The 115,343-nt window shown below is 60.6% G+C and carries 84 protein-coding genes and 1 tRNA gene (2 of these 85 cut by a window edge); 38 read left to right on the top strand and 47 right to left on the bottom strand.

Going from position 1 to position 115,343, the window contains the following annotated elements:
- A protein-coding gene (locus tag L1K66_RS05400; protein ID WP_252259955.1) for an aspartyl protease family protein crosses the window boundary here: on the top strand, positions 1-992 show its 3' portion. Its footprint begins 37 nt before the window's first position; only the last 992 of its 1,029 coding nucleotides appear in the window; the start codon falls outside the window, past its left edge; it ends in the stop codon at positions 990-992.
- A gap of 58 nt (positions 993-1,050) precedes the next feature.
- Complete coding sequence (locus L1K66_RS05395; RefSeq protein ID WP_252260597.1) at positions 1,051-2,889, top strand: ABCB family ABC transporter ATP-binding protein/permease; 1,839 nt, start codon at positions 1,051-1,053, stop codon at positions 2,887-2,889.
- Positions 2,890-2,910: 21 nt separating this feature from the next.
- Here the strand turns inward: L1K66_RS05395 and L1K66_RS05390 are convergent, their stop codons facing one another.
- The 5 genes from L1K66_RS05390 to L1K66_RS05370 form a co-directional block, all read right to left on the bottom strand.
- Positions 2,911-5,790, bottom strand: coding sequence for a M16 family metallopeptidase (locus tag L1K66_RS05390; RefSeq protein WP_252259954.1), 2,880 nt, complete (start codon positions 5,788-5,790; stop codon positions 2,911-2,913).
- A 110-nt stretch (positions 5,791-5,900) separates the two neighbouring features.
- The gene (locus L1K66_RS05385) at positions 5,901-6,296 is read right to left on the bottom strand and encodes an ACT domain-containing protein (RefSeq protein WP_252259953.1); all 396 of its coding nucleotides are present in this window, start codon (positions 6,294-6,296) and stop codon (positions 5,901-5,903) included.
- Positions 6,297-6,377: 81 nt separating this feature from the next.
- Positions 6,378-7,679: an ATP-dependent protease ATPase subunit HslU gene (hslU, locus tag L1K66_RS05380; protein ID WP_034951972.1), complete on the bottom strand. Its 1,302-nt coding sequence runs from the start codon at positions 7,677-7,679 to the stop codon at positions 6,378-6,380.
- Positions 7,680-7,696: 17 nt separating this feature from the next.
- Positions 7,697-8,257: an ATP-dependent protease subunit HslV gene (hslV, locus tag L1K66_RS05375; RefSeq protein WP_034951969.1), complete on the bottom strand. Its 561-nt coding sequence runs from the start codon at positions 8,255-8,257 to the stop codon at positions 7,697-7,699.
- 53 nt (positions 8,258-8,310) lie between these two features.
- Entirely contained in the window at positions 8,311-8,805 is a 495-nt protein-coding gene (locus L1K66_RS05370; RefSeq protein ID WP_051699501.1) for an outer membrane protein assembly factor BamE, read from the bottom strand.
- A 261-nt stretch (positions 8,806-9,066) separates the two neighbouring features.
- Here L1K66_RS05370 and L1K66_RS05365 point away from each other — a divergent pair, with 261 nt between their 5' ends.
- Positions 9,067-9,594 carry a ubiquinol-cytochrome C chaperone family protein gene (locus tag L1K66_RS05365; protein WP_252259952.1) on the top strand — a complete coding sequence of 176 codons (528 nt, stop codon included), beginning with the start codon at positions 9,067-9,069 and terminating at the stop codon, positions 9,592-9,594.
- Positions 9,591-10,130: a YceD family protein gene (locus tag L1K66_RS05360; protein WP_252259951.1), complete on the top strand. Its 540-nt coding sequence runs from the start codon at positions 9,591-9,593 to the stop codon at positions 10,128-10,130. Before L1K66_RS05365 ends, L1K66_RS05360 begins: the two co-directional genes overlap by 4 nt.
- A gap of 71 nt (positions 10,131-10,201) precedes the next feature.
- Here L1K66_RS05360 and L1K66_RS05355 read toward each other — a convergent pair whose 3' ends face one another.
- The 4 genes from L1K66_RS05355 to L1K66_RS05340 form a co-directional block, all read right to left on the bottom strand.
- Positions 10,202-10,591: a hypothetical protein gene (locus L1K66_RS05355; RefSeq protein ID WP_252259950.1), complete on the bottom strand. Its 390-nt coding sequence runs from the start codon at positions 10,589-10,591 to the stop codon at positions 10,202-10,204.
- Positions 10,592-10,650: 59 nt separating this feature from the next.
- Positions 10,651-11,172 (bottom strand): single-stranded DNA-binding protein, encoded by a 522-nt coding sequence (ssb, locus tag L1K66_RS05350; RefSeq protein ID WP_252259949.1) that lies wholly within the window; start codon positions 11,170-11,172, stop codon positions 10,651-10,653.
- A 105-nt stretch (positions 11,173-11,277) separates the two neighbouring features.
- Positions 11,278-11,964 (bottom strand): COQ9 family protein, encoded by a 687-nt coding sequence (locus L1K66_RS05345; protein WP_252259948.1) that lies wholly within the window; start codon positions 11,962-11,964, stop codon positions 11,278-11,280.
- A gap of 1 nt (position 11,965) precedes the next feature.
- Positions 11,966-12,640: an ankyrin repeat domain-containing protein gene (locus L1K66_RS05340; protein WP_252259947.1), complete on the bottom strand. Its 675-nt coding sequence runs from the start codon at positions 12,638-12,640 to the stop codon at positions 11,966-11,968.
- Between the two features lie 66 nt (positions 12,641-12,706).
- Here L1K66_RS05340 and L1K66_RS05335 point away from each other — a divergent pair, with 66 nt between their 5' ends.
- The 7 genes from L1K66_RS05335 (at position 12,707) to L1K66_RS05305 (ending at position 17,318) form a co-directional block, all read left to right on the top strand.
- Positions 12,707-13,342, top strand: coding sequence for an SCO family protein (locus tag L1K66_RS05335; protein WP_252259946.1), 636 nt, complete (start codon positions 12,707-12,709; stop codon positions 13,340-13,342).
- Positions 13,330-13,818 (top strand): YcgN family cysteine cluster protein, encoded by a 489-nt coding sequence (locus L1K66_RS05330; protein ID WP_252259945.1) that lies wholly within the window; start codon positions 13,330-13,332, stop codon positions 13,816-13,818. Before L1K66_RS05335 ends, L1K66_RS05330 begins: the two co-directional genes overlap by 13 nt.
- The gene (locus tag L1K66_RS05325; protein WP_252259944.1) at positions 13,815-14,537 is read left to right on the top strand and encodes a M48 family metallopeptidase; all 723 of its coding nucleotides are present in this window, start codon (positions 13,815-13,817) and stop codon (positions 14,535-14,537) included. The genes L1K66_RS05330 and L1K66_RS05325 overlap by 4 nt, the downstream gene beginning before the upstream one ends.
- Before the next feature lie 68 nt (positions 14,538-14,605).
- Positions 14,606-15,178 (top strand): DUF4402 domain-containing protein, encoded by a 573-nt coding sequence (locus tag L1K66_RS05320; protein WP_252259943.1) that lies wholly within the window; start codon positions 14,606-14,608, stop codon positions 15,176-15,178.
- 48 nt (positions 15,179-15,226) lie between these two features.
- The gene (locus tag L1K66_RS05315) at positions 15,227-15,706 is read left to right on the top strand and encodes a hypothetical protein (RefSeq protein ID WP_252259942.1); all 480 of its coding nucleotides are present in this window, start codon (positions 15,227-15,229) and stop codon (positions 15,704-15,706) included.
- A 29-nt stretch (positions 15,707-15,735) separates the two neighbouring features.
- Positions 15,736-16,683 (top strand): bifunctional diaminohydroxyphosphoribosylaminopyrimidine deaminase/5-amino-6-(5-phosphoribosylamino)uracil reductase RibD, encoded by a 948-nt coding sequence (ribD, locus tag L1K66_RS05310; RefSeq protein ID WP_252259941.1) that lies wholly within the window; start codon positions 15,736-15,738, stop codon positions 16,681-16,683.
- 11 nt (positions 16,684-16,694) lie between these two features.
- A complete protein-coding gene (locus L1K66_RS05305) occupies positions 16,695-17,318 on the top strand; it encodes a riboflavin synthase (protein WP_252259940.1) in 624 nt (207 codons plus the stop codon).
- Positions 17,319-17,381: 63 nt separating this feature from the next.
- Here the strand turns inward: L1K66_RS05305 and L1K66_RS05300 are convergent, their stop codons facing one another.
- The 3 genes from L1K66_RS05300 to L1K66_RS05290 all read right to left on the bottom strand — a co-directional run bounded on the left by L1K66_RS05300 (position 17,382) and on the right by L1K66_RS05290 (position 23,973).
- Positions 17,382-18,287, bottom strand: a complete 906-nt coding sequence (locus L1K66_RS05300) for an OmpA family protein (RefSeq protein ID WP_252259939.1) — start codon at positions 18,285-18,287, stop codon at positions 17,382-17,384.
- 306 nt (positions 18,288-18,593) lie between these two features.
- The gene (locus tag L1K66_RS05295; RefSeq protein ID WP_252259938.1) at positions 18,594-21,413 is read right to left on the bottom strand and encodes a beta strand repeat-containing protein; all 2,820 of its coding nucleotides are present in this window, start codon (positions 21,411-21,413) and stop codon (positions 18,594-18,596) included.
- Between the two features lie 229 nt (positions 21,414-21,642).
- A complete protein-coding gene (locus L1K66_RS05290; RefSeq protein WP_252259937.1) occupies positions 21,643-23,973 on the bottom strand; it encodes a beta strand repeat-containing protein in 2,331 nt (776 codons plus the stop codon).
- A gap of 201 nt (positions 23,974-24,174) precedes the next feature.
- Between L1K66_RS05290 and L1K66_RS05285 the strand changes: the two genes are divergently transcribed.
- Entirely contained in the window at positions 24,175-24,693 is a 519-nt protein-coding gene (locus L1K66_RS05285; RefSeq protein ID WP_252259936.1) for a hypothetical protein, read from the top strand.
- 75 nt (positions 24,694-24,768) lie between these two features.
- On the opposite strand, the gene L1K66_RS05280 is transcribed toward L1K66_RS05285, so the two are convergent.
- From L1K66_RS05280 to L1K66_RS05270, 3 genes are all read right to left on the bottom strand, one after another.
- Positions 24,769-25,329: a GNAT family N-acetyltransferase gene (locus L1K66_RS05280; RefSeq protein ID WP_252259935.1), complete on the bottom strand. Its 561-nt coding sequence runs from the start codon at positions 25,327-25,329 to the stop codon at positions 24,769-24,771.
- Complete coding sequence (locus L1K66_RS05275) at positions 25,330-26,505, bottom strand: amino acid aminotransferase (RefSeq protein WP_252259934.1); 1,176 nt, start codon at positions 26,503-26,505, stop codon at positions 25,330-25,332. It lies immediately after the preceding gene.
- A 102-nt stretch (positions 26,506-26,607) separates the two neighbouring features.
- Positions 26,608-27,540, bottom strand: coding sequence for a DUF1134 domain-containing protein (locus L1K66_RS05270; RefSeq protein WP_407931977.1), 933 nt, complete (start codon positions 27,538-27,540; stop codon positions 26,608-26,610).
- Positions 27,541-27,782: 242 nt separating this feature from the next.
- On the opposite strand from L1K66_RS05270, the gene L1K66_RS05265 reads away from it, so the two are divergent.
- From L1K66_RS05265 to L1K66_RS05255, 3 genes are all read left to right on the top strand, one after another.
- Positions 27,783-27,873: transfer RNA gene (locus L1K66_RS05265), tRNA-Ser, on the top strand.
- Between the two features lie 147 nt (positions 27,874-28,020).
- The gene (locus L1K66_RS05260; RefSeq protein ID WP_252259933.1) at positions 28,021-29,178 is read left to right on the top strand and encodes a tyrosine-type recombinase/integrase; all 1,158 of its coding nucleotides are present in this window, start codon (positions 28,021-28,023) and stop codon (positions 29,176-29,178) included.
- Positions 29,179-29,206: 28 nt separating this feature from the next.
- The gene (locus L1K66_RS05255) at positions 29,207-29,416 is read left to right on the top strand and encodes a hypothetical protein (protein ID WP_252259932.1); all 210 of its coding nucleotides are present in this window, start codon (positions 29,207-29,209) and stop codon (positions 29,414-29,416) included.
- 167 nt (positions 29,417-29,583) lie between these two features.
- Here the strand turns inward: L1K66_RS05255 and L1K66_RS05250 are convergent, their stop codons facing one another.
- From L1K66_RS05250 to L1K66_RS05210, 9 genes are all read right to left on the bottom strand, one after another.
- Complete coding sequence (locus L1K66_RS05250; protein ID WP_252259931.1) at positions 29,584-30,288, bottom strand: endonuclease/exonuclease/phosphatase family protein; 705 nt, start codon at positions 30,286-30,288, stop codon at positions 29,584-29,586.
- A gap of 225 nt (positions 30,289-30,513) precedes the next feature.
- The gene (locus L1K66_RS05245) at positions 30,514-31,437 is read right to left on the bottom strand and encodes an ADP-ribosylglycohydrolase family protein (RefSeq protein ID WP_252259930.1); all 924 of its coding nucleotides are present in this window, start codon (positions 31,435-31,437) and stop codon (positions 30,514-30,516) included.
- Positions 31,438-31,475: 38 nt separating this feature from the next.
- Positions 31,476-32,405, bottom strand: coding sequence for a metallophosphoesterase (locus L1K66_RS05240; RefSeq protein WP_252259929.1), 930 nt, complete (start codon positions 32,403-32,405; stop codon positions 31,476-31,478).
- A 29-nt stretch (positions 32,406-32,434) separates the two neighbouring features.
- Positions 32,435-32,884 carry a hypothetical protein gene (locus L1K66_RS05235; protein WP_252259928.1) on the bottom strand — a complete coding sequence of 150 codons (450 nt, stop codon included), beginning with the start codon at positions 32,882-32,884 and terminating at the stop codon, positions 32,435-32,437.
- A 55-nt stretch (positions 32,885-32,939) separates the two neighbouring features.
- Positions 32,940-36,119, bottom strand: coding sequence for a type I restriction endonuclease subunit R (locus tag L1K66_RS05230; protein WP_252259927.1), 3,180 nt, complete (start codon positions 36,117-36,119; stop codon positions 32,940-32,942).
- Complete coding sequence (locus L1K66_RS05225; RefSeq protein ID WP_252259926.1) at positions 36,119-37,096, bottom strand: DUF4268 domain-containing protein; 978 nt, start codon at positions 37,094-37,096, stop codon at positions 36,119-36,121. Before L1K66_RS05225 ends, L1K66_RS05230 begins: the two co-directional genes overlap by 1 nt.
- Complete coding sequence (locus L1K66_RS05220; protein WP_256471491.1) at positions 37,093-38,280, bottom strand: restriction endonuclease subunit S; 1,188 nt, start codon at positions 38,278-38,280, stop codon at positions 37,093-37,095. Before L1K66_RS05220 ends, L1K66_RS05225 begins: the two co-directional genes overlap by 4 nt.
- Positions 38,274-38,489 carry a hypothetical protein gene (locus L1K66_RS05215; protein WP_252259925.1) on the bottom strand — a complete coding sequence of 72 codons (216 nt, stop codon included), beginning with the start codon at positions 38,487-38,489 and terminating at the stop codon, positions 38,274-38,276. Before L1K66_RS05215 ends, L1K66_RS05220 begins: the two co-directional genes overlap by 7 nt.
- A 35-nt stretch (positions 38,490-38,524) precedes the next feature.
- Positions 38,525-40,081 (bottom strand): type I restriction-modification system subunit M, encoded by a 1,557-nt coding sequence (locus tag L1K66_RS05210; protein WP_252259924.1) that lies wholly within the window; start codon positions 40,079-40,081, stop codon positions 38,525-38,527.
- A gap of 170 nt (positions 40,082-40,251) precedes the next feature.
- On the opposite strand from L1K66_RS05210, the gene L1K66_RS05205 reads away from it, so the two are divergent.
- The 5 genes from L1K66_RS05205 (at position 40,252) to L1K66_RS05185 (ending at position 44,458) form a co-directional block, all read left to right on the top strand.
- Positions 40,252-41,142, top strand: a complete 891-nt coding sequence (locus L1K66_RS05205) for a hypothetical protein (protein WP_252259923.1) — start codon at positions 40,252-40,254, stop codon at positions 41,140-41,142.
- Positions 41,143-41,371: 229 nt separating this feature from the next.
- A complete protein-coding gene (locus tag L1K66_RS05200; RefSeq protein WP_252259922.1) occupies positions 41,372-41,596 on the top strand; it encodes an AlpA family phage regulatory protein in 225 nt (74 codons plus the stop codon).
- A complete protein-coding gene (locus L1K66_RS05195) occupies positions 41,593-42,864 on the top strand; it encodes a reverse transcriptase domain-containing protein (RefSeq protein ID WP_252259921.1) in 1,272 nt (423 codons plus the stop codon). Before L1K66_RS05200 ends, L1K66_RS05195 begins: the two co-directional genes overlap by 4 nt.
- A gap of 448 nt (positions 42,865-43,312) precedes the next feature.
- Positions 43,313-44,203, top strand: coding sequence for a tyrosine-type recombinase/integrase (locus L1K66_RS05190; RefSeq protein WP_252259920.1), 891 nt, complete (start codon positions 43,313-43,315; stop codon positions 44,201-44,203).
- A 24-nt stretch (positions 44,204-44,227) separates the two neighbouring features.
- Positions 44,228-44,458, top strand: coding sequence for a hypothetical protein (locus tag L1K66_RS05185; protein WP_252259919.1), 231 nt, complete (start codon positions 44,228-44,230; stop codon positions 44,456-44,458).
- Between the two features lie 277 nt (positions 44,459-44,735).
- Here the strand turns inward: L1K66_RS05185 and L1K66_RS05180 are convergent, their stop codons facing one another.
- From L1K66_RS05180 to L1K66_RS05155, 6 genes are all read right to left on the bottom strand, one after another.
- The gene (locus L1K66_RS05180; protein ID WP_252259918.1) at positions 44,736-48,254 is read right to left on the bottom strand and encodes a DEAD/DEAH box helicase; all 3,519 of its coding nucleotides are present in this window, start codon (positions 48,252-48,254) and stop codon (positions 44,736-44,738) included.
- Positions 48,238-49,017 (bottom strand): Hachiman antiphage defense system protein HamA, encoded by a 780-nt coding sequence (locus tag L1K66_RS05175; protein ID WP_252259917.1) that lies wholly within the window; start codon positions 49,015-49,017, stop codon positions 48,238-48,240. Before L1K66_RS05175 ends, L1K66_RS05180 begins: the two co-directional genes overlap by 17 nt.
- 375 nt (positions 49,018-49,392) lie before the next feature.
- The gene (gene mobF, locus L1K66_RS05170; protein ID WP_252259916.1) at positions 49,393-52,332 is read right to left on the bottom strand and encodes a MobF family relaxase; all 2,940 of its coding nucleotides are present in this window, start codon (positions 52,330-52,332) and stop codon (positions 49,393-49,395) included.
- 3 nt (positions 52,333-52,335) lie between these two features.
- On the bottom strand, positions 52,336-52,566 hold the full coding sequence (locus tag L1K66_RS05165) for a hypothetical protein (RefSeq protein ID WP_252259915.1): 231 nt from the start codon (positions 52,564-52,566) through the stop codon (positions 52,336-52,338).
- Positions 52,567-53,059: 493 nt separating this feature from the next.
- The gene (locus tag L1K66_RS05160; protein WP_252259914.1) at positions 53,060-54,001 is read right to left on the bottom strand and encodes an ornithine cyclodeaminase family protein; all 942 of its coding nucleotides are present in this window, start codon (positions 53,999-54,001) and stop codon (positions 53,060-53,062) included.
- Positions 53,998-55,314, bottom strand: a complete 1,317-nt coding sequence (locus tag L1K66_RS05155; protein WP_252259913.1) for a spinster family MFS transporter — start codon at positions 55,312-55,314, stop codon at positions 53,998-54,000. Before L1K66_RS05155 ends, L1K66_RS05160 begins: the two co-directional genes overlap by 4 nt.
- A 114-nt stretch (positions 55,315-55,428) precedes the next feature.
- Between L1K66_RS05155 and L1K66_RS05150 the strand changes: the two genes are divergently transcribed.
- Positions 55,429-57,588 (top strand): TonB-dependent receptor, encoded by a 2,160-nt coding sequence (locus L1K66_RS05150; protein WP_252259912.1) that lies wholly within the window; start codon positions 55,429-55,431, stop codon positions 57,586-57,588.
- Positions 57,589-57,651: 63 nt separating this feature from the next.
- Here L1K66_RS05150 and L1K66_RS05145 read toward each other — a convergent pair whose 3' ends face one another.
- Positions 57,652-58,311 carry a TetR/AcrR family transcriptional regulator gene (locus L1K66_RS05145; protein ID WP_252259911.1) on the bottom strand — a complete coding sequence of 220 codons (660 nt, stop codon included), beginning with the start codon at positions 58,309-58,311 and terminating at the stop codon, positions 57,652-57,654.
- Positions 58,312-58,404: 93 nt separating this feature from the next.
- On the opposite strand from L1K66_RS05145, the gene L1K66_RS05140 reads away from it, so the two are divergent.
- The 8 genes from L1K66_RS05140 (at position 58,405) to L1K66_RS05105 (ending at position 73,066) form a co-directional block, all read left to right on the top strand.
- On the top strand, positions 58,405-59,871 hold the full coding sequence (locus L1K66_RS05140) for a M81 family metallopeptidase (protein ID WP_252259910.1): 1,467 nt from the start codon (positions 58,405-58,407) through the stop codon (positions 59,869-59,871).
- A 44-nt stretch (positions 59,872-59,915) separates the two neighbouring features.
- A complete protein-coding gene (locus tag L1K66_RS05135) occupies positions 59,916-61,154 on the top strand; it encodes an FAD-dependent oxidoreductase (RefSeq protein WP_252259909.1) in 1,239 nt (412 codons plus the stop codon).
- Between the two features lie 508 nt (positions 61,155-61,662).
- Complete coding sequence (locus L1K66_RS05130) at positions 61,663-62,667, top strand: alpha/beta hydrolase (RefSeq protein WP_252259908.1); 1,005 nt, start codon at positions 61,663-61,665, stop codon at positions 62,665-62,667.
- 84 nt (positions 62,668-62,751) lie between these two features.
- Entirely contained in the window at positions 62,752-66,417 is a 3,666-nt protein-coding gene (locus L1K66_RS05125; protein ID WP_252259907.1) for a DUF4132 domain-containing protein, read from the top strand.
- Complete coding sequence (locus L1K66_RS05120) at positions 66,414-67,511, top strand: ATP-binding protein (RefSeq protein WP_252259906.1); 1,098 nt, start codon at positions 66,414-66,416, stop codon at positions 67,509-67,511. The genes L1K66_RS05125 and L1K66_RS05120 overlap by 4 nt, the downstream gene beginning before the upstream one ends.
- A gap of 4 nt (positions 67,512-67,515) precedes the next feature.
- A complete protein-coding gene (locus L1K66_RS05115; RefSeq protein ID WP_252259905.1) occupies positions 67,516-69,903 on the top strand; it encodes a DUF5682 family protein in 2,388 nt (795 codons plus the stop codon).
- Positions 69,900-71,030 (top strand): VWA domain-containing protein, encoded by a 1,131-nt coding sequence (locus L1K66_RS05110; RefSeq protein ID WP_252259904.1) that lies wholly within the window; start codon positions 69,900-69,902, stop codon positions 71,028-71,030. The genes L1K66_RS05115 and L1K66_RS05110 overlap by 4 nt, the downstream gene beginning before the upstream one ends.
- Positions 71,027-73,066: a hypothetical protein gene (locus tag L1K66_RS05105; protein ID WP_252259903.1), complete on the top strand. Its 2,040-nt coding sequence runs from the start codon at positions 71,027-71,029 to the stop codon at positions 73,064-73,066. The genes L1K66_RS05110 and L1K66_RS05105 overlap by 4 nt, the downstream gene beginning before the upstream one ends.
- A gap of 25 nt (positions 73,067-73,091) precedes the next feature.
- Here the strand turns inward: L1K66_RS05105 and L1K66_RS05100 are convergent, their stop codons facing one another.
- The 9 genes from L1K66_RS05100 to L1K66_RS05060 all read right to left on the bottom strand — a co-directional run bounded on the left by L1K66_RS05100 (position 73,092) and on the right by L1K66_RS05060 (position 90,917).
- A complete protein-coding gene (locus tag L1K66_RS05100; RefSeq protein ID WP_252259902.1) occupies positions 73,092-75,854 on the bottom strand; it encodes a CHAT domain-containing protein in 2,763 nt (920 codons plus the stop codon).
- Positions 75,826-76,437, bottom strand: a complete 612-nt coding sequence (locus tag L1K66_RS05095) for a hypothetical protein (protein WP_252259901.1) — start codon at positions 76,435-76,437, stop codon at positions 75,826-75,828. Before L1K66_RS05095 ends, L1K66_RS05100 begins: the two co-directional genes overlap by 29 nt.
- Positions 76,438-76,501: 64 nt before the next feature.
- On the bottom strand, positions 76,502-77,794 hold the full coding sequence (locus tag L1K66_RS05090; RefSeq protein ID WP_252259900.1) for a sensor histidine kinase: 1,293 nt from the start codon (positions 77,792-77,794) through the stop codon (positions 76,502-76,504).
- Between the two features lie 35 nt (positions 77,795-77,829).
- A complete protein-coding gene (locus tag L1K66_RS05085) occupies positions 77,830-78,522 on the bottom strand; it encodes a response regulator transcription factor (protein ID WP_252260594.1) in 693 nt (230 codons plus the stop codon).
- Positions 78,523-78,666: 144 nt separating this feature from the next.
- The gene (locus tag L1K66_RS05080; RefSeq protein WP_252259899.1) at positions 78,667-79,542 is read right to left on the bottom strand and encodes an SH3 domain-containing protein; all 876 of its coding nucleotides are present in this window, start codon (positions 79,540-79,542) and stop codon (positions 78,667-78,669) included.
- A gap of 143 nt (positions 79,543-79,685) precedes the next feature.
- Positions 79,686-84,329, bottom strand: coding sequence for a hypothetical protein (locus tag L1K66_RS05075; RefSeq protein WP_252259898.1), 4,644 nt, complete (start codon positions 84,327-84,329; stop codon positions 79,686-79,688).
- A gap of 21 nt (positions 84,330-84,350) precedes the next feature.
- The gene (locus L1K66_RS05070) at positions 84,351-85,670 is read right to left on the bottom strand and encodes a tetratricopeptide repeat protein (RefSeq protein WP_252259897.1); all 1,320 of its coding nucleotides are present in this window, start codon (positions 85,668-85,670) and stop codon (positions 84,351-84,353) included.
- A gap of 102 nt (positions 85,671-85,772) precedes the next feature.
- Positions 85,773-88,079: a putative bifunctional diguanylate cyclase/phosphodiesterase gene (locus tag L1K66_RS05065; RefSeq protein WP_252259896.1), complete on the bottom strand. Its 2,307-nt coding sequence runs from the start codon at positions 88,077-88,079 to the stop codon at positions 85,773-85,775.
- A gap of 21 nt (positions 88,080-88,100) precedes the next feature.
- Positions 88,101-90,917 carry a FecR domain-containing protein gene (locus L1K66_RS05060; RefSeq protein ID WP_252259895.1) on the bottom strand — a complete coding sequence of 939 codons (2,817 nt, stop codon included), beginning with the start codon at positions 90,915-90,917 and terminating at the stop codon, positions 88,101-88,103.
- Positions 90,918-91,058: 141 nt separating this feature from the next.
- Here L1K66_RS05060 and L1K66_RS05055 point away from each other — a divergent pair, with 141 nt between their 5' ends.
- Positions 91,059-92,717, top strand: a complete 1,659-nt coding sequence (locus L1K66_RS05055; protein WP_252259894.1) for a ShlB/FhaC/HecB family hemolysin secretion/activation protein — start codon at positions 91,059-91,061, stop codon at positions 92,715-92,717.
- Between the two features lie 350 nt (positions 92,718-93,067).
- Here L1K66_RS05055 and L1K66_RS05050 read toward each other — a convergent pair whose 3' ends face one another.
- Entirely contained in the window at positions 93,068-95,704 is a 2,637-nt protein-coding gene (locus L1K66_RS05050) for a M14 family metallopeptidase (protein ID WP_252259893.1), read from the bottom strand.
- Positions 95,705-95,982: 278 nt separating this feature from the next.
- On the opposite strand from L1K66_RS05050, the gene L1K66_RS05045 reads away from it, so the two are divergent.
- Positions 95,983-99,318, top strand: coding sequence for a TonB-dependent receptor domain-containing protein (locus L1K66_RS05045; RefSeq protein ID WP_252259892.1), 3,336 nt, complete (start codon positions 95,983-95,985; stop codon positions 99,316-99,318).
- A 78-nt stretch (positions 99,319-99,396) separates the two neighbouring features.
- Here L1K66_RS05045 and L1K66_RS05040 read toward each other — a convergent pair whose 3' ends face one another.
- Together L1K66_RS05040 and hppD are read right to left on the bottom strand one after the other, a co-directional pair.
- Positions 99,397-99,972 (bottom strand): VOC family protein, encoded by a 576-nt coding sequence (locus L1K66_RS05040; RefSeq protein WP_252259891.1) that lies wholly within the window; start codon positions 99,970-99,972, stop codon positions 99,397-99,399.
- Positions 99,969-101,087 carry a 4-hydroxyphenylpyruvate dioxygenase gene (hppD, locus tag L1K66_RS05035; RefSeq protein ID WP_034956002.1) on the bottom strand — a complete coding sequence of 373 codons (1,119 nt, stop codon included), beginning with the start codon at positions 101,085-101,087 and terminating at the stop codon, positions 99,969-99,971. The genes L1K66_RS05040 and hppD overlap by 4 nt, the downstream gene beginning before the upstream one ends.
- A 142-nt stretch (positions 101,088-101,229) precedes the next feature.
- On the opposite strand from hppD, the gene L1K66_RS05030 reads away from it, so the two are divergent.
- A complete protein-coding gene (locus L1K66_RS05030) occupies positions 101,230-101,757 on the top strand; it encodes a VOC family protein (RefSeq protein WP_252259890.1) in 528 nt (175 codons plus the stop codon).
- Positions 101,757-102,401, top strand: coding sequence for a carboxymuconolactone decarboxylase family protein (locus L1K66_RS05025; RefSeq protein ID WP_252259889.1), 645 nt, complete (start codon positions 101,757-101,759; stop codon positions 102,399-102,401). Before L1K66_RS05030 ends, L1K66_RS05025 begins: the two co-directional genes overlap by 1 nt.
- On the opposite strand, the gene L1K66_RS05020 is transcribed toward L1K66_RS05025, so the two are convergent.
- Positions 102,398-103,921: an acetyl-CoA acetyltransferase gene (locus L1K66_RS05020; RefSeq protein ID WP_252259888.1), complete on the bottom strand. Its 1,524-nt coding sequence runs from the start codon at positions 103,919-103,921 to the stop codon at positions 102,398-102,400. The two genes, L1K66_RS05025 and L1K66_RS05020, sit on opposite strands and share 4 nt — an antisense overlap.
- 10 nt (positions 103,922-103,931) lie before the next feature.
- Positions 103,932-105,200 (bottom strand): acetyl-CoA C-acetyltransferase, encoded by a 1,269-nt coding sequence (locus L1K66_RS05015; protein WP_252259887.1) that lies wholly within the window; start codon positions 105,198-105,200, stop codon positions 103,932-103,934.
- Between the two features lie 129 nt (positions 105,201-105,329).
- On the opposite strand from L1K66_RS05015, the gene L1K66_RS05010 reads away from it, so the two are divergent.
- Both L1K66_RS05010 and L1K66_RS05005 read left to right on the top strand, forming a co-directional pair.
- Complete coding sequence (locus L1K66_RS05010; protein WP_252259886.1) at positions 105,330-106,097, top strand: crotonase/enoyl-CoA hydratase family protein; 768 nt, start codon at positions 105,330-105,332, stop codon at positions 106,095-106,097.
- Positions 106,098-106,178: 81 nt separating this feature from the next.
- Entirely contained in the window at positions 106,179-107,342 is a 1,164-nt protein-coding gene (locus L1K66_RS05005) for an acyl-CoA dehydrogenase family protein (protein WP_034956008.1), read from the top strand.
- 99 nt (positions 107,343-107,441) lie between these two features.
- Here L1K66_RS05005 and L1K66_RS05000 read toward each other — a convergent pair whose 3' ends face one another.
- A complete protein-coding gene (locus L1K66_RS05000) occupies positions 107,442-110,000 on the bottom strand; it encodes a TonB-dependent receptor (RefSeq protein WP_252259885.1) in 2,559 nt (852 codons plus the stop codon).
- Between the two features lie 192 nt (positions 110,001-110,192).
- Positions 110,193-112,217 carry a TonB-dependent receptor plug domain-containing protein gene (locus L1K66_RS04995; RefSeq protein ID WP_252259884.1) on the bottom strand — a complete coding sequence of 675 codons (2,025 nt, stop codon included), beginning with the start codon at positions 112,215-112,217 and terminating at the stop codon, positions 110,193-110,195.
- A 117-nt stretch (positions 112,218-112,334) separates the two neighbouring features.
- On the opposite strand from L1K66_RS04995, the gene L1K66_RS04990 reads away from it, so the two are divergent.
- From L1K66_RS04990 to L1K66_RS04980, 3 genes are all read left to right on the top strand, one after another.
- Positions 112,335-113,843 (top strand): flavin-containing monooxygenase, encoded by a 1,509-nt coding sequence (locus L1K66_RS04990; RefSeq protein ID WP_252259883.1) that lies wholly within the window; start codon positions 112,335-112,337, stop codon positions 113,841-113,843.
- 115 nt (positions 113,844-113,958) lie between these two features.
- A complete protein-coding gene (locus tag L1K66_RS04985; RefSeq protein ID WP_252259882.1) occupies positions 113,959-114,720 on the top strand; it encodes a competence/damage-inducible protein A in 762 nt (253 codons plus the stop codon).
- A gap of 78 nt (positions 114,721-114,798) precedes the next feature.
- Positions 114,799-115,343: the 5' portion of a polysaccharide deacetylase family protein gene (locus tag L1K66_RS04980; protein WP_252259881.1), read on the top strand. The gene runs 433 nt beyond the window's last position; 545 of the gene's 978 nt are visible here — the first part of the coding sequence; it begins with the start codon at positions 114,799-114,801; its stop codon lies off the right edge, out of view.

Here is a 115,343-nt window from a genome sequence, read left to right as displayed (position 1 = left end):
CCGTCCTGCTGCTGGCCGGCTTTTTGCCGACTGTCGCCAATGCTGATGCGAGTGCCGCGGCGGTCGAACCGCCGATAGTCCCGCAATCACCGATGCTCGATGCGGTTGCGCCCAATCTGACCGATCCGGCAACGGAAATCCTTGCGCTGGACCAGGAACGCAACAACCGCTTCACCGTGCCGGTGATGATCGAAGGCGCCGGGCCTTTCAATTTCATGATCGACACCGGCAGTCAGGCCACAGCCGTCACCCACCAGATCAACGAAGGTCTGCAATTGCGTCCCTTCGGCACAGCCACGCTGGTTGGCATGGCCAGCCGCAGACCGGTGGACGTGGTTGAGGTCGATGCGATGAGCTTTGGCCGGCACACCGTCTACGACCTGATTTCTCCGGTGCTGGACCGGCAGCATGTCGGGGCAGATGGCATCATCGGCCTCGACAGTTTGCAGGGCTTCCGGGTCCTGATCGATTTTCGCGACGAAACCATCGCGGTGCAGGATGTCTCCGAATCAGGGGATGATCGACGCGGCTTCGAGATCATCGTGCGGGCGCGGCAGCAACTCGGCCAGTTGCTGATCACCGATGCGATGGTCGAGGGCGTATCGGCAACCGTGATCATCGATACCGGCGCACAGGCCAGCATCGGCAATCTGGCCTTGCGCGAACGCATCAGGGCAAAGCGGGCCGAAGAAGTCACCACGACCGACGTTAACGGGGTCGAGTTGACGGGCGAATTGGCCAATGTCCGATCACTCAAGATCGGCGGTCTGGCGCTACAGAATATCCCGCTTGCCTTTGCGGACGCACCGGCGTTCGAATCGCTGGGGCTGAAGGATCGCCCAGTGATCTCGCTGGGTATGCAGCACCTCAAGCTGTTCGACCGGGTGGCGATCGACTTTTCGAACCAGCGCATCCTGTTCGACGTGCCGCGCGATGTCGCCCGCGAACTGCGCCGTCAGCGCAATCGGGGTTTCAACGCTCTAACACAATAAGCCCCGAAAGATTGCCTGACTTGCGGTTGCTCGCCGCTGCGCCCACATGACGCTGGCCATGCCGCCAGATACAGCCTCCTCAGATCGCCCGACCGCACCCGATGCCGAGGGTTGGGCGACGTTGAAGCGGTTCCTTCCCTACCTCTGGCCCCGCGACAATGCCGAACTGCGGGTCCGGATCATGCTGGCGATGCTGTTTGTGTTGGCGGCAAAGGCGGTCACGCTCGCCCTGCCCTTTGCATATAAAGGTGCGGTCAATGCGATGGAGGGCTCTCCTGTCGCGGCCGAAATATCGGCAGGGGCGCAAGTCGCGATGGCGCTGGTCGCCGCCTATGTGCTGGGCCGCTTCACCTCGCTGCTGTTCGACAATTTGCGCAACGTCGCGTTCGAACGTGTCGGGCAGATGGCGACACTAAGCCTGGCGGAAGATGTCTTTCACCGTCTGCACCGCCTGTCGCTGCGGTTCCACCTTTCACGCCGCACCGGGGAGGTGACCAAGATCATCGAGCGCGGAACCAAGAGCATCGACATGATGCTCTATTTCCTGCTGTTCAACATTGCCCCCACGGCAATCGAGCTGATCGCGGTCGGCGTCATCTTCTACATCAATTTCGGCTGGGAACTCGTCGCGGCGACTGCGCTGACGGTTGTCGCCTATGTCGCGCTTACCCGATGGATCACGGAATGGCGCACCAAGCTGCGGCGAGAGATGAACGACCTCGACGGGAAGGCACTGCACCGGGCGGTGGATTCGCTGCTGAATTTCGAGACGGTCAAATATTTCGGTGCCGAGCGGCGCGAGGAACAACGCTACAGTCAGGCCGCGCGCGCCTATGCCAAGGCGGCGGTGAAATCGGAGAATTCGCTGGCGCTGCTGAACGTGGTCCAGTCGGGCGTTACCAATGCGCTGATGGCAGGCGCGATGGTATACACCGTTTGGGGCTGGAGCCAGGGCAGACTGACGGTGGGAGATCTGGTGTTCGTGAACACCTATCTGATGCAGCTTTTCCGTCCGCTTGATCTGCTGGGATGGGTCTATCGCACGATCCGGCAAGGTCTGGTCGACATGGCCGAGATGTTCCGCCTGATGGACACCGATGTCGAAGTAGAGGACGCACCCGGAGCGCCAGCACTGGTGGTGCGCGAACCCTCGATCGTGTTTGACAATGTCACCTTCGGTTACGAGCCGGAACGCACGATCCTCAACGGGCTGAGCTTTGAAGTTCCACCGGGCAGCACCATCGCGATTGTCGGCCCTTCCGGCGCGGGCAAGAGCACCATCGCAAGGTTGCTGTTCCGCTTTTACGATCCGCAGGGCGGGCGCATCCTGATCGATGGTCAGGATATTGCGAGGGCAAGGCAGGACAGCGTTCGCGCAGCCATAGGCATCGTCCCGCAGGACAGCGTGCTGTTCAACGATACGCTGGCCTACAACATCGCCTATGGTGCAGAAGCCAGCGATGAGGCGACGGTAGAACAGGCCGCGCGTGACGCAGCGCTGATGCCCTTGATCGAGCGCCTACCCGACCGGTTTGAAACCATGGTCGGCGAACGCGGTCTGAAACTTTCGGGCGGCGAAAAGCAGCGGGTCGCCATCGCCCGCACGCTGGTGAAGAATCCGCCGATCCTGCTGCTCGACGAAGCGACCAGCGCGCTCGACACCCGCACCGAACAGGAAATTCTCGCCACGCTCAAGCGGCTTGAAGAAGGGCGCACCACAATCGCGATCGCGCACCGGCTATCGACGATTGCCGACGCAGACCGGGTTCTTGTGCTTGATCAAGGACGCCTTGCCGAAAGCGGCACTCATGCCTCGCTGCTCGCAAGCGGCGGTCTTTACGCCGACATGTGGTCGCAGCAGGCGCAGGAAAACCGCGAGGCCGAAGCGGCGGAGTAACCCCGCCGCTTCGCATCCGGATCATTCCCCTGCGGCGCCTTCCGCAGTGTCGACAGCCTTGAGCAGCTCTGCCGATGCAAGATCGAGCCGGTCCGCCGGGATCACCTCGATATTGTCGCGCACCGCCTTCAGGTCGTCGAGGAACTGCGAGGCATCTCCCACGATGACGATCGTCGCCTTGGCCGGATCGACATAGGTTTGCGCCGCTGCCGTTGCCGTGTCGGCATCCACTGCCGCCAGCCGTTCGGCATAGCGCGCCGCTTCGTCAGGGGTCAGCCCCTGTTGCAACAAGGTGGATACGATCCCGTTGAAGCCCCCGCTGGTTTCCAGCGAACGGGCATAGCCGCCGCTCAGGAACAGCCGCCGGCGCTCAAGCAGGTCTTCGTCGAGCGCCTCCGATCCGAGCCGCCCGAATTCGTTCAGGAATATCTGCGCGACCTCGTCGGCAGTCTCGTTCTTGGTCTGTGCGCTCGCCGTCAGAAGCGACGCGTCTGCCCGGTCGGCAAAACCCGAATAGGCACCGTAGGAGAGCGAACGCTTGGTACGGATTTCCTCGAAGAGACGTCCGCTCGATCCGCCTCCCAGCACACTGTTAGCCAATTCGAGCGGGAAGTAATCGGGGGACTGGCGCGAAGGCGCGCGCACCGCCGCGACCACCGCAGCCTGACCGGCATCAGGCATATCGATCACAATGGTGCGCACCGGTTGCTCATCACCCGCAGCCTGCGCAGGGACAGGGCCGGGGCTCATGTCGGTTGTCCAATCGCCGAACATCGTCTCTGCGGTGGCAACCGCCTGATCGGGCGATATTCCGCCGGATACGACAATCTTCATCCGCGACGGGTGGAAGTAACGCTGGCGGTGCAGCAACAGATCGTCACGAGTGATGGCCGACAGGCTTTCGGTCGTTCCGCCGGGCTGCGAACCGTATGGCGCATCGCCATACATCGCCACGCGCGCGACAAAGCTCGACAGCCCGCCGGGTTCACCCATCTGGACACGCAGGCCATCGACGGCACGACCACGCTCGCGCTCGAATTCGTCATCAGGGTAGATCGCACCCTTGATGATGCTGGACGCCAGCGCGCCTGCTGCATCGAGATTGGCGACCGGTGCAGTCAGACTGAAGCTGGTGCCATCACTGCCCGCACCTCCGCCGAAGCTGGCACCCAGACTTTCGAAACGCGCCGCAATCGCTTCGGCATCCATGCCGTTGATGCCCTTGTCAGCCAGCGACGCGGCGATTTGAGCGATCCCGGCCTTTTCGCGAGGATCGGTCTTGCTGCCGCCGGGTACCAGCATCGAAATCGTTGCGATCGGCACATTCCCCGTCTGCACTGCGACAACGGGGATCCCATTGCTCAGCGTCGCTTCGACGATTTCCGGGGCGGTCACTTCGGGTGCTTCGCCGGGGCCCGGAGGCGCCTGGCGTTCACCCTCGGGTTTGACCTGCCGGATTTCGCCCACCGCCGGGGGCAAAGTCCGATATTCGGGCATCGGGGTCGGGTTGGCATAGCTCGCCGGGTCATCCTCGCCAGAGGTGTAGGTCACAGTCACACGGGTGTTCGGGTCGAGATATTTGGCTGCGACCCGCAGGACGTCAGCGGCGGTGACTTCGCCGATTTCGGCCAGCCGCTTGTCGGCGAAATCAGGATCGCCGCTCGACACCAGCGCCTCACCCAGTTCGAACGCGCGTCCACGCGCGGTTTCCCGGCGACGAAGGGTGCTGGCGATGATCTCGTTCTTGGCTTCTGCCAGTTCGGCGGGAGTAACGGGTTCGGTCCGCAAACGCTCGAGTTCGGCATCAAGCGTTGCGCCTGCCGTTGCCATCTGGTCCGCCCCGCGCACGATGGCGAAGACGTTGATCTGGCCCGCCTCGCGGAACATTGACGCACCGCCGAATGCCTGCACCGCCTGCCCGCTGCGAACCAGCGAATTGTTGAGCCTGCTGTTTTCGCCACTGTCGAGAATTGCGCTCAGCACTTCGAGCGCGGCGGCATCGGGGTGTGTTGTCGGCGGGCCTTTCCAAACGCCGCCGATCACGGGCAGCGGGACATTGGGAGCGGTGGCGTTGACGGTGCGCGGCCCGGACGGCTGCGGCTCGCTATTCTCCAGCGCAAGATCGACCGGATTGGCACGCGGCGGGATGTCAGCAAAATAGCGATCGACCAGCGCGCGCAATTCATCCATCTGGAAATTGCCGGCCACGATCAGCGTGGCGGTATCCGGCCCGTAATAAGCTTCGTAGAAAGCGCGGGCATCATCGAGCGTCGCGCTGTCGAGATCCTCGATACTACCGATGCCAGGGCGGCGATGCGGCATGGTGTCATAGGCGTTTTCGGGGATCACGAAACGCTGCAACCGGCCATAGGGCGGCGCGAGGACGCGCTGGCGCAGTTCCTCTTTCACCACCCCGTGTTCGGTTTCGAACACTTCATCGTCGACAACGACATTCGCCATCCGCTCACGGTGGGTCCAGAGCATGGTTTCGAGATAGGCCGCCGGGACCTGTTCGTAGTAATTGGTGCGATCGATCCAATTCGATGCGTTGCGTGTGCCGCCGATATCCGCCGTCAGCCCGTAGATCATGTTGTAGGGCATGTTCTCGGTCTTGCGGCTGAGGATATGTTCGAACAGGTGCGCAAATCCGCTGCGCCCTTCGGGATCAAGCTTTGACCCGATATCGTACCACAGCGAAGTCGTGACGGTGCTGGTGGTGTCGTCCTGGATCGCGATGACGCGCAGTCCATTCTCCAACGTCCACATGGTGTAGTCGATCTTGGGCGCGGTCAGCGTCGGCGCGTCCGCCTGCGCGGCATCGTTATGCGCTTCGGCAAAGGCAGGCACGGCGGTGGCAATGCTGGCGGCAGCGGCGCTGGCAAGCAGAAGGGTGCGGATCATGTTGGTTGGCCCCGTTGACTGGATGATTGTTGCGACAGGTCCCCTTTAGAGCGCGGGCCAAGGCGCGTTTCAACCGTCAAGCGGCCGTTCAAACTGTGAAATGCAAAGATTTATCGACGCGCGTCGAGGCTCAGCTTTTCGAGCAGCTTCAGCGCTTCCTCGCGCCGGTCCCATGGGACGAACAAGTGATCGTGACGCAAACCGGCAATGACGTTGCAAGCGATCCCCGATGTTGCCAGCGCGGTAGCAACCGCCGCCGTCAGGCCGACCGCTTCGAGATCGGAGTGCACCTGAAGGGTGATACGGGCGAATTGCGGCGCGTCTGCCGGTGCGGCGGGTGCGGGAAGGATGGCGCACAGCCCCTCGTCCTCACGGATCACGGCGAAGGCGGTGTCGGGAATCAAGCCCTTTTCGGAAAGCGCATGAAACGCCCAGATGCGTTCGCACAGAGCAGGCTTCATGCCGATCAACAAAGCCTTGAGTTCAGTCACACTGCCCGGAGTCATTATTGAATCCCTAGTTTCTGGGCGGGGCATACACTCGGGCGGGCAGCATCAATTGCAAATCAGCGACAAAAAATCGCAAGATCACAAAATGTACTTCGAAAGATCCGTATTGCCTGCCAGATCGCCTAGGCGCTCACGCACATAGGCGGCATCGATTGTGACGGTCTCGCCTTCGTGGTCTTCCGCTTCGAAGCTGATTTCCTCAAGCAGCTTTTCCATGACGGTTTGCAAGCGACGGGCACCGATGTTTTCGACGCTTTCGTTGACCCGCGCGGCGATGCTGGCCACCTCCTCGATGGCGTCCTGCGTGATGTCGAGTTCGACCTTCTCCGTGCCGAGCAACGCACGGTATTGTTCCACCAGATTGGCTCTGGTTTCGGACAGGATGCGGACGAAATCGGCCTGCGTCAGCGCACGCAGTTCGACACGGATGGGCAGGCGGCCCTGCAATTCGGGAAGCATGTCGGACGGCTTGGCCACATGAAACGCACCGCTGGCGATGAACAGCACGTGGTCGGTCTTCATCGGACCGTATTTGGTCGAAACCGTGGTGCCTTCGATCAGGGGCAGCAGGTCACGCTGAACTCCTTCACGGCTGACCGATCCGCCGCGTACGTCGCTGACGGCGATCTTGTCGATCTCGTCAAGAAACACGATCCCGTTGGTTTCGGCGTTTTGCAAGGCAACGCGCGCGACATCCTCGTCGTCCAGACGCTTGTCGGCCTCTTCGTCGACCAGCTTGTCCCACGCCTCGGGCACGCGCAGCTTGCGCTTCTTGGTGGGCTTGCGGCCGAAAGCCTTGCCCATCATGTCGCTGAGGTCGATCATCTGCATGTTGCCGCCCATATTGCCCATGTCGAACGGCATGTTCGGGGCCTCGGCAACGTCGATTTCGACTTCGACATCGTTCATCGCGTTCTGGACGATGCGTTCGCGGAAACTCTGACGCGTGGCTTCGGATGCGCTTTCGCCGACCAGCGCGTTGAGCAGCCGGTCCATTGCCGCTTCTGAAGCGGCCTCGCGCACGTTTTCGCGGCGGCGCTCCTTTTCGAGCCGGATCGCTTCTTCGACAAGATCACGCGCGATCTGTTCGACATCGCGCCCGACATATCCGACTTCGGTGAACTTGGTCGCCTCGACCTTGACGAAAGGCGCTTCGGCCAGCTTCGCGAGGCGGCGGCTGATCTCGGTCTTGCCGCAGCCTGTCGGCCCGATCATCAGAATGTTCTTGGGCGTTACCTCGTTCTTGAGCTCTGGCCCAAGTTTCTGCCGCCGCCAGCGGTTACGCAAGGCCACGGCCACGGCGCGCTTGGCGTCCTTCTGGCCAATGATGTGTTCGTCAAGCGCGGCAACGATTGCCTTGGGAGTAAGGTTGTCTGTCATGGTTTCCCTGAGACCGGTCAGACGGTTTCGACCGTCAGATTGCCATTGGTGAAGACGCAGATATCGGCGGCCACCGCCATCGCCTTGCGCGCGATCGCTTCGGCATCGTCCTCGTAATCGGAAAGCGCCCGTGCCGCGGCAAGCGCGTAATTCCCGCCCGAACCGATTGCCGCGATGCCACCTTCAGGCTCCAGCACGTCGCCATTCCCGGTCAGCACCAGCAGCGTGTCCTTGTCGGCAACGATCATCAACGCTTCGAGATTGCGCAGATACTTGTCGGTGCGCCAGTCCTTGGCCAGTTCGACGGCGGCGCGCATCAGCTGGCCCGAATACTGCTCCAGCTTGCGCTCCAGCCGTTCGAACAGGGTGAATGCATCAGCAGTCGCTCCGGCAAATCCGGCGACGACTTTCTCGCCCTCACCGATACGGCGGACTTTTCGGGCGTTCGGCTTCATCACCGTGTTGCCCATGGAAACCTGCCCATCACCGGCGATCACGGTTTTGTCACCGCGCTTCACACCGATGATGGTGGTACCGTGCCACTGGACCAGGCCATGGCTGGAATGCGTGTCTGTCATGCCCCGCGATATGGGCCTTGCGCCGCGCGGGTCAAGACAAACGGGCTTACGACTTAAGGGCCGCCGGCGCCCGCAGGGCCGACACCGCCGACTTGGCCGATGTTTCCGAACAGGTCTTCGAGGAAGCCGCGCTCACGTCCCAGAACCGGGGTCTTGTCTGCATCGGGCCGCAGGTAGACGACCTCGTCAATGCCGGTGCGATCGACCGAGGCGACATTGCCCTGCCCGTCAAACCGCACCGCAAGCACCGAATGGCGCTGGATGCGCGGACGCACGAAGGGGCGTCGGCCGGTTTCACTGGAAATGTAATACCACACCGGCTCGCCATACTGGCTTGAGAAGGTCGGGCGGCCAAGTGTCCCTTCAACCGATTGCAGATTGTCGATCCCGGGCTGGACCGAACGGGTCAGGATCGGATCGTTGATGAATCCGCGCGATTCGCGGATCGACGAACACGCGCCCAATGCCAGCACCGCAGTACCCAGCAGTGCCGCCCTGACGATCCGGTTTTGCAGGAGGCTGTTGTTTGCCGAAAGGTTCAAACGCATGTGCCAGTCAATTCCCGTCTTGCAATATCTTGCCGCACCAGCGGCGCGGCCTATATCCGATCTGCGCAAGGCCTTAAGGCGAAGCGTCATGCCTTGCAACGTCGCTGAGCGATCCAGCTGGGGTCAGGCCGGTTAATTGCCGCTGAATATCCAAGGCCCGACCGGGATACATCCGCTTGTCCGGCGGTTTCACTGGCATTGGATAAGGGCTTGCCACCGCCCAGCCATTCGCTCCACAATTGCTTGAAAAGAGAACCACTGATGTCCTTCCTTTCCAAATTGCTCGGCACAGGCCCCGACCCGCGCGAGGCGGTGCGCCCCTTGTGGCACCGGGTGGTGGAGCTCGCGCGTGAGCCGTCGTTCTATAGCGATTGCAATGTTTCCGACACGGTGGGCGGGCGTTTCGACCTGATCACCGCGGTACTGTGCGTGATGATGGTGCGGGTCGAAGGCTCGGAAATGCGCGCCGAAAGCGCCCTGCTGGCGGAACTGTTCGTCGAGGATATGGACGGCCAACTGCGCGAATTCGGCGTCAATGACGTGGTGGTTGGCAAACGCATTGGCAAGCTGATGAGCGTGCTCGGGGGAAGGCTGGGTGCCTATCGCAGCGCGCTGGTTGAAGGCGACAGGGAAAGACTGGTGGCCGCAGTCACGCGCAACGTCACCTTTTCCGATGGTGCCGACGAAGCGATTTCCGCCGGATGCGTCGCCGACAAGCTGATGGCGCTTTCGCAGCGGCTGGCGACGTTCGACGATCAGCGAATCCTGAAAGCGAGCGGCATCTGGTGACCACGGCCCAGCCCACTTCCGAACTAACGCGCCCGATCAAGGTCAAAGGGCTGCCCGGGGATACCGTGGTGGTCGAAGCCGATGCGGGCGAGCGCGCGGCGCTGGCCCGCAGGTTCGGCCTACCCGGCATTGATTCGCTGCGAGCGGAGATCGACCTTGAACAGCGCGGAAAGGCGATCCGGGCGACCGGGACGCTCAAAGCCGCGATCCGGCAGGCCTGCGCGATTTCGGGCGAGGATTTCCCGGCCAATATCGAAGAGCCGATCGACCTGCGTTTCGTCGAGGAGACGGGCGTTACCGCTTCGGATGACGAGGAAATCGAAATCGAGCTCGAAGCCGATGATTGCGACGAGATCGAATATTCGGGCGACATGTTCGATCTGGGCGAGGCGGTGGCGCAATCGCTGGGCCTCTCCATAGACCCCTATGCAGAAGGGCCGAACGCGGACGCCGCGCGCAAGGCCGCCGGGATCGTGCAGGAAGGCGAGCAGGAAGGGCCGTTGGCTGCGATGCTCAAAGGTCTGAAGACGGATTGAGGCTCAAGGTCGGGGGCCAATTTCCCCTCAGGCGTGTTTCCAGCGACCAATAGTGAGTGGCGTCTGACCGTCTACCTCTGATAAACTGACGTCAGCCAATAGTCATTCATCCAGTCATCGTATCCCAACAGCTCGCCTTGACGCCGCTCTTGGGCGCTCGTCCACGGCTCATCAGAGAGAACAAGATCCAGCATGGCCTGAAAACGCCATTCCTCGCCGGGCAACGCGAAGAAAATATGATGGCATTCACCCCAAGAAGCCGTTGAAAAGTGATCAAACCGAGTGATCGTGCCAGCTGCAACGTGGCGGTCGAAAAGCCTCAGGTAACGGCTGACGGCTTCGGGAAAGCGATCCCGGCCATCGACGAAGACCGCCAATGGCTTCTTGCCGGCCAGCATTAGGCCGAGTTCCCGATTGGTATGGACGAGATACGGGAGCGACTTCAGCAAGTCATTCAACATTGTCGAAGCATATCAGCACACAAGCGCGTCAGCCATGGCGCCGCGAACGCTCACCCGGATCAAAACGGGATATCGTCGTCAAGATCGTCGTAGCCGCCGCCCGAGCTGCCGCTTCCGCCGCCCTGATTCCAGCCACCGCCTGAACCGCCGCCAGCGCCGCCAGCGCCGCCACCGCTATAGCCACCACCCGAACGGCCGCCGCCGCCACCCATGCCGCCACCGCCGCCTCCGGCGCTGTCGAGCATGGTCATCACGGAGTTGGGGCCGCGCAAAACGACTTCGGTCGAATACCGGTCATTGCCGTTCTGGTCCTGCCATTTGCGGGTTTGCAACTGGCCTTCGATATAGACCTTGCTGCCTTTCTTCAGATAGCGTTCGGCGACGCCTGCCAGACCTTCGTTGAAGATCGCGACGGTGTGCCATTCGGTGCGTTCCTGCCGCTCACCCGAGTTGCGATCTTTCCACGTCTCGGTCGTGGCGACGCGCAGGTTGCAGACCTTGCCGCCGTTCTGGAACGTGCGCACTTCGGGATCCGCCCCGAGATTGCCGATCAGCATGACCTTGTTGAGCGAACCCGCCATCGAAATATCCTTCCCGTCAGTATGCGATTCTTGGAAGGTTCATAGGACAGCAACGGCTAGGACGCGACCCGCCCCGACCGTTTTCCACCCCCGAAATGGTGGTAACTACCTACTCGGATAGCGCAATCGGCCCAGAAACCGCGTCAGGCTGGGCAGTTCGACATCGCGGCTGGTAAGCTTGTGCTTGAAGGTTTCGAACCGCATCACCCCGTCGATCCGCCGATCAAGGAATTCATAGGTCTTCGCCTTGCCCTCGCTGTCGTCGTTGACGAAGTAAGCCAGCGTCGCCGAGTAAATCCCGGCAAGGATCGCGCGCTTGGTATAGTGGTTGTAATCGGTCGCGGTGTCCCCTGCGAGCCGCCACATGATGTCGGCAGAACGCCAGCCCAGCTGCAGCGCGCGCGGCGCATTCTGCGGCATCGCCATGATCGCCATCGCACGACGCACGGCCTCGTCAATATGCTCGACCGCTTCCAGCCGGAAGGCAACAAGCGCGCGAATGCGTTCGCGGATCTTCATTTCGGCAAGGCGATCCTGCGGCCATTCGGCCTCCATCGCCTGATCGACCGAAGTGATCCACGCCTCGATCATATCCATCGCCTGACCCGTTCCCGGCTTCTTGGGGAAGGCAAGCCTGGCGATATCGACATCAGCGCCCGCCATTTCGGCAGCGGCGACCAGCGCGGTTTCGTTCCAGCCATCGAAAATGGCGGAAGCGGCGATATCCGGAGCCAGCGCCACGCGCAGTTCGTCCAGCGTCATGTCGGCGAAATCGGGTGTTTCGGTGTTCATGTCAGAAAGACGGTCCATACTGCTGCGGGGTTCCCCGATCCTTGCGTTCGGCATCGGCAGCTTCGAATTCGCGCTTCATCAGCGTGTTGCCGTTCATCAGCTCCATGTAGACGCGCGCCGAACGGCCCGAATTGTCGTTGCGATCAGGGTCGGCACCCTGCGCCAGCAGGCGGCGGATCAGTTCGACATTGCGTTGGTGCACCGCAGAAATCAGCGGGGTTTCGCCCTGGCTGTCAGCAACGCTGACATCCGCACCCTTCTTGATCAGTTCCTCCGCCCCTTCGACAAAACCGAGGCGCGTCGCCAGTTGCAGCGGAGTGATGCCCTGATTGTTGCGGATGTTGGGATTGGCCCCGCGTTGCAGCAGGAACTTTACCCAAGTCGTATCCCGGCGGGCGGTCACGACATGCAATCCGGTGTCGCCGGTGGTGATATCGCGGGTGTTGATCACCTGCGAGCCCGGCTCGTTCAGCATTTCGGTGACGGTATCTCCATCGCGTTCCTTCACCGCTTCAAGGAATTCATACCCTTGCGAATAAAGTTGCGCTGCGGCAGGCGAGAGCGCGCTTACGGCAAGCAGGCTTGCGAGCATTGCACCGGCGATGCTCTTGGCCTTTGCCGATTTGGACCCTAACTTGCGCAAAACAGCCATCTGCACGGTTTGAACCTTTCGCATTTCCTGCCAGAATTTTTCCTGAGTGCCCCAGATGGGGCTTTCTCGCTGCGAGGCAATTAGCAGACCATGAACATTCTTTCCAAGTTTTCCCGCGCCGTCGCCTTTTGTGCGGGGCTTGGCGCTGCCGTTGCGCTGTCGGCATGCGGCGAATTGCCTGCCGGTGAGGAAGCCTACGGCCCGTCGGCTGACGGGGTTGACCTTCGCGGATCGACCATCGGCGGCGAGTTCGAGCTGACTTCGAACAAGGGTGAGAAAGTGAAATGGTCGGATTTCGACGGCCAGTATCGCCTGATCTATTTCGGCTTCACATCCTGCCCGGACATCTGCCCCACCGATGTGCAGCGGTTCACCATGGGCCTATCCCGGTTTGAGGAAGCCCATCCCGACCTTGCCGGAAAAGTGCAGCCGATTTTCGTCTCGATCGATCCCGCGCGCGACACCATCGAAGCGCTCGACCAGTTCGTGAACGCGTTTCACCCCCGCCTGATCGGGCTGACCGGATCGGAAGAGGAGATTGCGGCGGTTGTCGCTGCTTTCGGCGGCTCTGCCACCAAGCTGCCGCCTGACGAAACCGGCTGGTACAACATGCAGCACACCACGCTCACATACCTGTTCGCGCCAGACGGCTCGCCGCTCGGCATTATCCCGACCGACAAGCAGGCCGAAGGCGTCGCGGCCGAGTTGGAACGATGGGTACGCTGAGGCCCACATTCTGGGAGCTCCCGCTGGCGGAGCTGACGCGGCCCGAATGGGAGGCATTGTGCGATGGCTGCGGGCGCTGCTGCCTGCACAAGATCGAGGATGCCGACACCGGCGAGATCGCTGACACCAATGTCGCCTGCAAACTGCTCGATTGCAGCACCGCGCAATGCAGCGACTACCGCAACCGCAAGGCCTTCGTGCCCGATTGCCTGCGCCTGACGCTCGCGATCATCGACGATGTGCCGTGGCTACCCACCACCTGCGCCTATCGGCTTCGGGCCGAAGGGCGGCCGCTGCATCACTGGCATTACCTCATCACCGGAGATCGCGAAGACGTGGTGCGCGCAGGCGTTTCAGTGGCCGGGCGGGTGATCAGCGAAACCGACGCCGGGCCGCTTGAACACCACATCGTCGAATGGAGCCCACCGCGCCGCGCGGCGAAGGCAGGCTTCCGCATCGAGGATGCGGCCGAATGATCGACTGGCTCAAGCGTTCGGCGATGGAGCCGCAGATCGACCTCAACGGCGTGACGCTGCCGATTGCCTTGCGCCGCCACCACAGCGCGCGGCGGCTGACCTTGCGCATGGCGCCCGATGGCAGTGAGGTGCGCATCACTCTGCCGGCATGGGCGCGCGCGCAGGAAGCCATCGCCTTTGCCCATGCCCGCCGCGAATGGCTCGAAGCGCAGCATGGCAAGGTTCCCCGGCGCGAAGCGCCCCGTCCGGGTGGCGACATCCTCTATCGCGGGAACAAGCTGCAGATTGCATGGGAGCAGAAGGCCCCGCGCCGTCCGCAGATCGCCGCCGATGCCGTGCGCCTTGGCGGCCCCGCGAACGGGATTGCGACGCGGCTGCAACGCTGGCTGGAGAAAGAGGCGCTGGCGCTGTTTGAAGCCGACATGCACGATTACACCGCCGCCGCCGCGCTTGATCCGGTGCCGGTCGCGCTGTCGCGGGCGCAGCGGCGCTGGGGCAGCTGTTCGGACAAGTCGCGCATCCGGCTCAACTGGCGGCTGGTGCAGGCTCCGGATTTCGTGCGGCGTTCAGTGGTCGCGCATGAAGTGGCCCATCTCGTCCATTTTGATCACAGCCCGGCCTTCCACGCATTGCTGGAAGAGATTTACGACGACAACATCCGCAAGGCCGACCGCTGGCTGAAGGATAATGGCCGGTCGCTCTACGCCAGCTTCGGGTAACCTCCAGCCTAGGCACCTCGGCTTAACACGTAGCCTTTCGTTAACCCTGTTCGGTTAATTTCCACCCCATGTTTAGGGCGCTCGCCTTTGCGTTGGCCGCCTTTGGCCTTGTTCTGACCGGCCTTGCCGGAGCGGAAGCGCCGCTGCGCGCGCAAGGCAATTGCCCCAATTGCGACCTCCCGCCCGGTTGCCGCGGCAATGGCAATCAGAACGGCAACGGCAACAAGAACCGAAACTGCCAGCGGTTGACCATCACGATCGAAAGCGATGTCGATTTCGGGCGGCTCGTGCTGCTGGGAAGTGGCGCCGGGCAGGTCGTGCTCGATCTTGATACCGGACAGAAATATCCAACCGGCGACATTGACGATCTCGGCGGAATGCCAGTCACGGGACGGGCAACGATCACCGGCGCACCATTCGAACAGATTGTCGTCGCCCTCCCCGGAGAAATCGCCATGCGCGATCCGTCCGGTGGCAATGCGACGCTCCGAGATTTCGTCACCGACCTCGAAGGGTTTCCCACGCTCGACGCCGACGGCCAGATCCAGTTCCGCTTCTCTGGCACGCTGGTCATCGACGCCGAAACCAAGGCGAGCGGGAATTTGCGCGGTCGCATTCCGATCAGCGTCGAATACCCCTGAACCAACAAGCGACTCGCCTCATGCGGCGGGCGCCCCTATATTGCAGCGATGCTTTCCAAATCGCGCTTCAATCCCAAGCCGGGCATACTTGATTTCTGGGCAGAGTTCCGGAAGCCAAACCCCTATCGCTGGCCCATCCTGCTGGCCTCGATGGCGCCGTTTGCGTTGATCCTGTACTGGTTGGCGGGGGAAACATCCTACAAGGCGCCCGAACGCCCGCGGATCACTTACATCACCACTTTCGATCCTGATCGCAGCGATGAGGAAATCGTCGCCTCGAACATCGAAAATCAGGAAGTGAAGGAGTTGCGCGAGGCAGCGGAGGCCGACCTCGCCCAACGCAAGCGCGAACTCTACAAGGCCTTGGGCGCCGCCGCAGGCATGGACGTGGACGAGATCGAACGGCGAGCGGACGAACGCCGAGCTGCCGAAGAAGCGGCGGAGCAGGCGCGACGCGACGCGATGTTCGGGCGTACAGGCGAAAATGTCGGGAGCGAGACGCCCCCGCAGGAAAGCACCGGGTCATAGCCGCTTCAGTTCCCACCGATGCCGAATGGATGGCCTCTGCCGCGCGCCTTGCCGCGCGTGCACGCCCGATCAGTCGACCCAATCCGGGCGTCGGCGCATTGCTGGTGGAAGACGCCCGCGTCCTTGCTCGCGGCTGGACGAATGCAGGCGGACGGCCCCACGCGGAAGCGGTCGCACTGGCCGGGCTTGCCCCTGGAGCGGCACGCGGTGCAACGCTCTATGTCACTTTGGAGCCATGCGCGCATGAATCCACCCGCGGCCCGGCGTGCACCGATCTTGTCATTGCGGCGCGCCCTTCCCGCGTGGTGATCGGCCAGAGCGATCCCGATCCGCGTACCGCCGGGCAAGGCGCAAGGCGGATCGAACGGGCCGGGATCGCTGTCGAGATCCTCAATGATGAGGCATCGCGCCGCAGCCTTTCCGGCTATCTCACCCGCGCCGCAATGGGCCGCCCCCGCGTCACGCTGAAGCTGGCGATGAGCCTTGATGGCTGCATCGCGATGGCGGACGGAACGAGCCAGTGGATCACCGGAAAGACTGCCCGCGCCCATGTTCATGCCCAGCGCGCACGGCATGACGCGATCCTTGTCGGCGGGGCAACATGGCGGGCGGATCGTCCCCGGCTCGATGTTCGCCTGCCCGGCCTCGAAGCGCGGAGTCCCGACAAGGTGCTGCTGTCACGCGGTGTCGCGCCCGACGGTTTCCGCGTCATCAATCGTCCCGATCAGATCGCGGCGCTCGATGGCGTCCAGTATCTCTACGTCGAAGGGGGAGCGGGCGCTGCCGCCAGCTTCCTGATGGCGGACCTTGTCGACGAACTGCACATCTACCGCGCACCGATCCTGATCGGGGACGGGCTGCGCGCGGTTGGCGGCATGGGACTTGACGATCTTTCACAGTCCCACGGCCGCTGGGAAATGGCGGAGACCCGCCAGCTTGGCAGCGACAGTTTCAGCGCCTATCTGCGAACCCGTTAACAGGAGCAGCCATGTTCACCGGCATCGTCACCGCCATAGGCACCATCACCAAGGCAGAGCAGCGCGGGGATTTGCGCCTGCGCATTGCCGCCCCGCTTGATCCGGCACGGATCGACATTGGCGCCTCGATCGCCTGTTCAGGCGTCTGCCTGACAGTGGTGGAGCGCGGCGGTTCGGCGGGCGATGCGTGGTTCGATGTCGATGTATCCGGTGAAACTGTCAGCCGCACGCGCAAGGGCATGTGGGCCGAAGGCGCGCGCATCAATATCGAGCCGAGCCTGCGCGTCGGGGATGAACTGGGCGGCCACATCGTCACCGGCCATGTCGATTCCGTCGGTGCGGTGGTGAAGTCATCCCAGGTCGGGGACAGCTGGCGCATCGCGATCCGCACCCGTGCGGACATGGCGCCGTTCATCGCCGAAAAAGGCTCGATCACCGTCGATGGCGTCTCGCTGACCGTCAACGATGTGCGCGACCGGCCTGACAAGACCTGCGACTTCATGCTCAACATCATTCCGCACACTGCGCAGGTGACGACGCTCGGCGATCTCGCGGAAGGCGACGAGGTCAATCTCGAGATCGACGTGCTCGCGCGCTATCTCAAGCGGATGCAGGGGCTCGCGGCCTCGAACTGAGCGCGCAAGCGAAAAGGGCGAGCCTGACGGCCCGCCCCCTTTCTTGACGCCTGTCGTTACGGATCAGAATCCGTCGACGCTTTTCGACACAAGCACGTTCACCGCGACCCGGCGGTTTTGCGCCTTGCCGTATTCGGTCATGTTGTCCGCAGCCGGATCGGCCGATGCCATGCCCGTCGGGGTCAGCATACGGTAAGGCGCCCAGCCGCATTGCTGTTGCAGATAGTTGACCACGCTTGCCGCGCGCTGTTCGCTCAGGCGCTGGTTCACTTCCTGGCTACCGGTGGAATCGGTGTAGCCGACCACCAGCAAAAGGGCGTTGTCCATCTCCTCCGCCTGAGCAGCCGCAGCGCACAATTCGTTGCGGGCGCGCGGCGACAGATTGTATTTGCCGGTGTCGAAATAGACGTTGGTCGTCGCCTTGACGTTGTACTTGTCGATATCGCCAAACCGGCCGCGCAGGGCCTCCGTCGCGGCGGAGTTTTCCTCGATCGCGGCTTCGTTGCGGGCAAACCGGCCCGCGGTGCCGCTGCGGATCATTTCTGCGGTTTCCAGATCGCTGGCGGAAAAGCGCACCCGCGCCGCGATCAGTCCGCGATCCCATTCGCGCGTTTCCACTTCAACCGGCAAACCATTCAAGAGCGAGGCAATGCCAAGCGTTTCGCGGCCAAGCCCAAGGAAACCGCCCTTTGCGCGAATGCTGGTTTCGTCGGTCAGCGTGACCATCACGCTCGATCCGTCGGCCATCGTCACCTGCACACGGTTGCCGACCCGGTCGGAAATGAAGCCTTCGATGTCCGGCCCCTGCGCCAGCGTGTCGAGCGCCGGAGGCTGCGGGGCGTAAACGGTGGTGAGAACGTCGGCCTGTTCAGGCGAAATCTGCTGTGCCAGCAGCGGTGCGGCCGGAATGGCGGCGACAAGGCCGGCCACGCCCAGCGCTGCCGCCCATGCGTTTGATTGGGTTGTCATTATTATGCTCCTTGCGACCTTTTGACCCTGCTCCCCGGTCGCTTTCGCCGGGAATTTGGCAGAGCCTTAGCGAACCCCCTTTGATCCCCGATTAACGCGCACACAGGCCCAAATTCAGACTTTGCAGCGCACGCGTCACCGGACCCCGAAAGACCTGCTGCGACCGGGGTCAACAGGCAATAGGGGGAATGGCGCGCAGGGATGGCCGGTTGCCCGGACACGGTGAAGCGAGTCGCGCTGATGCAAAAAGGGGCGCGAGAACTGCCTCCCGCGCCCCCATTTTGTCGTTTTCAGCCGACCAGGCGATCAGGGAACGTTCTGCGTCACCGTGATCGAGTTGCCGGTGCCGACCTGGTTCACGGTCGAGACATCGCCCGCACCGCCCTGGCTGACCGATGCGCTGTTGTTGAGACCGTCCTGAATGACATAGCTCTCGTTGAGCGATCCGCCCTGGAACAGCTCGGCAAAGTTGTCGGTGCCCGACTGGGTCATTTCCGAAATGCCGTCCGAACCGTTCTGGTTGACGTCCACCTCGTTCGAGACACCGCCGGCGTTCTGAAGAACGGTGGAGGTGTTGGCGTCTCCGATCTGGTCGATGAAAGCGAGGTCGTTGGTGCCCGACTGGGTCACCGTCGAAACATTGTCATCGCCAATCTGATTGTTGGAGATATTGAGCGCGGAGTTTCCGTTTGCAAAGCCATTCTGGAGCACCGTGAGTTGGTTACGATCACCGGTCTGAGACCAGTTGACTAGCGAAAGATCTCCAGCCCCATTGATCACATCGCCGGACTGAACGACATCGATGACGTTCGCATTACCCGTCTGCGTGCCGAAGGCGAGTGTATTAACGCCATCGCCCAGAACGGTCGCATCATTGTCATCGCCGCTCTGTATCACTTGCGCTAGGTTGGAGAAGCCGGTCTGATCGATGTCCGCCACGTTTGCGGTCCCGATCTGAAACACGTCCGCCGCAGGTGATGAAATGGCACCGTTGCCAAGGAAGCCTAAGCCGAAGCCGCCACCCAACGGGCCCGCAACCTGACCGGTCTGATTGATGGCCGAGACGTTATCCGCACCGCCCTGAACCACCCGAGCCGCATGCGGTGCGTTGAACACCGGATCGGTTGAGCTCTGGAATACGGTCGAGCTCTGATTGGTCCCGGTCTGGGTGACATTGGCAAAGCTGCGATCGCCAGTCTGCGTGACAATCGAGGTACTATCATCGCTTTGCTGCGAGACATTGGCGATACCGGCAGTCCCGCTCTGAACGACAACCGAAGTGTTGCCATCGCCCTGCTGTTCCACATCCGCTGCATTGTTGGCGTTCGACTGGGTGATGGCCGAGGTGTTATCAAACCCGGCCTGCAACAGGTCCGCGTCCATGGTCGCGCCGCTCTGCACGATGGTGGAAACGTTACCGTCGCCCACCTGCTGCAGATCCGCATCGCCCGACGTGCCGGTCTGCGAAACCGTGCTGATGTTGGTAACCCCGTTCGCATCAGGGAATATCCCCTCCTGAACGACGGTCGCGCTGTTGAGGTCACCTGCCTGATTGACCGTCGATTGACTCTCGACGCCGACCTGATCGACATCGGCAAAGGCATTGGTGCCCGATTGCGTGATGAACGAGGTGTTGTCATCGCTGCTTTGCAGCACTTGCGCTTCATTGTCCGAACCGATCTGGGTGGCTTCGGAACGGTTGCCGCTGCCCGACTGTTCGATGCTGGCCACCGAAGTCGGCCCGAATTGCGCCGTGATCGAGTTGTTGTCGTCACCAGATTGCAGAACCGTGGCCGAGCCGTCGCTGCTGGTCTGGATCACGTTCGAGAAGTTGCCGCCGCCGGTCTGATCGACATCGGCGGTCCCCACCGTGCCATTCTGCGTCACGAACGAGACATTGTCGGCATCACCCTGAAGAACGTCGGCCGAGTTGGTCGCGTTGTTCTGCGTGACTTCGGAACGGTTGTTGGTGCCCGATTGCGCCACGACCGCGTTCTGATCGGTGCCGGTCTGCGAGACGATCGAGACGACCCCGCCGTCACCCGTCTGATCGACATCGATCGAACTCAGAGTACCGGCCTGCACCGCCGTCGACGAATTGCCGTCGCCATCCTGCGAGACATCGGTCAGGTTTTCCGAACCCGATTGCGTGATACCGGAAGAGTTGCCTTCACCCGCCGAAACCAGAACCGCATCATTGAGCGATCCGCTCTGGTCGACGAATGAGCTGTTGCCATCGCCCACCTGGCTGGTGGTGATTTCGTTGTCGCTGCCCGACTGGGTCACCGTGCTGGTATTGGTGGTGCCCGGAGCCGACAGGTCGAACCCTTCCTGTGTCACACTGATCGTGCTCGCCCCGGCGGTTTGGGTGACGCTGGACACGTTGAAGCCGTCAGGCCCGCTCTGCGTTACCGAAATATCCGAATCGTCACCCGACTGATTGACCGTGGAGTTGTTGCCATCGGCGGTCTGCAGCACGGTGGTGGTCGACGCGTCGACCGATCCGGACTGCGTCACTGCGGAGACGTTGTCATCGCCGATCTGGCTGACGTTCGCGGTGCGCTTCGACGCGTTGACGCCCGGCCCCTGCACGACGGTCGAAATGTTGCGATCGCCGATCTGGATCACACCGCCATCGACGAGATCGGTCGGGTTGCCGGTCAGCAGACCGCCGCCCTGCTGAGTGACGATGCTGGAGTTCTGATCGCCATCCTGGATCACTTCGGCAAACAAAGAACCGCCGCCGTTCTGTACCACTTGCGAGAAGTTGTCGCCGTTCTGGCTGACGCTGACGCGCAGGTTCGCATTGCCATCCTGCGTCACGACGCTTTCCGCGCCATCGCCGGACTGGCTGACTTCGACCGTATTGGGGTTGAGCGCATCGGTACCATTGCCGCTTTGCGTAATGGTCGAGAGGCCGTCGGTGCCGTCTTGCGTCACCACCGCGCTGTTGAAGTCCGAACCGAGCGTCTGCTCGACCGTCGAATCATTGCCGGAGCCACCCTGGTTGACGGTGACGCTGCTGTCAGTGCCGTTCTGGATCACCGTGCTCTGGTTTTGTGCCAGCGCCGGAGACGCGATCGAAAGCGCCAGTATAGACGCGCCTGCAAGGATTGTGTTCTTCAAGATTTCCCCCTCGGCCCCGCCATGCGCGGCCTCTCGATAGTTCGCTACCGACCCTGACCGGAGGTGCACCGCCCCCGATTCGTTTTGCGAGACTAACAGGTTAGCCGGGCATAAGGAAATATACTTATGCAGGGTATGGGCGAGAGTCTCAGCCCGGGACAGTCGCACAAGCAATGGGGCGCGGAAGTTGCCTCCCGCGCCCCGGATACTGCTTCCATTCGACAGTCGATCAGGGGACGTTCTGCGTCACCGTGATCGAGTTGCCGGTGCCGACCTGGCTGACGTTGGAGACATCGCCGATGCCGCCCTGAGACACACCGGCGGTGTTGCTGTTGCCGTTCTGGATGATGTCGGAGATGTTCCCCGATCCGCCCAGAATCTGATCGAGCGAAGCGGTGTTGGAATTGCCCGTCTGGCTGATGCCCGACACGCCCAGATCGCCGCTTTGCGTCACGCTGGCACTGTTCGTGGTGTTGGCGTCGCCACCACTATTGTACGCTTGCTGCGTGATCGTCGAAGCATTGCCGTCACCGATCTGCTCGACAAACACGGTGCTGTTGATCGAACGCTGGAAAGCTGTCGAGCTGTTGCCGTCGCCCGATTGGATCACCGTCACGGTGAATGGGCCAAAGCCGCTGCCGACACCCGAAACACCTTGTTCGGTGAAGGCGATGTTGTCGTCGCCGCTTTGCGTGAGCGTGCTCGAACCGAGGCGCAGCAGCTGCCGCACCGTGCCGGTGTTTCCGTCGCCGGTCTGGGTCACGGTGCTGACATTGTCGTCATCGGTCGGCCCGCTGGCATTGATACCCTGTTGCACGTTCGCGCTGTTGAAAGAGCCTTCCTGCGTGATGTTGCTCAACTGGCGGCGTGAGACAGAGCCCTGAAGCACGGTCGCCGTGTTGTTGTTCCCGCCCAGCGCCTGCGTGATGTTGCTGGTCGAGTTGATGCTGCGCTGGTTTACGAAAGCGGTGTTGTTATCGCCCGCCTGCGTTGTGTTCACCGTGCTGCCAGTATTTCCGAATGAACCGGCATCCAGCTGGATCGCGGTCGAGGTGTTGCCATCGCCCGACTGCAGGATGTTGGCAGTGTAATTGTTGGTCGATTGCGTCACCGTGCTGGTGTTGTTCGACCCGGTCTGGTCGACATCGGCAGTCTGGGTGTTGCCGCTTTGAGTGGCGAACGACTGGTTGCCGGACAGGATCTGGAACACGTTGATGTCGCCATTGGAGCCGGACTGGGTTGCTACCGAGCTATTGCTGTCGCCGTCCTGTTCGACACTGGTCACATTGGTCGAACCCGATTGCGTGATGGCCGAAGTGTTGCCGACACCCGCCGTCAGGACGAATGCATCGTTGAGCGATCCGTTCTGCACCACTGTCGACCCGTTGTTGTCGCCGACCTGTTCGACATCGGCTTCCTGTTCATTGCCCGATTGCGACACCACGCTGGTGTTGGTCAGACCGCTGGTGTCGAGGTCGATCCCTTCCTGCAGCACGATCGCGCTGTTGAGATTCCCCGACTGATTTACGGTCGATTCGCTGTCCGTGCCGACCTGATCGACATCTGCAAAGGCATTGGTGCCCGACTGCGTGATGAACGAGGTGTTGTCATCGCTGCTTTGCAGCACCTGCGCTTCATTGTCCGAACCGAACTGGGTCGCTTCCGAACGGTTGCCGTCGCCCGATTGTTCGATGTTGGCGGTCGAGTTCGGCCCGAACTGCGCGGCGATCGAGTTGTTGTCATCACCCGATTGCAGCACCGTAGCAGAGCCGTCGCTGCTGGTCTGGATCGCGTTGGAGAAGTTGCCACCGCCCGTCTGGTCGATATCTGCAGTGCCGGTGGTACCGTTCTGCGTCACAAACGATGTGTTGTCGGCATCGCCCTGAAGAACGTCGGCCGTGTTGCTCGAAGCGTTCTGCGTGACTTCGGAACGGTTGTTGGTGCCGGTCTGCGTTACGATAGCGTCCTGATCGGCGCCCGTCTGGGATACGATCGAGGTGCTGTCATCGCTGGCCTGATCGACATCGATCGAGCCATTGGTGCCTGATTGCACCGCGGTGGACGAGTTGCCGTCTCCATCCTGGAATACGTCGGCAACATTCGAGACGCCGGACTGCGTGATGCCCGATGAGTTGTCGGAGCCGCCCGTTACGAGGAATGCATCGGCCTGTGTGCCGCTTTGGGCGATGAAGGAGGAGTTGTTGTCGCCGATCTGGGTCGCGTCGATCTCGTTCTGGTCGCCGGCCTGGATGACGGTGCTGGAATTGGTCGCAAGGCTGCCGTCGAGATCAAAGCCTTCCTGAGCGACAATCGTCGAGTTGTTGGTGCCGCCCTGTGTTACATCGGAGGTGCCGTCGGTGCCGTCCTGCGTAACGGTCGTGCCGTTGAGCGAAGAACCCCCTTCCTGCGTGACCGTCGAATCGTTCCCCGATCCGGTCTGCGTCACCGAAACGCTGCTGTCGCTGCCGTTCTGGGTAACCGTGCTCTGGTTCTGCGCAACGGCAGGCGCGGCGACGGCCAGCGCAAGAATCGATGCACCGGCAACAATCGTGTTCTTCATCTATGTTCCCCATGGCTGCACTCCGGAAATTGCCCGCAAGGCAGCTGCTTCATCGGTCCGACAAACGGCCCGAATTTCTCCTCAGATGACGCGGCTTACCTTTTAGCCGGACATAAGGGAATATACTTATTTCACAGGCGACAAGTTTCCCCCCGGAATGATCGGAGCCGGGGCAATTCCGGCTTTCCTACACACCCGCCAATGTGGCTTGGTAAGGCCATGAAGCCCTGCCAAGCCCCTGCTCCTTCCCCAGCCAAGCGCACGCTCCTGTCACGCCGTTCGCGCCCGCCATTTTTCGTGCCGGTCAAACTGCGCGCGAGGAAGGATGGCTGGTCGGCGCGGGTGCAATGCGCTTTCCTCGCGCAGCTCTACGCCACAGGATCGGTCAGCGCGGCAGCGAGGTCTGTCGGGAAAAGCCGGGAAAGCGCCTATCGGCTGAAATCGCGTGCGGGCGCGGAAAGCTTTGCAAGCGCGTGGGACAGGGTGCTGGCTGGCCCCACGCGACCGGGCGAACACCGCCCGCGTCACCGTGAAATCGCGGATTGGCGAAAAGTCACACTCGAACAGCTCGAATGGCGCATCGAGACCGGATTCTGGCGCCCTGTATTGTATCGCGGGAAGCTGATCTCGATCGTGCGAAAACCCGACAATTCCGCACTTTTCCGGCTGCTCAGGCGGATCGACGCGCAGGCTGAAAAGGCCGAGGCACGGCGATCATGAGGGCGGTGGGAAATATTTTTAAAACACCCCTTTCGGTGTTCCATTCACTGGCAAAGGCCAACAGCCTCGCCCGTCTCAATCCGAACCCAAAGGGCCGTTTGCAAATTCAGCCTGACCGATCACGTAGACGACATGCCGCGCATCCTGTCCGGCCATTCCGCGGCTCTCGCTGCGATCCGTCAGGCGGCCACCGATCTTCTCCATCGCCCGGCGTGAGCGCCAATTGCTTTCACCCACGACAAAGCGGCATTCGGAAATGCTGGCGAGCGCATGGGAAACCATCAGCCGCTTCAACTCGCGATTGGCCGCCCCGCCCCAGTATTCGCGCGCAAGGAAGGTCCAGCCGATCTCGACCGAGCCCCCGTCCGCTTCCTCAAGCCATTGATAGCGCGAGGAACCGATGATCGCCCGGCCTGAATCATTGGCCCCCTTGTCGATCACTGCCAGCGCGCCGCCTTGGGCCAACGCATCGTCGAAAAACGCGCGGAACACCGGCTCCTGCCAGCGATCATGCGCTGGGTGGACTTCCCAGATCAACGGATCGGATGCGACGGCGAACAGCGCATCCCAGTCCTCTTCGCGCAAGGGGCGAAGCAGCAGTGCCGGCCCTTCCAGCGTCGGCTGGCGATCGAGCATTCAGCCGGTCACGTCAGCGATGGCGGCGATGAACTTGTCGATATTGTCCATAGTCAGCCCGGCCACGTTGATGCGCCCCGAACCGGCCATGTAGATGCCATGCTTCTCGCGCAGCTCCACCACCTGCTCCTTGGTCACGGGCAACATCGAAAACAGGCCGTTCTGATGGCCCAGCGGGGTCAGATCGACGCTGCCGGCGGTGCCGGCTTCGGCCAGACGGGCACGAACCTGGTTCATCCGGGCGCGCATCTGGTCAAGCTCGTCCAGCCATTGCGCCGTCATCGCCGGATCGCGCAGGATCAAGCGCACCGCCGCCGCGCCATGATCGGGCGGCATCGACCAGCTGGCACGGGCAAGCGCGTTGGCGTTGGAGAACGCCTTGTCGAGCGTGTCGCCGCCATCGGCGAGGATGTAAAACGCGCCCACACGATCGCGGTACATGCCGAAGTTCTTGTCGCAGCTGTAAGCGATGAACGCCTCAGGCACCTTTGCCAGAACGCTGCGCAGCCCCGCCGCGTCCTCTTCCATGCCATTGCCCAGCCCCTGATAGGCGGAATCGATGATCGGGAAGATGCCGGTTTCGGCAATCGCGTCACCAATCGCCTCCCATTGCTCAGGGGTGTAATCGATACCCGTCGGGTTGTGACAGCAGGCGTGCAGCAGGATCCCTTCATCAGGTCCGGCTCCGCGGATTGCAGCCAGCACCGCGTCGAGATTGGCGGTGCCATCAGGCGCGGCATGATCGAAGGGAGCCCATTCAAGATCGAGATCGGCAAAGATCTGCGCGTGGTTGGGCCAGCTGGGCGTACCCATATGCAGTTTCTTCAGTCCGGCCTTCTGCGCCAGTGCGACAGCCAGCCGCACCGCGCCGGTGCCGCCCGGCGTCTGCATCCCGGCAATGCGCCCGCCCATGGTCGCGTCGCTGCCGAAGATATAGGGCATCAACGCGTTGACGAAGCCGATGTCGCCTTCCGGGCCGAGGTAGCTCTTGCTCTCCTGCGTATCCACCAGCAGTCGCTCTGCCGCCTTGATCGCGCCGAAAACGGGCGTGTCGCTCTGTCCTGTGCGATAGACGCCGACGCCCAGATCGACCTTGTCGGGCCGGTCATCGGCAGCGTGGAGTTTGATCAGCGCAAGCAGCGCGTCAGGCGATTGCGGTTCGAGTCGGTCGAGCATGGCGCACCGAATGCAACGCATGGCCGCGTATCGCAACCGCAATTCTATCCGCTATGCCCCGGCTTGCTCTATCGGCAAGTCATGGGGCTACTGTGTGCAACCTCAGAAGGGCAACCAGCGCTGCTTCTTCGAAAAACGCATGTATCCGGCATTCACACCCAGCCGCACGCCCGCGCCGACGCGGATCGGGATCAGCACCACATCGCCGCGCCGCATGTAACTGGCATGCAGGCCGCCCACGAAATAGGCCTGCCCTTCTCCGGCAGGGAACCGCTTGAAGATGTCTTCGGTGTCATAAAGGTTGTAAACCAGCACGAAGGTGTTGCCCGCATTCGCCCCGGCATCGAAGCCGAGCGACGGGCCGGTCCAATAGACCTTTCGTTCCCCTTCGACCTTGTGATGCAGCGTGCCCGAACCATAGCGCACGCCAAACACGAATGCGCCGCCACCTTCGCGGCCGATGATATAGCCATTCGGCTCACCTTGCTTGCGCAGCAGGTCTTCGATGAGCCCGGCCAATCCTTCGGCGCCCTTGCCGAAAACGCCTTCAGCCGCGCCGATCAGATCGTCTTCGCCATAGGTGGCCGAAGTTTCCTGTGCAGTGGCGACCTGTCCGGTCGGGGCCGGTTCGGTCCACTGCGGGACGGGTTCGCCGCTCTGTGCCTGTGCGTAATCGGCAAACTCACAGTCAAAGCCGGAGTTGTCGACGCTCGGCAGATCCGGAAGAGAACCCGTCTGCGCATTGCGCAGCGCCGGATCAACCAGATCGGCATCGATCGCGCCGGTGTCGGCATTGCTGTCCACTGCGCGCTGGCCGTTTGTCTGATAGGCCTCGAACGCGGCATCGGGATCGAAGGATTCGACTTCCTGAGCCGATGCAGGCGAAAGCGCGAGCATGGCCGCGACCACCACCGTACCCACCCAACGAGACAGCCTGTCGGAAAGCCGCTTCGTTTCCGCCTTGGTCGACCAAGCATCTGTTTGCATGTCGAAATCGCGCATGGTTCGCACCTCTTGTCCCTTTGCGTCCAGCATTCGAGTCGGACCTTCTCATTTCGGAAAAGAATCCTTCCTGCGTTTCCGGGCAACGGCACGGCGGCGAAGCGAATCGAAAACGCGGTGAAACGAGTCGGTATCCGCCTGCGGATTAAGCGCAGATGGACGGGGCATTCGAGGCAGGTGGAAGGGGTGCACGCAATTCTGGCCGATTCCACCCTTGCCGCACCCGATAACGCCGACTATAGCGCGCGGCTCGCAGCCAAAACGCGAAGCGTCGCGGAGACGTGGGTGAGTGGCTGAAACCAGTTCCCTGCTAAGGAACCGTACCCGAACCGGGTACCGAGGGTTCGAATCCCTCCGTCTCCGCCACTTTCTTGTCCGGTTTGGTCCGATTTGGTCAGCTACCGTGTAGTGACCCCGCCGGTTTCCTCGCATCAATGATCTGAAAGCTAGTCGCACGGTCCGAAGTGGTCCGGCGGCTTCCAGTCCACAATGTGGGGAAGGAAGTGGGGTAGCATGCCCATAAAATTAAAGACTGACCGCGAGGCGGCAAACATCAAACATCCCGGCAAGCACTCGCTGGGCGGAAATGTATATCTTCAGATATCAAGGGGCGGCGGTCGTTCCTACGTGGCGCGGATCACCGACCAATGCGGTCGACGGCGTGACATCGGTCTCGGAAGCGCTAAGCTGTTCTCTCTAGCAGAAGCTCGAGAAAAGGCCCGCCTTGCAAGGATTGCTGCGGCGAATGGGAGCGATCCTACCTTTGCTTTGAAGCCAGCAGCGACACCTACCTTTGCCACCCTAGCAAGGCAGGTCCACGTCGAGCGGGCAGCTACATTCAAGAATTCAAAGCATCGAGATCAGTGGATCAACACCCTGGAAGCGTACGCATTCCCATTCATTGGTGATTTGGCGATCGACAAGGTAACTGCATCGGACGTGATGGCTTTACTACGCCCTATATGGGTAACCAAACAAGAGACCGCCAGAAGGGTGTTGCAGCGTGTGGCATTTGTAATTGGCTATTCCGTGCCCTTAGGCCATAGGGAGGCCGACCTGCCCGTAAAGGCGATCAGGGCACACCTTCCACCTCAGAAGCGAACGGTTCGGCATCATCCTGCGGTTCCGTTTAAGGCTGCTCCAACCGTCTACTCCAAGCTGCTCACGCATGACGGCATGGCAGCACTGGCGCTGCAGCTGGTCATGCTTACGGGTTGTCGATCCTCTGAGGCGAGAGAAGCCCGATGGGCCGAATTTGATCTTGATGCCCGAGTGTGGAAGATTCCTGCATCTCGCATGAAGGCTGGAGTTGAACACCGAGTTCCCCTTTCGACACATACGGTCGACTTCTTGGCAAAGGTCCGAACGCTTTCGGACTCGTCCGAGCTGGTTTTCCCGAACATGCGTGGGAAGCCACTCAGCGACACAGCCATCTCTAAGGTCTTCAAGCAATGTGCACCCGGGTTCACAGTTCACGGTTGGCGCTCGACATTCAAGGACTGGGCACGGGAGAGAACCAGCTATTCGGATGAGATTTCGGAACTAGCACTAGCACACGTGAGCAGCGACAAGACTAGAGCAGCATATGCTCGCTCAGACCTATTCGATAAGCGTCGTGATTTGATGGAGGAGTGGAGCTCATTCCTCAACGATATAAGACATGTAGACTAGGCGTCTATTGGACAGAAGGGAGGTCAATATGCCAAACCATTCCACGACCTACGTCGAGGTCAACGGGAAAACCTACAAGGTCTTTTCTCGTTATGACGACTACGGCGGAGTGACACATTTCTATGACGAGGCTGGGGCCTGTTTAGGCAGCTTTACTCCTGGTTGCCCTGAAGAGATGAGCAAAGCAGAAATCGCTGCAAGTGTGGCGGACTATCTGGCATTTCTGAAATCAGGTTGAGAGAGCAAATTCTGGCGTTTTTCCAGTCGCTGCGATCATGGACGACGCGAAAAACTTGGGGCATTCATCCGCCTTACACAAGATCGCTTGCGGCAATGGCGCATAGATACCCAACAATGCTTCCGGTAATCGTTGCAGTAATGGCTAGGTCGAGGCAACTGCTCCGACTAGCTGTATCTCAGTCTGGCAATGATGCCAAAGTGGTCACTCAAAACCTCCTTCTCGGCCCCGAGCGCATGCAGACCCTTCCGCCAGCTGCATGAGGACCCCTTTGGCCCGGCGATGTGATCGATCGAATACCCGCAGGGCTCTACATCGCCCGAGGTAAATAACTCGACCTGGGCCAGGACCGCCCGCTCGAGGGCATCAAACACATGCTCTGGAGCCGTGCGGCGGGGAACAGCCTGATTGAAGTCGCCCATTAGCACAAACGGCTCAGCGAGCTTCGAGAGATACGTATGCAAGCCATCAAGATAGGCCAAATGGTCCTCCCAGCGCTTTTTATCCTTCCGTCCCGTGCTGACATGCGCGGCGGCCCACGGGATACACACGCCGACAACTAGAAGTGGCCCTGCGCTGGTAAGAGTTCGCCCTGCCACGAAGCGGCCCGGTGGCAGGGCTGGATCACCGAGAGTATCATGGGTCAACCACGGCTGCCTGCTCCATAACAGCACCTTTCTGCGGTTGCCCGTCAGCTGATAGCCGTAGTCGGCTTCAGCGCAGATCGTATGGCCAGTCGAGCCCATGAACTGGGCATCCGCCTCGGTGATGCAAAGAACCTCTGGATCCTCCGCAAGCAACCGCTCGCGCATCGTCCGACCAGCCGACCGTGAAGGATGCTTCCAGGCGACATTCCATGTGCCGACGCGCACACTTCGAGGCTTGCTGCTTACAGTACTCATTTCCGCTTGGTAGGCTTCACCTGAAGGCTTGTCACCTTATGCTGCTGGAAGAGATCGGCGTTCAGCACGAGGACCCGTCGGTGTGCTACCGCAAAGGAATAGTCATAACAGGAAGGCAACTAAGCGCCTGAATGAGCTCTGCTTTGGAGCTGGTTCGCCTCCAAATGGCGGCGGCTTGTCAAAGGGGTATATTGCTCACGCGACAATGCCCAAGGGCATCTCGCCTAAGATCAATTTGTCGGCGGCAACCTGCAATCGTTCACGCCATGCAAGCTTCGCAAGCCACGCATCTGGGATCTTTTCTAAGCCTAGTCGCGCACCTGCCAGTTGCCCGGCGATTGCTGCTGTCGTGTCGGCGTCATTGCCAAGGTTTGCGGCCAGCAAAATAATCTCCCGAAAATCCTCTGATTGTGCATTGCACCAAAGCGCAGCCTCCAAGGAATGCGCCACGTAGCCACTGCTCTCGATCTGAGAACGACCTTTGGTCCGCCAAACACCAGCAAAGACCGGCCCTATGGGATCTTTGAAATCAAGTTGGGCAGCCGCAGCCAGCCCCTCTTCGAAGCTTGCGCCTCGAAGGACTTCTCGAAGCATGACCGCCCAGCCTTCGCAGGCGTCCACGCATGCTTCTGCAGCGTGTGTGGTCTGGCTCTGTAGCCTTGCCTCCGCCCGCATCGTCTCCCTGTCTATGGCTGCGCCGCGAATAGCGATAGGCGCAAGCCGCATCAGCGAACCGTTGCCTGCCGATCTGGGATCGCTGGATCCCGCAAGAGCATCTCCGGTTTCTTCGAAGCGGGAGAGAGCCAAGCGAGTAGCAATACCGATGTCGAAGCACGCACCTGTCGGACTGTACGTCCCTTCGCGCCACCAACTGACAAATCGGCGCATCAAATCGTCCGGATCGAGGGCTTTCTGCTCAACTAGGCTTTCCGCAAGTGCCAGAGCCATTGCGGTGTCATCTGTCCAGGTGCCAGCTGGAAGATCAAATGGGCCACCTCCAGCCATGTCAGTGAGTGGTTCGTAAGTGTCGCGAGGCCTGAATTCGAGGGTTGTGCCGACTGCATCACCCACTGCCAAGCCGATCAGCGCACCTCTGGCCCGTGACTTCAAGTCCACCATCTTCCATCCTTCGCCAAATATTCCAGCCGTTTACCTCGTCATGTCGATCGAAAATTCTCCGCGTTCAACACATCCTCACCGCGCCAGCAGTAGGCGACCAAAGGACCGTCAGCTCCAGCGCTGTAGTCCACGCAAGCAATACGCGGTGACAACAATTCCGGCCTGCCTCGACGCCAATAATGACCAATAAAGCAAGGCTTGTGCTCATCGTATCCGGGCAAGACACCCTCAGGGAGTTTCGTAGCCATCGCGGCCAAATCGTGCACCGGCGATAGCGTCACATCGCCGTAAGTTGCGGGTGGTTGCTCCCACCATTTAACCCTCACGGAGCTTCGTCGATTCTTGTCCTTGTCGAGGAACGAGACGCCCTCGGGGAGTTCAACCTCGATGCCTTTCAGCAATGTCTCTACTGCCGAAAAAACCGGATGTTCATTGGGAGGCACTCCATCTCGCCCAATTGTGTTGCTTGCGCCGACAGTGGCGAGCGCGATCAGGTCGTCAGTTAATCGCTGATCGGCCAATCGCGTCTGCAAGACGTCGATCGAAGGCCAATGCCAGCATGCGTGAACAACTCGCAGTTCCGACAGATCAAGCCACATAGGAAGGGTCAAGAACCAATCGACTAGCTCGTCGTGAAGATCACTTCGTTCGCCAACCTGCTCAAGAAACCCTTGATGTTGCTTTCGGTTTTTTTGGCTGTCAGGTCGGAAACCGCGATGCCAAGCTATCGCATTTAGCTCATGGTTCCCAAGAATTGCTAGGGCATGGCCGGAGTCCATTAGACTACGAACTGTCGAGATCACTTCGACCTGGCCGGGGCCGCGATCCACAAAATCGCCAACAAAGATAATTTGTCGATCCGATGGGCCGAGCCAAGATCCCCGTGACCGACGATAGCCAAGCTCGGCAAGCAAGGTTTCCAAGGCCTCGTTGTTGCCATGGATGTCACCAACCACATCATATTCCACTGCGGATCCTCCAGATCGCACACCTCAAGTTACACATCCATCCGCTCCCAATTCAACCAATCAGGTTCTGGTTCATGCGCGAGGTATGCTGCGAAGGCAGCTAGAACCTGTTCAGTGCTCAAGTACAGTTGGGGTTGCCTGGGATGCGCCAGTATCCGATCAACAATCGAAGCCTCTGACGCCGAGCATTCTGGTTGTTCGATGAGCGCGGCCCTGTAGTGGGCCGACGCATGCCCTTCCCGTTTTTCGAGGATCCAACCTCCGCTCGTGTTCAGACACTGCATAAAATGCTGAGTTTTCCGCTCAGCTACTAGGAAACCATCTTCGCTTTGCTGCTCGCTGACTTGTAGCAAGGTAAGCAACTTGGCTCGCCTTAGAGCGACACATTGATTGGCGTCGCCAAACTCCTCGAGTGTTTCTTGATCATCCTGTTCGACATCCCAGAGGAGGCCAACATCCCATCCCACTGTTACAAGCATCCTCTGGCCCTCCATATGTCGCGTACGATCAACTCGAAGCACCAGCTTTGGATCTTCAATTGGGGTGCTCGTCGACGCCCTTGTCATTGGGTTTGTAACCCGCATACCGCCTCAGCACAAAATCCCACACCTGATCGACCTTCGCGTCCCACAGGTCCTGCGGGTACGGGTCCTCCGGCAGCTCGTTCAGGCCCATCCTGATGGCCGTCCAGACGCTTCCTCTGGTTTCCTGACCCCTTACCCAGTCCACGGCGTCCACAAGCCCCTGGAGCTTCTCCAACAGCCCACGAGCCACCTTCTTGACCTCCTGCTCCTGCGCCTTGGTAAGCTTCGGTTCTGGCGTGGTGAGAAGATCGAAGATCGCCAGCTCCTCTTCGGTCAGCTCTTCTCTCGCCGCTCTTTGCTCCTCATCGTCCAAGCTCTTGATGAACGCCTTCAGGCCCTCGAAGAACTTCTCGGCGTCGATTGACCCAGCGTTGTAGGCCGCGACCAGCTTCTCCAGCCGCTCGACAAAGCTCACCCGCGTGGGGTTCGACTGAGCCATCTTCTTGGCCTTTTCCTCTGCAGCCTCGCGCATCTTCTCGGTGGCAACCTTGGGGCTGGTCTCAAAGAGGCTGGCGAGTTTCTCGAAGTCGATCCCTGAGAGGTCCACGCGGCCCTCGGCGGTATCACCCTCGACGATGGGAGTGACTATGGCGACCCCTTCTAGCTTCTCGTCGAGGAGTTGGGCGATCCTGGCCGAGATTGCCGAGATGTCGACAGGGCCGAGCTTGGCTCTCACCGCGTCGGACAGCGTGTGGAACACCGCCACAGGCCTGAGGAAGGGCGCGGCTCGCTCGTCAGGCAGCAGCGACTTGTAGGCCTGTGTGACCGCCCCAGCGAGCCTCAAGAACTCCCTACGGCGATCCTCAGGGGCCACCAGAGCCTCCACGGCCTCGTTGATAAGCTTGAGCCGCTCGAAGTCCCTGGCATCCATGATCGCCTCAGGATCGACGCTGAGCGGCTCCACAAAGGCCCGCACGGCTTCAAGAGCGGTCTCCAGTTCCTTGACCAGCTCCTCCTTGCCTTTGATCGGCGTTTCGCCGTCGCCCCTGCCAGCCGCGTAGACAGCCAGCGCCTTCTGGAGGTTCTGGAACACGCCCACATAGTCCACGATCACCCCAGAGGTCTTACCTTCCGACTTCCGGTTAGCCCTGGCGATGGTCTGCATCAGCGTGTGCGACTTCATCGGCTTGTCGAGGTAGATCGTGCCGATGCTGGGGACGTCGAAGCCCGTGATCCACATGGCGCAGACGAACACGAGGCGCAGTGGATCGTCCTTGTCCTTGAACTTGGTCTCCAGGTCCTCTTTCTGCATGCGCTCGCGGTGCGGGAGGATGTCGAGACCCTTCTGGCGCAGATCGTCGACCTCGTTCTGGCCCTGGCTCACCACCACCGCCATGTCGAGTTCTCGCAGCCAGACCAGCCGCTCGGCGATGGCCGCTCCTTCGGCCTCGTGGGCAGTCTTCAGCCTCTTTTCGTCGGCCTCGATCATCCTGGCGACTGCAGCCTTGACCTTGTCATGCATCGCAACCGCCGTGGCCTTGTCGATGGCAACGAACATCGCCTTGCCGCGATAGCCACGTTGGGCAAAGTGTAACGCCACGTCCTCGGCAACCTTGTCCAGCCGGTCGGGATTGGTGATGAGCGTGTACTGCCTCCCGAATTGCTGGTTGAGCTTCTTCTCCTGCTCCTCGTCCAGCATCGCCTCGTCGAGCAGCTCGTCCAGCTCCTCCTGCAACTCGTCCGAGTTAAGCTGGAGTTCCGGCTTTCGTCCCTCGTAGAACAGCGGAACGGTCGCTCCGTCCTTCACCGACTGCGCGAAGTCGTAGACCGACACATAGTCCCCGAAGACCTCTTTGGTCCGGCTCTCGTCCCCCTTGATGAGAGGGGTGCCAGTGAACCCGATGAAGGCCGCATTGGGCAGTGCCTTGCGCATGTTGGCCGCAAGCTGGGCGTACTGGCTCCTGTGGGCCTCGTCGGTCATCACGATGATGTCCGAGCGTTCCGAGAGCACCGGCATTGGCTCTTTGTCATCGGTCGAGAACTTCTGGATCAGCGTGAAGACGTAGCGTTCGTTGCCAGCGAGCAAGTCCCTCAGGTGCGCCCTGCTGCCCGCCTGGGTCTGCTGGGTGTCCTTGGTGAGTGCTCCTGCCGTGGCGAACTGGCCCGCGATCTGGTCGTCCAGCTCGGTGCGGTCGGTCACGATCACGAAAGTGTAGTTGCCGCCCATGCGGCGCAGGACCTTCTCGGCGAACATCACCATAGAGAGGCTCTTGCCCGACCCCTGGGTGTGCCAGAAGACCCCCAGCCGCCCCTTGTTCTCCTTGATGTGACGAACAGCCTCGATCGCCCTGTTGACCCCTAGCACCTGGTGGTAGCGTCCGATGATCTTGATGAGACCGCCCTTTGCCTCGTCGAACAGGACGAAGTTCTCCAGCATGTCGAGGAAGCGGGCAGGCTCGCAGGTGGCCCTGAGCATGGTCTCCAGGCTGGGGTCTTCGGGGCCTCCCTCCTCTAGCCGCTTCCAGGGCGAGAAGAACTGGAACGGCGCGTGACTGCCGCCAATGCGGGTCTCAAGGCCGTTGGAAAGGATCACGAACCCGTTGGCGTGGAAGAGCTGCGGGATCACGTCTTTGTAGTCGCGCAGGTTCTTCTCGTAAGCCTCGGAGAATGGTGAGGTAGGCGCTTTCCACTCGGCGAACAGCAGCGGCAGGCCATTAACGTAGCCAATTGTGTCGGGGCGGCGTGTGTGGAGGACCCCCTCGATCCAGACTTGGTTGGCGACGAGGAAGTCATTGTTGGTCGGGTTCTTCCAGTCGATCACACGGACCAGCATGTCTTCGAACTTGCCTTGGTCGTTCTTCACCTCGACCCTGACGCCTTCCCTAAGGAGCCTCAGGACCTCACGGTTAGCGGCAATAGGCTGCAGCGCCGAACGGTCCCGCGTCAGCTCCTCCTCGGCCAGCTTGAGGGCCTCTGCGGGTTTGCCTGGGTTGAGCTTCTGAAGCGCTGCTCGCAGCCTTGCGGGAAGGTGCGGTTCCTTGAGGCTCGTGCGGCCATAGGCGTTGTCCGGCCCAGGCACATCGTGGAGCAGGTTTACACGCTCCCAGCCAAGCTCCTCCATCAGCGCCATTGCAGGCTGCTCGACGATGCCGTCCTCGGAGGCGACCAAACCGGAGAGCGACGGAGCCATCAGTCGTCGCCCGCAGGCCCTTCGTCCGACAGTTCAAGGACGTAGGGCTGAAAGATACGGTGGAACCTCTCAAGATGATCGGCCATCCATGCATGCTGTCGCTTCCAGTCGCTCTCGTCGGTCGGGTCAGCCGGATCGAGCGCATAGAGAACCTTGCTCATCTTCTTGGTGTCCATGCGCCGCCAATCGAGCGAATAGCCAAGCTCACTTTCGATCTGGTCCTTCTTCTCGGCGAGCTGATCAAACCAGACCTTCCCCGGTGGGCCGTAGCAGCAGAACTCCACCCACACCCTGTTCTCTCTGGTGTTCACGCAACTGCCTAACCACGTGTCTTTCTTGCCCAGCGCGTATGTTACCCATGATTGCGCCTGAGCCTTACCGGGCCGGACCCTGCTGTTGCGCTCCAACAGCAACTCACGCACTGCCCGCCAATATCGCTTTTGGAGCTTCTGGGTTTCGCTGAGTGTGCCATCGGAGGCTTGCTGTTTGACCTCCTTGGTCCACTCATTGGGCTGTGCGACGAGGTTGAACATCGGCGCAGGCGGTGATCCCTCAATCTGCCACAACTCGATCTCCAGGCCGAAGAACTCCAGCCCCTCGCCGGTTACATCGTTTAGCCAATCGAGCGCAGCCCTGTGCTCCTCGGCGAAGCTCTCGGCAACCCACACAATGGTGACTGCATCGAGACCCGCTGCGTAGGTCAGGAGCTGGCCGAGGTGGCGATGGTCTGTGCGTTCAAGCTGGTTCTCAATCAGCACCCAGTGGTCGTCGGTCGTGTCGGTGCGCTTGGCGAGGATGTCGGCCTTGAAGGGGCCAACGAACTTCTCCGTCGCTTCAACCTCCAGCTCCATGCCAAGCGTGTCCTGGAGCAGCTCCATGCCCTCCTCCGAAGCCAGCCAGGGCGTGAAGTGCGAAGCCTCATTCATCCACGCACTGCGGACGTCGACGCGCTGTACCTTGCCGAGCTTGGGGATCATGCGACGTCCTCCAGTTGGCGTTCGGCAGCCTCGACGGAGAGCTGGCCGGAGATGAGGCGGGGGAGCAGGAGGTCGCGGGATGTCTTTAACAGACTTTCCTGCCATTCTAAGTTCTTCCTCAGCTCCCACAGGGCAGATACTCGCTTGTCGAAAAGCTCAGAAATGATGGCTGGTGGGAGTGCAACAGTCGCCCCAGAAACTTTTTCCTTGCTGATGTTCTGCTGCGCAGCACCTTGACCGACAGAAATGAACCAATCCTTCAATCTCTCAAGGGTGTGAAAAAGTTGCCATTGTCGCATACGCCTCCCGTCGCCAACTAAACCGAGCGCAGCTTGATTACTGGAGCAGCTAACGTTTGAAATCCCAAGTGCCCCGATTGTGGCTCCATAAAGTGCTATGAAGACTGTGCCCGATGGGAAGACCCTGGCCTTCTTCTTGTCGATGGCAGCCTGTGAGACCTTTTCCTTTGAAGAGAAGAGAAAGGACCCCCTCAGTTCTCCTGTCGTGAACCAGTCCAAAATCCCTGCATCCCAGAACTCCGGCTCTTTTCGAGAAGGAGTAGAGCCTGACCGAATGATGCTACATGCATCTCCAAGTCGCGCCCACTCCCACTCCTCCGGCAGCGGGCCATCGGGGGTGTCGACGATGGGCACGTCCTCGTGGCCAGGGAAGCGGAAGCGGACGAACCACTCCTCGAACAGCCCCCGCGCCATCTCCTCCAGCACCGCCACCCGCCGCCGGTTGACCTCGATCAGGTCGTCATAGGCTCCGAGGATCGCGGCAATGCGCTGCTGGGTTTCCAAGGGCGGGCACTTCACAGGCAACCCATGGAGGACGTTTCGATTTACGCCAGGAACTGCAGACGAGCCTGAGGTTTCAGCGACAGCGAGCGTTTTGAGAAGGTGAGCACAATAAAGTGGCTCGTTGCCCTTGAAGTCCTTCACCCACAGCGTGGTGTTCAATGGCCAAAAGTCTTCCACAACGTAGTGAACTTCGCCCAAGGTGCCGTATCGACCAATCGCCACACCAGGGCCATGGACCTTAGCCTCGTTGTGACTGCCCGAAACCCCCGCTGAAGAGACCACAGGAAAAGGGCCTTCGACCCTAAGGCGCGTGGGCAGATCAAAACCACGCTGAAGGGTAAGCACGTCACCCAAGGTGCAATCGCGCCAAGCCTTTACCATTCGATCTTCTCGAAACTGACGTCGCGCTTTTCAAGCTCAGCCTCAATGGCTTCTGACCACTCTCGCCAATCCCTGGTTTCACGCACCAGATACCGTCGCTCTGAAGGGTCTTCTTTGCCATCATCATCTGCAAGTGCACTTCGAACGGCCTCATACAGCTCATGCAGGCTATCAGTCGAAAGGCGTGCAAACAGTAGTTCGAAGTTCATAGAGCCGCCTCATTCCTCTCCGTTGCCGACATAGATCAAGCCAGCACTTCAGCCACGTTCGCCGCAATCACTTCCTGCAGCCGCGCCGCTTCTGCGTTTAGCACCTCCAGCTCCTCCTGCAGGCCCTCCAGCCGCTCCTTGAAGTCAACGTCGTCGATCTGCTCACCAGCCGCCACGCCCACATAGCGCCCAGGGTTAAGGCTCCAGTCCTGCGCCTCAATCTCCGACCGGCTGGCGACCTTGCAGAGGCCTGGGATGTCCTTGAAGCTATCGTCTCCGAAGGTCTCGACCATGAGGTCCGCGCTACCAAGCTCGGTCTCCACCTCTTCGCCGCGCCACATCCGCACGATGTTCCCGATGAACTCGATGTGCTCCGGCGTGTACTCGCGGTGCGCCCGTCCAACCTCTCGGTAGATGTTGCGAGCATCGATAAAGAGTACCTCGTCTGCCCGCTCGCCTTTCGCCTTGGCCTTGTCGAGGAACCACAAGGTCACCGGCAGAGACACCGTGAAGAACATTTTGGGCGATGTAGAGATGATGACGTCGACCGATCCCGATTGCACCAGCTTCTTCCTTAGCTCACGCTCCGACCCGCCAGCATCGGAGGCCGAGTTGGCCATGACGAACCCCGCACGACCCGTATCGTTCAGCGCCGCATGGAAAAGGCCGACCCATAGGTAGTTCGCGTTGCCCACCTTGGGGATGCCGAGCGAGAACCGGGCGTCCACATGTCCCGCATCATTTACCAGCCGTTCGGTATCCACCTGGGACTGGTTGAACGGGGGGTTCGCCATGACGAAGTCGAACTTGCCGACCATCTGATGCGGGTCTTCGTAATAGCTGTTGGCCACCACGATGTCCCCAGAAAGCCCATGAACCGCGAGGTTGAGGCGGCACAGCTTCTGCGTGTCCTCCATCTTCTCGATCCCGTAGACGCTCAGCTCGCGGCTGGGGGTCTTGTGGTGACGCTTTACGAAGTCGGCAGAGTGGACAAACATCCCGCCGGAGCCGCAGGCAGGATCGAAGATTTTCCCGTGGTACGGCTCGATCACCTCCACGATCAGCTTAACGATGGAGGATGGGGTGAAATACTCGCCGCCCTTTTGCATGTAGGCCGAGGCGAACTCGCCCATGAAGTACTCGAAGATCACCCCATAGGCATCCCCGCCAATGTCGAGCGGCTGGAGGATGCGCAGAAGCTCCCTCAGGACCTTGTCAGGCAGCGATCCGTAGCCTTGGGGCATTACCCCTGCGAGGTCGGGGTTATGCTCCGTGATGCCTTTCATGGCCTCGTTGAGAGCCTCGGCGAGGTCCTCGGTCTCAGGCAAGGATAGGAGGTAGGAGAAGCGGGCATTGTCGGGCAGGTAAACTGCGCCGTGGCCGTGGTAGTCCTGGGGGGTGGGCTTGAGGCGTCCGGTGAAGGTCTCTGCCAGCTCACCGTGCACCTGGTCGAACTTCGCCTCCATCTGCCTCAGCGCGATCAGGGCAAGCACTGGCTGGGCATATTGGTCAGGCCTGAGCGCCGTGTTGGTCCAGAGCTGGTTCGCAGCCTGGAAGAGCCTTCGCGAGAGGTCCTGTAGATCAACTGCCAATGTGAATATCCCCTTCGACGAGCCACTTGCAGAACATACTAGCCACGGCCTAGCCTCGGTCCAGACATTTTGCTCGATCGCCGTCGTGGAGTCCGAGTTGCCCCCGGGTTCACAGCACCATGCTGGCCAAGCCTTGGCCAAGACGCATTGAGCACAGGCAGGGAGAGGACATGAGCTGGCATCGAAAATATTGGGACTCAGTCGACCAATTCTACTGGAATCCAAGCTTGCTTGGGTTGCCGTCGATTCCGAAGGGCGAATGGATCAAAGAAGGCGATCGGATATCGGTACCAGCGAACCGAGTTCAGAATGGCGGCTCGATCTATGCAAGACGCGGAACAGCGAAAGAGAACGCCGAGCGAATGCGTCGCCTCGAGGAACCGCTCAACCACATATTTGAGATCGCGTTCGGAATCGCGCCCGACCACGTGATCGAAGAACTCATTCTCAAGCCAGCCGGGATCTCAGATAGTGGTCCCTTCGAGCGGCTTGGGCGAGAAATCGCCGTCCGCTACACTGGTTTCACGGATGGCAACACCACGCAACAAGATGGCTTCTTCGTTTCAAGTAGCAGCGCGGTAGGCGTTGAGCTGAAGCTGGGCTCAACGACATGGCCGGGCCAGGTTCTCAAATACATTTCGCTGATTGTCGCCGAGGAAAGGCGATCGGGCTCGCGAGAAAACGTGGGTCTTATCTTCATCACACCGCACCCCGATGCAAGCATCGTTTGGGAGCAATGCCGCGCCGGGCCCAATGGATCCATCGACCCTGACTACATTGAGCGTGTTCCTGTGTCTCAGACGAATGCGGCGATCAGGGAAATGCTGACAGACCATGGAGAGCATTTTCGGAGTGTGGCCGATCGGTTGGTCATGCACCATCTTTCTTGGTCCCAGTTTGCCGCTGCCTGCTGGAAAGTTCACCTCGACGCATCAGCAGATGGGCAAAGGGGTGAGACCCTGTCGAGATTGATGAAGGGGCTTGCCCTTGCTGTGGCAGAACAGTCTGGGACGGCGGTGCACCGCGATGCGTTAGCCTGCGGCTTGCAGAAGTCGACCTAGTGAACCCGGGTTCAGACCGAGTACGCTAGATTCGAGCCGCGCTTAGCGGAGAGTGCGCTCACACCGCATGAGAAGTGTTTTCACTGTCGATAATTCAGGGTGTCGGCGTTCAGTAATGAAGGTCACAGAGCCCTCTCGTCACCGCATTTGACAAAGAATGTTATGCATATAATATATTGATATTAAAGGTTTTTCTTGAAATCATCGTGAGTGCACTTATCATTGACTCATGATCTTCAAGCCTCCACCCCCCAATCGTCTGCTACGCCGCCGAGAAGTTGAGCGTGTCGTCGGCCTCAAGAAAAGCCAAATATATGCGCTGATGGCCGATGGGGCGTTTCCTCGCCCAGTCCGGATTGGAAAGCGTGCGGTTGCATGGCCAGAGCAAGAGCTGAATGAGTGGCGCAATACCCTGCCTCGTGCGGGCAGCTTTGCCCCCGGGGGCAACACATGACCTGCCTCGAGAACAAATCGGACGAGTGTTTCTTCCGTCAAGTTCGCCATAGGATCACAAGCAAGCAAGGCTGTCCGAACGACCTAACTCTGGCTGAACAACACCGCTTCACACGAATTGCACGCGCAAAAGAGCGCCGGGATCGCGAGAAGATTGCGCTAAGCGTGGCAGAGGATAACCTTCGAAAAGCTCGCAGGCTACAGCGGGAGTACATCCACTCATTCGCAGCTCGCTTTGTGGCCGCCAGCGACAAAACGGTCGTGCGGAACTGCGAGATGAAGCGCCGGTTCACTTTCGTCTACAGCCGCGCACAGATGATCGGCTTCAACGCCCAGCCGGGCACTATGATGGTATGGAAGAAGCCGAAGGCGGATGGGGGCACCCGCATCCTAGGACAGTTTCGAGATACCGATCTCGCGCAGCAGACGCTGCTAGCTCGCTCTATTCTCCCGTTCCTCGGCGACCGCCCTGACCAATACGGTCAACGCGGAGGGAACCTCGCCGTCGAAACCCTCAGGGACCACGCCGAAACGGCAGGTCCAGACGCTGTTTTCCTCCATGGAGACGTACGTCAGTTCTACGACCATGTGTCACCGGAATGGCTGAGGGAAAATGTGCCGTTGCCTGAAAGCCTGAAGCCTTGGATATTCACATCCGGGTATACAGTCTCTTCTAGGGTAACACGGCGTCCAGCTCTCCGTATTACGGAAGAGGAAATCGAAAGGATGTCCCAGCGCGGCTTGCCGCAGGGTTCGGCGCTCTCACCTCTCATTGCTGAAATGGTGATCCAGAACATTATCGCGGAAGTAGGTTCCCTCCGCGCGTACCCTCTGGTGAACTACTCGGACAATTTCGGGCTGGTCGTCCCAGCCCAAGAGGCAGAGCGTCTTGAACAGACCCTTCGGGTGGGATTTCGGTCCCACCCGGCTGGGCCATTCGACATACGCTTCACTCGACGTCCCTTGAGTCAAGAGTGCCGCTTCGGTGGGTACTCCTTCTCGGTGACCCCAGAGGGTGCTTGCGCCTTCTGGGTCCGCGAGCTGGATTGGCTGGGCCGGTTCGCGTACTTCTCGGACCAGCTGCAGAATGGGCCCGCCGAACGGGTTCCTCAAGTATTGAAGCGGATGCACGGTTATTGCCAATCATGGCCATTGTGGTCGGGAACCCGCAGTCTTCGCTGCCAATGGGAAGCCCATGCAGCTAGCGTGCTCGAGGCCCGGGCTTTGAGTGAGCTTATACCTTACACCTTCTTGCAACCAGAAGATTGACCAGAATGACCCGTGCATGCCAAGTTGCAGTATCGTTCAGTGTAGAGCCAAACACGCTTATTATTCTGCACCCGGGTGCACGATCTTGCCTCAACGATCTTGCCTCAAATTGTCACCAACCACTGCGGGTTTGTTATTCATCGAGCTAGTCCGCTTGCAGAACGGCATCCGCTATGCGATTATTAGAGATAGATCGAGGATTTCGGTGATAACCTGTGGGGTAGCCGCCAGGCTTTCCGGAAAACACTAAGACCGATTAGTGACTTACTCGGACAGCGAGGCGGACTCCGTCTCCGCCACCTTACTTTTCCCAGACAATCTTTTATAGTCCTCAAACCCGCAGAAATGCGGCGTTTTTTCGCTTTTCGCCGTCCGCATAGTTCCCTATATGTTCTTATGCATCCGGCGTCGAGTGTGGGTCTGGATGTGGGTCTGAGAGGAACGAGCAATGGGCAAACTGACAGCGATGGGAGTAAAGAATCTCACGGAACCAGGTCGCTATTCAGATGGCGAGGGTTTGATCCTCAAACTCGCCGCAAAAGGTAAAGGCAGCTGGATTGTCCGGGTTCAGGCCAACGGGAAGCGCCGAGACATCGGTTTAGGCCCACTTTCCGAGCTGCCACTGGCCAATGCTCGCGAGGCCGCGCGGGCCGTCCGTAAGGAGGTGAAAGCAGGCGTCGACGTTCTGGCAGAGCGGACAAAGGAGGCTTTGGTCATCCCCACTTTCAGCGACGCTGCCAAGCTCGTGCATGAAGAACACAAGGCCGCGTGGAAGAACGGCAAGCACCAAGCCCAATGGATCAAGACGCTTGAAACCTATGCCTTCCCGACTTTGGGCGACAAACTCGTTTCGGACATTGAGGGCCCTGCAATCCGCGATGCGCTTTCTCCGATCTGGCTGACGAAGCCAGAAACCGCGCGGCGGGTACGGCAACGAATCGGATCGGTACTGGATTGGGCCTGCGCCAAGGGTTTTCGCGAGACTGAAGCCCCGATGCGGTCGGTACTCCGTGGCTTGCCGCGTCAGCCAAAGAAACAAGGCCACTTGGCAGCAATGCCTTATCAGGAACTCCCCGCATTCTTCAAATGGCTGCGTGAGCGCTCCTCGGTCGGCCGTCTTGCCTTGGAGTTTGTGATCTTGAACGCCTCTCGCTCCGGCGAAGTCCGCGGTGCTTGTTGGAACGAAATCGACCTCAAGAAGAAACTCTGGACGATCCCCGCCGAACGCATGAAAGCCGGGACTGTCCACGTTGTCCCGCTTTCGGAAGCGGCCTTGGACGTTCTTAAGCGAGCGAAAGCATTTCGCTCGCCTGTCAGCGATCTGATCTTTCCGGGCTAGAACCCGCGTCGGCAATTGTCCGACATGACCTTGCTGAAAATTCTGCGCGACAAGGGCGACGATTATACCGTCCACGGCTTTCGCTCATCGTTTCGCGATTGGGTTGCGGAAAAGACGAACTACCCTGGCGAGGTCGCAGAAGCCGCGCTGGCCCATGCGATCGCGAACAAGGTCGAGGCGGCCTATCGACGCACGGACTATCTCGACAAGCGCAAGCCCATGATGGCGGACTGGGCAAAGTTCGTGGCCCGCTGATCGTGCAAATACGGATGTCAGCTATGCGCCCCAGTTTCCGCCATTAGAGGCGGTGCGTCTGATGCTTAAGAGCAGACATGACCTTGTGGAGCGGGAATGACCCCAAAGTTGAATGAGCCGGAAGGTCTCCTCTTAGGCGAAAAATCGCTCACGCCTGTCAGTCGTTCATAAGCTTGCCTTCTACCAAGGGCGGCGCGGTATAGGCCACATGTGCCGCAAGTTGCGATCTAAACTTCAGAACGACATACAAGAGAGATCGGTGGGCACGTTTGGCCTATCATGCGCCTGACAAGTCCGCTGGCCCCAGATAACTGATATCAATTCGACCGACATCCTGCGCCACTTGGGCGCGCAACAATCCGGCGCGGCCTGGGTTGAGGGCCCCCTGCACTGCGCCAAGCGGAGTGCCGTCGGCCGAAAGCACCCGTTGTTGGCCTGCCGAATGGTGAACCTGAACCGGCGTACCGGGGGGTGGTGGGGCATTCAGCCATACCACGTTTGCCGAATATTGTCGCTCGGCCCACGTACGATTATCGCGCGGTGTGAAGCCTTGCGTAAAGTCCGTCCACATCGCCTTTGTCTCGGCTGTCGGCCAATCGGGTTGCGCGCTCCACGCTTGGACCGCTTCAGAATTCAGCCAATGCCGAAGTTCCTGCCCGGTTTGAAAGGTTGCACCAGTATCTGTGACGGCCTTGATGGCGGCGAGCCTTGAGTTGAAGCCGGCCTGGATAAGGATCGATGCGGAGCGGTTCAGGGTTCCGGTTTCGACGGCGGGAACGGCAAGGCCGAGTTCGTGATCTTCCAGAGGAAGATCAAAGACGCCGGTCGTGTCGCCATTGGCGGCCGCCCGAACTCGGACCGCCTCCATGGCCCAGGGAAGACGATAGACAAGGCCTCCCTCGATGAATTGCAGCGTCTCTGATTCCTGACCGACGGCGATCGCCGCGAGCGGTTGACCGAGCAGCCAAGCGCGTAGGATGTCCCGCCAGTTCGCCGGCATAGGGTCTGGCGTGAAGGGATAAATGGTGAAGACCAACTCAGCGAACGTAGTGATGGCTGCGATAGCCGCGTCCACATCGTTTTGAAGGATTGCACCATTGGCCTGAACGAGGAGATGATTCGCATCCGCGGCAATCGCGTCCAGCGCTTGGCCGGTCGAAAGGCCCACCCCCGCTAGGAAATAGCCCCGACGGCGTTCGGCAGTGGATTGGCTCCAAATGAGCCGGCTACGGGAAATGAGGCCCGCCTTAAGAGCCTGCTGTATTGGCTCGTTCTGCCGTTGAAGGCGGCGCTGCCACAGTGAGGACTGGAGCATGGTGTCAAGCGCCGCTTCGATCTCTTCGTCTGGGATATCGGTTTCACCAATCAGGCTAAGGACAGCAGTGTCGAGAGTGGCAACATGCCGTTCCCAGTCGGCAAGTGCGCGGGCGCGGTCTTCCGGCTTCTCGTTTGCAACCTCCGGGAAATTCCAAGCAGCGGCATTGTTGACCACATATTCGACGAGTTGGCCTAGGTCTCCTCCGATCCGTTCACGCATGCGAGCCAAGAGGGCGGCGACAAGTCGCACAAGACCACTCTCCATTTCCCGTGCGCCCAGGTCGGTTATGAGTTCTTCCCAGTTGCGGCGCTTTTTCGCGATATCGTCGAACATAGGATATAGTACTAAACCTTCGACATCGACATAGGCTCGGCCCGCCCGGCCGATGACGTTCTTAAACTCGGAGACCTCGATCATCTCACGGTTGCGGTGCAGAGAGTGCATGATGACGGCCGTCGCCGACAGGTTGAGACCCTGCGCCAGCGTGGGCGAAGAGATTGTCACCTTGAGCACATTGTTGCGCAGCAACCGCTCGACCTCTTTGCGATAGGCGGTCGGCAAGGCGCCGTGGTGAAGAGCGACGCCTAGGCGGAGACATTTGAGAATCGCACTGTCGGGGCCAAGCCATTCTTCTCCCAGCGCAATCGCCGTTTCGAGTGCGCCGGGATCGGCTTCGAGCAGAGAGCGCAGTGCGCCACGCTCATGAAGATCGACGATGACATCCGCGAAAGGCTCTACGCTTTTCCGCAGCGGACAGAAGATGAGAACAGTTTGTCCATCTTCGGTCAGCCGCCAGGCGGTAGCGAGGCACAGTTCGCGCTGGTCTCCTGGAAAGAGCCGGGTCCGTCGTCGTTTGGGTGGAATCCAGTCGGGAGGGGCAAACCCGGTCAGGTAACGCTGGACCCAGGGTCGTTCCTCACCAACGCGGAGGTTCAGCCGCGCCGTGGGTGAGTTCCAGACCACCTCGCCGAAGCGCAACCTTGTCGGGCGCCAGTCATGTTTGATCAGGCCACCGGGATGATCCCGTCGGAGCCACCCGGCGAAATCGTCAAGCTGATTTCCGTCTGGCAGGATGGCGGATAGGCAGACGACCCTCCGTTCGTGAGCGTCGGGACGCCGTAGGAGCCGCTGGATCTGCACTTCATAACGAACCTCGCGTTCATTGAGGCCGATCATGTGGCCTTCGTCGAACACGAGGAGTCCCACGTCATCGAGCAGGGACGGATCATTGCGCAGAGCGAAGTCGAGCTTTTCAGGAGTGGCGACGACGATATGCCGTTCCCGGATTGCGTCCTCGTCGAAACCACTGACGCCAATGCTGCCGTAAAGCGCAGAGATTGTCTTACCGAGCGGACCGAAGGTTCTGAGTAGGGTCGACTCTGTTTGCGCGGAAAGCGCGCGCAACGGGGTTATGAAAAACACCCGCTTCCCACCGGCAAGGCAACGCAGGATACATAGTTCGGCTATCCGGGTTTTGCCGGCGCTGGTGGGCAGTGACACGACAAGGTCGTCTCCTTGGTCGACTGCGCGGGTTGCGGCCTCAATCTGAGAGGGCCAGAGGTCGATCTCGGCTTTGGGTCGCCGCTGAAGCAAGGCGATGAATAGTTCGCGGAGTTGTGGCCATTCCGCCGCTTCGCCGCCTACTGGCTCTAAAGGCACCTGCTGGTGGAATGTGTTCGACCACAGATCGGACAAAAGATGTATCGCGATCCGATGGGCCCACCATTGCGGTAGCAGGTTGAGTTCGCTGCAGATGGAAAGATTGACGTGCAGTCTTTCGAGCGCCTGATCCAGCAGCGGCCGCTCACCGCGTTCCAACGCAAGGAGAAATAGGGACATGGCAGCCAAGAAGCCATCGATTAGAGCTGTATCGAGCCCCTCGAAAAGGAAGTCATGGCCACCGTCAATTGGATCGGTCGCGTCCCCTATGAGATCTAGCTTGGCTTGTATGGCAGCGGCGATGCGTGCGTCACTACCTTCTCCTGAGGATCGGTAATCAAGGACGCTGGTGCGAAGGGCAGTAAGATTCCGCCGCATCAATTGAGCAAGCACGCGCTCGACCGGCGAGAAATTCTCGTCTGTTTCCACGATCGCGAGCAGCGAGTAAGCGCGGGCAGAGAGATGTGCGAGGTGGTAGCTTGCCGCCGCCATGACGAAGTGGAAGTCACGATCGGCCTCGTCTCGATTACCTTTTGCTATAACGGCTTCAAGGGCGGTGGCGGCCTGTTCGAAGGCAACGCGCGCGGCCGCCTCATCGCCGCCCAGCTCGCGCAATCGGAGGCCAAGCCCTAATAGCGCATAGCCGTGCGAATGAAGATCGTAGCTCAATTGGGGGGCAAAGTCCGGCGCTTCAGGCGGCAGGATACCGTCGCGCCAGATGATCGCGCGGGCTTGTCCACGGGCTATGAGGCGCCCGCGGAAGCCGGCAGTGGCCGCCTCAGCAATGTCCGCCGCTATGGCTTCAGGGGTTGTTGGCATTGGCAATCACCTGATCATATATGGCGCCGATGAAAGCGGCATGGCCTTCCACGCGCAGGCCAACCCCCCACTGGTTGAATTGGCCGGGATAGGCTTGAAGCGACTCGGCAAGCATTGCGTCCGGCGCGTTGCCAGAGAATGTGAAAAGCAGATGCCGAACGTTCTGCGGCGGGATGCCATGCTTGAGCAGCGCATCGTCGATCGCATCCGCAAGCGGAAGATTGTTCAGTTCGAGCAAACGGGCCGAAATGAAGGCGAGGGCATGGGCAGATGGCAGGCCACTGTCCTTATCTAGATTGGCGCGGGCTTCGACGAGAACCTGCGCGGTCAGCGCCACCCGGCTTTTCGCTTCGGTCTTAAGAAAGTGCAGGCGCTGAGACTTAGGGTCTTGGAGGATGCCAATAACATCCTCGCCGCGCATCGCCATGTTGCGATGATCTTTCCAACGGAGGCGCTTGATCGGCGCACTATAGCCACCGCTGTGCGCATCGATCCATTCGGTCGCATATATTTCTCCCAGATCACCAGAACGGATAGCCTTCGTTGTAGGTAGTTTGCCTTGGATGAGTGCGGCCGTGGCTGGCTTGCCGAGACGTGCGAATGCCCGCGCCACATGTTCTTCCGACGCATAGTGCGCTGGGACTATTGCAGCCGTTGCCTGAATGCCGGTGGGAAGGTTTGCTGCCTGGCCGGTCATTACACGGCAAAAGTGATTTCCAACTGGCACATCGTCACTAACGCACCAATCGTTGAACTGCGGCATGTGCTACTTCCGTGAAATCAAAGGGATGCGGTCGTGTACCTCTATCTGAAATAAAATCCAGTAATTGCCATGCACGTAGGCCCTATAAGCGTCTCTATTGATCCGCCGATGCTATGTTTGATCGGCTGAACGATTGGCGCCGCCCACTTAACACAAGCTTATTTCGCATGCTTCGAGACAGCTTGTTCAGGCAGGCTGGCCCCCGCCCCCATAAGCCTTCCAACGGCCGACCGGATAGTGCCGATATCGCAGGCATCGGCAAGCTCCAGCACGAGATCCGAGTTTGGCAGAGTCATCCCTAAAGAAGGTCTGGATTTCGAACGAAATGCCCCTCTTAGCCGACCGTCCGCTTGCGGCCCAATTCCAGTCAAATCATCAAATGCCGATATCGAACGGTTTGACCCGCTCCTTGGCTAGCTCGGGAGCCTTCTCGGGTTCAGCCTGCCGATCAGAGGCGGTCGCCTGGATTTGACCCAGCCTGACTCCATTCGCTGCCGCTATGCCCAGCCGTTCGGTGGTTTCCGCTGCCGAAGTCTTGTCGCCCAAGTTTGTCGTAATCCCTCGCCCAACCCTGTCCCGGTTATCGACGATCAGAGTGAGCTCATCCCGTAATCGCGTGATCGTGACAAGGAAGTTCCTCTGCGAGAGCAGTCGCCGCTCGCGGCTGTCGAGCACGGCTATGCCCTTATCTGCTGTGAGGCCCTGTGCCATATGGGCGTTGAGCGCGTAGGCGAGATCGATGCGCTTCAACATCGGGTCGTTCGGCTTAAGTTTGTGTTCCATGCTGCTGGACGTAGTGACCGTCACTCCGTCCCGCTCGATCGCGGTGACTGTTGCCCGGTCTGCATTTATAATTCCGCGTTTATGGTCGCTCGCCGTCCACCGGATAGCGTCCCCGGTACAAAGATCGAGATCCTTCTTCTCGAACAGCTGTAGTGTTTGGTCGCTGCCCTTCGCCGACAACCTCGCTGGCACGAAGCGGCGCAAATGCCCTCGCGCATCGCGAAGCGTAACAGCACCCTTCTCGGTATCGACGGCAACGACTGCATGGCTTCCGCGCCGAAGTCCATGGCGCGACTGTCGTCTTGCCACTTCGAGCACCATGCCCGGCTTGTAATTGCGCGCGTAGCGCAATTCCTCGCGGGTCGTGTTCACACGGGATAGAACCGTAAGCCTTGCGCTCGCTGGTCCGATTTCTCCATTCGCGGCAAGGCCGGTCTGGACTGCGGTATTGATTTCAGAGCGTAATCGGCGGCCCGCAGCAAAGATCGACGTGCGCTCGCGCTCGGCAGGCGGAAGGGACAGCCAGCGTTCCGCCGCAACAATTGCGCTGTTCTCTTGGACCTCGACGATGTGATCCTTGAGATATTCTAGTGCATTACTGGTGTTGCCCGACTGGGCCGCCTGCTGAGCCTTCTTAAGGGTGTCGGAACGGGCGCGAAGATTGTGGTCCATGTGCGCCGTTTCGGTCCCTGCGCGCTGCGCCAAAGCAAAGGGCTTGCCCGCTTCGACGGCTCCCAGTTGCTTCTCGTCACCCATCAGCACGAGGCGCTCGACCTTCAGTAGATTGGCAAGCCGGATCAGTCGGTCCTGGTCGCGGGTAGAAACCATTGAGGCTTCATCGAGAACCAGGACAGTGTCGCGATAGTCTTCGCGCGCAGCGGCGATCTCGGCTTTGCCTGCCGAGCCATCGAGCAGCTTGGAATTCTGCCCGAGAAAGCGGTGCAATGTCATCGACGGGATGCCGGTATCCTTCTCCAGCATGCGTACCAGCGTGTTCTGAACACCCAAGCCGATGACTCTCTTGCCATGCTCTTCAAGCAACTGATTGAGTGGCCGAAGCACGCTTGATTTACCTGCCCCTGCCACACCCTGGATGGCTACGACGCGATTGGTCGAAGACAGGATCAATCGGCCTGCTGCTTCCTGTCCTGCGTTGAGCTTCATTCCGTAATTGATCGCCGCCGACGCCTGCAGAAACGGCCCGGCGGTCTCCGCGTCGAGGATCGCCTGAACTGCGCCATTTCCCTTCTCGATCTCGGCCAACATGCGGGTCTCCAGCGTCAATGCATCAGACGTAGTCAGCCACCCTTTCTGCGCGCCTCGCCCGCGCAACAGCGCGCCCTGCTGGGTGAGTTGGCCAATGCGCCTTTCGACCGACCTCATCGTTGTTGGCAGGCCGAAATCGAGCGCAGCCTTGGCAACATCAGTTGCCGTAAAAGCCGCCTCTCGTTCGGACAAATGCCGTATCGCCGATGCAACTGCGTGAGCCGTCGCAATTTCTTCGCGGCCTTTCATATGAAGCCGCTTGGGAATGAGCGGATCGCCCTCCTTGATGCCCATCCGCTCGGCCAGGATGGCGATCATTGCCTTGCCCCGTTCAAGTAAGGTGGGGCGATCATTCGCCCGCTTCGTTGCCGCTACTATCAACTCGTGCGAACGTAGCTTGGCGTCGCGCACCATGCCTTCAAGGTCGAGCCCCTGGTCCCAGGCCTGCCCTTCCCAATGGCTCATCAAGGTATCGCGATCGACATCGCTATGCTTGGCCTGCCGGGTCGCCAGCGTCGCCACCACACCCGCCTCAAGCCCACCGCCGCGCCGTGCTTCGAGCACCTCCTGCCGCCGCGTCGAGAATGCCATCACTGTGTTGCGGTCGATACCCTTGGCTTCGAAGTTGCCATGCTTTCCGAACTCGCCGATCCGGTAGCCGAGCTTCTCGACCTCGATCCGGAAGCGCGCCATCGTGATGGCATTGAGAAGAGTGTTTTGCTGCCAGAGCTTGTCGTTGCGCAGCGCCCTCCACTTGCCGTCCTTGTCCTGCGTCATATTGGCGACGACGGCGTGGAAGTGCAGGTTCGGTTCCTGATTGCGGTTGGTGTCGTGCTGGAACAGGGCAACGGTCAGGTTATTGCTCGCATGCAGCCGTTCTTTGCCAGCCTTCTCGGTGCGATGCTGGGCCGCATTCTTCTCCGCCCACTGGAGGGTTTCGACGACAGCAGAACGGTATGCGTCAATGATCCGCTGATCCTTGCCGACGAGTGCCAACAGTGACCAGCTCTTGGGCAGTGAAAAGGTCAGATCGGTCCCGGCCCGATGGTACTGACCTTGGTGCCCGATCCGTTCGCCATTGGGCAGCTCGCCGCGCAGGATTGCCTCGAACGCTTTGGCATCGACCGTGCCCGAAAGACCCAACCTTTCGGCACCCTTGCCGACCCAGATTCCGGACCGGTCAGCGTCCGCCTTGGTGTAGTAATTGTCGTTAGCGAAGTAGTTGGCCGCACCACCAGCCGAGCGAACATTGGCAACCGAAAGCATCGCTCAGCGCCCCTCGCGCTTCGCGGCTTTCCGCTCGCGATATTCGCGAATGCGTCGTTGGTAAGCGACCACAACGCGGTCCCGCAGTTCCTTATCTTTGTGTGTGCGGAGCCAGCCGTCGAGCGCGATCTTGGCGAAGAGCAGATCGGAAAGAACCTGATCGCGGAACGCCTCGTCTTGGGGTTCGTCTAGCGCGTCGATGACAGTGAGTTTCAGCCATTGGCTGACGCTCATATGGGCTGCATCAGCAGCGGCTTTAACAAGCGCATGAAGGTCTTGGTCGACATAGCATTGAAGGGCAAATCGCACGGCGTCACCTGACGTTTGGCCGACCCTCCACGGCCCGATGCCCCCTCTGGACTGACATCAGTCTACAGCAGCGGCCGCCCTGTAGGAAAACGCTATTTTTCGATTGTAAATTAATGGCTTAGAGCCGGGCAACTCACATGCGAGTTGCGGATCGCGGAGTGACATCAGATGACATTACTTGGCGACAGCTCCCGAAATCTCAGCGAAACCCGCAGAAATCCTCGCCTTCCAAACACCGGATCTCCGGGTACGGTGTGCCAACCAATTTCGAAATTGCGCACATTGGATCCGGTAAACCTCGACGCGATTTCCATGACTCCCAAGGGGACTACTCATTGCCGGAGCGCAAGCAGCGTTTGGGCTTACAGCCGGTAAGATTTCGACACCCTCCTTGAACACGCAAATTGTCCCGCTTCATCTATCGCGCCAGCCATTCCGTCGCTGCGATATCCTGAACGATTGAGCCGAGCGATTTGTAGATCGTGATCTGTTCGGCGCTGGTGCGGCTCGTCGCCCTTCCTGCAAGAATCTCGCCGATTTCTGGCCCGATGTTGCGCTCATCGGCGATCCCTAACTCAACGGCGTCGAGATACTCGGAGCCTTGCGCAATCACACCCTCGCGATGGTCGGGAACAAACAATGAAACGGGTATGAGACACGGATCGATCTCTGTCGGACCAGCCCGACTTGAGCCCACTGCATTGATGTGGACGCCTCGGGTCACGTGATCAAGGAGAAGCACCGGTTCGGGTGAAGCCGTGGTTGTGCAAATGATGTCCGCTGCAGCGCAAGCCTCGGCAACGCTCGGACAAGCGTGCGTCTCAATACCTATCGCCTCGGCAATCCGCGCTGCGAGGTCTTGTGCTTTGCCGATATCCCTGCCCCACAGCGTGATTGCCTTCAAGTCGCGTACCTCGTTCATGGCAAGGGCATGTTGCCAGCCCTGTTCGCCCGTGCCGAGGATGGTCACGGTGCTGGCATCCTTTCGCGCAAGAGCATCGGTTGCGACCGCAGAGGCTGCTGCGGTTCGGATTGCGGTTACCTCACCTGCATCAACGGCGCAGGTCGCTTTGCCGTTCTCAGGATCAAAAAGAACGATCACGCCTTCGTGGGCCTTGCCTCCTGCTGCAACATTGCCGGGGAAGACGCTGATGAGCTTGGCGCCATGGCACAGGCCGTCGATGGCGCCCGGCATGCTGCCAAAAGCATTGCCTCCTCCCAAGTCGACGATCTGACGCAAGGCCTGACGGGTTTTGCCAGCGCTTAACGCAATCATCGCGTCGCGAACGAGAGGGATGCAGGCCTTTTGCGTTAGACGCGCGCGAACTTCATCAGCGGTAATCAAGGGCAAGCTGTTCATGCGAGTGCGTCATCCTTTTGCGACGAGAGCGAATGCGGCAGCAATTGCGCGCAGCGCCAGTAGTGAAATGCGGCCCAGCTTCCGGCGACCGGAACCAGAAGGAAGGCCATGGAAAGGCTCTCGGTTGCGAACCTAAGTTCCAAAAGATCGCTCGCCAGGCCGATAAAGGGTGCGCCAAGGCCAAGCCCGAACAGATTGGCGATCATCAGGGCTAATGCGCCACTGGTCGCGCGCAATTTGACGGGCGCAAGCAGTTGGCTGAGCGATAGCGATGGCGCAAGGAAAGTGGTCGCTCCGACGGCGACAAAACAATAGGCGGTCCAAAGCCAGCCCAGACTGGGGGCGAAAGCAACCCCGATTGCGCCACCTGCCATGACAAGCGCACCGATTGCGGCAATGCGTGGGACCCAACGCTGGTCGTTCTTGCCGAGCCTGTCGGCCAGCATCCCGCCAATGAACAGCGTGCCAACTACACCCGCAGTTATAATGATAAGGGCAATAGGCAGACCCGATTTGTCTGGCCCTAACCCGAATGAGCGGTCCAACAGCGAGGGCAACCAGGCGAGCATGCCGGTTGCGGCAAACAGGACGAGAGCCATCCCGCAAACGAGATGACGATAGCTTGGAACTGCCATCAGCGTTCGAATCGCTTCAAGTGTCGAAACCTGCTTGGTATCTGGCGCTAGACTTGCTTCATCCATCGCACCGCGAGGCGGCTCTTTCATGGTGAAATGCATGACCAGCGTGAGGATAATCCCGGGGATCCCGGCAACGATGAATGCCCAGCGCCAACCATAATTAGCGGCGATGATCCCGCCAGCGACAAAGCCCAGTAGCAGGCCGACATTGCTGCCCAGAGACATGATACCCATCGCGGTGGCGCGGCGTTCCTTCTCGAAGCAATCGGAGATGATCGAATAGGAAGCGGGGCTGGTTCCGGCTTCGCCGATACCGACCCCGATCCGCGCGATAAACAGCATGGCAAAGCTTGAAGCCAGCCCGCAAAGCACAGTCATCACGCTAAAGATAGCCAGCGAAACCGTGATGATGAGCTTGCGGCTATAACGGTCAGCCAACCGGGCGATCGGCAGTCCGAGCGTCGCATAGAAGATTGCAAAGGCTGCCCCTGATAACAGTCCAAGCAGCGTGTCGCTTAGCACCATCTCGGCCTTGATGTAGGGAAGTACGATCCCAAGCAGATAGCGGTCGAGATTGCTGAGCGTGTAGACCAGAGCAAGCAGGATCAAGACATACCAGCGATTGCTGACTGCACCGCCCTGATCGCCGCCCTGCGTCTCTGCCATCCCCGTCATGAGACCCCCATCCTTCTTCCAGCAGCAGCCATCTAGACCAATATCGCTTGCACCGCTAGATAAATTATACCATAGTATATTTAATTAAGTTTGGATTGAGGGAGGATATCCGAAATGCAAAACCGGCGTCTAAAGGGCCAGATTCTGAGATTTTCATCTGTTTTTCCGTTTGTTGCCGGGGCCATGCTGTCTCAGCCAGCGCTTGCTCAAGAGGCAGAAGAGGATGCAGAATCAGCTGGAAACGTAATTATCGTCACTGCACAAAAACGTGCGCAAGATGTTCAGGATGTCCCTCTGGCCATATCCGTGACGACCGGCGAAGATCTTGAGCGGCTGCAGGTTCAGAACATCGACAACCTGCAATATTCGACCCCTTCACTTGTCGTGGCCGGGGCCGACCCAACTCGCAAGAGCTTCGGCATTCGTGGGATCTCGGACCGTTCGCGCAACGCCGGTTTCGACAATCGTATCGGCGTCTATGTCGACGGCGTTTGGGTCGGTCGTTCGGCAGCATCGAACCAAGGTGTGCTGGACGTTGCATCGATCGAAATTCTGCGCGGCCCGCAGGGAACCCTGTTCGGGAAGAACACGGTTGCAGGGGCGATCAATATCATCACCGAACGCCCCGAAGACGGATATTTCGGTTATGTCGAAGGGGAGCTTGGCAATTACGATCTTCAACGTATCCGGGGGACGCTCAATCTGGGCTTTTCCGATGCGGCTGCTGCGCGTGTGTCCGGCGCATATACAAAGCGCGACGGCTTTACGCAGAACATTTCGAACGGCCTGGATTACGACAATCGGGACGAATACAACCTGCGCGGTCAGCTTCAGTTCGAGACGGGAAGCACGACGATCTATATCGCGGGCGATACGTCTTCATATGATTTCCGAGCGACCGCAGGCGGGGAGCGTATCGGTGATCCTCTGGCCCCTGCGGACAGGGTCATTGCCATCGATGACGAGCAAAACGTGGCTATCGAGTATAGCGGGATTTCCGCGCAAATCGATCACGAGTTCGGCAATGGCGGTACATTGACGTCGATCTCGGCATACCGGACGAGCGACTTCTTCGCTTCCTCTGACGAGGATTACTCACCCGTGACGCTTGCCGGGACATCGCGGGTCGAGGAGGATACGAAGCACTTCTCGCAAGAGATCCGATATGCCTCTCCTGACAATGGCACCTTCGACTATGTCCTTGGCCTCTTCTATCTTGACCAAGAGATCGATGGCGGTGGCTCAGCGTTCGTGTTCGCCCGGGCGATAAATCCTGCCGCACCACCAGTGTTTGTGAATGTCGACCAGGATGCGATCGTGTCCTCGCAGACATTCGCGGCTTTCGCGCACGCAAACTACCGCTTTTCCGAGCAGTTGCAGCTGACATTCGGCGCCCGCCTCACTCACGAAGAGAAGGACATCGATTTCACGATCTCCGACACCAGCGGCCTGTTTACCAATGGCACGCTTGTGGATGACAGGTCGGCCACGGATTTCTCGCCAACCGTAAGTCTCAACTACTTCGCGTCGGACGATGTGATGATTTACGGTCGGTATGCGCGGGGCTTCAAGAGCGGAGGCTGGAACGCCGATTTCGTTCCTTCGATCTCCGATATCGAGTTCGAAGACGAAAGCGTCGATGCGTTTGAGATCGGACTGAAGAGCCTTTTGTTTGATGGTCGGTTGCGCTTCAATGCCGCAGCATATCTATCCAAACACAGCGATTTTCAGGTCTTCAGCTTCCGTCAGCTATCGAACGGCGGCACGGCGTTGTCTGCAACGAATGCCGGTGAACTGACGAGCAAGGGCTTTGAGATCGAAGCTGATCTTGATGCGGCTGACTGGCTCGATATCTTCGTCAATTATGGCTTCAATGATGCGACATTCGACAGTTTTGCCAATGGTGGCGGCCCTGGTGTTGATTTTGACGGTAACCGCCCATCAGAGGCACCGAAGCACAACCTCAACATTGGCTTTGCCACCAATTTCGACCTTGGCTTTGCATCATTGATCGCCCAGGCGGACTACAACTACCGCGACTCATTTTTCTCCAATCCGAACAATGATCCGGTAAACCTCAACGCAGCACTGGAAACAGTGAACCTTAGGGCGGGTCTCGATTTCGGGAATGTCACGGTCTTTGGCTGGATGCGGAACGCGTTCGACACGACCGAGCAGATTTTTAACAGTCGCTCGTTCCTCGGCATCCCTCGCGCTCAGTTCAACGACCCGCAGACATACGGCGTGACCGTCAAGGTTGAGTTCGGCAAGTAAACTGATTGATGATGCCCGCTGCTCGATGAAGCGGCGGGCATCACCTCATTGGCCGAGCAGTCTTCAGTCGCGCTCAACCAATCCGTATTTTAGGATGAAGGCATTGTTGGCGGCGCGCTGCATTGCGGCATTCGGATCACTCACCGACTTGCCAAGAATGTCCTCGATCTGGCGCGAAAGGAATACCGGCCCCAGCTGCACGAACATCAGCATGAACGAAAGCCAAACCTTGTTGACCATCGGGTTGATCTTGCCGATCGCTTCCAGCCCGTTGAGTTCAGACTGGAACAGGTCGAAATAGGTTTTGAAAACCGGAGCAGACTTGTCTGGCAGTTCAATCACCATGTGCTTGAGAAAGAACAGGAGCTTGTATTCTGGCAGCAGGAATTTGCCGGTGCGCTCGTTCAGGCCATCAATGAAATCTTCGGCACTGTCCGCCTCGAGACCTGACAGGATCTTTTCGAAAACTTGCTGCAGCCGCGCGGTGACCTGTGCGACCGCCGCATCGATCAGGTCATCTTTGGTGCCATAGTAATGGCGAATGAGGCCGACCGTTACGCCAGCTTCGGCAGCGATCTCGCGCAGTTCGACAGACGAGAAGCCTTTTTCAGAGAACAGGCTGATCGCGGAATCCAGCAGAGCGTTGCGGCGATCGCCCTTCTCGGAAGCGGGAGGGCGCCCTACGCGTCTTTTTGTCGCTTTCGTCTTTGCCTTCGCGGTCATGCACTCTCCTGAAGCATGGAACAGCCCAAGGATAAAGCCCTTGCCTCGTCCAATTAATTATACCATAGTATATTTATTGGAAGGGAGAAGCACGTGAAAATTTTCATCGCATGCCTTGCGACCGAGTCAAACAGCTTTTCCCCTCTGCCAACTGGTTGGTCCGGCTATGAAGAAACCGGCATCCACTATGGCGATGCCACAAAGCACGCTCCGATTGCATTCAATATCGCTCTTCACGAATGGCGCCGTGCGGCAGAAGCCGAGGGACACGAGGTCGTGGAAAGCGTTTCGGCCATGGCGCAGCCAGCCGGCCCAACCGTACAAGACGTCTACGACACCTTGAGCGCGCGCATCTGCGATGATCTTCGCGGCGCTGGTGATGTCGATATCATCCTCCTAAAAATGCACGGCGCGATGATTGCCGAACAGACGATCGATTGTGAAGGCGATCTGATCTCCCGGCTACGTGCGATCGCTGGTGATGATGTGCTGATCGGAGGAGAATTCGATCCCCATGCGCATCTTACGGATCTCATGCTCGAAGCCGCCGATCTGCTGGTCTTTTACAAGGAATATCCGCACACGGACATTGCAGAGCGCGCCCAGCATCTCTTCAAGCTCGCTGTAGACGCCAAGTCGGGCAAGACCAGGCCGGTTATGCGGACCTTCGATTGCAGGATGATCGGCATGTATCACACGCCCGTTGGGCCGATGCGGGACATTGTCGACAAGCAGTTGGCGATGGAAGGTCAAGATGGGGTCCTTTCGCTATCGTTTGTGCATGGCTTTCCATGGGGCGATTCCCCCGATGTTGGTTCCAAGATGCTCGCGATCTGCGATGACGATGCCGATAAGGCTGCGCGGCTCGCTGAAGAATTTGGACGCGAAATCTGGGACCTTCGCGAGCAGTTCAGGATCGGGCAGCCGGGTATCGTGGAGACGCTCGACGAGCTTGGAGACTTGTCAGGTGGCCCCTTTGTGCTGGCGGATGTGGCCGACAATGCCGGCGGAGGGGCTCCTTCCGATTCCACCTTTATTCTTCAGGAAATCCTCAGGCGGGGCATCAAGGATGCTATGCTGGCGCTCTATTGGGATCCGATCCTCGTCCAGATCGCAGAAGATGCCGGTGTCGGCGCGACGCTGCCAGTCCGCCTCGGCGGCAAGATCGGGCCAAGTTCTGGCGACCCTGTCGATCTGGCTGTGACCGTCAGAGCGATTGGAAAGAAGATGTCGCAGCGTCTCGGTGATGCCCCAATGGCGGCAGGCACGATTGTCTGGCTGGAAGCAGACGGCATACATCTGTTTGTCGGAGACACGCGGACGCAGGTTTTCGATCCGCAGCCATTTCAGGAACTGGGTATCGATCTTGCCGCGATGAAGCTTTTGGTGGTAAAATCAACGCAGCATTTCTACGATCTTTGGGCTCCTCTGGCCACTTCGGTTCACTACGTCAGCACACCAGGCGCAATGCCGTTCGACGTGGCAGAAATCCCATACACTCGGCTTTCGCGTGACGTTTGGCCGCTCGCCGATGTTAGCCTGATGACAGAAAACGCTTGATGGCAGACACACCGGCGACCAGGGATCGATTGTCTGGATAACCCATGAGCAAGCCTCGTTTCATTGTCGTCGGTGGTGGCCTGATCGGTGTGACCACACTCTACGAATTGGTTTCGCGCGGATATGATGCGGCCCTGTTCGAGGCCGAGGAAGATTTGGCTCTGGGCGCAAGCTTCGCCAATGGCGGGATGCTGACACCGTCTATGCCTGATCCTTGGAATGGACCGGGGGTTGCACGACATCTGTTTGCTTCTCTGTTCGATCCACGATCCTCGATGAAGCTGCATCTTTCCCAGGTCCCTTCGCTTTTCAGCTGGGGGCTGAAATTTCTCGCCGGGTCCGGCCGCGCTCGGCATGAAGCTGCTACACTGGCGAACTATCGCCTTTGCGCACGCTCACTTGACCGGACACGCGCGCTTACCAAAGAGCTGGGGCTGGAATTCGACCAGTCTGATCGCGGGACCCTGAAAGTCTTTGAAAGCGAAGCAGCTATGGCTGGTCCATTGGCGCTCGCCCAACGACTGGCGCAAGAAGAGCTTCGGTTTGAAAAGCTCGATGCCGCGGCGACCGTTGCAAGGGAACCTCTGCTGGCGCCGATTGCGGACCGCATTGCCGGCGCGCTGTATTTTCCCGATGATGGGGTTGGAGATGCGCGCAAGTTCGTGCTCGCCTTGGCTGAGAAAGCAAGGGAGCTTGGCGCCGCGATCAATCTTGGCGCGCGCGTGAATGATCTCATCCTGCGCGAAGGCCGTATCTGCGGTATTGTGCAGGACGGTAAAGAGCATCTTGGAGAGGTGGTTCTGTGCACTGGCGTATGGAGCCCCGAACTAGCCGCGCAGCTTGGCCAGTCGATACCTGTCAAACCGGCCAAAGGCTACAGCCTGTCGGTAGACGCCCGCGCACTCGGCAATCGCATGCCGCGCGTGCCTGTCATCGATGATGCGATGCATGCCGCCGTCGTTCCGCTGGGAGACCGCCTCCGATTTGTTGGCACCGCCGAGTTCGCGGGATTCAACCAAGAAATTGATCAGGTGCGGATCGACAACCTCATTTCCCTATTTGAGCGGCTTTATCCTGACCTTGAAGGCAGTATCGATCTATCGGACGCCAAGCCGTGGACCGGGCTTCGTCCAATGAGCGCGAGCGGTCAGCCGATTATACGGCAGTCTGCCAAAGAGGGCCTTTGGCTAAATTGCGGGCACGGCCATTTGGGTTGGACGATGGCATGCGGATCTGCCGAGCAAATTGTAGATCTGATCTATGAGAAAGCTTACCGTCCGTAATGAACCGTCGCCAACTCACCAGAGTTTCAGTTGCCGAAATTAGGTAACGATGCGGAGCCGCGAAAATTGAAAGGGTGAGGGTTTGGGGCATCCTACGGTCTAGCAGTCGCATGTCTATTTTCAGGAAGGTTAGAAAGCGGCTGTCTATCCTCCGCGAGTGGAAGAGGGTCGCCCATAGTCTCAGATCGTGCGCAGACTTCCGCATGCATCCGCTCAAAAGTGTGGGCCTGATTGTGGGTCTGGCTAATCGCCAAATTTCCTTACCTGTCTGATATCAAATCGTTATTTCAGATGTAGGTCGGACTCCGTCTCCGCCACCTTACTTTTCCAAGACAACCCCTTATCCGGATTCGTGGCTCGCTGCCCCGTGCAAGGTTCGCGGGATCAGTCGATCTCAATCGCAACGCCTGCACCAGATGAAAAGTGGGCATCTGTTCAAGCGCCACTGCATCTGCCAACATGCGCAGATCATCGACACATTTTTTGGTCCAGGCTGGTTAGGGGGTATATGATCAGACGATGGATTGTGCCGCTGCTGGTTTGCACCATTCTGATTGGCAGTCCCACAGCGGTTGCCGCCGAAGACTTTGTTTCCGCCGCTTTCGACGTGGTGACAGAGGCCGACGTGACTTACGGCGAGGGAGTGATTGGCGCTTCAAGCGCCACGCCGCAGTCTCGTGACCTGAAACTGGACCTCTACAGGCCAGCGAGCAATGGCGAGCTTCTCGAAGATCGGCCTGCTGTGATCCTGGCTTTTGGCGGAGCCTACCATCGCGGATCAAAAGGAACCATCAGGTTCGAGGAGGACGGCGCATCGGATTCGCCCATGGGCGAATATTGTGCAGCCCTCGCAGCGGCTGGCTACGTCTGCATGTCAATCGAATATCGCCTCGTCCCCGAAGATCCTGCTCCGCCCTCGACCCTAGGTTCAGCATCCCTGTATCCCAAAGAGACGCTCTCCCATCCTGCCGCAGTCAGTCGGGTGGAGCTCATTCGAGCAAGAATGGGACTTGCCCCGCTCGACGACCTGTCTCGCGAACAACTCTGGAACACCATCCTGTCTTCGACCGAGGATCTCATACAAGCTATCGAGTTTTCTAGGACCAATGCAAAACGCCTCGGCCTGGACCCGGATCGGATTGCCATCGGCGGCTTCTCGGCTGGCGCGATCACAGCAATCAATGCTGCTTACGGCCGCGGCGTGCCCGTACAGGGTGTCATATCGCTATCGGGAGGACTGATAGGCTTTGACCTGAGCAGAAGCGCGGTGTCGGGCATGCCGCCCGGATTGTTCTTCATCGGTCAGAACGATCTTCAAGGCATGCAGATCGGGACCCGAAGCATAGTTGCAATCTTGCAAGGCGCGGATATTCGAGCCGAGAGTGCCTGGATTCCTGGCTTCGGACACTTCTACCCTATGGGTGCCCCGAGCTTGGGCTCGGACCTGAGCAAGACCACAGTCAAACGGCGCATTCTGGAGTTCCTTGATCAGATTTTTGACCATGTCGAATAGGACCGGCACGGCTTCAACACGCATCTTCTGTCATTTCGCTTGATCTTTCCCGCAGCGCGAATGATCAGTGTGCCCGGAGGGTCCATGGCACTGAATTCGTTTCTCTATCGGCTTGGTCAGGCGCTGGGTGACAATGCTGTTTCAAGCAGCGCGGTAAAACGCACATTTGCCAAGCAACTGGGCAGCCAGCTTGCCGGAAGGATTGAGACATACGTGCAGGACGGCAGCGCCAGTTCGGTGCTGTCCGATTGCTCCCACCGGGACAACCAGAACAAGTGGCGGAAGCGCCATTATGTCTGGCGGCGCGAAGGAGAAGGGCTTTTTTCCGACCTTTCCCGATGGAAAATCGACCAGATGGCGCGCTTTGGCGAAGTGCTAGCCGCGCTTGAACCCATCACTCACGAATACGGGCGCTACGGATCGAAGAAGTCGCCCGACTGGCTGCGCCACATCGTCCAATGGTGGTTGAGCGCGCAAGATCGTCCGCAACCGGTCGAAACGCTTGTGGACCTTTGCGACCTGCGCGGCCTTGGAGCCGAGGGCCCGCTCGAAATCCTGTTTTCGCGGGACCCCACCAATTACCGCTCGGACAACTGTCTCGATCGTTTCACAGGGGTCGAAAGCTGGCTGCGGGAAAATGCACCAGCCATCGCCAATGATGCTGTTCAGGCGGGCGCTGATGCGCGCGCGCAGCTTGCAACGGCAATCGGCCGCTTCCGCATTCACGACCTCTATCTGGCATTCCTGCTGGATCTGGCGATGGGCACCGCAAAGGGCGCGCGGGCTGCAGCGATCCAGTCGCTGACAGGCGCAAAGCCCGAAGCACTCGAAGCCGCATTCGAGGCAACCTACGCCGAAGCCAACCCGACCCGCCGCGCGCACTTGATCGAAGCTGCAGCCAACACTCTGGGTGATCGTGCAGGACCGCTAATCGAACGGCTGCGCGAAAGCGAAAGCTCGGCCAAGGTCAAGGCGGCGATGGACCGCGTTGCGGGGGCCGTGACCTCAGCTGCGGCAAAGCCCCGCAATCCTTGGCAAAAGGATGGCGCTTCGGGTTTTGTCGCGATCGACGGGGAATGGGTGCCTACGCCAGAGCGCACTCCTCCGCCCGAACGCAGCAAGATCGACCGCGAAGCCTATGATCTTCTGCGTACTCCGATCGAGGCATACAATACCCACCTCAAGGAGATGAAGCAGCGCTACAAGGATGTGCCTTATCATTGGTCAAAGCATCAGGTCTTTGCACCCGTCGATGATGCTATCGCCAAGCTGCGTGCCATCGCTGAAGGCGAAAAGCCGGTATCGCAGAATTACAATTACTACAGCTTCGTCTGGCTGCATGGGCAGCACGCCAAATCAGGCGAAGTGGATCAATTCTTTGACCATCCATCGGTGACACTGCGGCATGTCGTACGGCTTGCGCGAGTGATCAGCGGCAATGGTCTGCTCGCACAGTTCTCAGACTATGCAAGCGCGCCGGGCCTCGCACTTCAGCGGCGGCTGGCCAAGGGGGCGGACATGCGTTCTCTCGTGCAGTTGTGGCGCGAAGCGGGCGGGGAGGACTTCGTCGAGGAATACCTGGGTTACAGGTGGTATTATCAGGATCATGGCCTTCCGGGTGAAGCATGGCCGATGCTGCTTGATGAAATGAACCGCCTAGACGAAGCAATGGGGATCATACCGCAGACATCGAATACCAAGTATGACACTCTGCGCACGCTGCGATTGCTTACCCTTTTCCCGAAAGTCCCCGAGAGATACCGCAATCGCCTGATGATCCTTGCCAACGAAAGCGGGGTGAAAATCAGGGAGCAGGCGCGCGATCTGCTGGCCGATGCCGAAGGGATCGAGGACGCGATCGCCTTGCAGTTGGATGATGGCAAGCAGGACGTCCGCGCACAGGCTGCAGACTGGCTGGCGCAGCGCGGTGCGGCCAGCCACATTCCGGCGATTAGGGCACGCCTTAAGAAGGAACGCAGCGACAAGGCGCGCGCGCAGATGATCTCTGCACTGGAGCGGCTGGGCGATGACACCAGCGATTTCTTTGACGAAAAGGCAATGGTCCAAGAGGCGGAAAAGGGCCTCAAAAAGGCCATGCCGAAAGGGCTTGAGTGGTTCCCGTTTGACGGATTGCCGGCGCTCAACTGGGCCGATGGTCGTCCCGTCAACCCGATCCTGCCGCGCTATTGGGTAGTACTGGCGACCCGGCTCAAGGAAACGGGTGGCAATGCCCTTATTGACCTTTGGCTCGATCGCCTTGCACCGGGTGATGCGCACAAGCTGGGATGGATGATCCTGACAGGCTGGATCGCCCAGGACACCCGCACACCCAGCGACGAGGAGGCCAACCAGCACGCCCTTTCAAGGGTTGATCAGCAACTGGCGTGGAACAAGGACACGCTGAAGCGCTGGCCCCAGTCGGCAGACTGGATTTCGACCGACTACAACACCGTATTCGCGCAGATCAAACGCGGTTTTGCCGGCAACTATCTTGGCTCTGCGGCGGAAAGCAAGGGGATGCTCGCCCTCGCCAGCAGGGTTGAGGGCAGCGATGCAGGTCCGCGTATCAGGGCCTTTCTGAAGAACCACGGCAGCCGCACGTCTCAGGCGAAGGCGCTGCTCGACGTGCTGGCCAACATCGGCACACCAGCGGCGCTTCAGGTGCTGTTGCAGACGGCCGATCGGCTCAAACAGAAAAGCGTTCAGGCCCATGCCGCCAAGCTGATCGAGGATGTCGCGGAACGACGCGGATGGAGCGCTGGCGAGCTGGCGGACCGAACTGTACCGACGGGCGGCCTGGACGAAGACGGCGTGCTCCAACTCGAATGCGGAGCGGATCGCATCTACACCGCGCGGCTGGACGAGGAAGACAAGCTGGCGTTGTTCAATCCGCTGGGCAAGGAAGTGAAGGCCCTCCCACCAGCCCGAATGGATGACGAAAAATCCGCGGTCGCCGATGCCAAGAAAGCGCTGTCAAAAGCACGCAAGGAAGTGAAGCAGGTTGTTGCGGCACAGACCGAACGGTTTCGTGAGGCAATGTGCATGGAACGCACCTGGTCCAGTGAGGACTGGATCAACTATGTCGAAAGCCACCCCATTGTGGGACGGTTGGCCGCAAGGCTGGTGTGGATCGGAACCGACAAGGATGGCAATCCGCTGGCCAGTTTCCGTCCCTTGGGTGACGGGTCCTGCACGGATCAGAACGACGACGACATCAACCCCGCCGATTTCGCCGAAATCAAGCTGGCGCATTCGACCCTGCTTGATGCCGATATGCGCAAGGTGTGGACCGAACACATCGTAGACTACGACGTCAAACCTTTGTTTGATCAGCTTGGACGGCTGCTTCCCGAAATCAGCGAGGCAACCCGCAAGCAGCGCCTGATCAACGATCGCGAAGGGTGGATGATCGAAACCTTCAAGCTGAGAGGCATCGCCACCAAGCTGGGCTATCAACGCGGCCCGGCGGAGGACGGCGGTTGGTTCATGACCTATCACCGGGTCCTGCGCGAAGCTAAGCTGGTCGCCGAGGTCGAATTTACGGGTAGCTCACTACCCGAGCAGAACATGCCCGCCGCGCTCATATCGCTTAGCTTCCGCACCTTGCGGGACGATGGGAAATTCGGCACGCAAGTCGCGTTCGAGAACGTTCCCGATGTGCTGCTGGCGGAAACATGGCGCGATTATCATGACATGGCCGACAAGGGATCGGGCTTCGATCCTGATTGGCAGAAGAAGGCTGGCCTATGAACGAGCACACGACATCCGTATCGCTGGCGGCAGAGCATCGTTATGCCGATGAGCTGGAACGGCTGGCGGGCGATGACACCGCACCGCGTCCTTCAGGCTGGAAACTGAGCCCGCGCGCGGTCCGCCGGTTCATTCTGGGCGATCCAAAGCTGGGTGTTTCGCGCAAGTTCTATGGCGATGATCCACTGGTGGATCGTGCAATCGTCAGCCTGATGAGCAGGCAGGGCCTGATGCTGGTCGGGGAACCGGGCACCGCCAAATCCATGCTTTCCGAGCTGCTCGGTGCCGCGATCAGCGGAACCAGCGCGCTGGTGGTGCAGGGATCGGCTGGCACCAATGAAGATCATCTGCGCTACGGCTGGAATTACGCACTGCTGCTGGCCGAAGGGCCGAGCGAACGTGCACTAGTCCCTTCGCCCGTGCTCAATGCCATGCGCAGTGGGCGGATCGTGCGTTTTGAAGAGATTACCCGCTGCCCGCCCGAGGTGCAGGATGCGCTGATATCAATCCTTTCGGAAAAGGCGCTCGCTCTTCCCGAACTGGGGGCAGACCGGGTCGAAACGGCCAAGCCCGGCTTCAACATCATCGCCACCGCCAACCTGCGCGACAGAGGCGTGCATGAAATGTCGAGCGCACTCAAGCGGCGGTTCAACTTCGAAACGGTCCATCCGATCGCTGATCCGGCATTTGAAAGGGAGCTGGTGATCAAGCAGCTAAGCGAGCGGCTGGAACCCGAAGGGATAGCACTGCGCGGCGTGGAAGAGGTGGCTGATCTGCTGGTCAAGACATTCCAGGACCTGCGCACAGGGCGCACCGCCGAAGGGACCAGCCTGAACAAGCCCGATGCCGTGATGTCGAGCGCCGAGGCTGTGAACGTGCTGCATGCTGCCGCGCTGGAAGCGGTGTATCTGGATGACGGCAAGATCAACGGCGCCCATGTCGCGCGGCAATTGCAGGGTGTCGTGCTCAAGGATTCAGCTGATGACGGGAAGAAACTGCGGGCCTACGTCGATCACATCGCGCGCGAGCGAGCCGGCAAATCATCGGTGTGGAAGGATTTTTACAAGGCCGCGCGCGCACTGAAGCTCGACTGATCCCGTGAGCATCCCCGATCCGGCACCACCGCAACTGCATGTTTCGGAACGCGATCTCTATGTCGTGCCGATCCGCCATCACAGTCCGGCATGCTCCGCGCAGCTCGAACGGCTGCTTGAGGAGGTAAGGCCGGCGGCGATCCTGGTGGAGGGCCCCTGCGATTTCGATCAGCACATCCCGCTATTGAATGACGAGAGGACACGCGCCCCGGTGGCAATCGTGGCTGTGCGATCCATCGAAAAGGGAGAAACATCAAGGCGCGCCACCAGCTATTACCCGTTCTGCGCTCACAGCCCTGAATTCATCGCATTACGGCATGGCGTCAGCGCCGGAATAGTTACCCGATTCATCGACCTTCCCTCGCATTCGCGCGCGATGATGGGCGATGCAGCAGATGCTCCCCCACCCGCCATCATGGGTGACGAAAGCGCGTTCGACATTGGCGATTTCGTGACCGCGCTGGCGCGGGAAATGTCGTGCCGCGACGGGAACGAGGTGTGGGACCAACTCTTTGAAAGCCGCATTGCCGAGCCGGATTGGCGTGGCTTTTTTGGTGAAGTCGGTCGGTATTGTGCCTGCATTCGCGCCGCCGCTCCCGCAGGCTCGATAGAGGCTGACGGCACATTGGAACGCGAGGCGCAGATGCGCGCCATCATCGCCGAAGTTCGCAAGACCGTCGAAGGACCGATTGTCGCAGTGGTCGGCGGGTTTCACGCGCCTGCCCTGATGGATGCAAAACTGGCGGGAGACAAGATCACCGGGCCATCGGCGACGCAGGCTTCAGGCTATCTGGTGCGTTACGGCAACCGCCAGCTTGATGCCTTGCAAGGATATTCGGCAGGCCTGCCACTGCCCGGTTTCTATGAAAAATGGTGGGAATGGCACAAGGCCAACCCCGCGTCGCTCGATCCGCGCATCTGGGCGCATGATCTGATCGGCGGGTTTGCCGCGCACTTGCGCAAGGACCGACGGGCGCCCTCTTTCCCCTTGATCCTTGCTGCTGTCGAGCAGGCGCAGCGGCTGGCCGAATTGCGCGGCCGCAGCCTGCCCTTCCGCGACGACATAATCGATGCCGTCCGCTCAACCTTCATAAAGGACGAAGTGCCCCGCCACGGTGCTCCTGTTCTGAACGAACTGCACGCATGGCTGACCGGCACCGCGATCGGTGACGTCCCTGCGTCCGCCGGTTCACCACCTTTGGTCGAAGCGGTACGCAATGAAGCGCGGCGGCTGCGGTTCGCAATCGACGATGGCGAGATCCGCCAGCGAAACCTCGACATTTATCGCAAGCCTGCCCATCGCGAGGCCAGCCGGTTCTGCCATGGCCTGCAATTGCTCGGCGCCGGCTTTGCAGAGCGCACAGCCGGTCCCGATTTCCGGAATGATGTTGGTCTTGATCGACTGTTCGAGATCTGGTCGGTTAGCTGGTCACCAATGGTTGAGGCACGCCTGATCGAAATCTCTCATAAGGGCGATACTTTGGCTGAGGCAGTGGCCACGACCATCGCGGAACAGGTCGCGGGGCTTGAAGCGCAGGGCCGAGGTCGCAATGCCCTCGCCGCGATCGAGCTGTTCGCCACCGCATGTCGCGCAGGGATCGGGGAGAAAGGCGCTGTTGCGATCCTCGATCTGGTCGAAGCAGAAGTGATTGAGGACCCGCAACTTCCATCTGTCATTGCGGCGCTGGACGATGCAGTCCTGCTGCGGCGAGGGGCTGAAGTTCTCGGCATCACCGACACGAGCCCAATCGATCACCTTGTCGCGACAACATGGCGACGCGCGCTGCTGTTGTTGCCAGAGCTTGCTGCGATACCCGCGGATCAGGCACAGCCTCAGGTCAGGGCGCTTGCTGATCTGCGCGGCACGATCGAAGTTGCACGATCGGCCGGCCTCCGACTTGAACTTGACGCGTTTGAAGATGCTCTATCCCGGCTCGAACAGGCCAGGCTCGCACCGCAGATCGACGGGGCCATCACCGCCTTTGCGCTTCTGGATGGACGCGCTGGTGGTGAAGCGTTGTCGGACAGGTTGCTCGGCGAATTGGCGGGAGCCTACGTCAAGCCTGCAGATCGGCTCGCATTCCTTGGCGGCATCATTGCGATCGCCCGTGAATTGCTGTGGACCATGCCCGAAGTGATCGAAGCTCTCGACACCGTGATTGCCGATGTTGATGACGAGGAATTCATCACACTCGTACCGCACTTGCGCCTAGCCCTGATGCCACTTGATCCAAGGGACATAGACCGCCTTTCCTCTATGGTGGCGCAAAGGTTGGGGATTTCCGAAGACCGGCTGCAAGCGCAGGTGCCGATCAGCGAGGCCGAAGCCATGGCGAATATGAGGCTTGATGAGGCGATGGCCCAGAAGCTCGCAGCGGAAGGCTTGCTATGACCCTGACGGATCGCCAACGGCGCTGGCGGCTCGCCCTGGGGCGCTATTCGGAACGTGAGCTGGGCAATGGCGGAATGAGCGGCGCTGACCAGCGGGCCGACCGTGCGCTGGATTACCTCTACGCTCGCGAGATGGAAAAGCGCGGGATGCGGCGCGGCAAGCGCGGCGGTGCGGGCACGCTTGATCCCAGCCAGCTGACGACGCTGGGGTGGCTTGGCGAATTGCGCGAACTCTTTCCGCAAAGCGTGCTGGAAACTGTGCAGGCCCACGCCATCGACCAACTCGGCATGACCGAATTGCTGAAAGACCCCGATGTTCTCGACCAGCTTGAGCCCAATGCTGATCTGCTCAAGGCGCTGATCACGTACAAAGGCACCGCCGACGAAGCCGCAATGGCAAAGATCCGCGAAGTTGCACGCAAGGTCGTTGACGAAGTCATGGAGAAGATCCGCCATCAGGTGATGGCCGCCTTGTCGGGCAAGACTGACAGGTTCCGTCGAAGCCAGCTCAAATCCATGCGCAATTTCGACTGGCGCGGGACGATCAGAGAAAACCTGAAGAATTACGACCCAAAGCGCGAACAGATCATCGCCGAGCGGCTGCGGTTCTTCGGCCGTACGCAAAGACGTCTTCCCTGGACTATCATCCTTTGCGTCGATCAATCAGGATCGATGCTGTCATCCACCATTTATGCTGCAGTGATGGCGGCGATCCTGACAGGGCTGCCATCGGTAAATCTCAAGCTGATTGTCTTCGACACGTCGGTTGTCGATCTTTCGAGCGAGGCGCATGATCCGGTGTCCGTACTCATGTCGGTACAGCTGGGTGGAGGCACGGATATCGGCGGGGCCGTAGCGCATTGTGAAACGCTGATCACTCAACCCACCCGGACGATATTGGTGCTGCTGAGCGATTTCATGGAAGGAGGATCGGTCAGTCGGCTGGTGGCGACCGTGCGCCGGATGTCGGCGGCGCGGGTGCGGTTGCTGGGGCTTGCCGCGCTCGATGATGACGGATCCGCAGTCTATGATCATGCAACCGCGCAGCGTCTTGCTGGGGCGGGGATGGAAGTCGCTGCACTGACGCCGGATCGGTTCGCTGAATGGCTTGGTAGGATAATGACATGATCAGCGAGGCACTAGCGAAGGCGATTTCAGCCTTTGACGATGCCGCATTGGCTACCATCGCCAATACCGGCCTGCTGCGGCGTGCACAGCGTGATGTCGATAGCGGAAAGGCCACACTGGTACGTGTCGATGGAGACAAGGCAGAGCTTAATGTCGATGGCCAGACCGTAGAAATCGGCCCCACTGGCCCGGCAATGGCCTCCTGCAATTGTCCCGCAGCTGGAGTGTGCCGCCACAAGCTCGCATCAGTAATCGCTTTGCGCACGCTAGCCGCAGGACAAGATGCAACCGGAGGAGACAACGCGGAAGAAGACGAGGTTCCGCCTGAGCAGTGGTTGGAGGACATCACACTCGACCTAGCGCGAAAATACGCCGGACGGCCGGGATGGCGAGCGGGCCTCGAATTGCTTGAGGAAGCAGGAGCCGTCGAACCGGGGCCAACTAGCTTCGCCGTGACCTTCGCATCGCTTGATGAGCCCGTTCTGGTTCTACGCGGCCAGGGGATGGAGGGCATCGCTTCAAGAGCGAGCAAGGCGAGGCGCAAGGCATACCATGTCGCTGCGCTGTTGGCAGCAAGACGACATCTGGGGCTCAGCTTCACTATCGACGAAGACGAGGGGCGGGCCAGTTCGGCCAGCCCAGTCAGCCAAGGGCCTGCCCGCCCCGATGCAGCATTCCTGGAACAAGTGCGAACCGCGCTGGCCGATTGCGCGCAGCTTGGCTTCAATATCGCTCCACTACCGATTGAAGAGAGGTTGTTCGAGCTTTCGGTATCGTCGCGCGCCGATGCCATGCCACGACTGGCCACATTGCTGCGGACGATCGCCGCACAGATGCGATTGCGCCGCCACAAGTCTTATGAATTTGACGCCAGCGAGATGCTTGAGCTTTGCGCGATTGCCTACGCCATTACCCATGCGGTTGAGCGCGAGGGCCTTACCCTCGCCCAGCATCTGCGGTTGGCCGGAGAATTGCGCCGCAATTACGCGGAGCCTGAGAGGATGGAACTGATCGGCTGCGGTGCGGATCTATGGCACTCGGCCTCCGGTTCACGAGGCATAACTGCGCATTTCGTCGAACCGGCGACAGGCGAATTTTATTCGGTGGCCATGGCGCGCGGTGCCGGACAGGACCCCTCCTTCAATCCGCGTGAGGCATTCAGACAGCACGCGCTCTGGCAATCGGGTACCATGGAGATGTTGTGCCATGCCCACATCGTGCTCCACAATGCGGGCATTGCCGACGGAGGCAGGCTGGCATCGGGCAAGGATGTGCGGGCAGAAATCATCGACAAGTCCGCAGAAATTGAGCGCAATGCCGACTATGTTCAATCAGACTGGGCAGTGCTGCGCGACGACCTCGTAAAGAGGTTCGGACTGGGCGTTGCAGGCAATGGCTTGCCACAGATCGCTCTCATCGCACCGGCCGAAGTCGCGCGGCCGCAATTCGACGAGCTGGCGCAAAAGCTGCTCTGGCCGGTACGCGATGGCGCAGGGCGCTGGATCGCCCTTACGATCGATCATGACGAACGGTCCGAACACGCGATCAAGGAAGTAGAGAAGCGGTTGGCAGGCCGGTGGAGCGGAATGATGCTCGTCAAGGCATTCCAGACCGGTTCGAGCATCGAACTTTCGCCCGTTACCCTGTTCGACGGACGCAAGGCGACCGACCTTGCTCTGATCCGTCCCACTTTCGTCTGGGGCAACCCGCAAAAGAGCGGAGCAAACCTGATGGGATGGCTCCAGCGGCTAGTCCCCGATCCCGGCCGCGCCTTCACATATGCGCAGCCTGATCGCAGCACGTCGGCAATCATGGACGCATGGCGACTGGTGCTGGATCGACTGGAAGCGGGGCCGCAGCTTGCACGGATGCTTGATGACAAGCGCGATGCCCATGCCAGAAGGCTAAATGACTACGGGCTTGGCTCGATGGCAGAGATGTTATCTTCGGCAACCGATGGCGCAACCCATCTCGCCGCAGCCTATGCGTTGTTGATCGCGCGCCAACAGCGGATTTCGGTGCCTCTTCTGGCTTGAGTTGTTGACCCGATACGGGAATAGATCATTCGATCAAGATGAACGGTCCCCAGATCGAAGGCGATGCCCCGCCGGGGATTTCGGGATCAGCGATCATCGCGAGCTGTGCACGACGCAATGCCTCGGCCCGCGAAATGCCTTGTCCGGTCGCGGTAACGGTCGCTACGCTAAGCCGAGTTGCAGCATCATCCCTTACCGGCCAGTGCGACAAGAGCAGGGAACGCGCGCCCGCGAGCTGGAACGCTCTTGCAAGGCCGCTATAGGTGGCTGCACCACGCCCTTCGCCTGCCGCAGTGTTGCAGGCCGAAAGGATGATCCAATCCGCTGCCAGTGAAAGACGCGCGATTTCGCTGGCAGTCAGCAACCCATCGTTTTCGGCGCCGTTTGCCCCCGCCTGTGGCGTCATCACCAGCGCGGGTTCGGAAAGCCCCGATATCTGGCCGCTAACCAGTCCGTGCGTGGCAAAGGCCAGCACTCGATATTGATCGAGGGGTGCGGCGCGAACGGCGGCTTCGGTTGCTGCGTCGCCCGTCAGGATCAAGGGTTCGTCATCGGGGAATGCCGCACCCAAAGCTGCAAGCTCCTCCTGTGCGCCGGGCAGGCTCGGGAGCGCGCTGATATCCTCGGCATCGACAATCGCGCCGCGCAGGCCGAAGCGATCTCCGGGCGCCGGCGACAGACTGGGCGCGCCAATGCCCGCAAAACGGCGCGGGGCACGTGCCCGGTTTGGCGCACGCTGACCAAGGCCCGCATTGATCGAGATCGCATGATCCTCAATTAGGTATTCGGGTGCAGCACCTGCTTGCGGCAAGCTGGTTACGAGGACAGATGGCGGGATGGCTGAAAGTGGGCCGCTAGCCGGAAAAACCAGCCTTTCCTTGCCCGCGACAACATCGGTGATTTCGGCGCTGAAGATGAGACGGTACAGCCGGTGCGCGGCCTCTGCGTCAAAGGTCTGCTGACCACCCAGCCCTGCATCAAGCGAAGTGCGCAAGCGATCGATAAGCTGCCGCGCTTCGTGAAGCGCCGTAATTGCCTGACCCCAGACAAGCCCTTCGCGGGTCAAAGCCAAGGTCACCACCCGGTCGGGATAGACCATCGGAACGATATAGGCTTCGTCATCGGCAAGCAGGCCGCTGGCTTCCGCGATCGTCAGAGGACGCGGGCGGAGATAGTCGGCAAAGTCCGGATAACCGGCTTCAAGCTCAGCCTCCGCCGCTTCACGCGCGATGCGCGCATTGGCCAGTTCGGCAGCACTGCCTTCTCCCCCGGCGAAGCGGGTGCGCGCAGCCTCCTCGCCATCGCGCGCTTGCCGCACCTTCTCCAGCGCTGCGCTGAATCCATCGGGATCGCCCGGATAGGCAAGCGCCGAGGCGCTGAGCGCGAGATCACTGATTGTCGCCAGCTGCGCGCTGCGCCATGCGCGCTCGGCGTCTCCGGCAAGCAATGAAACCGCCACCGATGTGGCAAACAGCGAATTCCCATCGGATGCGATCGCCAGCCGATCCTGATCTTTGGCATATAGATCGAGCAAGACGCCCTCATTGTAATCCAGCACCGGCGCCAGCGTCTCGGCCGCGCGCCGCGTTTCACCAGCTCGGGCGAGGATCAGGGCCGCTTGCGTCTCGCGCCCGCGACGCTGCGGATTGGTTGGCTCGAACATCTCGCGATAGGTCGAAAGCGCCAGATCAGTGAGCGCGAGAGCCTGCTCATGATCGCCCGTCACCCCCAATGCGTCAGCAAGGTCAAGCCGCGCCCTCGCCATGTCGACAAGGTTGTCCTGCTGTCGCTCAAGCAAAACCAATGCGCGATTGTAATAATCAATGGCCTCGTCGACGCGCGCATCCTCGTACATCAGGCGAGCAACAAGGGCGCGCTGGTATCCCAGTTCGCCATCATCGGAATAGCCTTCGTTGGCTTCCGCCATCAGCGCTACCTCGACCGCCTGATCAGTCCGCCCCAACCGTGAAAGCAGGACCGCCGTGTTCTGGTAGATCGGCAAGAGCTGTGGGCTGTCCGGCCCCCATTCCTTTGCGCTGATATCCGCGATGCGCCCAAACAAATCTGCCGCTTCGGCAGTTCGTCCCTTGTCGAGAGCGATCAGGGCATTGTTGAGGAACACGTAAAGCCAGCCAATATGATCGTCGCGAGGGAGGACTTCGAACGCCAACGCCTCGGTTTCGCGCACCGCGCCGACGGCGGCTTCGAGATCGAGATTGCGGAGATAGCTGGCGTATTGATAGGCAAACTGCACCCGTGCCGGATCATTCGCCGCCAGATCGATCCGAGAAAGGTCAAGCGCACGTTTGTGCCACTCCACCGAAGTGGGAAGATCGTCCTGCTTTACGTAGATATAGCGGGCGATGTGGTGCGCCGCGAAAGTCCGGGCATAGCATGGCGCGCAACTTTCGCTTTCGACCACGCCCTGCAACCGAGCCAGATAATCTGCCTGCAAAGCTTCGTCTGTTACGAAGGCGACCAGCCCATGTCCCACAGCCCCGGCGACTGCATCCGGATGCAGATCGAGATCGGCATTGGCGAGATAAAGCTCATAGGCTTCCTTGAACTTGGCCTTGCCGATCAACCCCATGATCAAGTCGGATACGAGTTCGGCCCGCAAATGTGCGGAAGCGTTGGCGGGCATGGCATCGTAGGCTGCCTGTGCCGCAGGGAGGTTCCGGTTCGCCTCGCCATAGATATCGAAGTATTGCGCCGCCGAAGGCACGGCGGAAAGCAGCGCAAATCCTGCGATTGCTGCCTTAATCGAAGACCAGAAAATAAACCGCACGCCCCGCCCCTTCATTCACCAGTTCGATCTCGTAACGCTGGGTGTAGAGCGGTGTAAACCGGCATTGTGGTTCGCGTGAGGAGGCCGGACTGCACACAGGTCGCGAGCTTTGGTCGCTTACCTTGATCCGCACCGGCCCGGCTCCGCGATGCGAGACCGCGAGCGTACTGGGTACCCCTGACTTGAAAGTCTGGGCACTGCGCCAGACCTCGCCGGGAGCCAATTCGCCCCTGACATAAGCAGGGCCAAGAAGACGACCGCGGAAAGGGCTTGCTTCGATTCCGGCGGCGCGCGACCAGGTGTCGAGCATGTCCACACCGCCCTCATCGCGGGGTGAAAGGCCGCTGGCACGAAGGCTGTTGACCAGCATCACAAGGCTTTCGTTGCGCCCTGTCTCGTGCGCCTCTTCCGCTTCGGCCAAGGCTTGCGCAATACGACTGGCGCGCGGCGCAGAGATTTCGGTTTGCGCTGATGATGCTTGGACCGGCGAGATCGCCGCGTTCGAACAGCCAAGCACAGTCAGGCTCGCGGCAAGCATTATGGCCGCGTCAGTCAAGGGGGTGTTACGCAAAGGCTTTTTCATGACCGCATCCCTTCTACTTCGCTCTGATTTGCCAATATTGTACATTCGCGACGTGCCTGCCTCGTCACCGTCGTAGCCTGAAACTTGACCCCTTTTCGGTATCGTCGAGTTCCAGCACCATCCCGTGTCGTTCGGCAATCGCCCGCGCCAATGCGAGCCCAAGACCGCTGCCGTTGACGTCACCCATGCTTGCCCTTCCCCGATAGAAGCGATCAAAGACCCGCGTTCGGTCGGAAGGCGCGATGCCCGGACCGTCATCGGCGATCACCAGTTCGGGCCCATGCGTCAGTGTAACTTCGATACGACCGCCCGGCGGCACGTATTTGAGCGCATTGTCGAGAATATTCGTCACCAGCCGGCTGAGCTGACGTTCCTCGCCTTCAATCATGACCCCCGGTTCAAGGTGCCAGACAAGTTCATGTCCGGTTTCCTCAGCGCTGCCTGAATAGAGATCGCAGATGCGGTGGATCATCGCACTCATATCGACCCTTTCGAGCCCGGACCGATCGCCCCGGCGCGTCTTGCTGGCTGCAATGTCGAGCAAGGATTCAAGCGTCTGAACCAATCGCCTTATTTCGGCGCGGGCTTCGGCAAGTCGTTCAGCAACCGCAGGAGCAGGGCCCTCCTTGAGCGCCTTCAAAAGACGGTTGTCGAGATGCGAAAGCGGGGTGCGCATTTCATGCGCGAGTTGTTCCGAGGTTTCCTTGTAGGCTTCCATCAAATCGCGTTGTCGCTGCAGGGCGGCGGCACTGTGCGCGGTCAACTCGTCGATTTCGTCGCCATTTTCCTTGGTCGCAAAGTCCCGCTCGCGCGCTGGATCGCGAAAAGCCAGATTGATCTGGCCAATGCGCCGTTGAAGGTTCAGCGCAGCAATCCGCCCCAATAGGGCCACCAGCAGAACGAACACCGTGCCACCGATTGCAAAGGCCAGCGCAACGCTGCGCAAGACGTTGCGGTTGCCGTCGATACGCCGGGCCACAACAAGCTTGAGGTCGGGGCCGAGTTGCACTGCGCGGGCAAATCCTTCGGAACTCGCTCCAATCTTGATTATGCCGGTTTCCGAAACCTTCGGATCCAGTTCAGGCCATGCCGCAATATCACCGGCGATCGGTTTACCGGCATTGTCAGCGAGCAGGTAATGCGGCGTGTTGCCGTCAGATGGAGTCAAGGCTACGCGGTCCGCGATGCGGCTTTGCAATTCCTCAAGACCATTGCTGGCGTAAATATCAACCAGACCGGCGATATCGACATCGATCTCGTTCTGGGCGCCTTCGTTCAGCGTCGAAAGCACTGTCTGGTGCGTCACGAACCACAGAGCGAGGACCAACGCCAGCGACAGACCGATTGCGGCCAGCACGAGGCGCGAAAATATCGAGCGACGGGCCTCGATGGTTACCTCCCCTCGAGGATACGGTAACCTGAACCCCAGATCGTCTCCAACGCCGGGGCGTCGAACCCTTCTTCAAGCTTACGGCGCAGCCGCCCGATGTTGACATCCACGACATTGGTCTGCGGGTCAAAATCAATGTTCCAGACGTCGCGCAGCAGCATCTCGCGGGTGACGGTTTCTCCCGCATTCTCCATAAAGTAGCGGAACAGTTCGAACTCCTTGGGGCTAAGCGCCAGATGCTTGTTGTCGCGGAACGCGGTCCTTGCCTTCAAATGACATTCGAAAGCGCCATAGATAATGACGGTGCTATGTTCGCGGCCGATTGAGCGCCTGTGCAAGGCGCGCAGACGAGCCATCAGTTCTTCGGGTTCGAACGGTTTGGCCAGGTAGTCGTCGGCTCCGGTATCGAGCCCATCCGCACGATCACTGCCACGGCCAAGCGCGGAAAGGATCAGGATCGGCGTGCCAATGCCGCTTTCTCGCAGTCGACGGGTGATCGTAAGCCCGTCGATATCGCCCAGCATCCGATCGAGGATAATGACGTCGAAGGCTTCCATCCCGGCGCGCAACAAGGCTGCGCTGCCACTTTCTTCCCAGACGAGAACGTCCCCGTTCTGGCGGGCGATATCGCTGACTGCCGCAGCCGAGCGAGCGTCATCCTCGACATAGAGAATTCGCAGCGGTTGCTTCGTCATTCCCCCGTCCTGACCGTGACCGCGATCACCCGGCGGGTGAACTGACCGGAAAGCTGCCATTGCTCCGCTCCCGCTGCAAGCAGATGATGAGACCGGATGGATGCAGAGCAATCATTGGCTCTGCATCCATCCCGGCATTACGGATCAATTCAAGGCTTCAACCGAAACCCAGCCCTTGGTTCCGAAATTGTCTTCAACTTCGATGAACAGCCCTTCGCGGCGACCGGTCGGCGTCAGCGTGGTACCTTCCCTCAGGCCACGGACGACTTCGGCATCATCCGTTGGCATCGCCAGCATCGAAGTCGCGACCGCGACGGTTGCAAGTTCAGGTCCGTTGGCAGCAGCGCTCGACGCACGCGGCACCGAAGCAATCGTGGCTTGCTGCGCCACCACTTCGTTGAAAGCAAGAACGAAGGCTTCGACAAGCATCTTGCCGTTGCGGTTTCCAGCATAGCCGCTGGCGTTGGCACCCGCGGACCAGGCGTTGCCGCCGTTGAAGCTCAGCGAGCTGGGTCGGACTTCACCCTTGCCCGTCACGACAGTTAGGCCCGTCGCCGGGCTAAGCAGCTTGATCCCCGCAGCAACGCGATTACGCCGCCCGCCTAGGCCGCCAAACATGCCGAGTACGGCGCCCGCTCCCGGAACCCCGCGCAGCAGCGATGATGCAGCGCCCGAACGCACAAGCCCTTCCATCGCGGCAGACTTGGCGACTTCGATCGACTGGTCAACTTCCTCGCTCTTGCCGGCAATGACGTTCATGAGGAAATCCGCCGGAACGCCATTGGCTGCGCTTTGCGGGGTGAAGCAGCCGAACTCGATGGCGAGCGAATTGACCAGTTCGCGCGGCGATCCAAGGCCGAATTCCGACCAGCCTTGAGTGTCGCCATCGACGACGGCGATGGTGCCGAGGCTTTCTTCGCATTTGGCCAGTGCGACTTCATCATCGGCCATGGCAGGCGCAGGCATGGTGACCGCTGCCACCATCGCGGCGGCAGCGGTGGCGGAAATCATCTTGTTCATCAGTATACTCCCCAGTGCGTGACAACGACCCAGAGATTGACCCTGCATACGGGTCTTTACCATATACACCTATTGTCATGGAGATGACAAAGCCTGTTAGAAATGCGTTCTGGCGGCAAGTTAAGGCCGCCAGGCCCAGTGGCTCACCGCTCGACCGGGGTTCCTCTGCCAAATGTGATCATGCCGCCCATGATTCGTTCTGCCTGATCGATAGCCCAATCACGCTGAGCTGCAGTTGCTGGACGATCATCCGTTCCGGCAACGGTTTGACGCAGCTCGGCGACCGGGTCGAAGGTGATGTTCGCACTAGAGTTGCCGATTCCTTGCGGGCCTGCACCTGGTCCGCCCATCCAGCGGCTCCAGTCAGCACCAGCAATGGGAGCAATCGAAGGAGTGATTCCTGCCAGCGTTTGTCCGCCACTTGCCGAAGTCGATCCGGAGTTTCCGGCGCCCTGCGTAGCCGTGACATTAGCAGCGAAAGCTGCCGTGCCATCGATGAAGGTATTGGGGATCCGGTTGCCCCGGATCGAATAGGACAGGCCCATGTGGCTGGCTCCGTCACCGGCCAGGAAGCCCTCCACAAAGCCTGAGCAGGTCGATGCGCAGAAGCTGGAGGTCGTTTCCACAAACACCGCATTGGTGCTGCCGTTGAAGTTTCCGACGCGACCAAGTGTGTGGAACATCCCATCTACAGGGTTGATCGCCAGCGTACTTTGGGTTGGATCGGTCAGGCGACCAGTGGTGAACAGATCGAACACGTCCGCTCCACTGGTGATCTCGAGATCCAGTGCGACCACGGGATTGCTGCCGAATACCACCGCAGCCCGGCCAGCGACCGACCCTGTTGAGGTGCTTTCGTCATGCCGTGTCGGCATCGTGAAGCCGATCAGATCATAGAACACCGCACCTTCGGTCGGCAGGTTTGTCAAAGGAGCCCCTGCAATCACATGGTAGCCACCATTCGGACCGACTGACTCGAGCGGAACGTTGTACCAGAATCCGCCTGGAGTCCCGTCCGTCCAGCGCGTCCACGCCAGTGTGCCGTTGCCCGCAGTCCCAGTATCCGCAAGCGTCATGTCCCCGCTGGTCAGTGCCTCGTTCGGGTCAATATTGGCGACATAGCCGATCGGGATTCCATCGCTGTTGTAGGTGACACTGCTGAGAGTGTGGACATCATCACCGATTAGCTTGTTGGCAAAGGCAATCGACTGGTTGGCAAGAGTGACGTCAGGCGCGTTGCCGTTGAACGTCCGCTCTGGCCCCGACTTGAAGATCGCTGCGCCAGCAAGATTTTGCCCGAAACCCTCGCGGACAGCCCGGTAGGTCAGGCCTACGGTGTTGACGTCACCGGCAAAGCCCGCAGTCAGGCTGAGGCCGCAGGTGTCGATGCTGCTGCAAGTGCCGCCATTATCGGTTGCGGCAACAAATGCGCTGAAGGTGCCAAGGGTCGTAAAACCGATGATGTTGGTCGATTGTGACGGATCTTCGATCCCCCCCGCAGTCGAAAAGCTGAACACATACGGATCAGCCCCGGTCGGCATGGTGATTGTGCCTTCGAGCGCAAGCTTTGCCTCTGTCCCCAGCAGGATCGCCATTTGCGCGTCAAAGACACCGGGCGCAACCGAGCCGTCGGCTATGGTCGGACGGGTTGCGGCGATCTGATAATAGTCGATCCGGCCATTCGCGGGCAATGCAAAGTCGGGCTGCACCGGGCGGGTGAGGACGTAGTGGAGCCCCTGATTCTCGTTGAAGGTGAAAGTGTTGGGGATGGAAATGGTCCCGTTAGTCCACCGCCCGATCAAGGCATCGGCATTGCCAAATATATCCACCACCTCGGTAGAGCCCTTGGTCCGCGTTCCTCCCGTCGAAGGCAAGCGAACATAGGATTGCAGTCCGCCATTCTCGTCCAGCACAAGGTTCCCAGCTTTGAAGCCAAGTCCTTCTCCGCCGCTGAGCAGCCCACCGTTGAAGCCACCTCCGAGAACAAAGCCGATCAGCGGCTCAACCGCGTCAAAGCCTCCCGAATATCCCGCAAGCTGCGGGGGAACATCAGGGTTCCCGCCATTGCCGCCACCGCCGTTGCCCGGCAATCCGGCGAACTGGTCTGGATCGCCGCCGCCAAGCAGGAATTCGTAATAATCGAGGAAGAAGTTGTTGAGATCGGCAAACCCGGCCAACCCGCCCTGAAGCGCGGCGAGCGCTGCCAGGTAGGCTTCGAGGATGGCAAGATCGAGCGCAGTGTACTCGCTCGGCAATCCCCCATTGGCGAGGAATTCGAAGTATGCGTTCAATGCCGCGATGTAGTCGGCATAGATCGGCAGGCCGGTGAACCCGTCGATATCGCCGCCAGCACTGACAAAAGCGAAATAGGCGGAGACCAAGGCGGCGTTGTCGGCAAGAGCATCGAACCCGGCCAACCCGCCGGGCAGCGCGGCCAGTGCATCCAGATACGCCCGCAGGATCGACAGATCGAGCGCAGCATAATCGCTGGGCAAGCCACCACCCGAAAGGAAGGCCGCGTAGGCGTTCAACGCCGCGACGTAATCAAGGTAAATCGGCAGACCGGCAAACGCGTCAATCTGTCCACCTGCTTCGAGAAATGCGAAATAGGCCGTCAGCAGATCGCCATTCGCGCCGAGCAGGCTGTTGACCTGTCCCGATTGCAATACCGCGGCAAAGAACTCCTGCAGCCTTGCGATATCCTCGTCGGAATAATCTGACGGCAGGCCGTTTGCGGCGAGGAACGCGGCATAGGCATTGAGCGCTTCGGCAAAGGCCGGGAAGTCCGGCGGAACGGGCAAACCAGCGAAATTGTCCGGATTGCCGCCACCCAGCACGAACTGGAAATAGGCCTGATAAAAGTCGGTCAGGTCGAGCAGGAAGCGGTCGGTCGCCCCGGCCGCTTCAAGCGCCGCGATGTATGCCGCGATCGTTTCCTGCGAGAGGACAGTGTAGCCCGAAGGAATGCCGCCGTTCGACAGGAATTCGAAATAGGCCTGAAGGTCCAGAGCATATCCGGCAAAGATATTGGCGTTCAGCCCGGCAAAATTGTCGAACGCGCCACCATCGGCGACGAACTGGCCGAAGCTGGCGAAGAACGCTGCCTGATTGGCCCCAAGGAACCGGTCGAGCGCACCGGCAGCCTGCAATTGCAGAATGAAGGACTGCAGCTGCGCAATATCGGCAGCGGTGAATTGCGAGGGCAGATTGCCCGCTGCAAGGAAGGCAAAATACGCATCAAGCTGCACGGCATATCCGGCGAAAATGTTCGCGGGCAGTCCGGCAAAGGCATCGACATCACCGCCCGCGCGCAGAAAGGCGAGATATTCGGAATAGAACGCCGCCTGATCGGCCAGAACCGCATCGAGCAGGCCGGTGTTCGCCAGCGTTTCGAGATAGGCACGCAGGGTCGCCTGATCGAGCGCGTCATAGTCGCTCGGCAGACGCCCGCTGGCGAGATAGTCAAAATAGGCATCAAGCGCAGTCTGGAACTGCGAAGCAAAGGCGATCCCGCCATTTTCAAGGAAAGCAGTGATCAATGCCCGGTCGGCCGCGCTAAGCTGCTGGTCAAGCCCGCTCTGACGCAGGAAGGCGATGGATTGGGCCAGCGCTGCCTGACTCGCCCCGGTAAAATCGGTTGGCACACCGCCGGCGCGCAGGAACGCGAAATACGCCGCCGTCAGGTCAGTGAAGGAAGCCGCGAACAGATCACGATTGCCGCCGCTGGCGATAAAGGCGAGGTAAGCATCGGCCAGTGCGCGATCACGCGCGGCCAGATCCGCAATCGCACCGGTACGCCCGATAAAGGCGAAATAGGCGTCGATATCAGCGGCACTGGCAACGCCGCTCGCAAATCCGCTTGGCACACCGCCAGCACGGATCAGGTCGAGATAATCGAGGACGAAGCCGCTGTACGCAGCAAGAAAATCGGCCTGCGCTCCCCCGCTTGCCAGAAACCGCAGATACGTCCGGATGACATCGGCCTGCGCCGCATTGAACGGGCGTCCGCCGTACGCCCCTTCGAGCTGTGCTGCGGCAGCAATCAGCAAAGCGAAGTCGCCGCTTGGGAAAGTCTCGATTGAAGGGTTGGCGGCAGCGGCCTCCACCCGGCGCCCTGCTTCGATGATGTCGCTCGAAGCGCCCGCTGCTGCAAGGCCGTCACCCAGCGTCACCGGTATTCCGTTAAGCGCCGCCGCAACCGGGCCAGCATCACCTCCGATGGCTGCCACCTGCGGCGGTTCAGGATCCGCGGGCTTGCCGGGCTCAGGTTGAGCCACTGCGGCATTGGCAACGGAACGCCGCGGAGCGCGGCCCGGCTCCGCGCTCCACATCATGCCTTCGCGGAACTTGCGCATCCCGCGCCCAGCCTGGCCAACACGAACTTCTCCGCCCAGCGTATGACCGGTGGCTTCACCATTGGCGGCAACGCTAAAGCTCGCAGAAGAACCTTCACCGGCGACCTGAGCTTCAAGCCCTTCAGGCATCCGCACCACGATATCACAGCTGTCGCAGCCGGAGACCGTAATCGAACCACTATAGAGATCGATCGAGCCGTCGGGGTTGATCGTGTACTCGGCCGCATCGACGATCGAGACCGTCCCTCCGCCTGTCAGCGCAATCTGTGTCACGCCGCTGCTCTGGCTGGTGCGCTGGCCCAATTGCACCGGTGTCGGGCTGGAACTGAAAATCACCTCATTCGCTAGCGAGGGAACGCTCAGCGCAAGGCTTGAGCAACCGATCAAGAGCAGGCGCGCGGCGCGCGAAGAAGTCTTCGAGATGGCAGTCATGACAAAACCTCCAGCAGGCGATCAGAATTCAAGGCGCGCGCCGACTGACACGGTCCAGCGCTCAAAGTCGAAAAGGGGGATGTTGCTCCAGTTGCGGGTGTAGCTCGCGCTTGGCTGGAGAAAGACCTGATCCAATACGGCAATCTTCAGGCCTGCCCGCAGGTCCAACCTTTCATCCTCGCGCTCGGTCAGGAACAACGGATCGGCTTCGTCATGGCGGCGCAGATCAAAGGCGATCCCGCCAACCACCGCGACGCGCTCTGCCACCGGCAGCTCGGCCCCCATATTGGCGGTGACGAAGCTGAAGCTTTGCGCATCGCCAGCCTGTCGCAGCGTCTCTTCCTTGCCGCCGGTGATGTTGGCCGCGAAATTGCGCCCGACAAACCCTGCACCGACCGCATAGCGGTCCGCATCGCGCAGCGGGTCATTGTCGAAGTTGAGCCGGTTCCACTGCGCCGACAAGTTCAGTGCTTTGCCGCCTGCGAGCGGCTTGGTGTATTGAGCAATCGCCCCGAATGAGGTGCGAAAGCTGTCGTCTTCTAGCCAGAACTGCTGCACCTGGCCGGAGATCGAGATCACGTCATTATTGGCAAAAGTGTGCGCATAGCCCGCGGTTCCGGTAAGCGCGGCCTGATCAAAGGTGGCATTGTTGAAATTGTCGCGCCAATTTCCCAACGCCGATGCGAACAGACGATCCTGTCGCCCGATCGCGGTTACGCCGGAAACGCCTGCCGTAATTTCGTAAAACTCGTCATCCTGCGCCACTGCGCCCGCACCAAGCTGGCCTGGCCCGAGAAAGCTGAACAGCGGGATGACGATGGTGTCGAGCTCGGTCGCGGTGTTGATGTTGCTGTCGTGCCCCACACGGGCATCGACAAAGCCGCTGACGTCCGAACCACCACCTGAAATCTGGCGATCGAATTGCCGGACGAAACCGGTAAACCGCTGGCGCACCGGATCGGGCAGGCTGGGATCATCCACCACCGTCGCGAATTGATCGCGCGCCGTGTCGATATCCCCGGCGAGCGTGTAGGCGCGCGCAAGTTCCGCCCGTGCGGCAGCATTATTCGGCTGAACCGCAAGCACCCGCTGAAGCGCAATGATGGCATCCCCGTACCGCCCGGCATCAAGCGCCGCGATACCAAGTTGGTAGTCGAACGCGGGATCGCCGGCTCGCTGCTGCACTTGTGCTTCGAGCGCCTGATAGGCCTGCTCGGCCGCTTCCGGTGACAAGGGCTGTCCGGGCGCCGCCTGCGCCAACGCAGTGCCAGCGTTCAACGCAACCATCGAGGCCACACCCAGAAGTGTCGCCCGTGATGCTACGCGAGTAAGTCGATTCATCGTCTGCTTGCCCCTGATCCTGGTTCGATCGCAGGCAAGAAGATGCTGTAGCGGCGGGCAAATGTCCGCTGACAAGCCTCGTTATCGTAATGACAATGGCTGTTAGGAGGCCTGCTCCGCCTCGCGCGGGGTTTGCGCCTCGTCCGCAATGGTCAGCAGCGGGAACAACTCTTCAGCGCTGATCGGCTTGGAAACGAAATAGCCCTGGACGTAATCACACCCGGCTTCGCGCAGGAAGTCGAGACATTCGGCGACTTCGACACCTTCGCCCACGACCCTGAGGCCCAGCGAATGCGCCAGCTGGATCGTAGAGCGCACCAGCAAAGCGTCGCTGCGTTCGACGTGGGCGTGTTCGACAAAGGCGCGGTCGATCTTGAGCTCGGTCAGCGGCAGCAATTGCAGGTAACTGAGCGTGGATTGGCCGGTACCATAGTCATCCATCGAAATGGCGATTCCCAGTTCCCGGAAACGCTCAAGGTTGCGCACGGCAGTCTCGGGATCGCTCATGGTGGCGGATTCCGTCACCTCGAAGATCAGGCGGTCGCGCGGCACTCCGGTGGCGCGGACGATCCGTTCAGCCGCGCTCATGAAGGAATCCGAACTGATCAGCTTGGCCGAGATATTGACCGCCGCCGAAATGATCGCGCCCTTTTCGCACCAGTCGCGCAGATCTTCGATAGTCTTGCGCAGGACATAGAGGGTCAGCGGCTCGATCCGGTTGGATTCTTCGGCCAGCGGAATGAAGTGATCGGGGCGAAGGAAGCCACGCTCCGGGTGATGCCAGCGCACTAGCGCCTCGACGCTTTCTACCCGGTCCGTCGAGAGCCGCAGCTTGGGCTGGTAGACAACCGAGATGTGGCCGGCCTCGATCGCATCGTCTAGCTCGCCCATCAGCGAAACGCGCTGCTCAACCATCGCCGCTTCGGCATCTTCGTGGGCATGCCACAGCTTGCCTTGGCTTTGCGCTTCGCTAGCCGCGCGCGAAGCTGCGGCAAGGTTGTTTTCCGAAGCGATCCCGAAACACACGCCGACATCGACCCGCCGACCGGCGATTTCGAGCGGCTTCAGAAGCGCCTTTTCGATGCGGGTGAACTGGTCGATCAGCGCCCCGTGCTCACCTTCGTGCACCCATGCGATCATGCGCGTATCGGCGCGGTAAACGGTCTGCACCCCGGTAACGGTCTGGATCCTCTCAGCCAGACGCCGGACGAACCTGCCGATCTCTTCCTTGCCCAGCACCGACTGGATTGAATCGAACTGCTTCACGAACGCGGTGGCGACCCATTGGCCATCGGCATGGCTCGCGTTGGCGAAAGCGAGGGCGTTGGGAAGGCCGCTTTCGCTGTCGGTCAAAGCCTTTTCGCGCAACTGCACTCTTGCGATGCGGAGCACCTGCGACAGCCCGACCACTGCCAGCAGGACTAGCGCAGGAACGCCATCCGCGAAGATCCTGCCGCCGTGATAGGCAAAGGCCTGCAAGCCGATAATAAAGGCAAATGAACCGGCAAGCGCCAGCCCGACCTGCCCGTAATTTCTCGTCTGCGCCATCATGTAGGCGAGCGGCAGGGCGAGCAGCACGAGCGGAATCCAGCCAAATTCCAAAGGGGCTCCGGCGAGCAGCGTCTCGGCTGCCAGTGCCTGGATCGTCACGCCGGGGATAACGCCGTGGATCGGAACGCCGTACCGGTCGCCAAGCTCTACCGCGGTCGCGCCGACAATGATGTTGCGCCCGGCGACGCTGGCCTTGTCGAAGGCGCCATTCTCGACAGCGGCAAAGCTGTGGCGCGGGATCGAGGCCGGATCGATGCTGTAATCAATCGGGAAACTGGTGTGAGCAGCGCCGGAAACACCGGCGATCTGGGCCGACATCGAAGGGCGCGGCAATCCATCGGTAACAGTGCCAAACACCATGCGGCGCACGCGCGCGTCGGTATCGGGCAGGACCGATGCCGATACGAGGCTTACGTTTTCACGGAACATCGGGATCGGCAGGTCATCCAGCCTGCGTCTTGAATTCTCCGTTGCCCCTTGGGTGAAGGTCGGCAGCATCACCGGCGTATCGATTTCGGCGATCGCCTGCGCAAAGGCCGCATCGCCTTCAGGCGATGAGGGCGACGAAAAGGCGATATCGAAGACAATCGAGCGTGCACCCGCCGCGTCGAGTTGCCGGATCAACCGGGCGTAATGATCCCGCGTCCAAGGCCAGCTCTTGGCCGCAGCGACGCTTTGTGCATCGACTTCGACGATATGCAGTTGACCCGAGGCTTCACGGGTGAGAATCTTATCCGTGGCCGCACGAAGGCCGTCTTCGAGAGTACGCGACACCGGTGCCTGAGCAAAGCCGACTGCAATGCACAGGCTGATCAGGAAGACGGTGAAGTTCTTCGCAAGGTGCGCGGTGATCCTCATCTAGTCAGGGCAGGCTCATTCTCAGGCAAGGATGCGGCCATCATCAAGACCGGTCGGCCCGCGGCCATTGCCGTTGCCGCGATCACCGCCATTGCCATTGCCGCGATCGTCGCCATCATCGGCGGCGGGATCTTCGACGCCGTCGTCGGCGCCAGCGTCAACGCCGGCATCCGCGCTACCATCGTCGGCGGCAGGGTCATCGACTAGGGGTTCTTCGTCCAAGCCTTCGTCAGCACCGCCGGCATTGCCGTTGCCGTTGCCGCCTGCGTTGCCATTGCCGTTGCCGTTGCCGGGGCCTTCATCAGCGCCACTGTCAGCACCATCGTCGGTAGCGTCGTCAGCACCGTTGTCATTGCCACCAGCGTTGCCATTGCCGCCGCTGTTACCTGGGCCTTCATCAGCGCCACTGTCAGCACCATCGTCGGTACCGTCGTCAGCACCGTTGCCGTTGCCGCCAGCGTTGCCATTGCCACCGCTGTTACCCGGGCCTTCGTCAGCGCCAGTGTCGGTACCGTCGTCAGCACCGTTGTCATTGCCGCCAGCGTTGCCATTGCCGCCGCTGTTACCCGGGCCTTCGTCAGCGCCAGTGTCGGTACCGTCGTCAGCACCGTTGTCATTGCCACCAGCGTTGCCATTGCCGCCGCTGTTACCTGGGCCTTCATCGGCGCCAGTGTCGGTACCGTCGTCAGCACCGTTGCCGTTGCCGCCAGCATTGCCATTGCCACCGCTGTTACCCGGGCCTTCATCGGCACCGTTGTCGGTGCCGTCGTCAGCACCGTTGCCGTTGCCATTGCCGTTCCCGCCAGCGTTGCCATTGCCGCCGCTGTTACCCGGGCCTTCGTCAGCACCGTTGTCGGTGCCGTCGTCAGCACCGTTTCCGTTGCCGTTGCCGCCAGCGTTGCCGTTGCCGCCGCTGTTGCCCGGACCTTCGTCAGCACCGTTGTCGGTACCGTCGTCAGCACCGTTGCCGTTGCCATTGCCGTTCCCGCCAGCGTTGCCATTGCCGCCGCTGTTGCCCGGACCTTCATCAGCACCGTTGTCGGTACCGTCGTCAGCACCGTTGCCGTTGCCATTGCCGTTGCCGTTGCCGCCAGCGTTGCCATTGCCGCCGCTGTTGCCCGGGTTATCGTCGTCAATGCTGCCCTGATTGAGACAGAGCCCACCATCGAGATTGCCAACGCAATTGTTCAGATCGTCGTTGCCGTCATCGATGTCGTCATCCGGGCCTGCGTTGCCGTTGCCATTCCCGTTGCCATTGCCACCAGCGTTGCTGTTGCCGCTATTGCCCGGCGCTTCGTCCGAGCCGTCGTCAGCGCCGTCCGAATTGCCGTTGCCATTGCCACCAGCGTTGCTGTTGCCACTGTTGCCCGGTGCTTCGTCCGAGCCATCGTCAGCGCCGTCCGAATTGCCGTTGCCGTTGCCGCCAGCGTTGCTGTTGCCACTGTTGCCCGGTGCTTCGTCCGAGCCATCGTCAGCGCCGTCCGAATTGCCGTTGCCGTTGCCGCCAGCGTTGCTGTTACCGCCGCTGTTGCCCGGTGCTTCGTCCGAGCCATCGTCAGCGCCGTCCGAATTGCCGTTGCCGTTGCCGTTGCCGCCAGCGTTTCCGTTGCCGCTGTTACCCGGGGCCTCGTCTGCGCCATCGCCAGCACCGTCGTCGGCACCGCCGCCATTGCCGCTAGCGTTGCCATTGCCGCCAGCGTTGCTGTTACCGCCGCTGTTGCCCGGCGCTTCGTCCGAGCCGTCGTCAGCGCCACCGGAATTGCCGTTGCCGTTCCCGTTGCCGTTGTCACCAGCGTTGCTGTTGCTGCCCGAGTTGCCGTTATCGGCAGAGCCGTCGTTCGCACCGCCGGCATTCCCGTTGCCGCCGGCATTGCCATTCGATCCGGCGGCTTCATTCCTGCGGGTATCCGCAGATGCGCTTGCCGCTGTCACGCTGGTGTCTGCGATTGCCTCTTCAGTGCCGCTGCTGGAGCTCGACTGAACCGCGGCAACCTCGATCGAGGCTTCGACTTCGCCGCTGACAAGCCCGCCAGTGAGTTCGGCAAGGTTCGAATTGGAGCTGGCCACCGGGCTGGTGATTGCGGCCCGGCGCGCTGCGGCGACAGGCGCTCCCGGCGCAGATGCGCTCTGGCCGTTGCCACCGGCATTGCCGTTGGCGGCAGGCGTCACTTGTTGCGAAGTCGCCTGCGGAGCTGCCACGGAATTGCCCGAGGAAGTAGCCGCTGCTGCTGCAGCAGCCGCCGGGGCAGGTGTCGTAACTGCGCGTTGCGGCGAATCGATCTGGCGCGGAACATCGCCTTCGATATTCAGGCGGAACCGGTCACCCGCCGCGATCATCGCTACTTCACCCGGACGCACCAGGTCACGCGCGCCGCCATCGACGGTTGATGCTTCCACTGCGCCTTCGGTGACCTGCATCGAGGCACCTTCTTCGCTCACCGTAATGGAGAAGGTGGTGCCTTTGACCACAGCCGCGAGGTACGGAGTGTCTACGCCGAAGTGCGGATTCTGCTGCTTGCCCACGTTGAAGAGCGCGCTGCCGAAATCCTGAATGATCTGGATGACACCGCGTTCACGCTCGCGCGGGACGATGGTGATGCGCGAATTGGGTCGCACGGTCACGAATTCCTGCCCGCGGACGATCGTGGCGTTGCCGCCGCTCCCGGTCACCACCTGGTGGCCCGCGGTCAGCGTCTCGCCGCGCTTCGCAACGCGTTCACCGTTAGGCGTGCGGATGAGGACATCCCCACGCGTTTCGGTGACCGTCCACGGTCCGGATTGGGCAAACGCGCTCGTGCTGGAAAGCAGCAGAGCGACAGGCAGAAGTGAGCGACGCAATGTAGACATTAGATAGTCCTCCGTTAGCCTGCATACGCTCTGATTATTTGCCTGTTGGTAAGCTGGGGTGGTTAATTTTTTGATGATTTGACGATTTCTTAGGGGGTGGGCGCCTAGGGGACTACGTATATGTCTGTAAGTATGCCCCTGATTAGGCGCTGGCGCCTGTTCTTGCTTTTGTCCGCCATCGGGATTGCCCATCCCGTGTCGGCGCAAGATGCGTTCGACCAGACCGAGGAACTGGACCGGGCCTCCGCCGAGGAGCAGCGCAGCGATTCCGCTGACCAGTCGCCGCGCGTTCGCACAGGCCAGGCCAGCCGTGTTGCCCAAACGCAGGCTAACGAGGAACGGCTTACGATCGGATCGATCATTATCGACGGGAACGAGGCGCTGCCCGATTCGCACTTCGTCGACCTGATCGAGCGATACACCTCGCGCCCGCTGGCGCAGTCCGACCTTGCCGAACTTGCCGACGCGATCGCCCGCCGGGCGCGCGATGCGGGACACGTCTTTGCCACCGCCTCGATCCCGCCACAGGGGCTTTCGCTCGGCGTGCTGCGGGTCGAGCTGGACGAAGGCCGGGTCGACACGATCCGCATCGAAGGCGCGGACGAGCCTGCGATACGGCGTCAGCTTGCCCCTCTCGCGGCGGGCAAGCCTGTTACCCGCGCAGAGCTTGAGCGGCACATCCTGCTTGCCGACGACATTTCCGGCGTGCGCATTCTCGATTCCCGGTTTGAGCGCGAAGGGGACACCGGCGTCCTCATCGTGCGCGCGCGACGTTCTCACGCCTATGCCGCCGTCGAACTTTCGAATGACGGCTCCGAACCTGTCGGCCCGATCCGCGGGCGCATCTCCGTCGACCTCAACGGCCTGCTTGCTTCCGCGGACGAAGTTGACCTCAGCTTCGGTACCACTCCGCTGCCGCCGTCCGAGCTGCAATTCGCCCGTGCTTCCTACCGTATTGTGGTGGACGCCAGCGGGCTCGAGTTGGGAGCGCACCTGTCCTATTCCTCCACCGATCCGGGCGACTTCCTGACCGATCGCGATATCGAAGGGCAGTTCTGGCGCGCCGGGATCGAGGCGAGCTATCCGCTGCTGCGCAGCCGCAATGCGAGCGTCTGGGTGATCGGCGAATTCGAAGTGACCGATCTCAGGCAAGACCGCGCAGGCACGCTCGCCCGACGCGACCGGGTACCGGTGGTGCGCGCAGGGATCTATACCCGTGGCCGACTGGCCGGGGGCAATTATCGCGGACGCTTCACCGTCTCGCGCGGCCTGAACATCCTGTCCGCCACCCGTCCGGGCGATCCGCCGGCTTCGCGGCTCGACGCATCGACTGATTTCACCTCCTTCTATGGCTGGGCCTCGTGGGATCGCCAGATCAGCGGCCCACTTTCGATCGCGCTCGCCGCGCGCGGACAGCTGGCAACCGATCCGGTGCTGGCGACAGAGGACATCGGGCTTGGCGGGCCGTCGTTCCTGCGCGGCTGCAACTTCAACGAACGCGCCGGGGACCGGGGCATCATGGGCTATGGCGAATTGCGCTATGACATCCGGGGCAAGGGGTTCTGGCTGCCGCGCGCGCAGGTCTATGCCTATGCCGATGGCGGCGTAGTCTCCAACCTCGAAGACGGGCTTGGCGGCGGCTCGCTGGCTTCTGCAGGGGGCGGTGTACGGCTTGACCTGACGCGTGACCTTGATCTGGGCGTCGAAGTGGCAGTTCCGCTGTCCGGTCCGCGCTTCGACAGCGACAGCGACGGCCCGCTGGTGAACCTGCGCGTCCAGCAGTCGTTCTGACAAGCCGTCTGATTCGGCCCGTACCCCTGCCCAATCCCTACAGCCTGGAACAGGTGGAACACTGTCCAGGCAAAATAGCCCGATAGTGTCACCCTTTCGGGCGCAAACTGTCACCCTTGCAGCCCAAGTGTCACCCGAAACCGGCCAAGTGTCACCTTTGGGCGGGAAAGTGTCACTGTTTCGGCCCGCAAACCGTCGCGTTTCGCGCGTGCAAGTGTTACCCGCAAAGGCGCGCGGGACGGCTTGGAAAGCGGGGTAGTAAAGGGTGGCCATCCACCATCATGTACTCAGGCGAGCTCATGTAGGACAGCGCGGGCAGCCCACACGGCCACCCGCCCCACCGCATCTTCCTACCGCACGCGCGACGGCGCGATCAGCACGGCGTTGGCCAGCAGCAGATCGAGCCCGTCGAGATAGGCGCGGGTGGCCGGATCGTGGGCGAAAGCGATCGTCAGCCCGTCTCCGGTCGGTTCCGCCATCAGATACGGCTTGAACGCCAGCTGGCGGCGGTTTTCGTCCCACACATATCCGCTGGCAATCAGGCGGTCTGCACTGGCGAAGCGCAGCACGTTCGCGCCCTTTGCCCGGTCAAGCGGAGTGTAGATCTGCGATCCGCTGGCCAGCACCACCGCGCCCGCATCATATCCGGCGGACAGGAAATGCTCGGTATCGGCCACGGTGTTGAGCAGCGCGCCGGGCAGCGTATCAGGCAGCGCCCCCTGATCGGCGATGGCTTCGCGGTATTCCGCCTCGCTGCCGATTTCGACCGCTTCGGCAAGCGCCGCCTCGTCATCGCCTTTCGCCTTTGACGGATCACGGCCCAGTGCAGCCTCACGCTTGACCGAAAGCAGCGGCGTGTCACCACCGGTCAGCGCGCCAAGGCTGCCGCCGACCGCAACCAGCACGCCGCCGCGTTCGACAAAGCTGCGCAACGTCGCAATTCCGCCTTCGCCCAGATCGCCGCGCGGGGACCCATCGGGGATCAGAACCACGTCATAATCGGACAGGTCGGCGCGGGCGAAACGATTGGTGCGGATCGGCACCACCGGCAGGCCCAGCCGCCTCTCAAGTACATAACGCATCGCGCCCGCGCTCAATTGCGAGACGCCTTCGTCCCATGCAATTGCGACCTTCGGTAAAGTCAGGCGGACAAAGGATTCGCTGCCGAGGTTCGGCCCATCCTCTACCCAGCTGTCTTCGAAAGCGACGGTGGATGCACCCACTTCGCGCGCCAGTTCGCGCAGACGCGCCATTTTTTCTGGCGAGTTCATGCGCGCGGGGAAGATCACCGTGCCGCGCGGGTAAGAGCGGCCGTTCTTGGTGAAGGCTTCGTCGGTGCTGCGCGCCTCGATCCCTTCGCGCAGGGCGAGGGTAACAAGCCGGGCCTGACCGCTGTCGGTCCACGGCACGGCGATGGCGAAATCGCCTGCGCCTTCCTCAACCGGGGTGACGGGGGTGCTGCCCGAAAGCGCATCTCCGGGTGCGGAACCTGCGCACACCGCAACATCGACCCCCGACATCAACCCGACAGACCATGCGGTGACGTCGTAGAGTTCGTGCGGCAGGTCTTCGGAACGGCGTTGTTCCTGCTTGGCCACGAAATCGGGCGGCAGGGCGGTGTCCCGATCCAGCAGGCTGCGCACCAGCCGCGCGGCGGGCTGCGCCTGAGGAACGGCGATGTAGCCCTTGGGATAATTGCGACCGCATACGGTGACTGGGCCTTCGCGGCGGCGCACTTCGATCCCTTGCGCGGCAAGGCGGCGGCCAAGGTTTTCCGCGTTCCAGCGGCTCTTTGCCAGATCGATCACATAGCTGCCAGTGCCCGCCGCACCGCGCGCGTTGGCGGCACGATAGTCAGCGAAATCGGTCAGGAAACGGTCGGCGTTGCGGGCCACGGCTTCGGCGGTTGAGATGCTCGCGACGAAGTGGTTGCGCACCGTATCGGCATAGGTCAGCCTTGTGCCGTCGCGCCGATCCCATACCAGCCCGCGCGACGATCCCTGTTCATAGGTGCTGCCGATCGCGCCCTGATGCGTGTTCCACGTGTCGCCATATCCGGGGTAGAACAGGTCATAGACTTCGCGAGTGAAATAGGGTTCGCCCATTGCATCAAAATAGCCCGCATTGTTGCGTCCGATGATTTCATAGGCGCGGCGCTGGGCGGCGGTGATGTTGGGGTTGATCGGATCGGCGGCAGGGGAGAAGAAATAGGTGTCGTCCCCGCTCATTTCGTGGATGTCGACCACCACCACCGGGTTCCATTCGCGGATCGCGGCGACCTTGCCCTGCGTTTCGGGCTGGCTGAGAGTGAACCAGTCGCGGTTGAGATCGAACATGTAGTGGTTGACCCGTCCGCTGGGCCAGGTCTCGTCATGCTCGGCGGCCTGCCGGTCGCCCGCGGGTTCAATGCCGACAGCACCTCGGAAATGATTGACGAAGCGCGCGCGGCCATCGGGGTTTTGCAGCGGATCGATGACAAGGATGGTTTCGGAAAGAATCTGCTGAGCGCGCGGATCATTGCGCGCGGCGAGCAGGTGATAGGCCGTCATCAGCGCGGCGTCGGTTGAAGAGATTTCATTGCCGTGGACCGAATAGGCAAGCCATGTGACCGGCAGCGCCGATCCGTTGCCGGGGCGCCCGGCGGCGATATTGGCAAGATCGGCCCGGATCGCATCGAGCCGCGCCATGTTTTCGGGGCTCGTCAGGATCAGGTAATGCAGCGGGCGCCCTTCCCAGCTTGTCGCATATTGCACCTTCTTCACCCGCTCAGGCGCGGCGGCGGCGAGCGCGTCGAGATAGCGATTGGCCTCTTCGGGCGAGGTGATGCGGGTGCCCGGGGCATGGCCGACGGTTTGCGTCAGCGTCGGGATCGCCGGATCGAATTCCGCATCGAGAAAGGATTGCGCATGGCCCGCGCCTGAAGGAGATACCAGCGCTGCTGAGAAAAGAGCAAGGAGAGCCGCGATCCGGCCGGTCAGTTTTCGCATCTTGGAGCTTTCCGTTCGCTTGGGAGGGGTGATGGAAAGGGTGTGGTTGGGGGTTAACTCAAACAATCCCGCGCCCCGGTCAAGGCGCTTGGAGAGGCAGCATTGCCGCTCCCGCCGGGAAACCACAGCGATTGCTACGCGGGCGCGACCTCAGGCGTAACAAAATTGCCACTACGACCCACGGAACCTCACAAACGGCTGAAACATCCTTGACACTTTTGATGGGGAGAAAGACCCTGCTGCACCGCACCATAAACCCGCAACAACAGGGAACCCTGATGAAACCTCTCAAGATTTCGGGCCACGCACTACTGCTGGCAGCAGCAAGCACGATGCCCTTTGCCGTCCACGCGCAAGAAGCGCCGGATCAGGAAACCGCCGCCGATGAAGAAGAGCAGATCGTTGTCATCGGCTCGCGCATCGCCCGCGATCCTAACATTGGCGCTCCGGCCCCGATCCTCTCGCTCGACGCGGAAGCGCTGACGCAGACGGGGACCTCCGACGTTGTGGACGCGCTGCGCGATGTCCCGGCCCTTTCGACCTCGACCTCGTCCGAAGGCTCGATCGACGGCATCTTCTCCGAAGCTGTAGGCCAGTCGATCCTCAACCTGCGCGGCCTCGGTTCGAACCGTACGCTGGTGCTGGTCAACGGCCGCCGTCACGTCTCTGGCGTCGCCGGTGAACAGGCTGTCGACATCAACTCGATCCCGACCGCGCTGATCGAACGCGTCGAAACGCTGACCGGGGGCGCATCATCGCTCTACGGCTCGGACGCAGTGACCGGCGTCGTTAACTTCGTGCTCAAGGACGATTTCGAAGGCATTCAGGCCAATGTCCAGTCGGGCATTTCGTCCAAGGGCGACAGCTTCCGGATCAATGGCGACCTGACCTGGGGCGTCAACTTCGCTGACGGTCGCGGCAACTTCGTGGTGTCGGGCGAATACGCCCGCGGCGACGAACTGCAGTTCGGCGAGCGCGCCTTCTCGCGCAACAACGGTATCTTCGACGATCAGGACAACCCGGCTCGCCGGTTCCAGTCGGGCGACATCAGTGCCGACACGCCCAACTTCCGCGATTTCTTCGCGGTTGGTGTCGGCGGTTTCCCGACCGGCTTCCTGATCCCCGGACAGGCCGATTTCATCGCCGATTACACCGCACAGTTCGGCACCGCACCGAACCTGACCGCAGCCGAGCTTGCGCTGATCGACCGTTCGACCAACGCATCGCGGCGGCTGATCGCCGGTCAGCCGACCTTCTCGCTGTCTTCGGCAGGCGGCATTGTCGCACCGGGCCTGATCGGCATCAGCGACGGCCCCGACATCAATGGCAACGGCGTTCCTGACTGTCTCGAAAGCTCGGTCGGCTTCAACTCGACCTTCCAGCCGGGTGCGTTCGGTCTGGCCGGGGGCTGCGCCGTCATCAATCCCGACGGCAGCGTCAGCGTCCACCAGGACGGCACCATCACCGGCCTGTTCAACCAGTTCGGCGGCCCCGGCATCCAGAACAACTTCGATGTCAACTCGCTGATCCCGGAAACCGAGCGTTGGTCGGTCAACGCCCTGCTTTCCTACGAGATCTCGCCGTCAGCGACCTTCTTCGCAGAAGCCAAGTATGTGTCGAACTCGGCCGAGTTCCAGGCCCAGCCGAACACCTTCTACGACCTGCTGACGATCCGTGCGGACAACCCGTTCATCACCCCGGACCTGCAGCCTTTCGTGGGCGAGCTGTTCTTCGGTGACGGCGTGCAGGAAGGTTTCTACATCACCCGCGACCCGGCTGACCTCGGTGCCAACCGCAACCGCAACGAGTTCGAAACTTACCGTTTCGTCGGCGGCATCCGTGGCGACACCTCGGAGCACTTCTCCTACGAAGTGTCGGCCAACTACGGCCGCTTCACGCAGACTTCATTCGACGCCAACCGCGTCATCATGGACCGCTTCTTCGCCGCGATCGACGTGGTGAACGGCCCCGGCGGCAGCCCGATCTGCCGTTCGGATATCGACCCGACGGCTCCGGCCACCACCCCGTTCGGCATTCCGGCGGGCGATCCGGGCTTCTTCACCTTCAATCCGGGTGACGGTTCGTGCCGTCCGGCCAACATCCTTGGCGGTGTCGGCGCGATCAGCCAGGAAGCGATCGACTTCATTACGACAACGACCGTAAATGAATTCCAGCTTGAGCAGCTGGTGTTCAGCGCGATCTTCACCGGCGACACCGGTGCGTTCCTCGAACTGCCGGGCGGCCCCGTCGGCTTCGCCTTCGGTCTGGAATATCGTGAAGAGCGTTCGGAATCGAACTTCGACCCGCTGGTGCTCGGGATCATTCCGGTGGACACGCCTGACGCAAACCAGGGCGACCTGCTGCGCAACCTCGGGTTCTCGCAGAACTCGCTGGTGTTCGACCCAGCTTCGGAAATCAACAACGCGGGCGGCACCTTCAATGTCTACGACATTTTCTCCGAAGTCCGCCTGCCGATCCTCGCCGGCATGCCGGGTGCGGAACTGCTCGAGCTGAGCGGTTCGGCCCGTCTGGCAAGTTATTCGACCGTGGGTGACAACTTCACGTGGAATGTCAGCGGCCTGTATGCTCCGATTGAGGACATCCTGTTCCGCGGCACTTATTCGAAGGCGGTTCGCGCACCGAACATCAACGAGCTGTTCAACCCGCCTCAGGGCGCATTCTTCCGTCCGGTTGATCCGTGCGATGTCGGCAACCTTGTCACAGCTGCCGATCCGGCGCTGCGTCAGGCGAACTGCACCGCATTCTTCAACCAGATCGGGTTCGATCCGACCTTTGGCGGCGGCAACTACACCTATGTCGATCCTCTGACGGCCCGTTTCTCGGGTTCGGTCAGCGGCAACCCGAACCTGAAGGAAGAAACAGCAACCACCTGGACGATCGGCGCGCAGATCACTCCGCGCTTCATTCCGGGCCTGGTGATCAGCGTCGATTATTACAACATCGAACTTGAAGACGCGATCAACGCTGTGGGTGCACAGGACATCGTGGACAACTGTGTCGACAGTTCGGACATCAACAACGGTTTCTGTGACCTGATTGATCGCAACCCAGCAACGGGCGGCTTCACATTCCTGCGCCAGACATCTGTCAACTTCGCGCGTCAGGAAACCGCAGGTGTCGAAGCTGCACTGGCATACCGTTTCGGCGTCGGTCCGATCGACTTCACGCTGAACGCCAACGGCACCTGGGTGGACAAGCTGAACAACTTCTTCGACCCGAGCGATCCGACGCTGGTTGACCCCGAACTGGGCGAACTCCAGCGTCCGGAATGGGCAGGCAACGCCTCGCTCACGGCGGCATACAACAACTTCAGCTTCACCTGGTCGACAACCTATCTCGATCGCATGGGCCTGCGTGCCGTGGAAATCGAAGAAGTCGGCAACACCGGGACGGACACCTTCTCGTTCGCCAACGGCATTGCCAGCGATGTCTTCATCCACGACATCTCGTTCAACTTCGAAGCGACCGATAACATCGACATCTATGGCGGTGTGAACAACGTCTTCAACCGCAAGCCGTTCGTGACCGAACAGGCCTATCCGGTCAGCCCGGTCGGCACGCTGTTCTTCCTCGGCGCGACGCTGACGATGTAAGCATCGGCCATTGGCCAAAAGAATGGGGCGCGAAGGCAATGACCTTCGCGCCCCTTTTCTTTTGGAGGTTGCGGCAAGTTACGAGTGACCGTGCTCCTTGCGCGCGATCTCGTGCAGCCAGTCCGCATGGCGCGGTGCCTTCTTGGTCTGGCTCCATTCGTCCAGCATCAGCGGAGCGACGCGTTTCAATTCAGCGTATTGCTCATCCGTCCCGATATCCGCCGCCAGTTCGACGCGGTGGCCATTGGGATCGAAGAAATAGATCGACTTGAAAATGCCGTGGTGCGTCGGGCCGAGCACGTCGATACCCTGCGCTTCGACATGTGCTTTGGCCGCGAGCAGCGCGTCTTCGTCGGGCACGCGAAAGGCGAGGTGCTGCACCCATTGCGGGGTGTTCGGGTCCTTGCCCATCTCCGGTTGGTTAGGCAGCTCGAAAAAGGCGAGGATGTTGCCGTTCCCCGCATCAAGGAAGATGTGCATGTAAGGATCGTATTCGCCGGTCGACGGCACGTGATCCTCGGCGAAGGCAGTGGTGTAATCCATGCCGAGCACGCGGCCATACCACTCCACCGTTTCCTTCGCATCCTTGCAGCGATAGGCGGCGTGGTGGACACCGCCCAGTTTCACGGGGTGGTTCACCGGATGCTCGCTCATTCGGCAGGTTCCTTGGCCTTGGTGTCGAGCACGCCGCGCGCGATCTGATCGCGCTCGATGCTTTCGAAGAGCGCCTTGAAATTACCCTCGCCAAAGCCGTCATCGCCCTTGCGCTGGATGAATTCGAAGAACACCGGCCCGACCTGCGCCTCTGCAAAGATCTGCAGCAGCAGGCGCGGCTGTCCGCCTTCAGTCGTCCCGTCGAGCAGGATGCCGCGCATTTTCAGCGCATCGGCATCTTCGCCATGGCCGGGCAGACGCTCGGGCAACATTTCGTAATAGGTCGCGGGCGGCGCCGTCATGAACGGAACGCCAAGCGATTTCAGATTGTCCCAGCACTTGACCAGATCATCACAGATCAGCGCGATGTGCTGGATGCCCTCGCCGTTGAATTCGCGCAGGAACTCCTCGATCTGGCCCTTGCCGCCTTCGCCCTCTTCATTGAGCGGGATGCGGATCTTGCCGTCGGGCGCGGTCAGCGCCTTTGACGTGAGGCCGGTGTATTCGCCCTTGATGTCGAAAAAGCGGATTTCGCGGAAGTTGAACAGCGTTTCGTAATAGTCCGCCCAATACTTCATGCGACCGGTGTAGACGTTGTGCGTCAGGTGATCGATCGTGTGGAAACCCGCACCTTCGGGATAGGGATCGACACCGGGCAGGTAATCGAAATCGATGTCGTAGATCGTCAGGCTCTTGCCTTCCGCCCCCGCATAGCGATCAACCAGATACAGGATCGCGCCGCCGATGCCGCGGATTGCGGGGATGCGCAGTTCCATCGGGCCGGGCTCATTGGCGACCGGTTCCGCCCCGGCTTCGATCAGGTGATCGTATGCCTTGGCCGCATCACGCACGCGGAACGCCATGCCGCAGGCCGAGGGCCCATGTTCGCGGGCGAAATACCATGCGGCGCTGCGCGGTTCGTAATTGGCGATCAGATTGATGCCACCCTGCCGCCACAGGTGCACGTCCTTTGACCGGTGCTTTGCCACGCGGGTGAAGCCCATGCTTTCGAACACCGGCTCAAGCACGCCTTTTTCCGGGGCGCAAAATTCGACGAATTCAAAGCCGTCGAGGCCAGCGGGGTTCTCGAACAGATCACCGGGGTGGAGTGTCATGGGCTGATTTCTCGCTATCTGGAAACTGGTTTCGTTTGAAACTACCTACTCCATTGCTGCCCTTTTGTCAAAGCCCGCCGCGATGCGGGAGATTGCCTTCGCGTTGCAGCTTGGGCAGGTTGCGCGGGCAGGGAGAGGCCGGATGATCAAGACCAAGGGAATCAACCATATCGCGCTGGTGTGCCGCGACATGAAAGAGACGGTGCGGTTCTACACCGAAGTGCTCAACATGCCGCTGTTCAAGACGGTGCAGTTGCCTGATGGCGGGCAGCATTTCTTCTTCGATTGCGGAGGCGGGAATGCCATCGCCTTCTTCTGGTGGAAGGATGCGCCACCCGCAGCGCCCGGCATTGCCTCGGTCCGCAAGTTTCCCTTCGATGCGAAGACGGCGGTGGGTTCGATGAACCACCTCGCCTTCGACATGGAGGAAGCCGAGCTTGAGGCGGCGCTGGATCGGCTCGCCGAAGCGGGCGTGGAACACACCCACGCCGTGCTCAACCATGACGACAGTCCAAGGGGCTATTCGCCGGAAATGCACGAAGGGGTGTTCGTGCGCTCGGTCTATTTCACCGATCCCAACGGCATCATGCTCGAATTCGCGGCGACCACGAAGCAGTTCGGCCCCGAAGATGTCGCGCATGAACCCGCCAGCGCGCAGGAGCCCGCCTGATGCCGCGCCTGCGTGAAGTGCCCAAGGGCGAAGCCGACGAGAAAGTGGCGCAGCCGCTCTATGCCCAGTTGTTCGGCGATCGCGATCCCGTGACCGAGCCCGGCACCGCGACAGGGACGCGCGGCGATTGGTGGACGGTGTTTGCCGGTTCACCCGACACGCTCAAGCACGCGGCGCAGGGCTTTGCCTATTACCGATCAGGCAGGCGCAAGCTTGATCCGGTCTTGCGCGAGTTGGGGCAGACATGGGCAGGCTGGGCTACCGGCAGCCAGTTCGTCTTCTCGCAGCACTGCAAGAGCCTGCGCGGGCTGGGCGTGGCCGAGGAGAAGATCGAGGCGATCCCGACCTGGCAGACCGCCACCTGCCTTGATGCGCGCGAGCGGCTGGTGCTGGCCTATGCCGACAGGCTGGTGATGCATCAGGGCCGCGTGCCCGATACGTTGTTCGATGCGTTGAAGGCGGAATTCAGCGAGGAGGAAATCCTCGAACTCACCTACATCACCTGCATGTATCAGATGCACGCGGTGATGAGCCGCGCGCTGCGCACCGAGTTCGACGACCGCGACGATCCCGTGACGGAAGTGCCCGCGCCCGAAGGTTTCAACGCGCTCGATTTCCTCGGCGGGGAGCGGAAGAAAGACTAGATCACGCGCCCGATGTTGCGCCCGCGATCGTCGCGGGTCACGTTGAGCTTTACGCCAAACGGTTCGCCGCTTTCGAACGCCGCGCGGGTCGCTTCGTCGGACAGGTCGGCATTGCCCACCACACGCGCCCCGTCCGCATTGCGCCCGATCCACACAGCATCGCTGCCGGTCCTCGAATGGTTGATCGTATAGCTTTCAACGGTTGCCTGATCGAACGGATCATTGCTGCGGGCGACGCCGTTGCTGGCCTTGGGCAGGGCCGCCACACGCTGGCCCGACCAGTCGGCGGGCTCGGCCGAGTAAATCCCGGCCGCATATTTGCTCATCCAGCCGCCGTTCGCGCCCACCAGCGCGAATTGGCCGCGATGCGCGCGCACCCGCTCCACCGCTTCGCAGATGGCGTGGGCCGAGTAATTGTTCCCTGCCCCGCCAAAGAACGGCAGCCCGCCCGTCAGCGTCAGCCCGCGCGGATCGTTTGCCGACAGGCCGAAATGGTCGCACTGGTTGAAGACGGGAATGGCAAAGCAGGAATAGAAATCGAGAAAGGCCATGTCCTCCATCCCCTTGCCCGCGATTTCCAGCGCACGCTCAACCGAAGCGATGGAGGCCGGGTTGGCCGATAGATCGGGCCGCTCGGACAGTTCCAGCTCGGTCCCGGAGGTGACGGCGTGGATGTGCACCCACTTGTCCTCCGGCACGCCCAGTTCGCGGGCCTTGCCTGCGCTCGCAATGATGATCGCCGCCGCCTGGTTCACCTGATCGCGGGCGACCGTCATCCGGGGATAGGGTTCTGCAACGATGCGGTTGCGGTCTGTTACGGTGGCGAGCTGCTCCGCACTGCGCTCCACCGGAGCGGCGGCATGCGGATTGGCTGCGGCGACACGGGTAAAGGGCTCGAAGAGCTCGCCGATATCGCGGCGATATTCTTCAAGCCCCTTGCCCAGCTTCGCCCGCCGGGCATTCTCGGCAATGGCATAGAGAGGGATCGCGCCGGTCGCACCGTGAGCGAACAGCACGGGCTCCATCATCCCGTCGATGCCGTATCCGCGATCCTCGAATTCCCCGCCGATCGCTTCGGACCAGTCGGGCTTTTCACCCTTTGCCGCGAGCGCGAGCGCGGTGGAGATCACTTCCGATCCGACGATGACGGCGCACTGGCTGTCCCCGGCGGCAATCGCTGATGCAAATTCGCCAACATATTGCTGGTTGGTCTGCCCGCCGGTTGGCGACAGGATCAGCCGCTGCGGGCAGGCACCCACCCGCTTGGCCAGCGCGCCGGGAATATTGTCCGGCCCGCCAAAGGGCGGTTCCTTGCCCGGACGCGACATTTCGAAGGCGCGGATCGCAGCGAGCGTATCGATGGCATCGGCCACCTGACCGATAGCCCCGGCATTCGCGATGGCTGCCGCCAGAGCCTGCCCGCCAAGATCCATGTAGGACAGCGCCTCGTAACCGGGTTCTCCCACCCGTTCCGAATACTGCCCTACCCCGATGATGACGGGCGTGTTGTCAGCAACCATCAGTTCCACCTCAGTCGACGAAATCGTCCACGCGTTCGACGATGATCGCCGGAGCCATGCCGCCCGCTGCACACATGGTGACAAGGCCGGTCTTGAGATCGCGGCGCTCCAATTCGTCGATGATGGTGCCGATCAGGATCGAACCCGTCGCGCCGATCGGGTGACCAAGGGCAATCGAACCGCCGTTGACGTTGACCTTGTCCCAGCTGAGGCCGAGATCGCGCACGAACTTGGCGGCGACCACAGCAAATGCCTCGTTGATTTCGAACAGGTCGATATCGTCGAGCGTCATTCCGGTCTTTTCCAGCACCTTCTTCGCGGCAGGAACCGGAGCGTTCAACATCAATGTCGGATCATCGCCCATGTTGGCGGTCTGCACGATTCGCGCACGCGGCTTCAGCCCGTGCTTCTGGGCATAGGCCTTGCTGCACACCAGCACCGCAGCCGCGCCATCAACCACGCCCGAGCTGTTCCCGGCATGGTGGAAATGCTGGATTTCGACATCGGGATACTTCTGATTGATCAGCCCGCGGAAAGTCGTACCCTTGGCGTCCAGCGGCACGTCGGCGATCTTGGTGAAGGCCGGCTCCAGCTTGGCGAGGTCCTCCATCGTAGTTTGCGGACGCGGATATTCGTCATGATCAAGGATCACGGTGCCGTCATCCGCCACCACCGGAACAACCGATTTGGCAAAGCGGCCTTCGCCGATGGCTTCGGCGGCGCGCTGCTGCGAGCGATAACCAACCTCGTCCAGCTCCTCGCGGGTGAAGCCTTCGATCGTGGCGATGGCGTCGCCGCAAATGCCCTGATGCGATTGCGGGTGCACTTTTTGCAGCCGCTCGTTGTAGCTGCCCATCATCGGCGGCTTGAGACCAGCCTGCATCTTCTCCTTCGCCATCGCTGCGGTAAGGCTCATCATCTCGGTGCCGCCGGCGACGATACAATCTTCCATGCCGCTCATGATCTGTGCCGCTGCAAGGTTCACCGAAGTGATCCCGCCACCGCAGAAGCGATCGAGCGTGGTGCCCGAAGATGTGATGTCATAGCCTGCATCAAGCGCGGCCATGCGGCCCATGTCGCCCGCCTGCATCCCGTCCTGTGTGGAAACCGACCAGATCACGTCGTCGACGGTGGAGGTGTCGAGCTTGTTGCGCTCGGCAATCGCCCGAAGGACGGTCGCCGCCAGATGCTGCGGATGCTCCGCCGCCAGCGCGCCCTTGCCCTGCTTGCCGATACCGCGCGGGGTGCGGACTGCGTCGATGATATATGCCTCAGCCATGATTTCCTCTCTCGATCTATCGAAATTGCGGTTGACGTTTCCGTAAACCGACTGCACCACTCGCACAAGAATTCAGTTGCATTTCGCAATCTCAAATTAGCTAGGGCTAAAAATTCAGGGAGAGAAGCTTTGTCCGATACACCAGAAGTCCTGACCGAAGTCGACAACGGCGTGCTGATCGTCACGATCAATCGCCCCGAAGCCAAGAACGCCATGACCAAGGCGGCGGCAGAGGGAATCGCGGCGGCGATGGAACGGCTCGACAGCGAAGACGATCTGCGCGTCGGCATCCTGACGGGTGCGGGCGGCACATTCTGTTCGGGCATGGACCTCAAGGGCTTCCTGCGCGGCGAAAGCCCCACCGTCGAAGGGCGCGGCTTTGGCGGCGTGGTGCAGGCACCCCCGGCCAAGCCGCTGATCGCGGCAGTTGAAGGATATGCTCTGGCCGGTGGGCTTGAACTGATGATCGCCTGCGATCTGGTGGTGGCCAATGCTGGCGCGAAATTCGGCATCCCCGAAGCCAAGCGCGGCCTCGTCGCTGCAGCAGGCGGGGTGATGATGCTGCCTGACCAGATCCCCGAGCGGATCGCGATGGAACTGGCGCTGACGGGTGATTTCATCGATGCCAAGCGCGCCTACGAACTGGGCCTGATCAACACCGTTACCGAAGGTTCGGCGCTGGACGGGGCAAAGGAACTGGCCGCGCGCATCGCCGCCAACGGCCCGCTTGCCGTGCGCGTTTCGAAGCAGGTGATGAAGGAATCGCGCGGCTGGGCAATGGAAGACCGCTACAAGAAGCAGGCGCAGCTTATCGCGCCGGTGTTCGTATCGGAAGACGCGCGCGAAGGCGCAGCCGCCTTCGCCGAAAAGCGCGCGCCCAACTGGAAGGGCAAGTAACCGGAATTTTGGCCGCGCCCGCGCCTCCGGATCGGTGGGGCGGGCGTAGCTTCATGGGATTAAGCGAGAGAGGAAGACACCATGCCCGTCATCGACGTGCCCCAGCCCGAATTCATGCAGGACGAAGAAATTGCGATCTTCGCCGATGCAGTGGGCAAATTCTATCAGCAGCATGCCCCGGAAAAGCGCGTCCAGAAATGGCGCGACGAAGGCCAGGTTGAGCGCGATTTCTGGCGCGAGGCCGGTGCGGCTGGCCTGCTGGGCGTTTCGGTTCCGACCGAATATGGCGGCCATGGTGGCGACTTCCGGCACGATATCGTCGTGATCGATCAGCAGGCCAAGCATGGCGTCGACGGCTTTGCCGCTAGCCTGCACAACACCATCATCCTGCCCTATCTGGTTCGTCACGGCACCGAAGAGCAGAAGCAGAAGTATCTGCCCAAGCTCGTCACCGGCGAACTCGTCAGCGCAATTGCGATGACCGAGCCGGGCGTGGGCAGCGACCTCCAGTCGATCACCACCACCGCTCTGAAGGACGGCAACGGCTACCGCATCAACGGCGCCAAGACCTATATCTCCAACGGCCAGACCGCCGATTTCATCGTCGTCGTTGCCAAGACCGACCCGAACGAGCGCGCCAAGGGCATTTCGCTGATGCTGCTCGAAACCGAGGGAGCCGAAGGGTTCCAGCGCGGCAAGAAGCTCGACAAGATCGGGCTCGACGCGGCGGACACTTCGGAACTGTTCTTCGACAATGTCTTTGTCCCGGCGGAGAACATTCTGGGCGGAGTCGAAGGCAAGGGCTTCTATCAGTTGATGGGCGAGCTTGCGCAGGAACGCCTCGTGATCGCGATGGGTGCGGCCACGGGAATCGAGAAGGCGCTCGATACCACGATCGAATATGTCAAATCGCGCAAGGCGTTCGGCCAGACGATCTGGGATTTCCAGAACACGCAATTCGTGCTCGCCGACCTGAAAGCGCGCGGCACGGCAGCCCGCATCTTCGTGAACGATTGCATTGCCAAGCTGCTCAAGGGCGAGCTGGACGTGGCGACTGCGGCCATGGCGAAATACTGGGTCACGGAGCTTCAGAGCGAAGTCGTCGACAAGTGCCTGCAGCTGCACGGCGGCGCGGGCTACATCAACGAATACCCGATCGCCAAGATGTACCGCGATGCGCGCATCACCCGCATCTTTGGTGGATCGAACGAAGTCATGAAGATGCTGATCGCCAGGTCTATGTGAACGGGCAGGCCCATAGGGGCCTACCCAAACTTAAACTCTCAAAACAAAAAGGGCGGCCCGGTTTCCCGAGCCGCCCTTTCTTTGGTTCTGCGCTTACGCTTAGAACTTGGCGCGTACCGTCACACCGTAAGTGCGGGGTTGCAGCGAGAAGGCCGAACGCGAGTTCGCCGCGCCGCTGCCGCGCAGCGTGGTGTTGAAGGTGACGCCGCGCACCACTTCGTCGGTGATGTTGTTGACGAAACCTTCGATCGAGTAGGCACCGTCTGCAAACCGCAGACCGGCACGCACGTTGCCGAAGATCTTGCCGTCCTGGACGTCACCGATGATCAGCGGTGCCGCATCGATGGCCGCCTGCAGGCTACCGGCTGCAGCGATCTGCGCCGCGCTTGGCGGTACGATTGCCTGCGTCGAGGTGCGCTGATCGCCTTCCATCCGCATCTGTCCCGAAAGGAAGAATTCGGTGGAGTCGTTGATCGGCTTTTCCCACAGCGCCCCGAAGATCGCGACGAGATCGGCGGCGTTGGTCAGCGAGTTGCCGCAAAGCGATGCCACGGTCACGACGTTGGCCTGGTTCCCGGCGCAATCCTCCGGATAGCGCGCATCCAGGATCGTGGCCGAAGCGTTGATCGTCAGTTCGCTGGTCGGACGGATGAGGCTTTCGATTTCCAGACCGGTCGATTTCGCGACAGGCACGTTGAAGGTCTGGAACGCGGTGCCAGTGAATTCGAGCACCTGGAAGTTCGAGAACTCTTCATGAAAGGCCGCGATATTCAGCGTCACCGCATCGTCGATCAGACGGCTCTTGACGCCGATTTCATAGGCATCGACCTCTTCCGACAGGAAGCGCGGATCGGCGCCTGACACCGCAGCGGTGGTGTCGAGGTTGATACCACCCGCCTTGTAGCCATGCGTGAAGCTCGCATAAATGTTGACCGGCGCGGAGAATTCATAGCCGAGCCGGGCGGTGTAGATGAACTCTTCATCGCTGAAATTGGTCTGGAAAGTGCGAACCAGCGGCAGGACAGCCGCTTGCGGCAGGTCAGCCGGAGCGGTGAAGCCGAAGCAGCCCAGAACGATGAAGCTCGGTTGCAGCGCGGCGGGGATGGCACCCAGTGCACCCAGCGTTGCCGGGCAGACCTGATTGTTGACGGCAGTCTGCGAGAAACCGCCATCCTTTTCTTCCCACGAATAGCGGCCGCCGAGCGTCAGTTCGAGGCCTTCGGCCAGCTCGTACGAGACGTTGCCGAAGATCGAGTAGCTCTGCGCGCTTTGCTGGAACCGGTTGGTGTTGCTGGTTCCGGCCGGGTCAAGACCGGTGAATACGGTCAGCGGATTGGGGCCGAGCGCACCGCCGGTGGGCACGAACAGCAGCGCGCCGACGTTTTCGCCATAGTCCTGACCGAGCGAGAAGCTGACCGACTGATCGATCGATTCATCGGAGTAATAGCCGCCCACCACATAGTTGAGCTTGCCATCCGCAGCTTCGCCCTGAAGGCGGAGTTCCGCCGTCCAGGTTTCGAGGTCGAGGTTCAGCGCGTCCACATCGAAGATGTCGAGCGCGGTGAAGTCGGAATCGTAGCTCTCGAAGGATTCATACTTGCGATAGGAACCGATGAAGATCAGGTCGGCGCTGTCGGAAATCGGGAATTCGATTTCACCAGTCACACCGAAGTTGTCGATATCGGCCACCGGCACGCGGTTGAGCGATACGGTGCGATTGTCGAGCGCCTCTTCGAACTCGGTCTGGCCGAACGGGTTGGTCGACACCGAAGGCTGGCCGTTGCCGCCATTGAGACCGAGGCCGACCGCAGCATAGGCGCCGCCCGTTACGAGCGGCGATTGATAAAGCTCGATCGCGCCGCAGCAGCTGGACTGGCTCTTGGAATAATCGAAGATCAGTCGGCCCTGAACACCACCTTTGGTATCCCAGCCGAGCTGCGCACGGATGAGATACTGGTCGACATCATTGGTGTCGCCGATTTCGGTTCCGGCACCGTTCACAGCGGTCAGGAAACCGTCACGCTCGCGATAGGCCCCGGTGACGCGGAATGCGAGGGTGTCCTGCACGATCGGCACGTTGACCGCACCCTGCAGGCTGATTTCGTTGAAGTTGCCATAAGAGGCGTTCACGAAGCCTTCGAAGTCGTTCACATCCGCGCGCTTGGTCGTGATGTTGAGCGCACCGGCCGAAGTGTTGCGGCCGAACAGCGTGCCCTGCGGGCCGCGCAGAACTTCGACACGCTCGATGTCGACGAATTCGCTAAGCGCGACGCCGGGGCGCGACTGGTATGCACCGTCGATGAAGATGCCGACCGCGCTTTCAAAGCCGATATTGTTCGAGGTCGTACCCACACCACGAACGCGCAGCACCACCGAACCCGAGGCAAGCTGCGCCTGGCTGGCAGTGAAGCTTGGCGCGAGCGTGGCGATTTCCTGAATGTTGTCGACGCCCTGGTTTTCCAGCGCCTGCGGAGCGATCGCGGTCACAGCGATAGGGATGTCCTGCACGTCCTGCGCGCGCCGGGTCGCCGTAACGATGATGACGCCATCATCTTCATCCGGGGCCGCAACCTGGCCGTTGGCCTGCGCAAAGGCGGGCGCGGTGAACGAACTGCAGGCCAGGAGGCCGGCAGCATAAGCTGCAAGCTTACGTGTCATAGATTTTCCTCTCCACTTACCGATTGGTAAATCGCCAATCGGGCTCTCCAACTCCGCAGATTACCAGCGCATTTCCCAATGCCAAGAGTCAGCGAGAGGTTGTTGACGACAGTAGCAAAAATGCAACATTTCCTGCTGCAACGCAGCATAGTTCCGCGCCCGGCCCGACTCTGCTAATTTTGTTGCAGCGCATCAAAACCCGTAGCGCAAACCCAGCCAGATTGTCCGTGGCACGCCAAGATCGATGCTGCCGCCCGAATTGCGGGTGACTATCGTTTCGTCCAGAAGGTTTTCGGCTCGCGCGACAAGCAAAAACCGCCCGGCAATCGGCGCCTGAGCGAACAGGTCGATCGTGGTGGCCGCAGGCAGGCTGTCGGTTTCCTGATCGTCCTCGAACTGCGCTCCGACGTGCCGCAGCGTCGCAGCAAGACGCACGCGCTCGCTCGGTTGCCAGGCCAGCGTTGCGGAAGCGGAGAATTCGGGCGTCTGCGGAGGCCGGTTGCCATCTAGCGCCAGCGATGCGCCCTCGCCCGCGATGCGCGCATCCGTGTAGGCGAGCGAAGCATCGAAGCTGACATCACCCAGCGCCAGCGCCAGCGCGCCCTCGATCCCGCGTGCTTCGATCGCGGGCAGGTTCTGCCGCTGGCGAAGGTTGGGCGCGAGAGTAACATTGGCGATCGCGTTTTCGACCTCATTGTCAAACGCCGTTACCGAAACCACCAGTTCGTTGACCGGCTGCCAGTTGAGACCGATCTCGAACCCTTCGAGCCGCTCGTTTTCCAGTGCGGCATTGGCCTGTGTCACCACCGGGAACACCACGAAGGGCCGGTAAAGCTCGTTCAGCGTCGGGAGGCGCAACCCGGTGTAGGCCGCCGCCCGCAAATCCAGCCGGCGGGTGGCATAGAACGACGCCCCCGCGCGCCAGCTGACCGCCCAGTCGGAACGATCGGGTGCGATCACCTCGCTCACCAATCCACCTTGGGAATTGAGAGCGCGGAAGAAGCCATCGTCGATGCTGGTGTGATCGGCGCGCAGCCCACCCGTCAGCACCAGCGGCCCGATTTCCCAGTCATCCTCGACGAAGAAACCCAGATTGGCTGTGTTGCCACCGGCCCGTCGGCGTTCGGTCAGCAGCCCGCTGAACGCGCTATAGGCTTCTTCCTGCAACTCCCCGTCGGCGCGCCGATAGTCCACCCCGATGCGGACATCATGCCCTTCGGCAATCGGCGGACGGACCTCGATCTTGCCGCCCAGCCCGGTTGACGGCGTGTTGCGTTGATCGAGCACGCGGGTGAAGCGGGTCGAACTGATCACGACATTGGAGAAATTGCGCGCCTGGACATAGGCGAGCGCATCGAATTTCCATTCCCCCCGCCCGATGATCCGCAGGCTCGCATCCTGCCCTTCGCTGGTGGAATCCGCTCCGTCAAAGCGCAAGGTGCGCGCATCGTCGAACAGGCCTACGCGCGCCTGCAGTTCGACATCCGGGCTGATCGGGGCGACCCCGCGCAAGCCGACGGACCAGCTTTCGAAGGCTGCGCGCGAGGTTGCGGGCACGCGATCGGATGCGGGAGTGGTGAAGAACCCGTCGCCCCGGTCCCAACGCCCGCTGATGGTGGCAAAACCGCTGCCCAATCGCCGCGATATGGTGCCGCTCGCCTCGGTCTCCTCACGATCATTCGCCAACAGGCTGGCTGAAACCGGGCCTAATGCGGCAGGACCTGCGCTTTCCAGTTCGATCGTCCCGGCCAGCGCCCCGGCCCCGAACGGGCCCGATCCGCCGCCTCGCGTCACCCGGATGCGCCCGAGCGTTTCAGGAGCAATCGAGGACAGCGGAATATACCCGAAGAACGGATCGGCAATCGGCACCCCGTCGAGCAGCACCAGCGCACGGCTCGTCGCGTTCCCGCCCAATGTGCGCAGCGTCACGCCTTGCGCGCTGGGGTTCGATGATCGGCTGTCCGAACGGCGAAATTGCTGAAAGCCGGCAACATTGGACAGCACATCCTCGATCCTGCCCGAACCACTGGAGGTGATCTGCTCCCGCTCGATCGTGGTGGTCGAATAGACGATGCCCGAAAGCGGAGGCTCCAGTCCTTCGCCCGTGACGATGATCTCGTCCTCGTTGCCGTCAGAAACATCGTCGTCCTGCGCGAAGGCGGCAGTCGCGAGCGACATGGCGAGGCTGGAAACGGCAATCCTGAGTGCAATCATCATGGTGTGCGCGGCACTAATCATTCCGGCGCACAAAGTCAGTTTCAAATTGCTATCAAGACTCGCTTTTGACGGCGACGTGTGTTTACATTGCCGCCAACACGGGAAGAGAGAGGCTCAATGTTAGCTACAGCTCCAGACTTTGATGTGCTGATCGTCGGCGCAGGCATTTCGGGTATCGGCATGGCCGCGCATATGCGGATGAAAGCCCCCGGCCACAGCTTCGCCATCGTCGAGCGGCGCGAGAACCTCGGCGGGACGTGGGATCTGTTCCGCTATCCCGGCATCCGGTCGGACAGCGACATGCACACCCTGGGTTTCGATTTCGAACCGTGGCGGCATGAAAAGAGCATCGCCGATGCGCCCGCCATTCTCGAATACCTCAACCGCATCGTCGATGAACGCGACATCCGCCGCCACATCCGGTTCGGTCAGAAAGTGATTTCAGCCGATTTCCGCTCGGACGAGGCGCGCTGGCACGTCGAGATGGAAGCGGAGGACGGCACCCGCTCACACCTCACCGCGAACTTCATCTATCTCGGATCGGGCTATTACGATTATGACGAGCCGTACGATCCGGGTTTCCAGCTAGGCGGGTTCGAAGGGCAGGTCGTGCACCCGCAGTTCTGGCCCGACGATCTGGATTACGCGGGCAAGAAAGTGGTGGTGATCGGATCGGGAGCGACGGCGGTGACGATTGTCCCGTCGATGGCTGACAAGGCCGCCCACGTCACCATGCTTCAACGCACCCCGACATGGATGGTGTCGCGCCCGGCCAAGGACGGCTTTGCCAATTTCCTGCGCAAGATCCTGCCCGAAACACTCGCCTACAAGATCACCCGTGCCAAGAACATCTGGATGCAGGATTTCACCTTCAAGGTGGCCCGCAACAAGCCCGAGAAGGTCAAGGAGAACCTGCGCAAGGGCCTCGAAAAGGCGATGGGCAAGGATTACGACAAGGAAGCCTTCACCCCGCCCTACAATCCTTGGGAACAGCGTCTGTGCCTGGTGCCGGATGCGGACATGTTCAACGCGATCAACGCGGGCAAGGCGAGCATCGTCACCGGCCATATCGAAGCGTTCGAAGCCAAGGGCATCCGCCTCAAATCGGGCGAACTGATCGAAGCCGACATCATTATCACCGCGACGGGCCTGAAAATGGCGGTCGCAGGCAAGATCGCCGTCAGCGTCGATGGTGAAGCGGTCGATTTCGCCCAGCGGTTCTATTACAAGGGCTGCATGTTCTCGAACCTGCCCAATCTGGCGGTGGTGTTCGGTTATCTCAACGCCAGCTGGACGCTGCGCGCGGACATCAATTCCGATTACGTCTGCCGCGTGCTGAACGAGATGCGCTCCCGCAATATCGACACGGTGGTGCCGATTCTGACCCCGGAAATGGAAGCGGAAATCGAAGAGGACGACATCTACGATTTCTCCAGCGGCTATATCCAGCGCGCCAAGCACATTCAGCCCAAAAACGGGGTGAACTACCCGTGGCGGCTCAATCAGGAATATGTGGTTGATCGCAAGCTGATGGCGAGCGATCCGGTGGATGACGGCATCCTCGCTTTCCGCCGCGCCGGGTCCAATTCGCAACGGCCAGAGGAACAGCTCGAAGCGGCTGAGTAGCGTTTCGCAGCCGCCAGGGCGGACATCTGCCCTTGCCGCCGCAAGGCAAACGAAATCGCACATTGCGACAAGGTTCACGCTTGAGGCTGCACCGGGTCTGCCCTAACCAAAACCCATGAACGCCCCCGACAAAATCTGGACCGCCGGCCTCGTCATCATCGGCGATGAAATCCTTTCCGGCCGCACCCATGACAAGAACATCGCGCAGGTCGCATCATGGCTTCAGGTGCAGGGCATCCGCCTTGCCGAAGTGCGCGTGGTGCCCGATGTGCAGGAACGGATCGTGGCGGCGGTCAATGCCTTGCGCGAAGCCTATGATTACCTCTTCACCACCGGCGGCATCGGGCCGACGCATGACGACATAACCGTCGATGCCGTGGCCGAAGCGCTGGGCGTGCCTGTGGTCATCCATCCCGAAGCGCGCGCGCTGCTGGAGCGTTACTACGCGAACAAGGGTGGCCTCAACGAAGGGCGCCTGCGCATGGCGCGCGTGCCCGAAGGGGCCGACCTGATCCCCAATCGCATGTCGGGCGCGCCCGGCATCCGGCGGGGCAATGTGATCCTGATGGCGGGCGTCCCGCATATCACGGCAGGAATGCTCGATGCGCTGACAGGCGAGCTGGAGGGCGGCGCGCCGCTGCTGTCCGAAACGATCGGCTGCTGGGTCGCCGAAAGCGAAGTCGCCAACCTGCTGCGCGAAGTCGAGGACGCGCACGAGAATTGCCAGATCGGCTCCTACCCCTTCTTCCGCGAAGGCCGGGTCGGCGCGAATTTCGTGATCCGTTCCACCAGCGAGGAGGACTTGCGAAGCTGTGTCGACAGCCTCAGCGATGGCCTCGCCACCAACGGACACGACTTCACGCCGGGCGGCATCTGAACGGCGCGGGGCTCTCCACGGGCTGCTAATCGCTTCAAAACCGCGCTTTAACCCTTCTGCCCTATGGCGGAAGGCGCAATGACACGCGTGTTCATCACGATTGATACCGAGTATTCATCGGGTCTGGTCACCGACCTGTCCAATCAGGATCGGATGGACAATTTCGCGCGCTCCATCGGCGGGATAACACCCGAAGGTCCGGCAGGCATCACGCACAAGCTCAAATTGTTCGAACGGCATGGCATCAAAGCGGTGTTCTTCGTCGATCCGATGGCCGCGCTGGTGTGGGGCGTGGCATCTATCGAGGACATTCTCAAACCGATCCTGGAAGCTGGGCAGGACGTTCAACTGCACTGTCATACCGAATGGCTCGAACTGGCCGGCGTGGACAATCCGCTGGCTTCGAAACGCACCGGCAAGAACCTGTTCGACTTCCCGTTCGAGGAGCAATGCCGGATACTCGAATACGCACGCGACACGCTGATGGCGGCGGGTGCGCCGCGCCCGGTGGCGTTTCGCGCCGGCAACTATGGCGCGGATGACAACACCCTGCGCGCCCTCGCGCAACTGGGACTCGAATACGACACCAGCCATTGTCCGGCGCTGCCAAGCGGGGCGGCGCG

Source organism: Erythrobacter aurantius (genome assembly GCF_023823125.1).
Lineage (GTDB): Bacteria > Pseudomonadota > Alphaproteobacteria > Sphingomonadales > Sphingomonadaceae > Erythrobacter > Erythrobacter aurantius.
This window is presented reverse-complemented; position numbering and strand designations above follow the sequence as displayed.

What these genes read in the sequence shown, in the direction of transcription:
- L1K66_RS05050 (WP_252259893.1), bottom strand. Translation starts at nt 95,704, where the DNA reads ATGCGAAAACTGACCGGCCGGATCGCGGCTCTCCTTGCTCTTTTCTCA.
- L1K66_RS05130 (WP_252259908.1), top strand. Translation starts at nt 61,663, where the DNA reads ATGATCAGACGATGGATTGTGCCGCTGCTGGTTTGCACCATTCTGATT.
- L1K66_RS05325 (WP_252259944.1), top strand. Translation starts at nt 13,815, where the DNA reads ATGATCGACTGGCTCAAGCGTTCGGCGATGGAGCCGCAGATCGACCTC.
- L1K66_RS05110 (WP_252259904.1), top strand. Translation starts at nt 69,900, where the DNA reads ATGACCCTGACGGATCGCCAACGGCGCTGGCGGCTCGCCCTGGGGCGC.
- L1K66_RS04990 (WP_252259883.1), top strand. Translation starts at nt 112,335, where the DNA reads ATGTTAGCTACAGCTCCAGACTTTGATGTGCTGATCGTCGGCGCAGGC.
- L1K66_RS05365 (WP_252259952.1), top strand. Translation starts at nt 9,067, where the DNA reads ATGTCCTTCCTTTCCAAATTGCTCGGCACAGGCCCCGACCCGCGCGAG.
- L1K66_RS05025 (WP_252259889.1), top strand. Translation starts at nt 101,757, where the DNA reads ATGCCGCGCCTGCGTGAAGTGCCCAAGGGCGAAGCCGACGAGAAAGTG.
- mobF (WP_252259916.1), bottom strand. Translation starts at nt 52,332, where the DNA reads ATGCTTTCGGTTGCCAATGTTCGCTCGGCTGGTGGTGCGGCCAACTAC.
- L1K66_RS05065 (WP_252259896.1), bottom strand. Translation starts at nt 88,079, where the DNA reads ATGAGGATCACCGCGCACCTTGCGAAGAACTTCACCGTCTTCCTGATC.
- L1K66_RS05165 (WP_252259915.1), bottom strand. Translation starts at nt 52,566, where the DNA reads ATGAGCGTCAGCCAATGGCTGAAACTCACTGTCATCGACGCGCTAGAC.
- L1K66_RS05300 (WP_252259939.1), bottom strand. Translation starts at nt 18,287, where the DNA reads ATGACAACCCAATCAAACGCATGGGCGGCAGCGCTGGGCGTGGCCGGC.
- L1K66_RS05070 (WP_252259897.1), bottom strand. Translation starts at nt 85,670, where the DNA reads ATGAATCGACTTACTCGCGTAGCATCACGGGCGACACTTCTGGGTGTG.
- L1K66_RS05185 (WP_252259919.1), top strand. Translation starts at nt 44,228, where the DNA reads ATGACCTTGCTGAAAATTCTGCGCGACAAGGGCGACGATTATACCGTC.
- L1K66_RS05055 (WP_252259894.1), top strand. Translation starts at nt 91,059, where the DNA reads ATGCCCCTGATTAGGCGCTGGCGCCTGTTCTTGCTTTTGTCCGCCATC.
- L1K66_RS05320 (WP_252259943.1), top strand. Translation starts at nt 14,606, where the DNA reads ATGTTTAGGGCGCTCGCCTTTGCGTTGGCCGCCTTTGGCCTTGTTCTG.
- L1K66_RS05160 (WP_252259914.1), bottom strand. Translation starts at nt 54,001, where the DNA reads ATGAACAGCTTGCCCTTGATTACCGCTGATGAAGTTCGCGCGCGTCTA.
- L1K66_RS05135 (WP_252259909.1), top strand. Translation starts at nt 59,916, where the DNA reads ATGAGCAAGCCTCGTTTCATTGTCGTCGGTGGTGGCCTGATCGGTGTG.
- L1K66_RS05340 (WP_252259947.1), bottom strand. Translation starts at nt 12,640, where the DNA reads ATGCGAAAGGTTCAAACCGTGCAGATGGCTGTTTTGCGCAAGTTAGGG.
- L1K66_RS05190 (WP_252259920.1), top strand. Translation starts at nt 43,313, where the DNA reads ATGGGCAAACTGACAGCGATGGGAGTAAAGAATCTCACGGAACCAGGT.
- L1K66_RS05200 (WP_252259922.1), top strand. Translation starts at nt 41,372, where the DNA reads ATGATCTTCAAGCCTCCACCCCCCAATCGTCTGCTACGCCGCCGAGAA.
- L1K66_RS04995 (WP_252259884.1), bottom strand. Translation starts at nt 112,217, where the DNA reads ATGATGATTGCACTCAGGATTGCCGTTTCCAGCCTCGCCATGTCGCTC.
- L1K66_RS05020 (WP_252259888.1), bottom strand. Translation starts at nt 103,921, where the DNA reads ATGGTTGCTGACAACACGCCCGTCATCATCGGGGTAGGGCAGTATTCG.
- L1K66_RS05370 (WP_051699501.1), bottom strand. Translation starts at nt 8,805, where the DNA reads ATGCGTTTGAACCTTTCGGCAAACAACAGCCTCCTGCAAAACCGGATC.
- L1K66_RS05145 (WP_252259911.1), bottom strand. Translation starts at nt 58,311, where the DNA reads ATGACCGCGAAGGCAAAGACGAAAGCGACAAAAAGACGCGTAGGGCGC.
- L1K66_RS05225 (WP_252259926.1), bottom strand. Translation starts at nt 37,096, where the DNA reads ATGATCCCCAAGCTCGGCAAGGTACAGCGCGTCGACGTCCGCAGTGCG.
- L1K66_RS05175 (WP_252259917.1), bottom strand. Translation starts at nt 49,017, where the DNA reads ATGCCGCAGTTCAACGATTGGTGCGTTAGTGACGATGTGCCAGTTGGA.
- hslV (WP_034951969.1), bottom strand. Translation starts at nt 8,257, where the DNA reads ATGACAGACACGCATTCCAGCCATGGCCTGGTCCAGTGGCACGGTACC.
- L1K66_RS05180 (WP_252259918.1), bottom strand. Translation starts at nt 48,254, where the DNA reads ATGCCAACAACCCCTGAAGCCATAGCGGCGGACATTGCTGAGGCGGCC.
- ribD (WP_252259941.1), top strand. Translation starts at nt 15,736, where the DNA reads ATGGCCTCTGCCGCGCGCCTTGCCGCGCGTGCACGCCCGATCAGTCGA.
- L1K66_RS05245 (WP_252259930.1), bottom strand. Translation starts at nt 31,437, where the DNA reads ATGGTGGACTTGAAGTCACGGGCCAGAGGTGCGCTGATCGGCTTGGCA.
- L1K66_RS05285 (WP_252259936.1), top strand. Translation starts at nt 24,175, where the DNA reads ATGTGGCTTGGTAAGGCCATGAAGCCCTGCCAAGCCCCTGCTCCTTCC.
- L1K66_RS05155 (WP_252259913.1), bottom strand. Translation starts at nt 55,314, where the DNA reads ATGACGGGGATGGCAGAGACGCAGGGCGGCGATCAGGGCGGTGCAGTC.
- L1K66_RS05270 (WP_407931977.1), bottom strand. Translation starts at nt 27,540, where the DNA reads ATGCTGGACGCAAAGGGACAAGAGGTGCGAACCATGCGCGATTTCGAC.
- L1K66_RS05040 (WP_252259891.1), bottom strand. Translation starts at nt 99,972, where the DNA reads ATGAGCGAGCATCCGGTGAACCACCCCGTGAAACTGGGCGGTGTCCAC.
- L1K66_RS05205 (WP_252259923.1), top strand. Translation starts at nt 40,252, where the DNA reads ATGAGCTGGCATCGAAAATATTGGGACTCAGTCGACCAATTCTACTGG.
- L1K66_RS05315 (WP_252259942.1), top strand. Translation starts at nt 15,227, where the DNA reads ATGCTTTCCAAATCGCGCTTCAATCCCAAGCCGGGCATACTTGATTTC.
- L1K66_RS05230 (WP_252259927.1), bottom strand. Translation starts at nt 36,119, where the DNA reads ATGGCTCCGTCGCTCTCCGGTTTGGTCGCCTCCGAGGACGGCATCGTC.
- ssb (WP_252259949.1), bottom strand. Translation starts at nt 11,172, where the DNA reads ATGGCGGGTTCGCTCAACAAGGTCATGCTGATCGGCAATCTCGGGGCG.
- L1K66_RS05275 (WP_252259934.1), bottom strand. Translation starts at nt 26,505, where the DNA reads ATGCTCGACCGACTCGAACCGCAATCGCCTGACGCGCTGCTTGCGCTG.
- hslU (WP_034951972.1), bottom strand. Translation starts at nt 7,679, where the DNA reads ATGACAGACAACCTTACTCCCAAGGCAATCGTTGCCGCGCTTGACGAA.
- L1K66_RS05030 (WP_252259890.1), top strand. Translation starts at nt 101,230, where the DNA reads ATGATCAAGACCAAGGGAATCAACCATATCGCGCTGGTGTGCCGCGAC.
- L1K66_RS05385 (WP_252259953.1), bottom strand. Translation starts at nt 6,296, where the DNA reads ATGACTCCGGGCAGTGTGACTGAACTCAAGGCTTTGTTGATCGGCATG.
- L1K66_RS05335 (WP_252259946.1), top strand. Translation starts at nt 12,707, where the DNA reads ATGAACATTCTTTCCAAGTTTTCCCGCGCCGTCGCCTTTTGTGCGGGG.
- L1K66_RS05355 (WP_252259950.1), bottom strand. Translation starts at nt 10,591, where the DNA reads ATGTTGAATGACTTGCTGAAGTCGCTCCCGTATCTCGTCCATACCAAT.
- hppD (WP_034956002.1), bottom strand. Translation starts at nt 101,087, where the DNA reads ATGACACTCCACCCCGGTGATCTGTTCGAGAACCCCGCTGGCCTCGAC.
- L1K66_RS05105 (WP_252259903.1), top strand. Translation starts at nt 71,027, where the DNA reads ATGATCAGCGAGGCACTAGCGAAGGCGATTTCAGCCTTTGACGATGCC.
- L1K66_RS05235 (WP_252259928.1), bottom strand. Translation starts at nt 32,884, where the DNA reads ATGCTTGTAACAGTGGGATGGGATGTTGGCCTCCTCTGGGATGTCGAA.
- L1K66_RS05075 (WP_252259898.1), bottom strand. Translation starts at nt 84,329, where the DNA reads ATGACTGCCATCTCGAAGACTTCTTCGCGCGCCGCGCGCCTGCTCTTG.
- L1K66_RS05290 (WP_252259937.1), bottom strand. Translation starts at nt 23,973, where the DNA reads ATGAAGAACACGATTGTTGCCGGTGCATCGATTCTTGCGCTGGCCGTC.
- L1K66_RS05345 (WP_252259948.1), bottom strand. Translation starts at nt 11,964, where the DNA reads ATGAACACCGAAACACCCGATTTCGCCGACATGACGCTGGACGAACTG.
- L1K66_RS05390 (WP_252259954.1), bottom strand. Translation starts at nt 5,790, where the DNA reads ATGATCCGCACCCTTCTGCTTGCCAGCGCCGCTGCCGCCAGCATTGCC.
- L1K66_RS05005 (WP_034956008.1), top strand. Translation starts at nt 106,179, where the DNA reads ATGCCCGTCATCGACGTGCCCCAGCCCGAATTCATGCAGGACGAAGAA.
- L1K66_RS05255 (WP_252259932.1), top strand. Translation starts at nt 29,207, where the DNA reads ATGCCAAACCATTCCACGACCTACGTCGAGGTCAACGGGAAAACCTAC.
- L1K66_RS05280 (WP_252259935.1), bottom strand. Translation starts at nt 25,329, where the DNA reads ATGCTCGATCGCCAGCCGACGCTGGAAGGGCCGGCACTGCTGCTTCGC.
- L1K66_RS05305 (WP_252259940.1), top strand. Translation starts at nt 16,695, where the DNA reads ATGTTCACCGGCATCGTCACCGCCATAGGCACCATCACCAAGGCAGAG.
- L1K66_RS05195 (WP_252259921.1), top strand. Translation starts at nt 41,593, where the DNA reads ATGACCTGCCTCGAGAACAAATCGGACGAGTGTTTCTTCCGTCAAGTT.
- L1K66_RS05085 (WP_252260594.1), bottom strand. Translation starts at nt 78,522, where the DNA reads ATGACGAAGCAACCGCTGCGAATTCTCTATGTCGAGGATGACGCTCGC.
- L1K66_RS05150 (WP_252259912.1), top strand. Translation starts at nt 55,429, where the DNA reads ATGCAAAACCGGCGTCTAAAGGGCCAGATTCTGAGATTTTCATCTGTT.
- L1K66_RS05015 (WP_252259887.1), bottom strand. Translation starts at nt 105,200, where the DNA reads ATGGCTGAGGCATATATCATCGACGCAGTCCGCACCCCGCGCGGTATC.
- L1K66_RS05095 (WP_252259901.1), bottom strand. Translation starts at nt 76,437, where the DNA reads ATGAAAAAGCCTTTGCGTAACACCCCCTTGACTGACGCGGCCATAATG.
- L1K66_RS05125 (WP_252259907.1), top strand. Translation starts at nt 62,752, where the DNA reads ATGGCACTGAATTCGTTTCTCTATCGGCTTGGTCAGGCGCTGGGTGAC.
- L1K66_RS05080 (WP_252259899.1), bottom strand. Translation starts at nt 79,542, where the DNA reads ATGAACAAGATGATTTCCGCCACCGCTGCCGCCGCGATGGTGGCAGCG.
- L1K66_RS05395 (WP_252260597.1), top strand. Translation starts at nt 1,051, where the DNA reads ATGCCGCCAGATACAGCCTCCTCAGATCGCCCGACCGCACCCGATGCC.
- L1K66_RS05260 (WP_252259933.1), top strand. Translation starts at nt 28,021, where the DNA reads ATGCCCATAAAATTAAAGACTGACCGCGAGGCGGCAAACATCAAACAT.
- L1K66_RS05330 (WP_252259945.1), top strand. Translation starts at nt 13,330, where the DNA reads ATGGGTACGCTGAGGCCCACATTCTGGGAGCTCCCGCTGGCGGAGCTG.
- L1K66_RS04985 (WP_252259882.1), top strand. Translation starts at nt 113,959, where the DNA reads ATGAACGCCCCCGACAAAATCTGGACCGCCGGCCTCGTCATCATCGGC.
- L1K66_RS05045 (WP_252259892.1), top strand. Translation starts at nt 95,983, where the DNA reads ATGAAACCTCTCAAGATTTCGGGCCACGCACTACTGCTGGCAGCAGCA.
- L1K66_RS05000 (WP_252259885.1), bottom strand. Translation starts at nt 110,000, where the DNA reads ATGACACGTAAGCTTGCAGCTTATGCTGCCGGCCTCCTGGCCTGCAGT.
- L1K66_RS05220 (WP_256471491.1), bottom strand. Translation starts at nt 38,280, where the DNA reads ATGGTAAAGGCTTGGCGCGATTGCACCTTGGGTGACGTGCTTACCCTT.
- L1K66_RS05120 (WP_252259906.1), top strand. Translation starts at nt 66,414, where the DNA reads ATGAACGAGCACACGACATCCGTATCGCTGGCGGCAGAGCATCGTTAT.
- L1K66_RS05215 (WP_252259925.1), bottom strand. Translation starts at nt 38,489, where the DNA reads ATGAACTTCGAACTACTGTTTGCACGCCTTTCGACTGATAGCCTGCAT.